We start from the raw sequence: 112,217 nt of genomic DNA, 5'->3' as shown, positions 1-112,217 counted from the left end.
CCGGTGCATGACGACCGACGTGGCGTCCTGCAGACACGCGACTGGCTCGACTGGCTCGACGACACGCTGAATCGCGCTGCGGCGAGCGGCATGGACATGGCCGAAGTGATGGTGCTGCCACTGCCTGAACGTTTCGCGCAGATGCCACTTGCGCGCAGCGAGTTCGAACGGTCGGTCACGCATCTGTATAGCCGCTATGAACAGCAGACGCTGAACACTGCTGCGCCGTCCCGATTGAAACAAAAATGAACACCTGACCTGTTTCGCGCCGTTCGCAAGGCGGCGCGACCGTATTTCCCCCTCGTTTGTACTTGGCCCGCTTCTTGCGACCGCTTCTTGCCGATCAAGGGAAAGCATCCCGGCAATCAAGAGACAAACTCACCACTGAGGAGGAAGTATGAAAGGTTTGCGTACCACGACGCTGTCCGGCGTCCTGCTGTCTGCATTCGCTGCGCTGGCTGCACCGCAGGTCATGGCCGGCGTCACCGACAAGGACATCGAAGCCGACGGCAAAACCACGACCAGCGTCCTGTCGTGGGGCATGGGCACGGAAGGCCAGCGCTACAGCCCGCTCGACAAGATCAACGTCGGCAACGTCAAGAACCTGGTTCCGGCCTGGTCCTTCTCCTTCGGTGGGGAAAAGCAGCGCGGTCAGGAATCGCAGCCGCTTATCGTCGACGGCAAAATGTTCGTGACCGGTTCGTACTCGCGCCTGTACGCGCTGGACGCCAAGACCGGCGCCAAGCTGTGGCAGTACGAACATCGCCTGCCGGACGGCATCATGCCGTGTTGCGACGTGGTGAATCGCGGTGCAGCGGTGTACGACAATCTGGTCATTTTCAGCACGCTGGACGCGCAGCTCGTTGCGCTTGACCAGAACACCGGCAAGGTCGTGTGGAAGGAAAAGATCGACGACTATCAGGCCGGCTACTCGAGTACGGCTGCTCCGATCATTGCCAAGGGCCTGCTGCTGACGGGCATGTCCGGCGGTGAATTCGGCGTCGTCGGCCGCGTGGAAGCTCGCGATCCGAAGACCGGCAAGATGGTGTGGTCGCGCCCGACCGTAGAAGGTCACATGGGCTACAAGTACGACGCGGCAGGCAAGAAGATCGAAAACGGTATCAGCGGAACGACCAACGCAACCTGGCCTGGTGACCTTTGGAAGACCGGCGGTGCCTCGACCTGGATGGGCGGCAGCTACGATGCCAGGACGGGTCTGGCCTACTTCGGGACCGGCAATCCGGCACCGTGGAACAGCCATCTGCGCCCCGGCGACAATCTTTATTCGTGTTCGACGGTTGCGATTGATGTGGCTACCGGACAGATCAAATGGCACTTCCAGAATACGCCCAACGACGGCTGGGACTACGACGGTTCGAACGAATTCGTCACCTTCGACATGGGCGGCAAGCGCATGGGCGGCAAGGCTGACCGCAATGGCTTCTTCTACGTGCTGGACGCCAACACCGGCAAGTTCGAGCGCGGCTTCCCGTTCGTGAACAAGATCACCTGGGCCAAGGGTCTTGACGCCAACGGCAGGCCGATCTTCGATCCGGCCAACCGCCCCGGCGACCCGGCCAAGGGCGCCGACGGCAAGAAGGGCGAATCCGTTTTCTCGGCACCTTCCTTCCTCGGCGGCAAGAACCAGATGCCGATGGCCTATAGCCCGGATACCGGTCTGTTCTACGTGCCGGCCAACGAGTGGGGCATGGAAATCTGGAACGAACCGATCACCTACAAGAAGGGTGCGGCCTATCTGGGTGCCGGCTTCACGATCAAGACCATCGAGGACAAGTACATCGGCGCACTGCGCGCCGTGGATCCGAAGACCGGCAAGATCGTGTGGGAAGTCACCAACAACGCGCCGCTGTGGGGCGGTGCGATGACCACCAAGGGCGGCCTGGTGTTCTGGGGTACCCCGGAAGGCTTCCTGAAGGCGGCCGATGCAAAGACGGGCAAGGAAGTGTGGTCCTTCCAGACCGGAACCGGCATCGTCGCTCCCCCGATCACGTGGGAACAGGACGGCGAGCAGTACGTTGCGGTCGCTACCGGCTGGGGCGGCGCCGTGCCGCTGTGGGGTGGCGACGTCGCCAAGAAGGTGAACTACCTGAATCAGGGTGGTTCGATGTGGGTGTTCAAGCTGCACAAGTAATTCGCAGAATGGACCAATGCAGGCACGACGCTTGCATTGGTTCCTGTGCCGTGTCTGTTTCAGTGTTTTCAGGCACGGCAGCTCTTCAGCAGGACATGGCTCTTCAGCCGGCTCGCAAGGCCGGCTTTTTTTGCCCGTCTTTACCAGCCTGACCCGCCGATCAACCTTCCTTGAGCTTGCGGTAGAGGGTGGTGCGGCTGATGCCGAGTTCGCGTGCCGTCGCCGCGACGTTGCCGTCGTTGCGCGACAGCGATTCGCGGATTGCGCGCAGTGTCAGGCTGTCCAGATCGCATGCTGCCACGATGCCGACCGTGCCTTCGGGTGCCAGCGCACTGTCTGCAGGCTGATGATCCATCTCGTCGATGAAGTCGTCCGGCAGATGAGGCCGGCCGATCACGCCATCATCCGCCGCCATGACCCCTGCCGTGCGCAGCAGGTTGGCCAGTTGGCGCATGTTGCCCGGCCACGGATGGCGTTCGAACAGTTCAAGCACCTCGTCGTCGATGCTCAGGCCGCGCGGAATCGACGATTCGCTGTCGAGAATGCGCTGCACCAGCGCGCGCAGGTCACTGCGTTCGCGCAGCGGCGGCAACATGACGGTCAGACCGTTGAGCCGGTAGTAAAGGTCAGCGCGGAACATGCCCTGGGCGACCAGATCGCGCAGCTTGCGGTGGGTGGCGCAGATGATGGACAGGTCGACCGGTGTGGCGCGGCCACTGCCCAGCGGCACCACATTGCGTTCCTGCAGCACACGCAGCAGGCGCGCCTGCAGCGCGAGTGGCATGTCGCCGATTTCGTCCAGGAACAATGTGCCACCATCGGCCTGCATGATGCGTCCGGCGTAGCCCTTGCGCCGGGCGCCGGTGAACGCACCGTCTTCGTAGCCGAACAGTTCCGATTCGATCAGTCCATCCGGAATCGCCGCGCAATTGACCGCCACGAAGTTGTGGTCGCGGCGCGGGCCTTCGTCGTGGATGGCGCGCGCCAGCAGTTCCTTGCCGGTACCGGTCTCGCCCTGGATCAGCACCGGAATGTCACGGCCGAGCACACGCTTCACCTTGTCGACGACGGCGTTCATCTGCGCGTCACCGGTGCTCAGTCGCTCCAGGCCGCGATCGGCGTCGGCTGGCGGCCGCGGCGAAGTCCCTGCCGATGCGTCAGGGCGCGAAACATCCATGCTGAACACACGAGCCGGCGGGCGTGCCAGCACGCCCGGCCGCGGCCGGCCGAAAAGTGTTCGGCCACCGAACAGGCGCAGTTCGATGATGTCCGTGCCGCGCATCAGCGGGTCGTACAGCGCGCTCAGCGATTTGTCGAACATCGACGAAAAGCTGTGGTTCATCAGTTCGGCATGGCTGCGGCCGATCAGCCGGCAGGCGCTGCGGTTGGCTGACAGCACGCGGCCTTCCTGGTCGAACGCAAGCAGCGCCTCGAATACGGTGCCGATCAGTTCGTGCTGGACATGGCACTGCAGCAGAAAGCCTTCCGGAAAGGCGTGCGCAAACAGCTGGTTTTCGATCGTCTGAACAGCCAGATTGATCAGCGCCAGACTGTGATGAGACGGCGTACGCGAATCGCCGGTCACGTCGAGCACGCCCAGCATGCGGCTGCACGGATCGAAGATCGGCGACGCCGAGCAGCTCAGGAAGTGGTTGGCGGAAAAGAAGTGCTGCGAGCCATGCACCGATACCGGCGCCTGTTCGACCAGCGCAGTGCCGATGGCGTTGGTGCCCTTGCTTTCTTCCGACCACTCGACGCCGGGCGACAGCGCTACTTTCGACGCGCGGTCCAGAAAGCTCTGGTCACCGACCGAATGGATGATGAAGCCGGAGGCATTGGTCAGCACGATCATGCTGCCGGAGCGGGCGATCTGCGCGTACAGGCCGTTCATGACCGGTGCTGCGTGCTTGAGCAGGGATTCGTTGCGCTCACGCTCGGTCAGCAGGACGTCGCGGCGCGCACGCTCCACTTCCTTGCTGCAACTGTCGGCGTCGAGGCCGCGGCTGATGCAGCGACTCCACGACGTTTCGATCAGGGTAGGCAGCACACCAGCGGGCACTTCGCCCGCGCTGCGCATGATTTCGTGGGCCTGCGCACTGCGCACGCCTTCAGGCGTTGTCAAATCCATGCTCTCCTCCGAACCTTGAACCACGCGCGATGGCCGGTGATGCCGGCTCTGGCATGTGACGCGACGGGCAACGGATAGTGCCCTGCAAGCTGTTCATCCAAGATAGTAAGGCCTGAGCCGCCGCCGCACCTAGGGTCTGTTCGCATTTGATTCGTGAGTTACGCTGCCAGGGGCAAGCCGCAGGGTACGCAGTGCGTCTTGCTTCGCGATGCGCTGGCCGTACGCGTGATGTACGAATCAAATGCGAACAGACCCAGTGCGTACGCGCACCCATACTCCTGGGGCATCATGGTGACCGGCTGTATGCGCACCTGCCGCGCCACGCGTTGACTTCGGTGCGGCACGAGGAGGATATCGCCGCTCGGCAAGTACTCGAGTTTAACGTGGCACGCATCCTGCTCACTCGCTCGGGTCGCATATTGTGTTGCAGTAACGGATATTTACGGAGGAGTGATGAAAGCAGGTAACCGGATTTTGAAGGCAACGCTGGCCTGTACCGCGTTGATCACGTTGGGCGCGGCGACCACCATGCGCGTCGAGGCACACGGTGACGTGGTGCCGCAGTCGGTCGACGTCAGCGCGCTGAAGCCGCTCGGCGCGGAGTGGATGAAGGAAAACCCCTATCGGGGCGACAAGGAAGCCATCCGCATCGGTACCTCGGCCTACAACCAGAACTGCGCGCGTTGCCACGGACTGGAAGCCATCAGCGGCGGTATCGCACCGGATCTGCGGATGCTGCCGCTCGATGCCGAAAGCGACGACTACTACATCAATACGGTCCGCCGCGGACGCGTGCGCAACGGCGCCGTCTATATGCCGCCGTTCGAAGGCACGATGGCGCAGGAAGCCATGTGGGCCATCCGCAGCTATCTGGATACACGCTACGAACCATAGGCGCCAACGCAGCGCTTTCTGCGCCGCAACTGTCCAGTTGTCCAGAATCTGGACAACTGGACGCCTTGAACGCACCCGCCGCACTCAATCCCCACGCTGACCCACCGAAAGGCCTCCCGCGGGGAAAATCCGGGCGCTAAAATATGAAGCGGTTTTCATAGCCGGCGCACCCGTGCGTCGAACCACACAAAGATTCGCCCAGAATGTGGAGGAGCGACTGAACATGCAGAAATCACTACATATTGACCCGTTGAAATGCACCAGCTGCCTGCAGTGCGAAATGGCCTGTTCGTTCGAGAACTACGGGGTCTTCAACAACTCGCTGTCGCGCATCAAGGTGTTCGAGTTTCACCACACCGGCGCCAAGGTGCCCTACACCTGTACGCAGTGCGATGAAGCCTGGTGCATGCACGCCTGTCCGGTCGAGGCGATCAAGCTCGACAAGACCAATGGCGCCAAGGTCGTGCTCGAAGATGTCTGTGTAGGTTGCAAGGTATGCACGATTGCCTGTCCGTTCGGCACCGTGAATTACGTCGCAGAGACTGGCAAAGTGCAGAAGTGCGACCTGTGCGGTGGTGACCCGGCCTGTGCCGAAGCCTGTCCGACCGGTGCCATCACGTATGTCGATGCCAACTGGACAGGACTTGAGCGCATGCGCCAGTGGGCCGACAAGCTCGGCAACCCGTCTGCCTGACCACCGAAAGGGATACTGACATGGCATGGACACGTAAGATTCTCCGCGTAAATCTCACCGACCGCACCTGTACGAGCGAGCCGCTCAACATGGAGTGGGCACACGACTATCTCGGTCAGCGCGGTCTGGCGACGAAGTACCTGGCGTCGGAAATCGATCCGAAGGTCGATCCGCTGTCGCCGGACAACAAGATCATCTGGGCGACCGGCCCGCTGACCGGCACGATGGCATCCACCGGTGGCCGCTATTCGGTGGTCACCAAGGGCCCGCTGACCGGTGCCATTGCCTGTTCGAACTCCGGCGGCTACTTCGGCGCCGAATTGAAGTTCGCCGGCTGGGACATGGTCATCATCGAGGGCCGGGCGTCGAGCCCGGTCTATCTGTCGATCGAGAACGACAAGGTCGAACTGCGCGATGCCGCCCATCTGTGGGGCAAGACCGTGTGGGAAACCGAAGGCCAGATCAAGTCGGAACATCAGGACCCGCAGATCCGCGTGTCGTGCATCGGCCGCACCGGCGAGAACGGCGTGCTGTACGCCGCCATCGTCAATGACCTGCACCGCGCCGCCGGACGTTCCGGTGTCGGTGCCGTCGCCGGCTCGAAGAACCTGAAGGCGATCGCGGTACGCGGTACGCTCGGCGTCGGCAATATCGCCAACCCGAAGGAATTCATGAAGGTCACCTTCGAGAAGAAGAAGATCCTCAAGGAGAACGCGGTCACCGGTCAGGGTCTGCCGACCTACGGCACGCAGGTGCTGATGAACGTGATCAACGAAATCGGCGCGATGCCGACGCGCAACCACAAGGATGTGCAGTTCGAAGGCGCCCGCAAGATTTCGGCCGAAGCGATGCACGAGCCGCGCGAAAGCGACGGCAAGGCGCAACTGGTGAACAATCAGGCCTGTTTCGGCTGCACCATCGCCTGCGGTCGCATCTCGAAGATCGATGCCACGCATTACACCGTGGTCAACAGCCCGAAGTACTGGGGTGCATCCGGCGGTCTGGAATACGAAGCCGCCTGGGCACTCGGCTGTGCCAACGGCGTCGATGACCTCGATGCGCTGCAGTACGCGACCATGCTGTGCAACGAAGACGGCTTCGACCCGATCTCGTTCGGCGCCACCATCGGTGCAGTGATGGAGCTGTACGAAATGGGCGTGCTGACGAAGGAAGAAATCGGGATCGAAGCGCCTTTCGGCTCAGGCAAGGCATTGACCTATCTGACCGAAATCACTGCGCGTGGCGAAGGCTTCGGCAAGATCATCGGTCTCGGCTCGAAGCGCCTGTGCGAGAAGTACGGTCATCCGGAACTGTCGATGTCGGTCAAGGGCCAGGAGTTTCCGGCCTACGACGCGCGCGCGGTGCAGGGCATGGGCCTGACCTACGCGACCTCGAACCGCGGTGCCTGCCACCTGCGTTCGTACACGATTTCGTCCGAAGTGCTGGGCATTCCGGTCAAGACCGACCCGCTGACGACCGAAGGCAAGCCGGCGCTGGTCAAGGCTTTCCAGGACGCCACCGCGGTGGTCGATTCGACCGGTCTGTGCGTGTTCACGACCTTTGCGTGGGCGTTGTCGGACATCCAGCCGCAGTTGCAGGCGGCGTGCGAGGGCGACTGGTCGATGGAAAAGCTGGACCTGATGGGCGAGCGCATCTGGAATATGGAGCGTCAGTTCAACAACGCGGCCGGTTTCACGCGCAAGGACGACGATCTGCCGGCCCGTCTGAAGACGGAAGCGGCCAAGGTCGGTCCGGCCAAGGGCCTGGTGTCGGGCATCGACAAGATGATTCCCGAGTACTACGACCTGCGCGGCTGGGACACGGAAGGTCGTCCGACCGCGGAAACAGTCGCCCGCCTGGGTCTGTGATCGGGTTTTATCCCTGACCTCGCCGCGCCCTTCGGGGCGCGGCGCATTTCGACAGGAACAAACATGAAACACGTGATCATCGGCAACGGCCCGGCCGGAGTGGTGGCCGCCGAGGCCTTGCGCCGCGCGGATGCCTCGGCCGACATCGTCATGATCGGCGATGAGCCGGAGCGGCCGTATTCGCGCATGGCCATTCCCTATCTGCTGGTCGGCAACATCGAAGAGAAGGGCACCTGGCTGCGCAAGACCGACGGCCACTTCGAGTCGCTGCGCATTCGGGAAGTGCTCGGGCGCGCGAAGTCCGTCGACACCACCGTCCGCACCGTCCATCTCGAAGACGGCACGGCGCTGCCGTACGACAGGCTGCTGATCTGCACCGGCTCACATCCACTGCGCCTGCCGGTACCGGGCATCGATTCGCCCAATGTACACAGCTGCTGGACGCTCGAAGACGCGCGCCACATCGCCGCCAAGGCAAAGAAGGGCGCCCGCGTTCTGCAGATCGGCGCCGGCTTCATCGGCTGCATCATCATGGAAGCGCTCGCCTCGCGCGGCGTGAAGCTCGACATCGTCGAAATGGGCGACCGCATGGTGCCGCGCATGATGACGTCCAAAGCGGGCAGCATGATCGCGCGCTGGGTCGAACAGAAGGGTGTGACCGTCCACACGAAGGCGCGAGTCACGGCGATCCGTCAGGACGGCGATGCCCTGGTTGCCACGCTCGGGGACGGCAAGGAAGTGGTGGCCGATCTGATCATCGCGGCCGCCGGCGTCAAGCCAAACATCGCCTTTCTCGAAGGCAGCGGCATCGCATGCGCGACCGGCATCCTGGTCGACGAACGCTGCGAAACCAATGTGCCGGGCGTGTTCGCGGCGGGTGACGTGGCCGAAGCGATCGATTTCTCGACCGGCGAACGCCTGGTCAACGCCATCCAGCCGAATGCGGTCGATCAGGGCCGTGTCGCCGCCATGAACATGGCCGGCCGCAGCTCGCGTTCGCAGGGCACCATGGCGATCAACGTACTCGACACGCTGGGCCTCATTTCCGCGTCCTTTGGCCAGTGGTGGGGCGCCGACGGTGGCGATGCGGTCGAAATGATCGACGACAAGCGCTTCCGCTACATCAGCCTGCAGTTCAAGGAAGATGTGCTGGTCGGTGCAACCTCGATCGGCCTGACCGACCATGTGGGTGTGCTGCGCGGCCTGATACAGACGCGCACACCGCTGGGCACGTGGAAGGAGCGCCTGATGCAGGATCCGCTGCGTGTCATGGAGGCCTATCTGTCGAGCGCGCAGGCGCAGAGCGCTGCGCCGATCGCCGGGGCTGCGCACTGACGATGCGGGTGACGCTGAAGCTGTATGCCTCGCTGTCGGATCATCTGCCGGATGAGGCGAAGCGGACCAACGAGTGGCCGATGGAAGTCGCCGACGGCACCACCGTCGGCGACCTGATCGATCGCCATCAGTTGCCCAAGCGTCTGGTGCATCTGGTGCTGGTGAATGGTCACTACATTCCGCCAGCCAGCCGTGACGCGCATCCGCTGGTCGAAAACGACGTGCTGGCAATCTGGCCACCGGTGGCCGGCGGGTGAGCATGGCGTTTCCGCTGAAGCCGGCCGAACTTGAATCGGGGCGCGTCGAGCGCGTCATGAGCATCGGTCGCGCCGAATTCTTCGACATGCTGCCCGGCGCGGTCGGCCTGCCGCTGGTGCATCGTGGCGAGCAGGTCAGCGGCAAGACCTGGCAGCTGATCGCCGAGGAACTTCCTGCGCTGAACATCGGCCTGCTGAGTCTTCCCAGACTGCGCGTGCAGATCGACTTTCCATCCCGTGACGGCGCCGTGATGCAGGATTTCATGGCGCGCTTCGACCGCCACTTCCAGCGCGGCGGCGGCTAATTTGCCGCCGGTGTCGCCCAAGCCGGGCGGCTCGGGTTATCATTCGGCGTGGCGGGTCTCCCCGCATCGTGGCGCGGTGAATCTGGTCAGGTCCGGAAGGAAGCAGCCACAGCTGCTCACCATGAGTGCCGGGGGTCAGGCTCGCCACCCCTCCCTTTTTTTGCTGGATCCGTCTCACGGGTTTCCACCCTTCCCTCCCGCCAGCGTTCCGATGAGTTATCAGGTTCTAGCGCGCAAGTGGCGTCCCCGCAGCTTCGACACGCTGATCGGTCAGGACCATGTCGTGCGCGCGCTGACCCATGCGCTGGAGCAGCAACGCCTGCATCACGCCTATCTGTTCACCGGCACGCGTGGCGTCGGCAAGACGACGATCGCCCGAATTCTCGCCAAGAGCCTGAACTGCGATACCGGCATTACGGCGAAGCCCTGCGGCATCTGTGCGGCCTGTACCGAAATAGATGCCGGGCGCTTTGTTGATTATGTCGAGATGGACGCCGCGTCCAACCGCAGCGTGGATGACATGGCGGCCCTGCTCGAAAAGGCGGCTTACGCCCCGGCGCGCGGCCGTTACAAGGTCTACATGATCGACGAAGTCCACATGCTGACCGGCCACGCCTTCAACGCGATGCTCAAGACGCTTGAAGAACCGCCCGAGCACGTAAAGTTCATCCTTGCGACGACTGATCCGCAGAAGATTCCGGTCACGGTGCTGAGCCGCTGCCTGCAGTTCAACCTCAAGCAGATGCAGCCGGATGCCATCGTGCGCCACCTGTCTGCCGTGCTCGATGCCGAACAGGTCGAGTACGAGTCGGCGGCGTTGCGGCCGATTTCCAAGGGGGCTGCGGGATCGATGCGCGACGCGCTGTCGTTGCTCGACCAGGCGATCGCCCACGGTGCGGGCCGGCTCACCGAGCAGGACGTGCTCGACATGCTGGGCACCGTCGGCGACGAACACCTCGACCTCGTGCTCGACGCGCTCATCGCCGGCGACGGCGCCGCATTGATGGCGCTGACCGAACAGATGCGCGCGCGCAGCGTCGATTTCGATCAGGCGTTGCGCGAACTGGCCGTGCTGCTGCACCGCATCGCCATTGCGCAGCGCGTACCCGACGCCATCACCGACGAAGTCGAACGCCTGCGTCTGGCGCCCTATGTCGCGGCGATGGATGCCGAATCGGTGCAGCTGGCTTACCAGATCGTCGTGCAGGGCTGCAATGATCTGCCGATGGCGCCCGACGAGGTGACCGGCTTTTCGATGACCTTGCTGCGCCTGCTGGCGTTTCGTCCGGACACTCCGCCGCCGCTCGCCTCCACGCCGCGCGGGCACAGCGCCGCGCTGCAGGCGCCGGCGCGCGTGGCCCGCTCCAGCGCGCCCCTGCCGCCGGTTGTCGCGCCCACGCCAGCCATTGCGCCCGCACCAGCCGAAGGCGAACCGCTCGCGCAGGTATCCGCTCCGCCGCACAACGAGGCACCTTCAGCGTTTGTGGCCGACGGGGCGCCGTCGCTCGTTCCCGCCGAACCCCGGGCCGAGGCCGAGGCCCAGGCCGACGCTGCGGTGCTGCGCTCGAATGAAGACTGGCATGCGCTGGTCGACCGGCTCGACATCGTCGCGCTGACGCGCCAGCTGGCCCATCAGTGCGAATGGCTGGGCAGCGACGGCGGACGCATCCGCCTGCGCCTGCCGCGCGAGATGGCACATCTGGTCAGCAGCGCGCAGGACAAGTTGCGCGCCGCCGTGCAGGCTGCGCTCGGCGTGCCGGTGCAACTGCAGTTCGAACACGGCGCCCCGGTGTCGCAGACCGTGGCGCAGCGACTGACTTCCGAGCAGCAGGCGCGCGAGCAGCAGGCGCGCGAGGCGATGCGCAACGACCCCTTCGTGCAGCAGGTCATTGAACAGTTCGATGCCCGGCTGATCGAAGATTCGATAAAACCACTTTGAGGATCGCACCATGATGAAAGGTGGCATCGGTGGCCTGATGAAACAGGCCCAGCAGATGCAGGAAAACATGAAGAAGATGCAGGACCAGCTGGCGACCGTCGAGGTCGAAGGCCAGTCCGGTGCCGGCATGGTGAAGGTCGTCATGACGTGCAAGCACGACGTGCGTCGCGTCAGCATCGATCCCTCGGTCATGGATGATCGCGAAATGCTCGAAGACCTGCTGGCCGCCGCGGTGAACGATGCAGTGCGTCGGGTTGAGGCGACCACGGCAGAGAAGATGGCCGGCTTCACGTCCGGCCTGAACCTGCCGCCCGGCTTCAAGCTGCCGTTCTGATACCCGTACTGCGCGGATGACGCCGGGTGTCCTGGACGAGTTGGTGAACGCGCTGCGCTGCCTGCCATCGGTCGGCCCGAAAAGTGCGCAGCGCATGGCGTTTCACCTGCTGCAGCGCGATCGGCAGGGCGCCGAAAAGCTGGCCCGCGCACTCGGCCAGGCGCTGACCCGGCTGCACAACTGTGTGCGCTGCAATACGTTTACCGAACTCGAGGTGTGCGAGCGCTGTGCCTCGCCGCGCCGCGATGCGTCGCTGCTGTGCGTCGTCGAAAGCCCGGCCGACATGCTGATGATGGAGCAGACGCAGAGTTACGCCGGCCTGTATTACTGCCTGATGGGGCGCATCGCGCCGCTGGAAGGCGTCGGCCCGCGCGAACTGCGTCTCGAGCGTCTGCTGGAACGCGCGGCCGACCCGCAGGTGACTGAAGTCATCCTGGCCACCAATTTCACCAACGAAGGCGAAGCCACCGCACACTACCTCGGCGAAATGCTGCGGGCGCGCGGCCTTGCGGTCAGCCGCATCGCGCGTGGCCTGCCGGTCGGCGGCGAGCTCGAACACACCGATATCGGCACCATCGCCCAGGCGCTTTCGGAGCGTCGGCCCACATGAGTGACCCTGCCGTCAGACCGCTGTCCGGCCTGAAGGTGGTCGAGCTGGGCACCTTGATCGCCGGCCCGTTCGCATCCCGCATCCTGGCCGAATTCGGGGCCGAAGTGATCAAGATCGAGTCACCCGATGGGGGTGATCCGCTGCGCAAATGGCGTCTGCTGTACGAAGGTACGTCGCTGTGGTGGTTCGTGCAGGCGCGCAACAAGAAGTCGGTAACGCTCAACCTCAAGCATCCGGACGGCCTCGACGTGCTGCGCCGCCTGCTGGCTGACGCCGATGTACTGGTCGAAAACTTCCGCCCCGGCGTGCTGGACAAGCTCGGCCTGCCTGAAGCGACGCTGCGCGAACTCAATCCGTCGCTGGTCATCGTCCGTCTGTCCGGCTTTGGCCAGACCGGCCCGATGGCCGAACAGCCCGGTTTCGGCGCCATCGGCGAATCGATGGGCGGTCTGCGCTACATCACCGGCTTTCCGGACCGACCGCCGGTCAAGGTCGGCATTTCAATCGGTGATTCGATTGCCGCGTTGTGGGGTGTCATCGGCGCGCTGATGGCACTGCGCCACCGCGACGCCACCGGTGGACGCGGCGCAGGGCAGGGGCAGACCGTCGATGTCGCGTTGTATGAAGCCGTGTTCGCGATGATGGAAAGCATGTTGCCGGAGTTCGACGTATTCGGTTTCATCCGCGGCCGTACCGGCAACATCATGCCCGGCATCACGCCGTCGAACACCCATACCGCTCGTGACGGCCGCCACATCATCATCGGCGGCAACGGCGACGCGATCTTCAAGCGCCTGATGCTGGCCGTCGGTCGCGCCGATCTCGCCGCCGACCCTTCTCTCGCCGACAACGCCGGTCGCGACGTGCGACGCGACGAAATCTATGCACTGATCGACGCCTGGGTGGCTGATCGCGATGGCGACGAGGTGCTGCGCGTGCTGGGCGAGGCCGACGTACCGGTCAGCCGCGTGTATTCGATCGAGGACATCGTCGCCGATCCGCAGTATCTCGCGCGCGCAATGTTCGAAACGCTGGAACTGCCGGACGGACGACCATTCAAAGCGCCAGCGGTGGTGCCGCGACTGTCGGAAACTCCTGGGGGTACCGACTGGATCGGTCCGGAGCTCGGCGCGCATACCGACGAGGTGCTCGCCGGACTTGGAATAGGACCGGAGCGCATTGCATGCATGCGCGAACAGGGTACGTTGTGAGCCAGTTCGCCGCACGGCAGGCTTGCATCGCATGGTTCCGCGGCACGGAAAGGTAGTCAGGGCTTTAAAGCGGTAGTCGCTTGGGGGTATAATCGCAGGTTGCGCAGAATCAATTGTTTCGACGGGGTGAAGCATGAGTGGCAATGAGAAAAAAATGGATTGCGGGCGCCGCAATCTGCTCGTGGCAACCGCCTGTGCGGGTGGCGTTGCAGGACTTGCAGTCGCAGTTCCCTTTCTGACCAGTCTGGCTCCTTCGGAACGCGCGAAAGCTGCTGGCGCGCCGGTCGAGGTGGATGTGTCCAAACTCGCTCCGGGCGAAATGACCACCGTCGAGTGGCAGGGCAAACCGGTGTGGATCCTGCGTCGCACGCCGGAACAGCTCGAAGCCCTCACGAAGATCGAGGAAAAGCTGGCGGATCCCAAATCGGAACGCAACCCGTCCGAATTCACTCCTGAATACGCCCGCAACGTGCAGCGCGCTCGCGAAGATCGCGCCGAGTTCGCGGTGCTAGTGGCGATCTGTACCCATCTCGGCTGTTCGCCTTCGGGCCCGTTCGCATCGGGTTCGAACGCACAGCTTGGCGACGTCGCCGGATTCGTGTGCCCCTGCCACGGCTCCAGCTTCGACCTCGCAGGTCGCGTATTCAAGGCAATGCCGGCGCCGGACAACCTCCCGGTGCCGCCGTACATGTTCCTGTCCGACAGCCGAATCCTGGTCGGCCAGGACACCAAGGAGGGCTGAGCGATGGCAGGCGAAAAGGTTGTAACGACTACCGGCCTGCTGGGCTGGATCGACCAGCGTTTCCCGCTGACGTCGATGTACAAGGAACATCTGGCGGAGTACTACGCGCCGAAAAACTTCAACTTCTGGTACTTCTTCGGTTCGCTCGCACTGCTCGTGCTGGTGATCCAGGTCGTTACAGGCATCTTCCTGGTGATGCACTTCAAACCGGACGCGTCGCTGAATGCGTCGGGTGTTCCGGTGGCCTTCGCCAGTGTCGAATACATCATGCGCGACGTGCCGTGGGGCTGGATGATCCGCTACATGCACTCGACCGGTGCTTCGGCGTTCTTCGTCGTGGTCTATCTGCACATGTTCCGCGGTCTGATGTACGGCTCATATCGCAAGCCGCGCGAACTGGTGTGGATCTTCGGTTGCGCCATCTTCCTGCTGCTGATGGCAGAGGCCTTCATGGGCTACCTGCTGCCTTGGGGACAGATGTCGTACTGGGGCGCCCAGGTCATCATCAACCTGTTCTCGGCCATCCCGGTCATCGGCAACGATCTGTCGATCTGGCTGCGTGGCGACTACGTGATCGGTGATGCGACGCTGAACCGCTTCTTCTCGTTCCACGTGATCGCCGTGCCGCTCGTGCTGATCGGTCTGGTTGCCGCGCACATCATCGCGCTGCACGAAGTCGGTTCGAACAACCCGGATGGCGTGGATATCAAGAAGCACAAGGACCCCAAGACAGGCATTCCGCTCGACGGCATTCCGTTCCATCCGTACTACACGGTGAAGGACATCGTCGGTGTCGTGGTCTTCCTGATCTGCTTCTCTGCGGTGGTGTTCTTCGCGCCCGAGTTCGGCGGCTACTTCCTGGAATACAACAACTTCATTCCGGCCGACCCGCTGAAGACGCCGTCGCACATCGCGCCGGTGTGGTACTTCACGCCGTTCTATTCGATCCTGCGCGCCAACACGGTGAATTTCTTCTGGATCGATGCGAAGCTGTGGGGCGTGATCTTCATGGGGCTGTCCGTGATGATCTTCTTCCTGCTGCCCTGGCTCGATCGTTCGCCGGTGAAGTCGATCCGTTATCGCGGCCCGATCTACAAGGCAGCGCTGACCATCTTCATCATTGCCTTCCTGATCCTGGGTTATCTGGGCGTGCAGGCACCGACGCCGATGGGCACGCTGGTGTCGCAGATCTGCACGATCATCTACTTCCTTTTCTTCATCGCGATGCCCTGGTACACCGCGATCGACAAGACGAAGCCCGTACCTGATCGCGTGACCGGACACTGAAAGCCAGACAGATCATGAAACAACTCAAAAACCTGTTTCTGGGCGTCCTGTTCGCCCCCTTGGTTGCAATGGCCGCAGGCGGTCACGTTCAACTCGATCGCGCCCCGACCGAGAAATTCCGTGACGCACTGGCGATCCAGCGCGGCGCGCAGATGTTCGTCAATTACTGCCTGAACTGCCACTCGGCGTCGTACATGCGTTACAACCGCCTGAACGATGTCGGCCTGACAGACGAGCAGATCAAGGACAACCTGCTGTTCGCAGCCGACAAGGTCGGTGAAACGATGCGCGTCGGCATGACGCGCGCCGACGGCATCAAGTGGTTCGGCGCGGCGCCGCCTGACCTGAGCGTGGTGGCGCGTTCGCGCGCATCGGGCGACGGCAGTGGCGCAGACTGGCTGTACACCTATCTGCGCGGCTTCTACCGCGACGACGCGCGCCCGACCGGCTGGAACAACACGGCCTTTGCCAACGTAGGCATGCCGCACGTCCTGTACGAACTTCAGGGCGAGCAGACTGCGAAGCACGTGAAGGTTTCCGATGGTCACGGCGGCGAAGTCGATTCGCTGAAGATCGAACTGACGAAGCCGGGCAAGCTCAGCAAGTCCGAGTACGATTCAGCGATCGGTGATCTGGTTGCCTACCTCGTTTTCATGGCCGAACCCGGCGCCGAAAAGCGTCGCCAGACCGGCCTGCTCGTCATCCTAGGTCTTTCCGTCCTGCTCACGCTGGCATACCTGCTCAAGCGCGAGTACTGGAAAGACGTCCATTAATCAAATACGCCCGAAAGTCATGCAAGCTCTCGGTCATCGCGAAGCGACCCCATCACGCGTACGTCGCGTGGTGCGGGATGCCGAGTACTCCTGGGGTGTCAACACGATGATGAATCTGTACTCGGGGACCACCGATCCCTTCTCCCATCGCTGCCGTATTGTCCTCTACGAAAAAGGCATGGATTTCCAGGTCATTGATGTCGACCTGTACAACAAGCCGGAAGACATTGCGGTCATCAATCCATACAACCGCGTGCCGGTGCTGGTTGATCGCGATCTCATCCTGTACGACTCCAACATCATCAATGAGTACATTGATGAGCGCTTTCCACACCCGCAACTGATGCCGCCGGACCCGATCATGCGGGCCCGCGCGCGCCAGCTGCTGCACACGGTCGAGAACGAACTGTTCTCACACATCGAGCCGCTGGAAAAGAATGCGCGTACGGCTGACAAGTCGCGCGTGCACCTGCGTGATCGTCTGACCGAGCTCACGGCGATCTTCGCCAAGCAGAAGTACATGCTGGGCGAGGAATTTTCCATGCTGGACGTTGCCATTGCTCCATTACTATGGCGACTTGACCACTACGGTATCGAACTTCCCAAGTCTGCAGCGCCTCTGATGAAGTACGCTGAACGTATCTTTTCCCGCCAAGGGTTCATTGATGCGCTCACGCCGTCCGAAAAAGTGATGCGTCGCTAGGCTGTCAGGAGACTTCGTTCAAACTGCATGGATGTGATGAGTTCCGTTTCGACCAAGCCCTATCTGCTCCGTGCGCTGTTTGACTGGTGTGCGGACCAGGGGCTCACGCCTTACATCGCGGTCGTCGTCGACGAGCGCGCGGGCGTCCCACGCCAGTACGTGAAGGATGGCCAGATCATCCTGAACATCGGGCGCGAAGCGGTTCACCAACTGGTCATGGGCAACGAACTGATCACCTGCTCGGCCCGTTTCGGCGGCGTCGCCCAGGAATTGACCATACCGATTGATTGTGTCGCTGCAATCTATGCGCGCGAGAATGGTCACGGCATGGCATTCGAAGTCACACCCGGTCAGACCGTTCGCGCCGATGTGGCGCCCGCCGCGGCATCCGAGCGCAGCGAACAGCCCGTGCTCACCACGCCGGACAAGCCGGCCGGCCGGTCGCACCTTCGCCGCATCAAGTAGCACGCCTTTCCGCGCCGCGGCTGCGTGGCGCGCGCTCTGCCCTCTGAAATTCCCCTTGTCGAGCACCCGGACTCAGGAAAACGCATTGCCGACCGAACAGCCGGCGTACGCGGTAAAATCCCGTTCCTTTCCGTTTCAGTCCACTCCGCCGATGAAAACCACCTTTCTCGATTTTGAACAGCCGATCGCCGAACTTGAGGCGAAAATCGAGGAGTTGCGTTTCGTGCAGGACGATTCGGCGGTCGACATTTCGGAAGAGATCGCGCGGCTTGAGGGAAAGAGCCAGTCGCTGACCAAGGACATCTACGCCAAGCTCACGCCCTGGCAGATCGCCCAGGTGGCGCGCCATCCGCAGCGCCCTTATTCGCTCGATTATTTCCGCCTGATGTTCACCGAGTTCCAGGAACTGCATGGTGACCGCTCGTTCGCCGATGATCACGCCATCGTCGGTGGCATCGCCCGCTTCAACGGCCACGCCTGCATGGTGATCGGTCATCAGAAGGGGCGCGACACGAAGGAAAAGATCCATCGCAATTTCGGCATGCCGCGACCGGAGGGCTACCGCAAGGCGCTGCGCCTGATGAAGCTGGCCGAAAAATTCGGCATGCCGGTGTTCACCTTCATCGACACGCCGGGCGCCTATCCGGGCATCGACGCCGAAGAGCGCGGCCAGTCCGAAGCCATCGGCCACAACCTCTACGCCATGGCCGAACTGCGCGTGCCCATCATCGCCACCATCATCGGAGAGGGTGGTTCCGGCGGCGCACTGGCGATCGCCGTGGCCGACACCTTGATGATGCTGCAGTACTCGACCTATTCGGTCATTTCGCCGGAAGGCTGTGCGTCCATCCTTTGGAAGAGCGCCGACAAGGCGGCCGACGCCGCGGAAATCATGGGCATCACAGCGTCGCGCCTGAAAACCCTCGGTCTGATCGACAAGGTGGTGAACGAACCTGCCGGTGGCGGTCACCGCGACCACGCCACGGTTGCCGCGTCGCTCAAGCGCGCGCTGGCCGAAGCGCAGCGCCAGCTTGCCGATCTCACCCCGACCCAGCTGGTGGAGCGCCGCATCGAGCGACTGATGTCCTATGGCAAATTCAAGGAGCAGGCCGTCGCCTGACCTGTCCAGTCAGTTAGCCGTCGCGCTCGCGGCGCACTGCACCGACGGCAGCCGCCTGTTGCTCGGCTACAGCGGCGGACTCGATTCAACCCTATTGCTGCATGCCCTGGCGGCACTGCGTGCGGAGCAGGGCTGGCAGCTCGAATGTGCCCACGTCCACCATGCCCTCAGTCCGAACGCCGATCGCTGGGCGGATTTCTGCGCAGCGCAGTGCCGCTCGCTAGACCTGCCGTTCAGCCTGCTGCGCGTCGAGGTGTCGCGTACCTCGCCCGACGGTCTCGAATGTGCCGCACGCGACGCGCGCTACGCGGCGCTGCATGCACATGCGCGTGAGCGCGGTCTCGACACGCTGTTGACCGCCCACCACGCCGACGATCAGGCAGAAACGCTGTTGCACAACATGGTGCGCGGCGCCGGCCTGCTCGGGCTGGCCGGCATGCCCGCCTGGCGTGCCGCCGAGGGCGATCGCGTCGCCACGCTGCGGCCGCTGCTCGGCGTACCGCGCAGCGCGCTCGAAGCCCATGCGCAGGCGCACGGCCTGAGCTGGATCGACGACGAATCCAATGCCGACACCCGCTATGCACGTAATTACCTGCGCCGCGATGTGCTGCCGGTGCTGACCGCGCGCTGGCCGCGGGCGGCCGAAGCCATGGCGGGCGTCGCGCGACGTCTGGCCGAAGCGCAGACCCTGCTCGACGGGCTCGCCGCGCGCGACGCCGAAGCCATCGCCGAAGCCACGCAGTGGGGCCGCTGTTACCGGATCGATGGCCTGATCGCGCTCGATGCCGCGCGCCAGCGCAATCTGCTGCGCTGGCTGCTCCGGCAGCATGGTGCGCGCACGTTGCCCAATGAATCCTGGCTGGACGAGTGGCGGCGCCAGCTCGCGGTCGCGCAGGCGACCTCCGCCTGTCCGGTTGCGCACGCCGGTGTGGCCGGCGTCAGCCACCGTGGCGCGCTGTGGCTGATGCCGGATTTCGATCCACCTGCCGAGCAGAGGTGGTCAGGCGAACCGGTGCGTGCCTGGGGTGCCGGGCAGATCCGGTTCGAACCGGTCAGCGGGCAGGGGCTTGCAGCGTCGGTCGTGGCGCTGGGGCGCGTCTCCCTGCGCGCCCGAGCGCCCGGCGACCGTCTGCCGCGCGGCCCGGGCCGACCGCGCGCCGGCGTCAAGCAGATCGCGCAGGAATGCGGCCTGCCGCCCTGGTTGCGCGATCGCGTACCCATCGTGTGCGTCGACGGGCATCCGGTCTGGATGCCCGGTTGCGACATCGCGCCGCCGTTCGTTGCGGCCGCCGACGAAGCCGGCTGGTTGCCGTGCTGGCAGCCGGCTGTCTGACCCACGGCCCGAAATCCGCGGACTGTGCAGCGCTGCCATGTGTCTGTCGCACGGTGGCCTTATCATGCGCTGTCCCGAAACCGGCCTGTCGCGTCACCCTCCCGACATGAGTTCCACCCCCACCCCGCGCCGTGCTGCGCTGGCGCGCATCCTTCCGTTCGCGCTCTACATCCTGTTCCTCATCATCGCCGCACCGCTCGCCGGAGCGCTTGGTGTCGACCCGCGCTGGATGTATGCGCTGCAGATCGCCTGCGTGATTGCTGCACTGGCGGTGTTCAGCCGCGACTACATCGAGCTGCGTCCCGCCGCGCCGGCTGTGCCATCACCGCTGTCCGGTGTGTCCGCGTGGCTGGTCTCCGTGGCGCTGGGCGTCGCCGTCTGGGCGCTGTGGATCTGGCTCGATTTCCCACCCTTCGCATTCAAGCCGGGCGAGGGCTACAAACCGCTCGACGAGGCCGGTGCGCTGATCATGACGCTTGTCATCATCCGCATTGTCGGTGCCGCGGTCGTCGTACCCATCATGGAAGAGCTGTTCTGGCGCTCCTTCATCATGCGCTGGCTCGACAGCCCGAACTTCCTGACCGTCGCCGCACAATCGGTCACGCTGCGCAGCGTGCTGTTCAGTTCGATCGCGTTCGGCTTCGAACACGGCCAGTGGGCGGCCGGCATCGTCGCCGGCCTGGCCTATGGCGGGCTGTATCGCGCCACCGGACGCCTCTGGTTGCCCATCGTTTCGCACGGCGTGACCAACCTGCTGCTCGGTCTGTGGGTCATCCATTCCGGTCAGTGGCAATTCTGGTGACACGCGCCGGGTCAAGCCGGGCAGCCTTGCGACCGTTAAAGGAGAACTGTCCCTGGATGTTCCCGGATGCCGGCCACCTCACACCCGCCCACACTGCCGTCGCGCCGCCTGCCTCGCGCACGGCGCTGGATTGCGTGCACGCTCTTGATCATCACGGCGGCTGCAGCGGCACAGGCCACGGCCTTCACCTATCAGGGCTACCTGCTCGCCGTGCGCGCTGAACTGCAGCAGCGCATGGACGCTCGATTTGGCAGCAAGGCGGGGCCGCGCATGGCCGAACTGGCCGAGTCGCTGAATGCGGCCGGCCACATTGCCGACGAGCCACTGCGCGTCGAACGCATCAACCAGATAGCCAACCGGGCGCGTTACGTGACCGACCCGGTGCTGTGGAAATCGGAAGACTACTGGGCCACGCCGGTCGAATTCGCCTCCGTCGCCGCTGGCGATTGCGAAGACTACGCGCTGGCCAAATACTTCGCGCTGCGCGAACTGGGCATGCCAGCCGACAAGCTGCGCATCACTTATGTACGTCTGCTGCGCGAAGGCCGTCTGGAAAACCACATGGTGCTCGCCTACTACCCTGAACCCGGCGCCGAGCCGTGGGTGCTGGACAACCTCGAAAAGCGCTTCATGCCGGCGGCCGAGCGGCCCGACCTGACGCCCGTGTACAGCTTCAACGACGACCGCGTCTGGAAGGTGCAGGGCGGTGGCGACCGCGAACTCGGCTCGCCGCAGCAACTGCGCAAGTGGCGCGAACTGCTCGACCGCGTCCGTGCGGAGGTGAAATGATGAACAGCCTGCGCGTCCGACTGCTGGCCGCGTTGCTCGGTGTCGGTGTGGCGGCTTTCGTCGCGGCACTGCTGACTGCGCTGTGGGTGTCGCGCGACCGCGTCGAAGCGCAGATGGCCAGTCAGGCGCAGTCGATCGCACTGTCGCTGACCGTCGCGCTGACTGCCGGTGGTCAGCCGGCGCTGCAGAACGCCGAAAGTCTGGTCGAGCCGGTTTTCGACCAGAGCTATCTGCGGCGCATCGCCGTGCGCGATGCACAGCAGCGCATCGTTGCCAGTCGCGAAGCGCCGGCCCGGCTCGCCGGTGGCGCACCGCAGTGGTTCGTCGACCTGCTGCCGCTGGCGTCCGGTGCCCAGACGGCCGACATCATGTCCGGCTGGCGCATCGCCGGCAGCGTTCTGGTCGAACCGCATCCGCACTGGGCCTACCTTCAGTTGTGGACGGTCGCGCAGACCCTGCTGGTCTGGATGGGCGGCGGGCTGGCTGTGGCCGGCGCGCTCGGTCTGGCCGCGTTGCGCTGGGGACTGAGGCCGCTGCGCCGCGTTCAGCGCTCGGCCGTGGCGGCCGCGTCGCGCAAATTCATGCCGATCGATGAAGCCCGCGTGCCGACCGAACTGCAGCCTCTGGTCGGCGCCTTCAACCGCATGCTGGGTGCGCTGGCGCTGGCGCTCGATGCCGAATCAACGCGCGCCGAACGCTTCCGCGACCAGGCGCTGGTCGATGAACTGACCGGGCTGGCAAACCGCCGCGGCTTCCGTGCGGCCCTCGAAGCGCGCATCGAAGCCGGTCAGCGCAGCGGCTGGCTTGCGCTGTTGCGCATCGACGGGCTGGAAGACCTGAACAACCGTTACGGTCGGCAGACGGTCGATGATCTGCTGACCGAATCCGCCCAGTACATCCGCGATGCGGCGAAGGGTGGCCTGTGCGGTCGGATCGAAGGCGCCTGCTTCGCGCTGCTCGTCGATGCGGCCGAAGCGCCGGCGCGACAGCTGCTCGGCGCACTGCGCGCACGCCTCAATGGCCTGGCGCGCGCCGCCGGCACCGATGATCCAGACGCCTGGCGAGGCGGTGCCGCCGACTGTGGCAGCGACGGTGACGCCGCACACTGGCTGGCCGCGGCCGACCGCGCGCTGCACCTGTGGCTGCCGGCCGACACGCAGGAATTCCCGCTTGCGCACGCGCAGGACATCGAATCGGCAGGCGCTGCGGTGCGCGGCACCGTGCGCGACCTGATCGGGCAGGGGCGCATCGCTTTCGCGTCGCAGGCCACCCGCGTGCTCGATGCCGGTGGCGCTGCCGGCGCGCTGCATGTCGAGTTGCGCGCTGCACTCGACGCGGGTGACCGGTTCATCCGCGCCGCCGAATACATGACCTACGCCGGCGAAGCACGCGTATCGGCCGCGCTAGACAGCGCCTGTCTGATGCGCGCGCTGGAACATGCGCAGGTGCGACGCGACGGTCTGGCGACGGTGGTGAATGTCAGCGCCGCGGCGCTCATCGATCCCGACATCCTGCGCTGGGTCGGTGGCTACCGGCACGACGCGCGTCGTGCCGGTTTCATCCTCGAATTCTCCGAAGTCGCCCTGCTGGGTGACCCGGACGCGGCCGAGGCGTTTGCCCAGCTGGCGCAGTCGCGCGGGCTGGCGATCGGCATCAAGCACTTCGGCCTGCATGCCAACGCGCTCAGCCTGTTGCGTCGACTGCGGCCGCAGCACGTCAAGTTTTCGGTCACGCTGACGCGCGAAGCCCTGCTCAATCCGGATTCGGGCGCCTATGTGTCATCGCTGACCGGCATCGCGTCTGCGCTGTCCATCCTGCCGGTCGCGGTCGCGGTGGAACACGTCGAAACCCTGGCCGCCCTTCACGCCCTCGGCTTCCGGGGCGTTCAGGGCGAAGCGGTGGCGGCGGAAATCCTGCCTGTGCGCTGAGCGCGGGTTTCCCTCGTGCGGTCAGCTGCGCGCCTTCAGTGCAGTGCCAGTCGGGGACGGTTGGCGGAATCGGTCGCCACCAGGTTCAGATGCAGCAGCCGCGCCGGCGCGCCGACGCGTTCGCACCGGCGTTCGGCTCCGAATGTACGGAAGCCGAACGCACGCTGGTAATAGCGCACATGACGCGGATTCACCTCGATCACGGCATCGGTTGCCGCGAGCGACACGCGGCCCAGCTGCAGCGCACGGCGTATCAGTTCGAATGCGAGATCGGTGTCCTGCCCGGCGCGTGACAGCACATCGCGATCGATCGCAAAGCGTGTGTATTCGATCAGCCGGCAGCCCTGCTCGCGCAAGGCCCCGACGTGTTCCGCGAAGCCGGTTTCGGCGTGCAGGCGCTGCGTGACACCGCAGCGCACCGTTACCGTACCGACCAGGCGGCCGGCCCAGCGCGCCAGCAAGGTTGTTTCACCGGTCGTCGATTCGGGCCGCTGCGCCGGATAACCGCGCCGGCCGTAGCAGCGCTCGACCAGCGCCGCTGCGGCGGCCAGATCAACCTCGCTGCGGGCGATCGGGAATTCAAAATCTGCGAAGGGCGCGCGGTGCGCGTGCTGTGCGCACGGCGTCTGCGCCGCGACCTGGATCAGGGTCAGCCGCGGCGTCGGGCGGGCGAACGGAAACGCATGGAAGCGGGTGTCGTTGGCAGCGTTCTGCGGAACTCGGGTTGTCATCCTGGGGCCTTGTGCGGTGCGACCCGCGCTGTCGCGGGACTGTGTCATTCGGCAAACCGGTCCGCATCCGTGATGCGTGACCTTGCCGAGCCGCAAAGCTAGAGGATCCCCGTTGCAATGGCTTGATCGTCAGGTGACGGTTTTCTTGCCGTTCCGAGTGGTCCTGCAGTAATCCTGTGCCGCAGCGCCTGTAGCCCTGGCGCTCGCCTAATGCAGCGTCGCCGCCACATCCATCCACACGGCGCCGTCGTCTCCCGCGCGGGCATGCAGGCCCATGCTGCCGAGCACGGCGATGATGCGCGTCGCCAGCATGTTCATCTGCAGCGCGCGCGCTTCGCGCTCGACTGCGGCAGCACCCGCAAGCAGGGCGGCGATGCGCGGCCATTCGCGGCCGATCAGCGACGCGTCGAGCCCGGCTTTCAGCTCGGGTGCGATGTCGGCGGCGCTGCGCTGCAGTCCGGCGAGATAGCCGAGGCTGAACGCCAGCGTCTGCATCAGATGCGTCAGCCGTGTCATTGCAAGGCCGGTCAGCGTGTCCAGATCGCCGTCGGCACGGAAGTCGGCGAGGGCGCGCTGGCTGGCGTCGGGCAGTTCGTCGAGCAGGTGCAGCAGATGCGGCAGCAGCAGATCGGCACCCGCCGGCAGTGACCAGGCACTGGCGCGGTTGGCGCGGTATTCGTCCAGCATCAGCTGGGCGATCGGCGCGAACTGCGCAGCGAGTGCATCCCCCGCGGCCTCAACGGGGGGCGCAAGCGCCAGCTCGCCACGCCACAGTTCGCGATGTAGCGCATGCACCAGTTGCAGCAATTGCTCGGGCTCGCCCGCCAGCGACTGTTCGACGAATGGAGCCGACAACGTGATCGTGAAGCCGCCCGCGCCGTCCTCGCGCGACAGCGGTGGCGCGCTACCGGCCGAACCGCCCGCGTCGTCGCGCAGCACCAGCACCCGCAAATGCGCCGAATCGAGACCGCGGTCGCGTTCGTACAGACGGGCGAGCAGCACCGACAGGCTGGTGCGCAACGTTTCTGCACTCGTTTCCGGGCGTGGGCACTGCAATTCGATCAGGGGCATGGCTGAAAGCAGTTGATTTGCGGGCGAAAATGATAGCTGCAGGTCACGCGGGCGTCCAATCGGACGTGCGCCCCGGATGCGCCCCTGTGGGAGCGGCGGCCCCGCCGCGATCGTGCCGCGACCGTCGTTGTGCGAAGTGCATATCGCGGCGAGGGCAGAGCGGGGGTTTCGGCGAGCACTGCTCGCCGCCCGCAGAGCCGGCCGGCCATGCAGGGCCGGCAGTGGATCGCCGCTCCCACAGGGACAGCTCCCACAGCGACAGCTCCAACAGGGACAGCTCCCACAGGAACACCTCCCAAGTTCCGCACCCACACATTCGCATGTTCATCGTACGGATCGCGGATAATCGCGGCGGGTGATGACAGACGGAACGGGCACGGTCATGAAGGCAGGCGGCGGCAAGCTTTGGGCGGGAGTGTTCGTGCTGGCGGCTGCGGTCGCGGCGGGGCTGTGGTGGCAGACGACGCGCAGCCCGGACGCGCCGATCGCCGCCATCGGCGATGACCCCGACACGCCATTCGCGGTACTGCGCTGCGACGCGCGCAGCCGTGACGCCGGGCCAGCGCTGGCGGTCACCTTCAGCCGGCCGCTGGCGCGCAAGCTGCCGCTGGGCGAATTGATGACGGTCACCGATCTGGGTGACAGCGAATCTGGACAAGCCGGCGGCAAGGTGGTCGGCAACTGGTACCTGGGCGACAACCCGCGCATCGCCTATTTCTCTGGTGTGCTGCCGAAGCGGCGTTACCGCATCGACGTGGCTGTCGGCGTCGCGTCGCGCGCCGGCGATCAGCTCGCCGGCACCCACCAGTGCGAAACCCTGGTCGAAGACATGCCGCCGGCGTTCTTCTTCGCCAGCCGCGGCACGGTGCTGCCGGCCGGGCAGAACGGCGGCCTGCCGGTCGTCACCATCAACACGCCCGAAGTCGACGTGCAGTTCCTGCGCGTCGAGCCGGCGCAGCTGCCGGCCTTTCTCGACAAGGTGTACGGCATCCGCCGCAGTGCCGGCGAGGAGGGCGCGCAGGGCGAGGGCGAGTACGAGGGCGAATACTACGACGGCGGCACCGTCGACCTGCGCGGCCGCACCTCCGGCTGGTACATCGACCAGCTTAAGGACCTGTCGTCCAGCGTGTATCTGGGCCGCTTCCAGACCGACGACAAGCGCGACCGCCGGCACGTGAGCTTCCTGCCGGTCGAGCACATCAAGGAGCTGCGCGAGCCGGGCGTATATGTCGCCGTGATGAATGTACCGGGCAGTTTTTCCGGCGACTACCAGACCACCTATTTCTACGTCAGCGACATCGGCCTGCACCTGCATCGCAACGGCAGCCGGGTCGATGCCTTCGCCACGTCGCTGCGTTCGGGTGCGGCGCTCGACGGCGTCGAGTTCGAGGTGCTGGACGGCGACGGCAAGCGCGTCGCGTCGGTCAAGGCCGAAGGCGACGGCCGCGCGACTTTCGACGCCGTACCGGCCGACGCCCGGCTGGTGATCGCGCGGCGCGGGCGCGAGCTGTCGGTCGTGTCGCTGGGCGAAGCCGCACTCGACCTGTCCGAATTCGATACCGCCGGCCTGCTGCCGACGAACAACAAGCTGTTCGTGTGGAGCGGGCGCGATCTGTACCGGCCGGGCGAGAGCTTCGACGTGTCGGTGCTGGCGCGCGATGCCGACGGCAAACCGGTGGCCGCGCAGCCGGTCAGCGCGCTGCTCAAGCGCCCCGACGGGCGCACCGTGAGCCAGCGCGTGTGGCAGCCTTCGGGCGAACAACCCGGTTACTTCCGGCACACGCTGGCGATACCCGGTGATGCCCAGACCGGCGCCTGGACGCTGGAACTGCGAGCCGATCCGGGTGCCAGGCGGCCGGACGCGATCATGCGTTTCAAGGTCGAAGAATTCCTGCCCGAACGCATGAAGCTCGCGCTGACCAGTGCCGAGGGCGTGCTGACCGACGGCGCGCCGTTCGACATCGTGGTGCAGGGCGACTACCTGTTCGGCGCGCCGGCCGCCGGCAACCGCCTGCTCGGCGCGCTCGCGACCGAACGCCTGCGCTTTGCGCTGCCGCAGAAGCCCGGCTTCATCTTCGGCGACTTCGCCGACGACGCGCTCAAGGGTCGACGCGAACTGGAAGAAACCGCACTCGACGACAGCGGCGCCGCACAGTTGGCGGTGCCGTACGATCCGGGCAGCGCGCGCTCACCGCTGCGCCTGCGCACCAGCCTGAGCCTGCTCGAATCCGGCGGTCGCCCGGTGGTGCGTTCGATCGAACGCGCCTGGTGGCCGGCGCCCGCGCTGATCGGTGTGCGACCGCTGTTCGAGGCCGACGTGGCGCGCGAATCGTCGCTGGCCGAATTCGAGGTCGGCCGCTTCCTGCCCGACGGCGCACCGGCCGCGCTCGACAAGGCCAACGTGCGGCTGTTCAAGGAAGAGCGGCAGTACTACTGGCGCTTCGACGACCAGCGCGGCTGGCACTCCGGCTTCAGCGATGCCGACGAACTGGTCGACAGCCGCACCATTGCCCTGAAGACGCAGGGCAAGCTCAGTTTCCCGGTCACCTGGGGCAGTTACCGGCTGGAAATCGACGACCCGCAGCACGGCCTCGCGATGCGCTACCGCTTCTACGCCGGCTGGGGTGCGCAGGGCGATGAGGCGCTCGGCAACCGGCCCGACCGAGTGCAGGTGCGCCTCGAAGGCGCGCCCTTCCGCGCCGGCGACACGGTGAAGGCGCATCTCACACCGCCGCACGACGGCGAAGCGCTGGTGCTGATCGAGGGCGACCGCGTGCTGTGGGCGAAACGCGTCAAGGTGAGCGCCGCCGGTACCGCCATCAATCTGCCGCTCGATGCGAGCTGGAACCGGCACGACCTCTATGTATCCGTGCTGGCGTTCCGGCCGGGCAGCGAAGGCAGCCGCGTGACACCGGCGCGCGCGCTCGGGCTCGCCCACATTCCGCTGGCGCGCGAAGACCGCAAGCTGAAGGTGGCGCTGGATGCGCCGGCCAAGGTCGAGCCGGAAACGAAGACGACGGTGAAGGTGAAGGTCGAAGGCGCGACCGGCCAGCAGGCCTGGGTGACGCTGTCGGCGGTCGATCAGGGCATCCTGAACATCACGCAGTTCGCCACGCCCGACCCGCACGGCTATTTCTTCGGCAAGCAGCGCTACGCCCCGGATCTGCTCGACATCTATGGCCGGCTGATCGAAAAGATGGATGGCACGCGTGGCAAGCTCAAGTGGGGCGGCGACGCCGGCATGCGCGATTCGCAGAGCATGCCGAAGAAGGTGAAGCTGGTCGATCTGTTCTCCGGCCCGGTGAAGCTCGACGACAAGGGCGAAGCGAGCATCGCGCTCATGCTGCCCGACTTCAACGGCAGCCTGCGCCTGATGGCCGTCGCCTCCACGCCGGATCGCTTCGGCCGCGGCGAACGCGAGATGGTCGTTGCCGCACCCATCGTGGCCGAACTGTCCACGCCGCGCTTCATCGCGCCGGGTGACCGCGCCACCGTGGCGCTCGACGTCACCAATCTGACCGACGCGTCGCAGCAGATCCGCCTTACGCTGGCAGCCGAGTCGCCCGCGCGTATCGCCGACGGCGCCCGCACGCTGACGCTTGCGCCCAAGCAGCGCGAAACCCTGCGTTTCGCCGCCGAGGCGGTCGAAGCGGAGGGGCTCGCGCGACTGACGCTGACGCTCGATGCCACCGGCGGTCTCAAACCCCTCCACATCGAGCGCGAAGCTGCGCTGCAGGTCACGCCACCGGTCGCCCTGCAGCGTCAGGTACGGCGCGTGAAGATCGACGCTGGTGGACGCCACGTCGTCGACGCATCGGTGCTCGACACCTTCTGGCCGGCGTCCGCGTCGCTCAACGTGACCGCCGCATCGAGCCCGCCGCTGAACATCCGCGAACAGGTGCGCGGCCTGCTGCGCTATCCGTACGGCTGCGCCGAACAGACGGTCAGTGCCGCCTGGCCGCACGTCATCATCGACGAAGCCTATGCCGCCGAACTGGGCCTGAAGCCGCATACCCGCGCCGAGCGCGCCGCGCTGGTCGAGGCGGCGATCGGCCGGCTGGCCGGCATGCAGGGCACGCAGGGCGGCATGACGATGTGGGGCAGTGGCGGCGAATACGAGTACTGGATCACCGCCTATGTCGCCGGCTTCCTGATCGACGCGCGCGAAGGCGGCTTCACCGTGCCCGAGAATTTCGCCCGGCGCATGCAGGACTGGATGCTGAAGGAATTCCAGCTCGCCCCGTCGCAGATGCCGCGCCTGCCGGTGCGCCCGCTGGCCCAGCCCGCCCAGCCCGCTCAGCCAGGTGAAGCCGATCTGGTGCGCGGCGCGCACACGCGCTTCGCCAACGCCGCCCATCTGGGCTATGTGCTGGCGCGCGAACAGCGTGCGCCACTCGCGACGCTGCGCCTGTTGCACGACGAACACCGCCAGCTGGCGAAGTCGCCGCTCGCGCTGGCCCACCTGGGTCTGGCGCTGAAGCTCATGGGCGACGAGGCGCGTTCGCGCGTCGCGCTCGACGAGGCGCTCGGCAAGCCGTATGGCCTGACCGGCAATGACAACGAGTACGAATGGCTGGGCGACTACGGTAGTCCGCTGCGCGACCGCGCAATGCTTTACGCGCTGCTGTCACGTCACGACGTGAAGCTCGATCGCGCCGCCAACCTGCTGTTCGAGCTGTCGGCCGACAGCGCGCAGCGGCGCTGGCTGTCCACGCAGGAACAGGTCGCGCTCGTCATGGCCGGCCGCGCCGCGGGGCTGGGCGCCGGCAAGCCCTGGGCGCTGCAGGTCGAAGGCGGGGAGCGCTACGGCGGCGCCAGGCCGATGATGCTGCCGGTCGATGCCCCGGCTGCGCGGCGCGGCGTCACGCTGGTCAACACCGGTGACGCCCCGCTGTACGTCGAAATCGAATCCAGCGGCTACCCGAAGGTCACGCCGCCTCCCGAAAACCGGCTCGGCAGCGTGCAGCGCAGCTGGTTCGACGCCGACGGCCGGCCGTGGGACGGCCGCGCGCTGAAGGTGGGCGACCTCATGCTGGTGCGCGTGGAAGTGAAGCCGACGCGCCGCGCCGACGACGCCCTGCTGGTCGACCGCCTGCCCGCCGGGCTCGAAATCGAGAACCAGAACCTGTCGCAGGGCCCGCAGGCATCGGAGTTTTCGCTGCAGCTGCCGAACGGCCAGTCGCTGCGCATCGCCGACACGATGACCGACAACCGCGTGAAGCACCGCGAGTTCCGCGACGATCGCTTCGTCGCCGCCCTCAAGCTCGACAGCGCGCCGATCAACCTCATCTATATGGTGAGAGTCGTCACCCCGGGCCGCTACACCGTGCCGGGCACTTTCCTGGAAGACATGTACCGGCCCGAACTGCGCACGGTGGGCGAACCGGGGCAGGCGGTGGAGGTGGTGGACGCGGTGCCGGTCGCCGGGCGCCGGAGCGAATGAACATGACCGGCGCGCACGGCGCGCCGGTCACCCGGCCGGGTCAATCGAGCGACTTCAGCGCGAGATCGTAGTTGTCGCGCAGTTCTTCCTCGTTGCCCGCTTCCATGCGCAGGTCGCGCACCAGGCCGTCCTTGAGGCCGTAGATCCAGCCATGTACCCGCACTTCCTGGCCGCGCGCCCAGGCGTCGCGGATCACCGTGGTTTCGCACACGTTCACCGCCTGCTCGATCACGTTCAGTTCGCACAGGCGGTTTTCCTGCAGTTCGCCTTCGGCCACGGCGTCGAGCAAGGCACGGTGGTGGTTGCGCACGTCCTGCACATTGCGCAGCCAGTTGTCGATCAGGCCGAAACGCATGTCGTGCAGCGCGGCGCGCACGCCGCCGCAGCCGTAGTGGCCGACCACCAGGATGTCCTTCACCTTCAGCACGTCGACCGCGTACTGCATGACCGACAGGCAGTTCAGGTCGGTCTGCACGACCAGGTTGGCAACATTGCGATGCACGAACACTTCGCCCGGGATCAGCCCGACGATCTGGTTCGCCGGCACGCGGCTGTCGGAACAGCCGATCCACAGATATTCAGGGCTTTGCAGCGTGGCCAGATGCTCGAAGAACTGCGGATCTTCGGCCTGCATCTTGGCCGCCCACTTGCGGTTGGCGGCGAACAATTGATCAGTTTTCTTCATGGTGTGCGCTCCCGGGTATCAGCGCGAATTATATCGTCGGCCCCGACAGCGCATGGATTCGGCGGTGACTGGCCGCCCTTGGGGGGCTGTCGACGCCGTTTGCGAAGCAGAGTGTCACGCGCCGACCGCGTGGCGTCGCAGGACGATGACGCTGCCCGCACGCGCGCCCCGGCGCTCGCGTGAGCGCCATCGTCGGTCATCCCGGGTTTTCGGGATCAAGCGTCGATTCAGTCGTGCATGCCGGCCAGAAGGACTTCCCGCCCGCCCAGTCCGGCCTTGTAGCGCCTGAGCAGCGGCGAACGCAGCGCATCGTGGCCCCCCAGATCCAGATGCGCGATGCCGCGCTCGCGCAACTGATCGAGTGCCGACCACAGCAGCGCATTGTTCGCGTGCAGACGACGACCGGCGTCGCTGTTCCAGGCGATCTGGTACGTGGCTGTCGTGCCGTGGCACAGCAGCGCAATCATCGAACACGGCGCGTCGCTGCCGGCTTCGCGTGCCTCGCCGATCAACAGCTGGTCAGCCCGGGCGTAATCGACCAGCAGCCGCTGCAGTTCGGCCACCGTCGGACCGCGATAGCCCACTGCCTGGCGCTGCGCCAGATGCCGGCGCAGCAGATCGGCGGCGCGCGAGCGCGCGGGCGGCCAATGCACGACGAGCCGACTGTCGGCGATCGCGTCTTCGGCCTTCTCCAGCGCGTGCCGCCAGCGCGGCAGCAGCCGCTTGCGACAGGTTGCCGGCGCATCGGCCGCCACGATGAAAGTGGCGTAGCCGGCCGCCGGCGTGTCGGTCAGCGCGCGGCAACCCGCGGCGCGCAGCAGCGCCATGCTGTGCGCGCTGGCAGGCAGTTCGGGAATGAGGCGGCGGCGTCGTCCGATGCGGCGCGGCCAGATGCGCGAAAACGCGCGGAAGAAGTCGCCGACGTGCGCAACGCCATCGGTTCCCGGCAGCCACAGCGGACCGCGATCGAGCACGACCGCGCCGAGCAGGCCGGACAGCGCATGCCGCTCAAGCACCTGCACCACGCCCAATTCGTCGTTGCCATCGCGAATCAGGCCCCAGCGCGGCCGCAGTCCCTGCACGCGCGCCATGGCGCGCCCGTACAGATCGTCCTGCAGCAGGTTTGATTCGGGTATGCGTGCGAAACGCCGACGAAACCCGTCGGCATCAAGGTCGAAGTCGATCTTCACAACCATGAAAAGGAAAGGTCACCCGAGAAGGCGACCACTTTACGCGCGAGCCCGGCCTGCGGTCACCCGGTCGCAACCGGGTAATCAACCGGGAAGGCAAGGCACGGCAAAGTCAGGCTCAATTCCTGCGTTCGAGAACGCAGGCCGATGTGCGCGCAGGCCGCGCTTCAAGACGGCGTCGTCAGTGCCTCTCCATGAACCTGACGATGTGCTGCGCCGCCAGCCCGGCGTGATGAAACAGCGCCATGTGGCTGCCGGGCAGCGACTCCACGCCGGCATCCGGCTTGAGCGCGACAAGATCGTCGAGGTTGTGCGGCAGCACCACGGTGTCGTCGGCCGCGACCAGACACAGCACCGGTATGCCGAGCGCGCGCAGATGTGCGCTGGCGTCCTCGCGCATGACGGTGCGGATGCGCGCCGCCAATTCGTGTGAGGACACGTGGCGCCAGGTTTCCGCTTTGGCGATGCGGAACGGATCTGACCGACGGCGCCCCAACCACACCGGCAGCCGGCGCGCGGTGCGCAGCGCGCCGATCACGGTCGAACTGACAAAGGGCGCCCATTTCGCCCGCCTCGGCTGCGGCATGCGTACGAACGAAGTGGACAGCACCAGACCGCGCACCCGCGCCGCATCGGCCGATGCCATCCGCAGCGCCAATGGCCCGCCGAACGAACTGCCGAGCAGCCAGTAGGCGTCGAGGTCGGTGGTCTGCGCGAGCGCGTGGCGCAGCAGGGTGTCGTAGTCCTGGGCGCCGTCGCGGGGGTAACTGATGACGCGCGGCGTGATCCACGCCGGCAGCGCGTCGATCAGCGGGCGCAGAAAGGCCGCACTGCCATCGAGTCCGGGCAGCAGCACGAATGTGACGTGGGTGCGCATCGCGAAAGCGTGGCGCGCTCATGCGTCAGCCTGGTAACGACAGGGTTACAGGCACGTGTCGGTGCATGGGCCGCATCGATCGGGCAGTGCATTTGCATCAGCCGTGCCCCCGGTCGAACGGCGGCCCGCCGGTCAGCGCTTGCGTTTGCCCTGCGCCTTCGCCGGTTTTCCGCGCAGTGCCTGCAGCCGCGCCATCAGCGGGCGGTCCGGTACGCGCTCGCTGCGCACCGTGCCGGCGTGAATGCCGCCGGAGTTGCCGTCCAGCGTGATGGCATCGCCTTCGACGAAGCGCTGTTCGCCGATGTGCAGACGGCGCTTCTCAAGGTCGATGCGCAGCGCATCGCAGCCGACCAGGCACACCTTGCCGAGCTGGCGCGCCACCACTGCGGCATGAGAGGTGCGGGCACCGTTGCGGGTGAGCAGACCGGCCGCGTGTTCGAGCGCGCCGATATCGGCGGTTTCCGCGTCGCTGCGCACCAGGATGACGCGCGCCCCGTCCTTCACGCGGGCGGCAACGCGCTCGCCATCGAAGGCGATCTCTCCGCTCGCGATACCGGCGCTCGCACTCATGCCACAGGCCAGCGGCTCGGGTGGTTCGCTGTGACCCTTGAACACCAGCCGCATCGTCTGCAGGTCGCTGTCATCCAGTTCGGCAGTGCGATGGCGCGCGGTGTCCGCGTCGATCACGCCTTCGTCCAGCAGGTCCAGTGCGATGCGCGCGGCGGCACGGGGCGTACGCTTGCCGGTGCGCGACTGCAGCAGGTGCAGCACGCCATCCTGCACCGTGAATTCGAAATCCTGCATGTCGCCGAACAGCGATTCCAGCGCACCGGCGGCATGCTGCAGATCGGCCCACGCGGCCGGCAGGCTTTGCGCCAGCGCTTCGTGTCCGTGCGCACTGCGCCGACCCGACACCACATCTTCGCCCTGGGCGTTGGACAGGAAATCCACCCACAGTCCCGGCTCGCCGGTGGCCGGGTTGCGCGTGAAGCCGACGCCGGCACCCGAGCCGTGACCGCAGTTGCCGAACACCATGGCCTGTACGGTCACCGCGGTGCCCATGTCGGCGGCGATGTTGTTGAGCCGGCGATAGGTCGCCGCCTTGTCGGCGTTCCACGATGCGAATACCGCGCGCACTGCCTCGGCCAACTGCTCATTCGGGTCTTGCGGGAAGGGCCTGCCGGCACCCGCGGCATAAAGATCGAGGAAGCGGTGGGTCAGGTCGCGCAGTTCGCTGAAGTCGAGGCTGCGTTCGTCGCGCTCCTGGGTCATCCGCTCCAGTTCGCCTTCGAACAGCCCAGCCGGCAGGCCGGCCACCACTTCGCCATAGCTCGCCACCAGTCGGCGGTAGGCGTCCCATACCAGGCGCGGGTTGCCGGTCTGGCGCAGGAAGCCGGACAGCGTGCGGTCTGACAGGCCGATGTTGAGCAGCGTTTCCATCATGCCCGGCATGGACACCGCAGCCCCCGAGCGTACCGACACGATGAGCGGGTCGGCGGCATTGCCGAGGCGGCGGCCGACTGCCTGTTCGAGCGCAGGCAGGCCGCTGGCGAAGGCGTGTTCGATGCCGGTGTCGGGGTGGTCGGTCCACTGCGTGCCGAGCACGAAGGCCGGCGGCACGCGCAGCCCGGTGTTGGCCATGCGCAGCAGGTTCCAGGCCTTGGAACCCATGCTGGCGGCGCTGGCGTCGGCGTGCTCTGCTTCGCCGCAACCGATCAGAAAGCCTTGTCTGGCGCTTGTCTTCATGCGGCATCTCCGTTGCGCGAAAACACCAGACTGCGCAGCGAATAACCTGCTGCGAGCAGGGCGTCGGACGCCTTTTCCAGCGTGGCGGCGAGATCGCTGGCCAGCGCATAGGCGGCTGGCGAGGCATGCAGCGTGCGCACGATGGCGCGCCGGGCCTGCCGCGCCTGTTCGTCGCACAGGCGCTCGGCGCGCAGCATGCGCCACAGCGTCTGCAGGAAGCTTTCGCCCTCGCCCGCGTCACCGGCACCGCCGACATGGCGCGCGATTTCGATCGCGCGCACCCAGTCCTGGATGGCCGCGGTGGTCGTGTTGCACAGCAGACGCAGTGCGTCGCGCACCTCGCCCGGCATGCCGTCGATCGGCGGCGCATCCAGCATCGAATGGATGAACAGACACTCTTCCAGTGCGTCGGCCACGTCGTCGGCCTGCGACAGCAGTGCCACCACCGCGGCCTAGCGCGGCTGCCGCTCGGCGCGCTGGCGTGCCTCGGTGAGCAGGCGGTCGGCGCGCCGCTCCCAGTCCTTCGCGCGTGCGCTCAGCGCTGCAGCGTCGCCGGCGCCGTCGAGCGCATCGCCCAGCGCCTGCGCCAGCGCGTGACACCAGGCGGCGTGTTCGGCGATCAGGTCCAGTTCGATCGTGCGCCGGGCCAGCAGCTGCGCGAGCAGCAGGCGCGCCTCGTCGGCCACCTGATTGACCGGCTGATGCGCCAGCAGCGCCTGGCTGGAGGTGCGCAGCAGGGCCGCCAGATAGTCGCGCGCGGCTTCGCGGCCGAGCACGGCATCCAGACGGTCGCCAACGCGGAAGACATCGGCGCCGGCCGCGCGCATCGCGCTGTACACCAACTCCTCGCCGCCGGCCAGCAGCCAGGCCATGTGGCCCCATTCCTCGCGCGCCGCCTGCCACAGCAGGTCGCGCGCGCCGGCCTTGTCGATGAAAATCTGCAGCCGTCGCCGGGCGCGATTCCAGTCGATCACGAACACGATGCGCGAAGCCATCCGCTCCAGCGCGTCGCACTGGGCGCGAACGCCGCGTGTGCGCAGTTCGGCGCGGCCGAGCTGATAGGGCTTGCCGGCGTTCAGTTCGCTGCTGACGCGCGGCGCCGACACCGTCCATTCGAAGCCGATGTCGGCCAGCATGCGGCGGAAGAAGTCGAAGCGGCCGGCATGCAGGTCGGAATAGGTGAGCGCGATGCGGCCGTGTTCGACCTCGATCACCAGCACATGCACGTCATTGGTGCCGATGTCGTTCTGGATCAGCAACCGGCTGTGGTCGCGCGTGACCGCGGTATCGAGGCCGGGATGCGAGAATTTGAGCGGCGCGGTGCGCGCGATGCCGCGCATGAAGGCCTGGATCAGCGGCCTGTCCTCCGGCTTGATCTGCCAGGCGTGCGCGCCGTCGATGTTCTCGGTCGCGATCTGCGCCGACAGTGCATTGAGCCGGCGATGCAGGTCCATCACCAGCAGGTGCAGGCTGTCGCCGCCGCGGCGGTCGCCGTGGGTGAGCGCGCGCAGTCCGTCGCCATCCAGACCTTCGCGCTCGGCCAGCGTACCGAGCCGGGCCAGCCATTCGTCGCGCCGCTGCTGCAGTTCGGCGTCGACCGGGGCACCGCCATCGCACACCGGGCGCGCCATCAGCGTGAGATCGGTCTGCAGCAGTTCGGCCAGCGGGGCGATCTTCGGCAGCACCAGCGTGTGATCGTCGAAGTAGGCAGTGCTGACCAGTTCGCGCAGCCAGGTGGCGTCACGCAGGCCGGCCTGGCGCATGTCCGGTGCCCAGTCGGCGACCGGCGCTTCGCGGTCGGAGGCGTGCGCGGCCGCCGCCTGCAGCATGGTCAGGCTGAGCTTGAGTCGGTCATTGGCGGCCAGCGCGGCCTTGATGCGGGCCGGCATCAGCAGCGACTGCTGGCCGAGTGCTTCGACGGCGGATTCCTTGCGCATGCGGCGTATTGGTGCGGGATCGAACGGGTCAGTGTCGAGCGCACAGATGGCGGATTGATGACAGCGCGGCACCGGTGTTGGCGCCGCTTGACGCAGGTCAATCGTGCGCGACTGGGGCGGCATGGCCCGCCTGCGGGGATACGTGCGAGCGGGTTTTTTTACGCACCGTCGACGGTTGGCGCGGAGGCCGAGCACCATCCTGCTTGCTGCCGCCGGATCGGCGTCGCCCGCAGGTGAGTGTGCTTGATTGTGATCTATCGAAACATATATTGTTTGATTAACAACGTCTGGGTGCTATCCTGACATTTCCATCCCGATCCGACAGGAGCCGCCCATGGGCGCCATTGCAGACAAGGGTGTCAGCGCTTCCGAAGACCGCGGCGCGCTGGCCCGCATGGTCATGACCTTGCTTGATCACTGGAAACTATCCACCGAAGACCAGGCCGCGCTGCTCGGCATTGCCGCCAGCAACCGCGCAGCACTGGCGCGCTACCGGCGCGGCGAGCCGATCGGCACCAGCCGCGACCAGTACGAGCGGGTCGGTCATCTGCTGGGCATTCACAAGAATCTTCGTCTGCTGTTTCCGCAGAACCGCGACCTCGTCTATCGCTGGATCAGCACCCGCAACCGCGCCTTCGACAATCTGAGTCCGGTCGAAGTGATCCGGGAATGGGGCTTCGCAGGCCTGCTCATGGTGCGTGCCTATCTCGACCGGGCACGCGGTCAGTGACGCAGTCATTGAGTTTCGGCGACCTGTTCGCCCGCCTGGCGCTGGCCGAGGTGCAGCGCGACGTGTTCCGCAACATCGTGTCGCTGCGCACCTCGCAGGATCTGTTCGACGACCTCTCCGACGACCCGGCCGAATGGGCGCTGGCGCAGAAGGTGGAAGGCGACGCCAAGCCGCCGACCTACCGCTCGGCCACACCGGTGCTGCACCGCCCGTTCGAGGATGCCGAGTGGTTCAACGCTATCGCCTGGCCGTTCCAGAACTGGCAGGCGAGCCGCTATTCCGACGGGCGCCACGGTGTGTGGTACGGCTCGGAGTCGGTCGACACGACGGTGTACGAATCGGCCTGGCACTGGCGCCAGGGCCTGCTGGCCGATGCCGGCTTCGAGCGCGAATCGGTGGTGGCCGAGCGCAAGGTGTATGTCGTGGGCTGTGCCGCCGCACTGCTCGATTTCCGGCCGCTCACCGGCGACTGGCCGGCGCTGCTGCATCCGGCCGACTACAGCTTTCCGCAGTTGGTAGGCGCGCGCATCCACCGCGAAGGTCATCCGGGCCTGCTGGTGCAGTCGGTGCGCCGGCCCGAGGGCGAGAACTTCGCCGTATTCAATCCGGCCGTGCTGTCCGCTCCGCGCCACCACCTGCAACTGAGCTACCGGCTCGACGGCGACTGCATCGTCGTCGAAAAGACGCCGGGCCTGGCCTGGTTCGGCATCGAAGCGGGGGATTTCGGGCGGTGCGCCTGACGCTGTCGCGGCCGGATTGCTACTTGCCGACCACGGCGAGCAAAGCTTTCGGATTGGTGCGAGCAATCGTCAGCAGCGTGCGCGCAGCGCCACTCGGCTGCTTGCGACCCTGTTCCCATCCTTGAAGCGTCCGCACTGAGACGCCGAGCAACGCGGCAAACTGACTTTGCGACAGGCCCGTCTTCTCGCGTGCCTCGGCAGCCGGGCTATGGACCAACTGAGTTTGTCCCGCTTTCATTTCACGGATGGACTGCAGCAGCTCTGCGCCCAGATCACGGCTCGCCTCAAGAACGGCGAGTTCCCTGGCAGCGAGAGGCTTAACTTTCGAGGGCATGACGAATCTCCTTGAGTACAGCACCGGTCAGATTGTCGGTCTTGGACTTCGCGTACAGAGTCAGGAGCACCAGCTCCTCCGCCTCATTCCGGGTGAAGTAGATGACTCGTACTCCCCCCGACTTGCCTGTTCCTTGACGCTTCCAGCGAATCTTGCGAATGCCGCCCGACGCTGGCACGACACTTCCTGAATCCGGGTTCGCGGAGAGGAAGGACGCAAACTCACCGCGCTCATCTTCCGTCCAGTACATGGGCCACTGCTTCTGAAAAAGCGCGGTCTCGACGACTGTGAACATTTCAGGAATGTACTCCGGAGGCGCATAGCTGTCGAGTGTGCGGGCGCTGGCATGCCAGAGGATACGCGGTGGCTCGGACGTCGCGGGCGAGACGTCCAAACCAATCATGACGTCGACACCAAAAGTGAATTCGGTTGCGTTTCCCATTTTAGAACGCGGCCACGATGCTGCACCCCCCGCACCTGAATGCCGTCTGCTTGATCCTCGTCAACGTCGCGGCCCGGCGGCGGCACGCTTCCTGCGGTTCGAGGGTTCCACCCCTCAAACAGGAGTACTCACGTGGCAAACGTTACATTCACCTCGCCGGCCATGCCGCGCGACATCACCGTCTATGCCGTCGCGGGCGACCGCGGCACGCTGCTTGGCCTCGCCAAGGCGCACAGGATTCCGATCCCGTTCGACTGTCAGGACGGCGACTGCGCGTCCTGCATCGTCGAGGTCAGCCACGTCGACAAGCGCGTGCGCTATGGCGTTGCGCTGACCGAGAAGGAAAAGGAAGTGCTGCGCCAGATGGGCAAGATTTCGAAGGAAGAAATCATGGACGCCGAAGTCAACGACATGCCGCCGCAGCATCGGCTGGCCTGCCAGTGCTTCGTCCGCAACGAAGACATCATTGTGTCGTTTGAAGGAGATACGACGATTCCTGGCAAGGGCCCAGCGCTCTCGATTGCCGCCGCGATCTACAAGGGCGGCGTGCAGATCGGCTCGCTGGACGAGTTCCTGAGCTATTCGGTGAAGGTCGAAGAAGATGCGGCGGTGCATTACGACCAGCTGGCCGAATCGATGGCGGCCTGCGGCAACGCCGATGTCGCCTCGCTGTTCACCCAGCTGGCCAGGTACTCGCGCATGCATCTCGACGAAGCCAAGGCCAAGTGCGCCCGCTACGACGTCACCGTGCAACTGCCCGCCAGCTCGTCCTGGCCGGACAACTCGTCGCCGGAAATGACTGCGCTGTGGGCCGGCGACCCCGCACTGACGCGGCTGGACGGACTGAAGGCCGCGCTGCAGGGCGAACGTCGCGGCTTCGAGTTCTACTACGCCGTCGCGAACACCACCGAAGACCCGGACATCCGCAAGGTCGCCAAGGAGTTCGTGCGCGAAGAAACCGAACACGTCGAAACGCTCAAGCTGTGGATCGAAAAGGAAGAAGCCGCGATGCGTGCGAAGGCCAGATAAGCGGCGAGGTCATGCCGCGAACCCGAAGCGGGGCGCTCCGGCACAGGCCGGGGCGCCCCGTTTTGCATCGGGCAGGGTGTCGCATATTGCATCGCCGCCCACCCATCGCAGCCGGCGCCCTTGTGCGCCAGCCGACAGACAGTCGGTCGGCCTACGCCCAGCATTCGGACAGCGCCTCATCGACGCGACGAACCGCGCCCGTCAGACAGTGCACTCACGATGCCGCGGGATGCAGGTCGGGCGATGTGCGGGGTCCGGCCGCGGGCTGTCCTGCATGGATGACACGCGGTGCCGGTGAGGAAGCCCATCAACCAGCGAAGGAAACATGCGATGACCGACCCACGCGATATTGCGCACGACAAGAAGGTGCGCCAGGAAAAGAAGAAGCACGGCGAAGACATCGCCCCCGACGCCGACAAGACGCCGCAGCCGGGGAAGAAGACGCACAAGGTGCATCACAACTCGGACACGCCGAAGGCGCCGGACGAAGCGGCTCCGGTGCCGACAGGGGAAAAGTCGCTGGAGTGACGACAGCGCCGGACGCGCGCGTTCGAGCCGCGCTCTGCGGATCGAGATGCCGCTGAAGACACGCATCGGCAGCTTCGTTGTCTAGAGTTGGGGCGTCCGCGAAACCCGGGGCGGTTCACAGCGGCGAGAAAAGCGAAGCATTTTTTCGGTACGCTGCAGCGGTGGGTTAGGGCTGAAGTTGCCATTGCTTGAATACCCACAAGACAACGGTACCTAGCGCAAGAAAGATTGCAACAGCGACCAGTTCCGCGACAGGAAATGACCTCGTTGAAGTGATCGAAGGGTTCGGCGCTTCCAGGAAGTAAGACCCAACGCCCGGTCCGATGAACACCGCTATGCCTGCGATGACGGCAAGCAGCAGGTATAGACAGAGGGCCCCAGCAACGGCGAAGAGCCATGGCCGAGGTAGTGTGGACCACCACGCTGCCGCCAGAAATGCCACAAGCGCGAGTGGCAGGCTTGCCACGATGTAGAGCGTGATCCGCATAGGCTTAGTTCGCCTTAGTGAGCCCTACGCCGAAGTTGTGGGGCGGCGCAGTCGTCCCACACAAACGCCCAGTTAGGCATCAGTTCCTCCGACCATGGCGATCTCCGAATGGCCGTTGGTACATCTGCGAGCGAACCGCCAGCAAAAGCGACACACTGGCAAGGGCAAAGGGAATGGCAGCGGCACAATGATTCCCAAGAATCGCACAGGCTGGCACGACTGCGAGCGCAAGCTTGGAGCCGAAGAACTCGCAATCCAGTGCGGTGAACACCCTGAAACTTAGCCAATAGAACATGACGGAGACGGCGAGGAAAAGCACCAGGCGCCCCAAGCGCTTCTGCTCGATCTGCGACTTTCTCCTTTCACCAGTTCGTTTGTCCACGCCAATTCTGATGTCCAACGTGCAAGCTCAGCGGTCGCCGAAGGCAATCCGATGGAGCGAAATGCTCTGCATCATTTGGGCGCCGAGCTGCTGAGCTTTTCTGCCATCCGCGTCTGCCATCCTGGCCCAGTAGCCCGCCAGCGTTGAATCACGTCTTCGGTCAGCCGAATGGAAATCAGCCGTTTCGGATTCGCGGCCCTTGGCCGACCTCCCTTGTTCACGACACCACGCGCGAGCATCTCGTCGGTGAGTTCGGGGAGATCATCGTACTCGGCCGGTTGAATAACGTGCCGGTCCACGCGGTTGAGATCAGAGCCCAAGGATGGGGCCGATGCGCGTTTGCTCGCGGTCATTTGCTTTCCTCATGCTGAAAACGTGGCGATCCGCGCCACGCGGAGTGTAGCCAACCACGACGAGCCGGTCGTCAAGCAGGCCGAAGCAGATGATCCGCCTCTCACCGTAGTCTCGGCGCAGGTCTTCTGTCTCGAACGTCGGCCCAGCGAACAAGTGCTTGGCATCCTCGAAGTCGAGGCCTCTCTCTGCCAATGTGACCTCGCGCTTGGCTGTGTCGTAAGTTATCCGCACAACCTTAATGTAGCTACAAAAACATGGGTCAGCAAGCGATGGTCGCTATGACGCAGAACGTGCAAGGTGAGGGGCGCGGAGCCGGCTTTTCGGCGGCACATCCTTGTTGACCGCAGGGTTGGGCGTCACTAGATAAACCGCACCAGGCTTTCCGTGCCCACAAACGCTTTGGCCCCGAGCTCCAGCAGCCAACGCTTCCATAGCCCATAGGACTCACGTGGTTCTAGCGAGCAATCGGCGAATGGCTCAACCACGATGTCTTGAACCCACGGACTGGAAGACGAAAAGGTTGCGGTTCGCTCGGGTCCTTTCACCGATAAACGCCCAACTTCCACGGGTTCGGACACGCCGTCATCCCAACCGGAAGCGAAAACGAGAAGCTCCAATTCGCGGTCTGAACGAGATACCGGTTTCAGCTGCATGAAGAAGCCGCGGCTCATTGGTGTGGCACCCAAACGTTTGCGTTCAGCCGCCGCCGAAGGCGGTCGGCTGGAACAGCGGGTTAGGTAGCTCACGAGCGCCTACCTTCCCAAATGGCGCCCACAAGAGCACCCGCACCTAAGCATGCGGCTACAACGACTGCGCCAACGACCATCGACAGCGACGGAAAAGCCGTGCGCAAAGCGAATGCGGCCGCGAAGCCAACCACCGAACCCACCGCTGCGCCGAGTGCAAGCCGCGGCTGAGACACGAGCAAATCGAGCATGGCGGTTCAGATACCTAACTTTGATATCTACAGCAGTTTTGATGGGTGAATAGACTTCCCACCTTCATCCGACTTTCAAGCATCCGCAGATTTCTCATTCGTTCTCAATTGCTTGATTTCAACACTGCTGCTGGACGGCCGCATCAAATCCGGCGACAAGAACCTCACCCCGGTTACCCGTCTCGCAGCACTTGCTACTCACTTTACCTTTTCATGCCCATGTCCTCTACCCCGGGGGCTTGAGGCGTTCTCTGTGTGGTGACGCGCGCACAGCGCCGTGATCGAAAGGTCGTGCGAAACGGCTCGTGCGAGTTCGCTTCTGCCGCCCGAACGCGAAAAGGCCCGCACGGGGCGGGCCTTCTTTTGACGTTCGGTTTTTGGGTGCGACGAGCTGTTCGGTGCGTCGCGCCGCTGCGTCAGGCCGGTTTCACGATGACCTGATTCAGGATTCCGATGACGCCGTCTATCGTCACGGCCAGTTCGGCGGCGCGGGCACGCAGGGCTTCGGAGGGGGCGGTGCCGCTGAGGATGACCTTGCCGTCCAGGGTTGCGACGTCGATGTCGAGCGCAGCCAGTTCGGCGTCTTTTTCGATCAATGCTTCGATCTGTGCGGTGATGACGGCGTCGTCGACCGGCGGGGCGGCGTCGGCGGGTTGTCCGGCGGCGGTGGGCGGCAGGTCGTTGGCGGCCATCGGGGCCGATTGCGGGTCGGGCGGCAATTCGGGCGCCGAGTCTGGCTGCGACTGAGGCGACGATTCGCTCTCGGCCGCTTCGCGCGCCGCTTCGGCACGGGCAAGTTGCGCATCGCGCCTGATGGCGGCGCGGCGTTCTGCTGCGGCGTCGATGTCGGCTTCGTATGCAACGCGTCCGGCTTGTGCCTTGATGTCTTCAGCGACCTGTTCGGTCTGATTCAGCACGATCGCCAGTTCCTTGTCGACCGTGGGTTCGCTGAGGGTGACTGCCTCTTCCTTCGGCCCGCAGGCGCTGAGCATCAGACCCAACAGCACGGCGCCGGCTCCGCGCGCGATCGGCAAACGCGATGGGCGGATTCGAGTGGCGGCCGCCTGGCCGCGGGTCTGAAAGTTCGGCATGTCATCTCTCCTCGCGAAAGAAAGTGGGTCAGGACGTCGTTTCGGCCGCGACCGTGTCGGGACCACCCGGTCGGCGCGCGGCGGGCGGGTGGCGCGTCAGCTCGATGTGACGACCAGTTGGTTGTCGATGCCGAGCACGCCCTTGACCGAAATGGCCAGTTCGGCGGCGCGGGCGCGGGCGGCTTCGCTTGGGGCGGGGCCGCTCAGCGTGACCTTGCCGTCGCGGGTGTCGACGTCGATCTTGATGGCGCTCAGGTCCGGGTCGCCGGCGAGGCGGGCCGACACGGCGGCCGTGATGGCGGCGTCGTCGATGAAGTCGCCCATCTGGGCAGTGGTTTCTCCGGCTGATACGCGCGCGTCGCGCGTCGCTTCTGCGGCATTGGCCTGCGCCCGGTCGGCGGTGGCCTCGGCGCGTTCGCCCAGCTCGTCAGCCTTCTTTTCGGTGGCGGCGATGGCGGTGTCGAGCTTCTGGCCGATGGTCGCGTCCTGTTCGGGCTGACCGCAGGCGGCGAGCGTCAGCGCGAGGGCGGCGGCGGTGGCGATGCGAAAGGCCGGCGTCATCAGGGTGCGGCGCTGCGCTTGTTCGGGCAGTTGGTCAATATCGTTGTTCATGAACATTCTCCTTGCAGTGAATCGGGTGGCATGTGGCGTGTGCTTCAACCGTGGTGTCACTGTAGGCGGGGTGCGCGGCGTTGAATGTCGGTGCAGCCGACACCCCGTGTAGGACGATGCGGACCTGATCCGGTCGCAGCGCGGTGACGCGGAAGGCCGGCGCTGTGGTCAAATCGCAGCTGTTTCCACGTCAGCCATCCGACATGAGCGCCGTCCGCTACCGCATTACGCCCAGCCATCCCGAAGCCCACCTGTTCGAGGTCGAGATCGATATCGCCGATCCGGCGCCCGACGGCCAGCGATTGTCGCTGCCGGCCTGGATTCCCGGCAGTTACATGATTCGCGAATTCGCGCGCCACATCGTGCGCATCGAAGCGCGCGACGGCATCCGCGCGGTGCCGCTGACCAAGATCGACAAGCACACCTGGCAGGCCGCGCCGTGCGAAGGCGTGCTGCGCGTGCGCTACGAGGTGTATGCGTGGGATCTGTCGGTGCGCGCCGCGCATCTCGACACGACGCACGGCTTCTTCAACGGCTCAAGCGTGTTCCTGATGGTGCACGGCGCCGAGCAGCAGCCGTGCGAGGTGGACATCCGTCCGCCGGCCGGGCGCACCTACAAGGAATGGCGGGTGGCGACGACGCTGCCCGAGGCGGGCGGTCGGGCCGGTGCCAGGCGGCACGGCTTCGGGCTGTACCGCGCGGCGAGTTACGACGAGCTGATCGATCACCCGGTCGAAATGGGCAGCTTCGCACTGCACACCTTCAAGGCCTGCGGCGTGCCGCATGAGGTGGTGATCACCGGCCACCACGACATCGACGCCGCTCGCCTGTGCGAAGACCTGCGCCGCATCTGCGAGTGGCAAATCCGGCTGTTCGGCGAGCCGGCGCCGTTCGAGCGCTATGTGTTTCTGGTCATGGCGGTCGGCGACGGCTACGGCGGGCTGGAGCACCGTTCGAGCACCGCGCTGCTGTGTTCGCGCAACGACCTGCCGGCGCCGGGTGCGGCCGCGATGTCGGACGCCTATCGCGGCTTTCTCGGCCTGTGCAGCCACGAGTACTTCCACGCGTGGAACATCAAGCGCATCAAGCCGGCCGCATTCGAGCCGTACGACCTCACGCACGAAAACTACACTCGCCTGCTGTGGGCCTTCGAAGGCTTCACTTCGTACTACGACGATCTGGCGCTGGTGCGCTCAGGCGTCATCACGCAGGACGACTACTTCAAGCTGCTGGCCAAGACGGTCACCCAGGTGATGCGCGGCGGCGGCCGGCTCAAGCAGAGCCTGGCCGATTCGTCGTTCGACGCCTGGGTGAAGTACTACCGTCAGGACGAAAACGCGCCCAATGCCATCGTCAGCTACTACACCAAGGGCGCGCTGGTCGCACTGGCGCTCGACCTCACGCTGCGCAGCAAGACGCGCGGCGCGGTGTCGCTCGACGACGTGATGCGCCACCTGTGGCAGGCGCACGGCCAGACCGGCGTCGGCGTGCCGGAAGACGGCGTGCGCCGCGCCGCCGAGGCGGTCAGCGGGCTGAAGCTGAAGAAGTTCTTCGCCGAGGCGACCGAAGGCACCGAAGACCTGCCGCTGGATGACCTGCTGCGCGCGGTCGGCGTCGAGCTCGGCTATGAGGCCGCCGGCAGCACGCCGGTGCTGGGCGCGAAGACCGCCAACGAGGGCGACACCGTGAAGCTCACCCAGGTGCTAGATCACGGCGCCGCTCAGCGCGCCGGGTTGTCCGCCGGCGATGTGCTGGTCGCGCTCGACAACCTGCGCATCACGGCCAGTTCGCTCGACGCCCTGCTCAAGCGCCGCCAGCCGGGCGACGAGGTGAAGATCAACGCCTTCCGCCGCGACGAACTGATGAAATTCCGCGTCCGCCTCGACGCCGCCCCGGCCGATCAGGCGAAGATCGTCATCGCCCCCCGCGTCAGCGCCCCGGCCAGGGCCCTGTTGAAACAGTGGCTCGGCCGGGGTTGAGGGCGGGGTAGGGGCGGCCCGGGACAGCGGCGGCCTGTGCGAGGGGCGACCTGTGCGAGGGGCGACCTGTGGGAGCGGCGGCCCCGCCGCGATCGTGCCGTGACCATCGTTGTGCGGAGTGCCTATCGCGGCGAGGGCGGAGCGGGGGTTTCGGCGAGCATTGCTCGCCGCCCGAAGAGCCGGCCGGCCATGCAGCGCCGGCAGTGGATCGCCGTTCCCACAGGGGACAGCTCCCACAGGGGCCCCGCTCCCGCAGGCGCAGCGCCCCGATGTATTCAGCGGCCCAGCTTGCGCGCGGCGCTGACGCCGATCAGACCGATGCCGGCGAGCATGAGCATCCACTCGCTAGGTTCGGGCACGGCCGGGGTGGTGGCGAGGTCGAGGGTGAAGCGGTCGCCGGCGGACAGGCCGGAAAACCCGATGCGCCAGTCGACAAGCCCGTCTTCGAGGAAGGGATTGCCGAAGTAGAACTCGGCCACCGGTGCGCCGGCGAAGTAGTCGCTGGAAAGCAGGTCGCCGTTCACCGTGGTGGCCAGCAGCGACCCGGTCACCACCGAGATCGGCGCGCCGCCGGTGGTCAGCGTGAATGACCCGATACCGAAGCCGCTGACATCGCGCAGGATGGCGTTCACATCGACGCCGCCGGCAGTGATGTCGTCTGCGTCGAGCACGAAGCTGAAGCTCAGCGGCGAGTTGTTCAGCAGCGAAATGTCGAGCGCGATGAGCGCAGGCGTGCTGAACGACGAATCGAGCAGGTTGCCGTTCAGCGTGGCGCTCTCGAGCGTGACGGCGTGGGCGGGCAGGGCGATCGAGAAAGCAGCGCAGAGGGCAAGCAGGACTTTGTTCATCGGGCGTATTCCGGAAGGTGACGACATTGAACCGAAAGATAGAGCGCACGTGTGACAGCGGCGTGTCGCCTGGCTGAAGCTGTCGTCAACAATCCGTCATCGGTGTGTCACTCGCGCTCACCACACTCCCGGCCATTCATCGCCCGGAGTGTTCCCCATGCCCAGCAACATGTTTTCCCGCCGCGACTTCATGCGCGGCGTCGGTGCCGGCGCGCTCGCCGGTTCGGCCGTCGTCCGCTCGGCGAGTGCGCTGGCCGCACCGGGCAGCCTGTTCCAGCACGGTGTGGCAAGCGGTGATCCGCTGACCGACCGCGTCATCATCTGGACCCGCGTCACGCCGACCCGCCCGGGTACGGTCGCCGTGCTGTGGGAAGTGGCGCTCGACGCCGCCTTCTCGCGCATCATCCGTCGCGGCCGTGTGTTGACCGGCGCCGACATCGACTACACGGTGAAGGCCGACGTGCTCGGCCTGCCGGCGAATGCCCGCCTGCACTACCGCTTCCGCGCCGACGGCCAGCTGTCACCGGCCGGGCGCACGCGCACGCTGCCGGCCGGTGCAGTCGACCAGATCAAGCTGGCCGTGCTGTCCTGTTCCAACTTCCCGGCCGGCTACTTCAACGTATATGCCGAAGTGGCGAAGCTGAACGATCTGCACGCCGCCGTGCATCTGGGCGACTACATCTACGAATACTCGCGCAGCGGTTACGCCTCGCAGGACGCCGCAGCGCTGGGCCGCGTGTCCGAACCGGCCGACGAAATCATCACGCTGGACGACTACCGCATCCGTCATGCGCAGTACCGTACCGACGTCGATCTGCAGGCCATGCATGCCGCGCTGCCGGTCATCGCGGTGTGGGACGACCACGAAATCACCAACGACACCTGGCGTGAAGGCGCGGAAAACCACACCGAAGGCGTCGAGGGTGTGTTTGCCGAGCGTCGTGCCGCGGCCATCCGCGCCTATCACGAGTGGATGCCGACCCGCCTGCCGGATCCGGCGCGCCCGGACCGCATCTACCGCAGCTTCCGCTTCGGCAACCTGCTGTCGCTGCACATGCTGGACACGCGCGTCATCGGCCGTGATGAACAGATGGACTACGCAAACTATCTCGGCGCCAGCGGGTTCGATACCGCACGTTTCACCGCCGACCTGACTGACCCGAATCGCTCCCTGCTTGGTGTGGATCAGATGAACTGGCTGGGACTCCAGCTGGCTCAGTCGGACACCACGTGGGACATGCTCGGCCAGCAGGTGCTGATGGGCCGCATGAACATTCCGGCGCCGCTGGTGCTCGGCCAGGTCAGCTTCACGCAATACAGCGCGCTCCTGTTCAAGGCGCAGACCGCGCCCGCCACGCTGACGCCGCAGGAGCAATTCGTGCTCGCGCAGCCGGCGATTCCGTACAACCTCGACGCCTGGGACGGTTACGCCGTCGCGCGCGAAACCCTGCTCGGCACCGCGCGCGCGCTGGACAAGAATCTGGTCGTGCTGGCCGGCGACACGCACAACGCCTGGGCCAGCGATCTGACCGATTTCGCCGGTAATCGCGTCGGGGTCGAATTCGCCACGTCGTCGGTCACGTCGCCCGGCTTCGAAGAATACTTCCCGGCCGAAAACCCGCTCGCCGTGGCCGCCGGTCTGACCCAGATCATCGGCCCGCTGCAGTACGCCGACACCGCGCGCCGCGGCTTCATGCTGGTTACCGCCACCGCGCAGTCCTGCCGCGCCGAATGGCGCTATGTCAGCACCGTGAAAAGCCGCACCTACACCGTGGCAAACGGCCCCGCGCTGCGCATGCTGCCCGGCGCCGCCAACCGGAAGCTGGTACCGGGCTGAACCGGTTCCATCTGCTGCGAGGGCGGCACCTGTGGGAGTGGCGCCGCCCTGTGGGAGTAGCAGCTCCTGCTGGAGTGTGGCGCAGACGCTGTGGGAGCGGCAGCCTCGCCGCGATCCGGTCGTCGATCAATGGTCCCTTTGCACTGATCGCTCACTTTGCACGGCGGCCATCGCTGCACTGATCGCGGCGAGGCCGCCGCTCCCACAGCCAGAGCCAGCACCCCACAGCCAGAGCCAGCACCCCACAGCCAGAGCCAGCACCCCACAGCCAGAGCCAGCACCCCACAGCCAGAGCCAGCACCCCACAGCCAGAGCCAGCACCCCACAGCCAGAGCCAGCACCCCACAGCCCGCGTCACCCCGGCAGCGGAATCCACTCCTGATTGTCGTGCGGCGGCAACGCGATGCGCCCGGCCTGCCAGTCGGCCTTGGCCTGTTCGAGGCGTTCCTTGCGCGACGACACGAAGTTCCACCAGATGTGGCGTGGGCCGACCGGTTCGCCGCCGAGCAGCATGACGGTCGATGGCTCGATGGCCTGCAGTGTGCTGGCGGCGTCGTGCGCGAACACGGCCATCTGTCCGGTGGTGAAGCGGTCCCCGGCGATGTCGACGCAGCCCGACGCGACATAGAGGGCCCGCTCGGCGTGCGCGTCGGGCAGCGCCAGACGCGCGCCCGGCTGCAGCGCGGCATGCACGTAGAACAGCGGTGAATGCGTCCTGACCGGGCTGCGCAGCCCGTATGCCTCGCCGGCGATGACGCGCAGCCAGACACCATTTTCGTCGGCCACCGGCAGCGCGTCGGCCGGACAGGTGTCGAACGCCGGATCGCATTCTTCGTCGGCTTCGGGCAGCGCCACCCAGGACTGCAGCAGTTCCAGACCGCCGCCGGTGAACGACGCCGGATGCTCGAAGCGCTCCGAATGCGAAATGCCGCGCCCGGCCGTCATCCAGTTCACCTCACCCGGACGGATCACCTGCGTGACGCCCAGGCTGTCGCGATGCGTCATCTGTCCGCCGAGCAGATAGCTCACCGTCGACAGGCCGATGTGCGGATGCGGCCGCACGTCGGCGGCCCGCACGGCGTCGGCGGCGATGGTCAGCGGCCCTGCGTGGTCGAGGAAGATGAAGGGCCCGACCATGCGCCGCTTCGAAAACGGCAGCACGCGGCGCACCACGAGGCCATTGCCAAGGTCGGCGTGGCGCGCGGCGATGACGAGTTCGATCGGGCTGTCGTTCATGGGATGTTCCGCAAGCAGTATCAATGGCCGATGGTAGGTCGGTCAGCCGGCAACGTGTTACATCCGGACATGCTTCAGCGTGAAATCCATCGCGGTATTCCGGGTCCATCTGCAGCATGCCGACAATAAAGGGAGGACTCCGGATGAACACATGGACAAAGGGCGCGCTGGTCGTCGCGGTACTGGCGGGCGCCGCTGCGCTGTATACATATATGCAGAAGGAATCGCCGCCTGCCGATGCACCGTCGGTGGCGGTCGCGCCGCCTGCGGAACCGGCGCCGGCCGAAACGCCGGTCGAGGTGCCGAATTACCCGATCACACCGCCGCCCGACGCGGCGCCTGCGTCGCCCACTGCCGCCCCGGTCGACAGCGATGCCGTGATGCGCGACGGACTGGCCGGCCTGTTCGGCGCCGCGTTCGACAAATACTTCAGCTCGACCGACATCGTGCGCCGCATCGTCGTGACCGTCGACAACCTGCCGCGCGAACGGGTGACGCGGCGGCTGATGCCGGTCAAGCCGGTGCCCGGCGCGCCGGTGACCGCCGGCAGCGGCGACACGCTGACGCTCGACGCCGCCAACAGCGCGCGCTACGACGTATATGTGCAGCTGGCCGAGATGGTGCCCACCGCGCAACTGGTTGATCTGTACGTGCGCCATTACCCGCTGTTCCAGCAGCAGTACGTCGAGCTGGGCTATCCGAATGGCTACTTCAACAACCGCCTGGTCGAAGTGATCGACCACCTGCTCGCCACGCCGGTCGTGCCCAGGCCGATCCGGTTGAAGCAGCCCAAGGTGCTGTACACCTTCGCGGACCCGGAACTGGAAAAGCTGTCGGAGGGGCAGAAAATGATGCTGCGCATGGGCGACGCCAACGCGGAACGCGTCCGCGCCAAGCTCGCCGACATCCGCGCCGCCGTGACGCGCCAGCCCTGAGCGGTTCGTAAGGGAAAGTAGCCCCTGCTGGAGTGGCACTCTGTGAAGCGGCGGCCTGTGGGAGCGGCGCCCTGTGGGAGATTCTATGTCTGAGCACAAGTGTTTTTGTGCTCCCTGGGTTGGTATTGCGAGCCGGTTTTCATGAGAGAGAACGCAACGCGAGCGATCTTTCTCGCGAGTGCGACGAGGGCCTGAGTGCAGGAGAATCCGCGAGCGATGCAGGCCTGATAGAAGGGTTTCCAGGTGGCTGAGCGGCTGGCTGCCATGGCGGCGTTGTGCAGGAGTCGGCGCACCTCCGGGTCGCCCTTTTTGCTCAGGGTGCCGCGGGCGTTCTGGTTTCCCGATTGGCGCACGCACACATCGAGCCCGAGATAGGCGATGAAGGCGTCTGCGCTTTTGAAGGCGCCCCGATGGAAGGTCGCGCACAAGGCGGCGGCGCTCAGCGGACCGACGCCTTCGATACCCTGGCAGCGGCGGTGATCGTCGATCCAGTCGCTGGCTTTGAGCTTTTCCACGATCTGGGCCTGAATCTGCTGGGCGAGCCGGTCGGCCTTGGCCAGCAAGGCGCGCACCTCGCGCTTGAAGCCGGGCAGATCGAACAGGCTCTGGCGCAAGATGACGGCGGTCCGGACCAGGGTGGCGCGACGACGCAGCAGTTGCTGCACGCGTTGCGTGGCCTCGGGCGGCAGCGTGTAGGGGCGCAGGTGCGAGCCCTCTTTGGCGACGTAGCGGGCGATGAGCCGGGCGTCGATCGGGTCGGTCTTGGCCCGCACGCTGGTGGCGCCGCGGTAGCGCGAGAGGCGGTAGCCGTCGATCAGGTAGAGCGGGTGCCCGGCCTTGATCACGGCGTCGCGCAGCGCGAGGTGGTAGGTGCCGGTGGCCTCGCAGCCGATGTGCAGCGGGCCGCTGGGCAAGGTGCGCAGCCAGGCCCGGATGGCTAGAGGGGTGTTGTCGATGCGCTGCACCGGGCCGTGCTCGCCCAGTGCGATATCGAGGCTGGCTTTGGATACGTCGATGCCGATGTGAATCGGCGAAGGCTGACTTGTCATGAACAGGCGCTCCCGACTAAGGTTTAGGGACTTGTCGGGACTCACCAGGCAATCGCTTGCAGGATATGGTCGATCAGGGCCGGCGAGGGCCGCGTCGATGGATTCCTCATGGGTGCTCGATGGTGAGGGGCGGGACGATATCTCCCACGGTCTGTGCAAAAGCCAGAAGCGGCGTTAGTCCCTCCACCCCGACAAGTTCTCACTACAACTTGCCGAGACAGAACATACAAGCGGCGGCCTCGCCGCGATCGGCGCAGCGATGATCGATGATCAACGTGCGTATCGCGGCGAGGCCGCCGCTCCCACAGCCAGAGCCAGCTCCCACAGCCAGAGCCAGCTCCCACAGCCAGAGCCAGCTCCCACAGCCAGAGCCAGCTCCCACAGCCAGAGCCAGCTCCCACAGCCAGAGCCAGCTCCCACGCGATAGCCAGCCCCCGCAGCCCCACCCACACCAGCCGATTGCCATGAAGACAACGCCGTCGGCACTTCGTTAAGCTGCACCTTTCGAATCTGGCTGGAGATGGCGATGCATGACGTGAAGGCGCTGGTGTTCGATGTGTTCGGCACGCTGGTCGACTGGCGCACCGCCATCGCGCGCGAGGCGGAGACGCTGCTCGGGGGCGTCGGCATCGTCATCGATGGCCTGGCGCTGGCGGACGCATGGCGCGCGGAATACCAGCCAGCGATGGAAGAAGTCAGGGCGGGCCGGTTGCCCTTCATGAAGCTTGACGCACTGCATCGGCGCAACCTCGACATCGTGCTGACCGCCTTCGACGCCGAACGCGCCGACGAGGCCACGCGACATGCGCTCACGCTTGCCTGGCACCGGCTCGACGCCTGGCCCGACGTGGCCGCCGGGCTCGCCGCACTGCGCCCGCACTACCGGCTCGCACCATGTTCCAACGGGCACATCGCGCTGATGGTCGATCTGGCGCGACGCAACGACTTCCCGTGGGACGCCATCACCGGCGCCGAACTGGCGCGCGACTACAAGCCCAAGGCCATCGTCTACCAATCGGCCGCCGACGCCTTCGACCTTGCCCCCGGACTGACGATGATGGTCGCCGCCCATTCGTCCGACCTGGCCGGTGCCGCAGCCGCCGGGCTGCGCACCGCCTTCATCGCCCGCCCGGACGAGCACGGCCCGGGACGCGGCGAATCGAAGCCCACCGTGCCGGTGGATATCGCGGTCGATAGCGTCATCGAGCTGGCGCACGCGCTGCACGGCGCCATCAGGTCGCGCTGACCGCGGCCGCTGCATCGTCCCGACGCATGCCGAGCCGCTGACGGCAGCGCGGATAGCCGGTGCAGCCCCAGAAATCAGGACGCCCTTCGCGCCCCGCGACCGCCTTCATCTTCAGCCCGCATTTCGGGCAGGTCGGCGTGCTGTAGTCGCCGGCGGTGGCAAAGCGCAGCAGTGCTTCGGCAGAGGCGGCGGGCAGACGATTGATCATCATCAGGAACATGTCGCCATCGATCAGCGTGATGCGGTTGCTGCGCGCGAACGCCTTTGCGTCGTCGGAAAACCGGCTGCTGGTCATGAAGAAGGCCTTGGCGACCTTTTCGTGCGTCATGACGCCGAGCAGTTCGCGCACCGGCTTCACGCCCACGAAACGTTCGCCCCAGGCCTTGCACTGCACGATCGAGGTGGCACGGCCGGAATCGTCCTGGAACAGGCGGACGTCGATGCCCCCGTCCGGGCCGAGCGGCGTGGTGAGGCTCCGGATGCCCTTGATTTCGTAAAACTTCTGGCACAGGTCTTCGAAGCGCTTCCATTCGATGGCGCGCATCAGTTCGATCGACCACGCCGAGGGCGCGGGCGCGGGTGAGGGCGCTGTGCGTGGCGCGGCAGCGCGGATGCTTTCAGGGCCGATGTCGTCCGGCACCCGTTCGGATCCGGATCGGCTCGATGCATGGCCATCGGGCGCGGGTCGCTGCCGAGATGCGCGGGCCGCCCGGTCTGCCGGTTGCGGTGCCGGCGCCGAACCGGCGCGCATCACGACCGTCTTCACGAACACGAGCGCGCCCAGCAGGAAGCAGATGCCGGCAAGCAGCCAGGCCATGTTCGACAGGGCCGTCGCAACAGTCATGAGGATGGGATTGTCTGCCCACATCGAAGGCAATATCTGCTTGAAGCCTACGAGGATGGCGACGCCGAGGATCACGCTGACATACCACGGTGAGTCGAGCAGCAGCGCGACCAGCCCTGTGTCCTTGGTTCCGCGGCGGCGTTGGCTGGCCATGAGTGTCCTTTCGTAGGCAATTGAGAAAACCGGATGGAATACTACATCGTCAAGTCGATGCGGCCGGGGGGTGACATGCCTGCATGCGGTCAGGCGGTGGCCGGTACCGCGCAACGGCCGACCGTTGCACAACGGCGCGCACCGGCCCGCGGCGCTGCAGCATGCGGGGCTTTTTCGCTGCGCTACACTGCGCCGGGCAGTCAATTCGAGCGGAGCGCGGCACGCATGAGGCGATTCGGAGGTTTGCACCTGAAGGCGGCGCGATGACGACGGCACCGCTGTCCCACCACGACATCCTCGCGCTGGTCGAGCCATTCGTCCGGCGCGGGCGTCCGGTCGATCTGCCGGCGAGCGACCGGCTCAGGCGGCAGCTGGTGTTCCGGCCGGTGTCGCACGGTGCCGATTCATCAGGCAATGCGGCACTGGTCGAGGTATTGCAGCTCGACCAGCCGGCGGCCGATCGCTACCGGCTGACCCGTACGCTGACGCATGCGTCGGGCGTCGCGGCGCGTCTGGTCGCTGAGGGCGCGCCGCCGGGCGAGCTGCTGGCGCGCGTCGAGGCAATCGACGTGCAGCGGCAGTTCCGCAAGATCGGGCGTTTCGTCATCGGGTTGTCGTACCGGCTCGGTGGCGGTGACGGACTTTGGCGCGACGACACGACCGTCGATGCGCCGGTGCTGACCGACGCCGATGCGCGCGGTGCAGGCATCTTGCTGACGATGGAGGTGTCGTCGGTCAAGGGCGTGCCGGCGGAACTGAAACTGGTCGAGGGTGGCGAGGGCACGGTCGAGCTGCCGGATGATCTGCTGGCAGTGCTCGGCCGCGACTGGGACTGCTTTCGCCGCAGCCTGGCCGACCAGGGCGGCTGGCGCGGCACCGTGCGGCTGCGCGGACGGGGGGTGGCGCGCAGCGCCGATGCCGAACGCAAGCTCGAACAGACGGTTGCCCATCTCGACCGCACGCTGTCGCGATCGCCCGATGCCTTCCATGCCGACTGGCGCGCCGCACGCTGGGGCGTGTTCCTGCGCCGCACGATTCCGGTGGCGACCTGCATCGGCCTGATCCTCGCGGCGGCGGCGGTACCGTATTTCGGCATTTCGGAAGATTCGGTCATCCACATGCTGCTGTTCAATTCGCCGCCGCTGCTGCTGGTGCTGTTTTTCAGCATGCGCGAAATGCCGCGCATCGAACTGCCGCCGCGGCCACGCCGTCTGAGTGCTGCGGCGTGGCGTGCGCCGTCATCCGTGCAAGCGGTGCCGACCCACTGAGGTTTTCCGGTTCAAGCGAGGTTCGATGTCTGCCAATCCGATGAACATTCCGCCGGTATCGGTGGCGGCCGCCAAGGCGGCGCTGATCGAACAGTTCGCCGACCCGGTGCTGCGCCGGCGCGCAACCATGCTGTGGGGCTCGCGCGGCGTCGGCAAGTCGTCGGTGGTGCGTCAGGTGGCGGCGCACTACGGCGTGCCGCTGGTCGATCTGCGCCTGACCACGATCGAGCCGGTGGACATCCGCGGCGCCATCTATGCCGACGAGGTGCAGGGCAAGACGGTTTGGTTTCCGCCCGAATTCCTGCCCGCCGCCGACGCGCCCGACGGCATCCTGTTTCTCGACGAACTGACCGCAGCCGACCAGCGGCTGCAGATTTCCGCCTATTCGCTGATTCTCGACCGACGCGTCGGCAACTACCGGCTGCCCGACGGCTGGCAGGTGATCGCCGCCGGCAATGCGAGCTTTCACGGCGCCGTGTGTCATGACATGGGCACCGCGCTGGCCGACCGCATGTTCCACTTCAACGTGCAGACGGTGATCGACGCCTTTCTGTCGCACGCGCTGGCCATGGGTTTCGCATCCGAGGTGATGGCCTATCTGAAGGTGCGGCCGGACAAGCTCGACGACACCCAGGCCCAGCTTGCGAATGATTACCTGATCGGCGCCAGCCCGCGCGGCTGGGAAGACATTTCGAATGTGCTGAAGTCGGGCGTGTCGGAAGCGGCGCAGCGGCTGTTCGTTCAGGGCCGCATCGGCGCGGCGAATGCGGCCGAGTTCTTCGGCGTGCTGCGCGAACTGCGCGCCGGTGCCGACGTGATGCGCCTGCTCGACACGCCGCGCGGTCCGGCCACTGCCGCCTTGCTGCCGCAGACGCTCGACGGCCTGTACGGCCTGATCTACGGTCTGCTCGCCGCCTGTACCGATGCGCCGCGCATGACGCGCGGGCTGGACATCATCGACCAGCTGCCGGACATCCGGGGCAGCGTGCCGCTGCCGATCCGCGAGGCGCAGACGCTGGCGATGGAACTGCTGATGCAGAAGGCGCTGGAAGGCGATCTGGCGGCGGCCATTCTCGACAGCCCGGCCTACCGGCGCTATGTCGAGCAGCGTCGCGATGCCTGAAGGCACTCCGTCGGCGGGCCACTCGCTGTACATCCATCGCGGCACGCGCGCGGTGCAGCGCATGGTCGAGTTCGCGCCAGCCACCGGCGGGCTGGCGCTGTGGGTGCGCCATCGCGACCTGCCGGCCGACGCCGACACCACGCCGGCGCCGCTCACCACAGACGGCCACACCATCTTCTACGGTGCCGCCTTCGAGCGGCTGCCGATCGAGGAACAGGCCGCTCGCGTGGCGCACGAGGTGCTGCACATCGCGCTGCGCCACCCGCAGCGCTTCGTCGAACTGCAGCAGGTGCTCGGCGACGTCGACCTGCAGCTGTTCAATCTGTGTGCCGACGCGCTGATCAACAGCGCGCTGTCTCACCTCGAATGGCTGCGTCAGCCGGCCACCGCCGTACAGCTCGACCGCCTGCTGACGACCGTGCTGGGCATCGACCAGCCGGTCGAGAAATCGCTGCTGGAATGGGATGTCGAGCGCCTGTACCGGGCCATCGACGACCGCCGGCCGCCGCCGTCGGGCGGGCGCAGCCGCACGCCGCGCCAGCACGGTGGCCAGGACGCCGACACGGCGGGCGGTGCGACCACGCCTGCACCGCAGGCGGACGGCACGCAAGCCGCCGCGCAACCCGATGGACCGAAGTCGGGCCGGGTCAGGGCGTTCGGCTGCGAATCGGAACGCGACCTGGTGCCCGCCCCCGGCACGCGCGGCCCGCCGGAGGCGGAAGCGGAGCAGGCGCGCGAGTGGAGCGAGCGTCTGATCCGCGGCCACGCGAACGATGGTGCGCATTCGATGCTGCGCACGCTGATCGCCGATCTGCCGCGCAGCCGCACGCCGTGGGAACAGGTGTTGCGCACCCAGCTCGCGCGCAGCCTGTCGCCGAAGCGCGATGTGTCGTGGTCGCGGCCGTCGCGTTCGTACATCGCCAACCAGGGCCGCGCCGGCCCGCGCCACCGCATGCCGTGGGAACCGGGCTTCAGCGCGGCGAAGACCGTACCGCGGCTGGCGCTGATCGTCGATGTGTCGGGCTCGATCGACGATGCGCTGATGGCCCGCTTCACGCGCGAGATCGAAGCCATCAGCCGCCGGCTCGAGGCCGGGCTGGTACTCATCATCGGTGACGACCGGGTGCAGCGCGTCGAACAGTTCGCCGCCGGGCGCGCCGATCTGGGGGGGCTCACCTTCACCGGCGGTGGCGGCACCGACTTCACGCCGCTGCTCGAAGAAGCCGACCGTCATCGGCCGGACATCGCCGTCGTGCTGACCGACCTCGACGGCCCGGCGCGCTTCCGACCGCGCTGGCCCGTGCTGTGGGCGGTGCCGGAATCGGCCCGGCGCGCGCACGTGCCGTTCGGCCGCCTGCTGCCATTCGACTGATCGCTGATCGGCGGTCACGCGGACCGGGGGCGCTGCCCGAAACAGTCGCAGACGAGCGCTCTGCGCGCGTTACGCGAGCTGGTTCGGCGGGGTGCTTTCGGCCGCCGGGTCCGCGGCGCCGGCGCGCGCAGCCGGCTGACGGGCCGCTTCAGCCTGCGATGCGCGCAGCATGCCGTTCATGCGGCTCCACATCGACAGCAGATACAGCGACAGGAACAGCGCGATGTAGTACTCGCGTGTTTCCGGGTCGTAGGTCCAGTAAGGAATGACTTCTTCGGTCGCGTTCTGGTACCAGTAGCCGCAGCGCAGCGCGAGATAGAGCACGGCGGTCGGCACCACGATGTGGGTCGGCCAGAACCAGTGACTGAATGAGGTCGTGTCGGGCGTCGATCGGCGGATCGCACGCCACAGCGGCAGGATGATGCCGCCGAGCAGCAGCCACCATTCGACGATCATGCGCGGCTTCTGGTTGAACCAGGTGCTCACGTTGTGCAGATTGGTCTCTTTCTGCTTGTTGATTTCGCTCATCCGCTCACCGGCTTCCCAGCCGAAGTAGTGCTGGCCCCAGCTCGCTTCTTCACCCGCGAAATAGATGCAGGCCAGGGCACAGCCCAGCGCGACCCAGCCGGTCGTCCAGTGCGGCAAGGCGCGGCGGCGCGAGAACACGATGAAGCCGGCGACGATGGCCGGCAACATGACGAGGATGGTGCCGTTTTCGATGATGCCGTAAGGATTGACTTCGTCGCGTACCGTCATCAGTTCGTACAGCGGCGGCGCAAAATAGTTGCCAACGACTACCGCGATCATGACCAGCGGAGGAAACACGCCCCACCACAAGACCGACAGTTCACTGCTTTCCCGATTCATCCCCTTGCTCCCACGCTCGCCGCACGGCAGGCGTGCGGTCTGGTCCCGGCCTTGGCGGCAGGTGTTTTTCCCCTGCGTGAATTACAGCACAGAATTAATGAATTCTTAATGTGCTGTTAATGATTAATTAATTTTTCAGACGAACCGACAAGGGTGCAGGGAAACGCCGTTGCGAGCAGACGTGGCTGTCCAGACGCTGGCCTGGCGGCGCGCCATGCGGGTCAGGCGGGTGCGGTGCGGAAGGGGTGTGATCAGCCCGTCGCGTCGGGCTTTTTCAGGCAGGGAATGTGCGACCAGTCGAAGCCGGGCAGGAAGCCGAGCAGCTGGTCGACGGCACCGGAGTGCGGGCGGTCGCCCAACACCATGGCACGTACTTCGCGCGCGAAGCGGGCGTCCGGTACCCGGCTGAAGGACAGGCCACCCGATAGCGCGGTCGATTCGGCCATGAAGGCGACGCCGACGCCGGCCCTGACCATGGTCTGCACCCAGTCTTCGCGCGGGGTCTGCTGCACGACTTTCACGTCGACGCCGCGTTCGGCCATCACGCGCTCGATGTAGAGGCTGAACTCGCACAGGCTGCGCTGGCAGTAGGCCTCGCCCTGCAGATCGGTGAGCGACAGGGCAGCCCGCTGGCCGAAGCGGTGCGCCGGCCCGTGCGCCACCACGAAATCCTCCGTGTACAGCACCGGTCCGCTGAAGCGCCGGGCGATGGCAAACGGTGACGCGAGCAGCGCGACATCGATGTCGCCCTTGTCGAGCGCGTCGATCAGCGCCTCCATCGAACCTTCGCGGAACTGGATATCGGCCTTGGGGAAGGCGTGCTGAAAGGCGAGGAAGGCCGGGAAGATGGCGTTCAGGTCTATCGTGCAGATGATGCCGACGCGTACGGATTCCGCGCGGTCCCTTTGCAGGCGGCGTGCCAGTTCGCGCGTCTGGCTGGTCGCGGCATAGATCTGCTGCAGGCTGGGCAGCATCGAGCGGCCGAAATCTGTCAGGCTGACCGCCACCTTGCTGCGGTCGAACAGCAGCCCGCCGAGCGCGTCTTCCAGCTTCTGTATCGCCTTGGTCAGTGCCGGTTGCGACACGAAGCAGCGTTCGGCTGCGCGCGTGAAGTTCAAGGTTTCGGCCACGGCGAGGCAGTAGCGGATCTGATAAAGCTCCACGTTTCACTCCTGATGACGGCGCCCGGGCGATAAGCACGGTTTATCGCTCGATGAAAACTTGTGATTTCCGGCACGTCCTTCCGCTGACGACAATATCCGGTGTCTTGTCGCGGAATGCTCACGTTCCACTCAGGTTCCAGTATGCCCACCCACCTTGACAGTCTGACGGCGCGCACCGCGGCGCGGCAAGCCGCCGAGCGCAAGACAGCAGGCGGCGCGCGATGACGCGCGCCGCAGAGGACGAACTGGACGGACTGCGGCGGGCCGTGGCGGCGCGGTCGCTGGGCATCGAAGCGGACGTCGGGCTGACCGACGCATTGCTGCAGCGCTACCGGCGTGCGCTCGAGCGTCGGGTTGCCGATGCGCTGCGCCGCCGCTATCCGTGCAGTGCCGCCATGATCGGCCGCCGGTGTTTCCTTGCGCTGGTGCGGCGGCTGGTCATCGAACGTCGTGATGTCGTCACTTTTCGGCAGGCCGAGCAGATCGTGGCCGGCGGGTGGTTCGGGCAGCAGCAGACACTGCAGGCGCTGCCCTGGCTGGGCGAACTGATCCGGCTGGAATCGATGCTCGCCGACATGACGGTCGCACCGCTCGCGCGACGCCGTTCGCTGTTGCAGGTGCTGCATTTCCATTCGGACTAGGATGTGGTGCGAATTTACGACTGGTGGCGCAGCGGCGCCCGGGTTGCTGCACCGTCGCCCGGCCATCGCGTTGCGGTGCTCATCGTGGGTCGATCGGGGCACTTGCGCATCATCAGGTTGCCGTGCGTACCGTCTGCACGCCCATGGGCGAACCACACACCGCTCGCGACCACGCCGCCCGGCGGATAGCCGGGCGGCGTGACGCGCGCAGCTCGGGCCTGCCGATCAGCCGTTGCCGCCGCCGTAATGCTTCTCGCCCATCCATTCCTTGGCGTCGAGCATGCCGTCGCCGTTCTTGTCCATCTTGCCGAAACTCATTTCCATCGTTTTCATGAATTCGGCCTTGCTGATCATCTTGTCGCCGTCGCTGTCCATCTTCTTCATGACTTCCATCGTGCGCATCTTTCCGGAAAAGTCCATGAAATACACGGACGTCTCGTCGGGGCCGGCCTGGGCGGCGCTGGCGGCGATCGACAGCAGCAGGGTGAGCGACGCGGTGCGCAGCGACTCTTTGAGCGTAATCATCGGGTGACTCCTTGGTTGACGGGCGGTGACGACCCGGACAGGGAGACTGCGCGAGTCATCCGCACGAGTATCCGAAGTGCCATGAAGGCTGTGAAATACCGAGTTTCGATGACCCGATAACCGGCACCTATCACGCTGCCCGACGAGGGGGGCACCCCGGTGTGGCGACGGTCAGGCAGCCCACAGCGCCCACACCAGCGCGATCAGGATGATCACGTTCAGCCCGACGCTCAGCCCGTGCAGCAGGCCGAAGCGGCGGCGGTCGCCGCGGTCGGTGGCGGCATTCACGGCCGGCGTGACACCCCACAGTGAAATGGCGAACAGCACGCTGCTGACGGCCGCCGCCATGCGCACCGCCTGCGGTGCATCGATCACGGCCGCGACCAGGCAGGCGGCGCCCAGTACGGCGTAGTACTTGGGAAAGAAGTTGCGCACATACACACTGGCCCACTGCTGCGGCAACACCTTGAAGATGCCGGGCGCGACCGCCACGGTGAAAAACAGCATCACGCCCACCACACCTGCCACGATCAGTTCGCTCAGCATCGCCCTGCCTCCGGTGTGCACCTCAGGGCAACAGACCCTGCGTGCCTGCGGCACAGACAGGCCGCCGCGCCGCAGGTTCTGCCGATCCGGGACTTGCGCACAACGGGCGGGCAGTGAATTCTGTGATCCGCTGCGGAGCAGGGACCGCCCTGGATCGCGCGAACCATGAGGGCTGGACATGTCATCCGGAACGCCCGCAAGGGCCGCTGAACGCGCGGCTGGAATGACGAGCGCCGTGCGGCTGATCGCCGCGCTGCTGCTGACCGTGGTGACCGGCGCTTTCGTGCTGGCCACCAACCGCGACCTCCAGATGTCGTGCACGCCGCACGGCATGCTGAACCTGCAGTTTGCGGGCTCGGCCGACTGTGCCCGGCTGGTGCTGCAGAGCTGGGGCGGTCAGTGTGCGGACACCGAAGCGCAGCGCGTGCTGCACGGGTGCGCAGCGCCGGCGCGCCCGCCGGACGCGGCGCAGCAGCGCGTCGAAGCGCGCGCACCGGATGCTCGGCTGCACACGGCGCGGCAGACGCTCTTTGCCGATTTCGCCTTCATGACGGCGTACTCGATCTTCCTGTGGATGCTGTGCGCGCGCGCTGCGGCCACGCTCGGCGGCGCGCCGCGCCGCGTCGGGCAGGCGGCGACATTCGCGGCGCCGCTGGCCGGTCTTGCCGACGTCAGCGAAAACATTGCGCACCTGATGTTTCTGGCCGCCGGCGCCGACGGCCCGGGCGAGGCGCTGTTTGCCTGGGGGCATTACAGCGTGATGCTGAAGTGGGGGGTGATCGGCCTGATCGTGGCGTTTCTGGCTGCGGCAGGGCTGCGCATGCTGTTCAGGCGGGCGCAGCCGGCCGAAGCGCGGCGTTGATCAGCCGCGCAGCAGTTGCAGCGCGAGATTCGGGAAGGCGTTGGCCTGCGCCAGCATGGCCGTACCGGCCTGCTGCAGGATCTGCTTGCGCGTCAGTTCGGCGGTTTCCTGCGCGAAGTCGGCGTCCATGACGCGCGAGCGCGCCGCACTGGTGTTTTCTTCCGACAGGCGCGCGGCCTGGGTGGCCATGTCGAAGCGCGACATGACGCCGCCGAGCTTGGCGCGTTCGGCGGCGAGGTGTTCGATCGCCTGATCGACATGCACGATGGCGCGCGTGGCCTGGTTCGTCAGATCGACGCCATCCACGCCGAGATTGATGGCGCTGACGCCGCCCACCGACACATTGATGGTCTGTTTCGACGCCGCGCCGACCTGGAAAGCCATCTGCTGGGCGCCGGTGCCGCCGGTGATGCCGCCCGGCCAGGTGAGCTGGAAGCTGGTCAGCGGCTGTTCGCTGTACTGCGTGCCGCGATCGGTCAGCACGCTGATGGCCGATTTCACGGCGCCTCCGTCGGCATCGAGACCACCGATGGCGCCGGTGTCGGCATTCGTCAGATTCAGGCCGGCGATGTAGCCGGCAGCAGCGGCGTTGAATTGGGTGCCGAAGTCAGCCAGACCGGCGAAGGCGCCGCCGCTGGCGTTGGCGAGCGCCTGGTCGAGCGTGCTGCCGGCGTTGGCGCTCAGATAGGTCATGATGTCCTTGACGCCCTTGCCGCCGGTCGCCTTGATTTCGTCATGCATGTAGCGCAGTGCGGCGTAGCCGGCCGAGTAGCCGGCGCTCGCGGCGACACTGTCGGCGTTGAATGCGGCCAGCATGCCGGCCAGTCCGGCGCCGCCGTTGTAGTCGATCGACAGCCGCTCGTCGGCGCCATGGATGAATTCGGCCGCGCCCTCCTTGAACCAGTTGGGCAGCGCGGTGAAGTTCATCGAACGCCCCATCACTGCATGCACCATTTCGTGCGCGATGATGCGATCGTTGTAGAAGGGTGCGTTGCCGCCATTGGGCAGGTTCGGCGGCGAGAAATCCGCCATGTCGATGTTCAGGAACTGATCGGTCACCTTGCCGCCGGGCGCGCCGACACCGGACACCGATGCCGCCACGCCGCCGGCGCCGTCGGTGAAGGTGACATTCACGGTCAGTGACGCACCGTCACCATAGATGCCGAAACTGTCGCCGATCAGGGTTTCCGCCTCTTCGAGCCAGCCCAGACGCAGCCCGTCGACCACGGCGCGGATGTTCGGGTCATCGCCGCCGATGCTGCCGGTGGTCTGCGCGAATACCTGTTTGCCGTTGAACTGGGTGTGCTGCGATACCTGGGTAATGCCCTGCAGCAGCGCGCCGGCTTCTTCCTGCAGCGCTGCCCGGTCGGATGTCGACAGGCTGTCGCTGGCCGCCTGGACCGCCAGTTCGCGCACCCGCTGCAGCGACTCGGCGATCGAACCCATGGCGCCTTCGGTCACCTGCACCATCGAAATGGCGTCGTTGATGTTGCGCACCGACTGGCGTTCGCCGCGGATCAGCGCCTCCATGCGCGAACCGATCGCCAGGCCGGCGGCGTCGTCGGCCGCGTTGTTGACCCGCAACCCCGACGACAGACGCTGCAGCGTGCGTGCCATGCCCTGACTCGTCTGGTCAAGGTGGCGCTGCGTATTCAGCGAATAGGGGTTGGATGCGATCCGCACGATCCGTTTTCTGTCGCGATGTCTGCGGGGAAAATTCCCGTCAGGCGAGTTTGCGGCAGGCGTGCAGCATTACTTGAGCGCCACAGAGGTGGCTGAATGCTGAAAAATGTGGCGGGGCTGCTGCTGCTGCCCCGCCTGCGATCAGGCGCCTTCCGGTCGCACGTTCGCGACGCTGCCGTCAGATCGCCCTTTCAGATAGGCGTACAGGTCGTCGATCTTGTCGGCCAGGAAGGGGTGGCCGGGCATGCCGAGTGCGATGCGCCCTTCGAGCACGGCCTTCTTGAAGTCGTCCTTCGACAGCGTCTTCAGCGACGTGATCAGCGACGGGCCGACCATGCCCTCTTGCGCCGGACCGTGGCAGCGCTCGCACGCAGCCGCCCGCCAGGCCTTCCAGCCCTTCACGACATCGCCGCCGGCAGCCGCTGCCGCGACGTCGGTTGCTGCGGCCGTCGGTGCCTCGGCCGGCGCGGGTGTGGCTGCGGGCGCCGGTTCAGGGGCTGGCGCGGCGGCGGCCGGCGCCGGCGTCGCCGTGACCTCGGCGATGGGCGCCGGGCTGACTTCAATGACCGGAGCGGTTGCCGCGGCGGGCGGCGGGGCGACAGGTTCGGGTTCGGCCGGCTGACCGCACGCGCCCAGCAACAGCGCGAGCAGGCTTGCAGAAATGAGTTGAGCGGTTTTCAAGGCGTTTCTCCCGGTGGTTCGAGACGAGCAGGGTACTGCGATCCTTGACGGCGTGGCGCCCCGCGTCGGCGACGTCTGACGGCGCGGTCAGGGCGCCGCGTCCGGCTTCCCGCGGTTCGACGACATGTAGGCGATCAGTGCCATGCGCATGGCCTCTTCGACCGACATGTCCACCTGCGTCACCCAGCTGCGCGGCACGAACACGGTGTAGCCGCCGATCATGTAGCCCATGGGCAGATACACCGCCACCTGGTCCTCCAGTTCGGCCAGGCCGGCAGGCAGTCCGGCCATCGACTGCCGGGTGACCAGACCGGCGATGCCCATCTCATTGCCGGGCATCCGCAGCAGCACCACCTGCTGCGCCGATTCCGCATGCGGGGCGAAGTAGTCGGCGAAATTCTTCAGCGAGGAATAGATGCTCTTCACCACCGGCAGATTGGTGAACGGCAGTTCCACCCATGACAGCAGACGCCCCGTGAACCGCTGTGACACCAGGGCGCCGAGGGCGAGAATCATCAGCGCGCCGATGGCGATGCCCAGCCCCGGCAGATAGAAGTCGCCGATGATCGGCCGGATCATCGACATCGCGAGCCGCTCGGTCCAGGTGACGAACAGCACCAGCACGTAAACGGTCAGCGCCACCGGCAGGAACGTGATCAGGCCACGGAAGAAATACTGGTAGAGGCGATTCATGGCGGGCAGTCAGGACGGGTTGCGGCGCAGCATACCGCGTGCCGGGAAACCGGGGGCAGGCCGCTGTGCGAGGGGCGCCGAGCTGCAGGTCCATCACGGGCCCGGCGCGTCCGTTGCAGGTGTCCGAAAGTCGCGCAGCCCGGTACTCGGCAGCGGGAGTCAGAAAAATTCAAGAAAATCCCGAGTCGCATCGGGGCGAACTGCTCTGGAAATGCCACGCGGGTCAGGTCTAGCCTGTGTGCCGTCCTGTTCCGGAAGCGCACGCAATGTCCCGATTCCCCCAGACCGCGCTGGTTGCTTTCGCGATCGTTCTGTTCAGCGCCCAGACGTCGGCCGCATCGCCGTTTGCAGGAGATCTGGCCCCGATCGGTCCGTCCGACTGGAGCCGTGCGCGTGCCGCTCACCTGCTCGAACGCGCCGGCTTCGGCGGCACGCCGGACGAGATCGACGCATTCGCCCGCCTGACCCCCGCCGAGGCGGTGTGCCGCCTCGTGTACTTCGAAGGCGCGCCCGCCGCCGAACTGCCGCCGTTCGATCATTCCGGCGTGTTCGAAGAGGGGCTGGACCCGTTCCCGGCCAGCCGGCCGGCCACCACCGATGCCGCCCGCGACAAGGGCGAGGTGATCGGTGTCCGCGTGAAGGACGGCGGCAACCGTCGCATGCAGCCGGTGGTGAACAAGTTCTTCTACTGGCTGCGCGCCAGCAAGCTCGAAACCGACCGCGTCGCCTACTGGTGGGCGAACCGCATGCTCACCTCGCCGCGCCCGCTGCAGGAGAAGATGGCGCTGTTCTGGCACGGCCACTTCGCCACCAACGAAGACAAGGTGCGCGACTACCGCAAGATGCTGAATCAGCTTGAGCTGTTCCAGAGCCAGGGCCTGGGCAACTTCCGCACCTTGCTGATCGGGGTCGCACAGGACCCGGCCATGCTCGCCTTCCTCGATGCCGGCGTGAACGTGAAGGGCGCTCCGAACGAGAACTTCGCCCGCGAAATCATGGAGCTGTTCACCATGGGCGTCGGGCACTACAGCGAGCACGACATCCGCGAGGCGGCCCGCGCCTTCACCGGCTGGAACTTCGAGGGTGTCGCCTTCCACATCGATGCCGCGAAGCACGATGACGCCGCCAAGGAGGTGCTCGGCCGGCGCGGCAACTTCGATGGCGTGCAGGTGATCGACATCATTCTCGACCAGCCGGTCACGCCGCGGTTTCTGGCAAGCAAGCTGTACCGCCACTTCGTGCGCGAAGACGTCGATCCGGCGCTGGCCGACGAACTGGGCCGCAGGCTGAAGGCGGTCAATTACGACATCGCGGCCTTCCTCGAAATGCTGCTGATGTCGCGCGATTTCCATGCGCCCGAGTCGGTGGCGACGCACATCAAGGGGCCGGTCGAACTGGTGGTGTCCACCTATCGCAAGCTCGGCCTCACCGAAGTGCCCGGCGTGCCCGACTTCAACGAAACCACGGCCGCCCTCGGTCAGCGCCTGATGCATCCGCCGACGGTGGCCGGCTGGGCGCAGGGGCGCAGCTGGATCACGCCGGGGCTGCTGCTGGAGCGCGGAAATTTCGTGCTCGACGTGGCGCTGCCGGACATCAACTACATTCCCGGCGATCGCTATCCGGCCGCGCAGGCCGGCTATGAAATCCGCTACGTGCATGAGCGCATCCGCAGCGGCCTCGATCTGACCACCGCCACCAAACCCGGCGGTGCCGATGGCGGCATGGAAATGATGGCGATGTCGACCCTGAGCGGCGACCGCGACGAAGACTTCAATACGCGCTATGGCAGCTATCGCGGCTGGCAGATGGCGGTCGAGCGCGTGAAGCCTATCTCGCGCACAGTGGCCCGGCTGGATCTGACCGGCATGGTGCTGAACGCCGGCTGCAGCACGCCGGAAGAGGTGGTCACCTATCTGGAACGCCGCTTCCTGTCGGTGCAGCTCGACGCGGCAACGCGGCACAAGCTGTCAGCCTTCCTGGAAAGGGAACTGGGCACGCGCGACATGAAGGCCACTTCAACCTACGCCGAAGATTCTCTGCGCCTGCTGCTGCATGTGCTGCTGAGCCGGCCCGAATACCAACTCGGCTGAACCGAAAGCACCGCAGCCCGCGCTGCAGGAGTCCGCATCATGAGCACAGACCACAATCGCCGCCGCATCCTGAAGGCCTCTGCCGGGCTGATGATTCCCGGCGTCTTCGGCACCATCGCGCGCGCCGCCGCGGCGGCCGAAGCGGAGGACCGCATCCTGGTGGTGTTCGAAATGTCCGGCGGCAACGACGGCCTGAACACCGTCGTGCCTTATGCCGACGACCGCTACTACCGCCTGCGGCCGACGATCGGCATCCGTCCGGACAAGGTGCGCAAGCTCGACGACCGCTTCGGCCTCAACCCGGGCATGGCCGGTTTCGAGCGGCTGTGGAAAGACGGCCGGCTCGCCATCGTGCACGGCTGCGGCTACGACAATCCGTCGTTCTCGCATTTCACGTCGATGGCCTATCTGCACACCGCCACGCCCAACAGCGGTGACGACTACGGCTGGGTTGGCCGTCTGGCCGACGCCATGTCGCCGGCGCCGGTGCCGAACTACCTGCTCAACATCGACACCGCGCAGTCGCTCGCGGTGCGCAGCCGCGTGCATACGCCTGTGGTGTTCGACGAACCGGACCGCTTCGTGCGCAGCGGCTTTCACCAGGCGCGTGCGCTGCTCGACGATGTGGCGGTGGCCAGCGCGGACAACCCGTCACGCCGCTACCTCGAACAGGTGGCGGTGAGCGCGCGCGAATCGTCGCTGGCGGTGCGCGATGCGTGGTCGAAATACAAGACCAATCAGGACTACGGCATCGTCCCGCTCGGTCTGCCCAAGGTCGCGGCCTGCATCGCGGCCGGACTGCCGACGCGGCTGTACTACGTGGGCTACCGCAACAACGCGTTCGACACCCACGTGCAGCAAGCCGACCTGCACCAGCGCCTCCTGTCCTACACCTCGGATTCGATCCACGGCTTCCTGCGCGACATGGAGCGCATCGGCCAGGCCGACCGCGTCAGCCTGCTGATCTTTTCCGAATTCGGGCGCCGGGTGCCGGAGAACACCAGTCTGGGCACCGACCACGGTACCGCCAACGTCATGTTCTTCGCCGGCAAGCAGGTCAAGGGCGGCCACTACGGCACACCGTCCGACCTGGGCGCGCTGGACGCGGGCGACAATCTTGTCCACACCACCGACTTCCGCTCGGTCTACGCCAGCGCCATCGACGGCTGGCTCAAGGTCGGCGCCGCCGACACGATACTCAAGGGCCGTTTTGCGCCGGTGCCGGTGTTCGGCTGAAGCGGGGGAGGAGCCTCGTCGTCTTGCTCAGTGGTCCTTTTGGCGATGTCGCGCCGATAAGTGCGTCCGGCCGGGGCAACGTGGGGCAAGGGGGTCACGGCAGGCGGATCGAGTTTTCTTGTGGGAGCGGCGGCCTCGCCGCGATCATCGCTGTGCGAAGTGCGCATCGCGGCGAGGCCGCCGCTCCCACAGAGGTTCCTCCCACGGAGGCGGCTTCCACCGGGGCTGCTGTCACGGGTTCTGCTCGCGCGGCAGTGGGCGCTGCTTTGAGGACGATGTCAGTCACTACCGAACAGTCGGGGCGGATGCCGTCGTGCATTCGCGGGACGCCACGGCGGTGGCGGACTGCGCGCGCCGGGCGTGCTCCGTGGTCCGTCTCACGTGCGCATTCCGTCAGGCCCGGGTGATCACGACCTCAAGGTATTCGCCAGGCACCACCAGCGCATCCGGACCGCCGACATTGAGTTCGTCCAGCAGGGCCAGGATGTCGCGCTCCAGTGCCGGGCGGACGTCCGGCGTCACGGCACCGAAGGCCTTGTGGATCGGACCGTAGAAGGTGCGGAAAACCTCCAGCCAGTGGGCGGCCGAGCGGTAGCGGAAGACGAAGTGCCGGCGCTCGCAACGCAGTTCTGCTGCGCGGGGGCCGAACAGCTCGACGATGTGCGGCTCGGTTCCCCACAGCGAGGGTGGCTTCACGCCTTGCGGCGGCGGCACGTAGGCGCCGATGATCTTGAACAGTCGTCCGATGAAGCCAGCGGGCGTCCAGTTGGCGAGCGCGATGCGGCCGCCGGAGCGCACCACGCGCAGCATTTCGCCGGCCGCCGCCGTATGGTCGGGCGTGAACATCACGCCGAAGGTCGACATCACGACGTCGAAGCGGGCGTCGTCGAAGGGCAGGCGCTCCGCGTCGGCGACACGGAACTGCACCGGCAGGCCTTCTGCAGCGGCACGTACGCGCGCGTTGTCGAGCAGCGCCTCGACATAGTCGGTGGAGGTGACTTCGGCGAACCGGCGTGCCGCGGCGAGGGTTGCGTTGCCGTTGCCGGCGGCGACATCGAGCACCTTTTCGCCGGCGCGCAGGTCGGCGGCCTCGGCGAGGGTTTCGCCGACGATTTGCAGCGTCGTGCCAATGACGGCATAGTCTCCACTCGCCCAGGTGGCATTCTGCCGTTGCTTGATGGCGTTGAAATCGGGCGCGGTGTTGTGGGTTTCGATTACGGCTGACATGTCGATCTCCTTCACGGGTTGAGGGGCGCGCCGCGCACGCCGTGGTGCGATGGGTGAGTCCGTTTGGCGGTGTGCGACGACGGGGCCATTCTTCATGTCCGGGCCGGTGGGCGATTCACCGCATGTCGTTGAAACTTGCTCGCGGCTCCGCGATTGCGCGATCACCTGACCCCGTGTCCGCGCAATTGATCAGGACGCCGCCGGGGAGGGATCATGCAGGGCGATCCGTTGTCGGATGTTCTGACGAGTGTGCGTCTGCGCGGCGCCATCTTCTATTACGTGAGCTGTGACGATCAGTGGGTGGCGGAAACGCCACCGTCGCCGGAACTGGCCGACGCGCTCAGTCCCGGCGCCGAGCATGTGATCGCCTATCACATGATCCTTCGTGGCGGCGGCTGGGCAGGAATGAATGGCGAGGCGCCGACACCGCTGCAGGCGGGGGACATCGTCATGTTCCCGCGTGGCGATGCCCACGTGCTCTCCAGCGCGCCCGGCATGCGCGCGGCCGGGGGCGATCAATCCTGGCGCGCGACGACGCGGGACGATCCCAAACCCATCCTGATCGCGTTCCACGACGGCGTGTGCGACTTGGGTGCGGAAGTGCCCTCCAGTCGGGCCAGCATCACGCTGGTGTGCGGTTTCATCAGTTGCGACCTGAGGCCGTTCAATCCGCTGATACAGGCCTTGCCGCCGATGCTGCACATTCCGTCGACCGGTGTCGGCGCCTGGGTCGCGCCCATGCTCGAACAGGCAGTCGTGGAGTCGCGTCACAGGCGGGCCGGAAGTGCGGCGGTGCTGGAGCGCGTCAGCGAAATGGTGTTTGTCGATGCCGCGCGCCGCTATCTTGAATCCTTGCCCGAGAACGGTGGCAGCGGCTGGCTCGCGGCGCTGCGCGATCGCTACATCGGCAAGGCGATTGCGCTGATGCACGCGCACCCGGCAGAGGACTGGACGGTGGATGAACTGGGCCGACGGGTCGGCCTCTCGCGCTCCGCGCTGCATGAGCGCTTCGTTGAATGCGTCGGCATGCCACCCATGCACTACCTGACCCATTGGCGCATGCAGCTCGGTGCCAATCTGATGCGCGAAGGCCAGGCGTCGGTCGCCACGGTCGCTCAGGAGATCGGTTACGAATCCGAGGCGGCGTTCTCGCGGGCGTTCAAGCGCCTGACCGGGCAACCCCCCGCGAAATGGCGGCGTGCGCAGCGCATGGCGGGCTAGCGCAGGAAACAGGCTTGGGAGCTGGCGACAGAAAACCGGGGGCGACGTAACACGCGGTCCATCCCCTGTTTTCACTCCGCAATGCGGCCATCGCAGCACAGATCGGAGCGGGGGTTTCGGCGAGCACTGCTCGCCGCCCGCAAAGCCGGCTGGCCATACAGGGCCAGCCGTGGATCGCCGCTCCCTCTGAGACTGCTGCTACAAAGGCTGCTCCCACAGAAACAGCTTCCGCAGTAGCCAGCGGCGCAGCGTTGGCCGGCTGCGGCAGGTCATAGATATCCTCAGGTCAGCGTCAGGTCAGCGTCTTGCACGCCTTGATGCAGTCCTGGCACGCATCGTGACAGGCCTTGCATTCGGCGTGATGATCGACGTGCGGCTTGCATGCGTCGGCGCAGCGGTTGCAGCCTCCGAGCGCCACCTTGGCGGTAATGCGTTCGTCGCGAGCCGGAGGTTGGCGCTCGTGCGGCCGTGGTGACCAGCGGCCACATCCGCGCGCCGCTTGCCCTTCTACGGGACCGACCCCTTACACGAGGCTGCCGCGTACATGCGGTGCCACCGTGTAGAGGACCGATCCCCTGAACGTGCCTGCGAGAATCAGTGCTTCGTCGCCCTCCTGCGCCGGCGACCTGCGAAGCCGGTCATGACCGCCAGGCCTCCGAGCATCATCGCCCAGGTGCCCGGCTCGGGTACCGCCACGACATTGATGTTGACCAGCGCCGAACTCGTGCGGCCGAGCTCGTCGATTGAAAAGTACTGGAAGGTTGCCAGCCCGGCAAAGCCCGGATCGGCGAGGTAGCGGAAGCTGCCATCGGTGAAGACGCTGGCCAGCGTACCGCTGCTCGGATCGAAGAAACTCGAAACCATGACTTCTCCGATGCCGCCGCGATCGTTCGCCAGCAGGCCGGGTGCAAGGATGTCGAGCGTTCCGCCGCTGAGTACCGAGAACGTGTCGTCGAACGCCACCGGAATCGACGCCGCCGCATCGATGAACACGGTCGCGGTGGCGTTGCGGCCAAGCTCGTCGAGGCTGCTGTAGGTGAAGCTTGCTACACCGGCGAAGCCGTACTCCGGGGTGTAGCTGAAGCTGCCGTTGGTGATCACGCTGTCGAGCGTGCCCGAGGTCGGATCGAAGAAACTGGCCACGACGACCTCGCCAATGCCACCGCGATCATTGGCCAGCAGGCCCGGCGCCGAAACGTTGAGGGTCAGGCCGCTCAAGGTGTAATAGTCGTCGCGTGCCTGCGGCAGCGTGGTGCTGGCATCGATCGTCACCGTGGCGCTCGATGAGCGGCTGTACGCGTCGAGGATGGAGTAGTCGAACGTCGTGATGCCGGAAAAGCCCCGCTCGGGCGTGTACAGGAAGGCGCCGCTGGTGAGCAGGTTGTTCAGCGTGCCCGACCCCGGATCGAAGAAGCTGCTGACGATCACGCCGGTGCCGCTGTCGTTGGCCAGAATGCCGGGCGCCGAAATGCTGAGCGTGAGGCCGGTCAGTTCGAACAGGTCGTCGCGCGCCACCGGTTCAGGGGGCAGCGTGACGGCGAATGCATTGAAGGTGCTGCACGCGAGCAGGCTCGCAAGTACGGTGGTCGCTTTCATCAGTGGGATCCCGGTGGCGGAAGAAATCAGGGTGACCTCTGCCGTGTTCCATGATCATCGGTTGCCACGCGGTGGGCAAGCCGGGCGCATTGGGCGGCCGTGCGAGATTTCGCTCAGTCGAACGGACGATGGCGCCGGCGAGAGAAACTTCAGTTCAGAAGCTGCACCACTGCTCCTGGCACGGCACGCCGTCGCGGTCACCGTCTGTCTTCGTGTCCGGACAGTTCTTGATGAAGAAGGTCGCCTCGTCGCACGACGTCATCTGACTGCAGTGCTGGCGGCCGTCGCAGCGACGCTTCAACGATGTGTCTGAACCGAAGCCGTGCCGCCAGGGCGGCGCTTCGCGCTGGTTTTCGTGGGAGCCGCCTGTGGGAGCGGCGGCCTCGCCGCGATCAGTGCCGCGATGGTCGCATTGCAGAGTGCATATCGCGGCGAGGCCGCCGCTCCCACAGGTCTCTGCTCCCACAGGTACAGCTCCCGCAGCGCTTGCAGACCGAATGCGCAAACATGCCTGCAAATCGTTTGAACCCCGGGGTCTGCCGCCGTTACCATTCCACGCGGCGGCCGCGCACGTCAGCATTGCGCGCTAGAAAAGAACGATGAACCGAAGTCCCGCCTTGGCAACTCGAAGGCGCAATTTCCCGAGGTTTTCATGAGCAAAAGTGCGTCGACCGAAGTGGTGGCTTTGCGCGACAAGCGTCAGAAGCTGTTCAGCCTTTCCCTTCTTTTCATCGTCGGGTTCCTCATTCTGCTGCTGGCGCACTTCGTACCCGATTCGTTCGTCCAGAAAGTACTCACGTCGGTCGGCAGTGTGACGCTGGCGTTCGGGCTCACGTCCGTCATCACCCAGGTTTTTTCGCCGGCGCCCTTCGAGGGGGTGCTGCGCATGATCAACGAGCTTCTGGTCGTGCCCTGGCGTTCCAAGGAAGAGGAGCTGATGCCGCTGCGGAAGAAGTTCTATGGCTATCTGCTGACCGTGCGGGATGGCAAGTCGATCTGGGTGTATCGGGATTTCGATTTCGGAAACCTGGAGTTGCCGGGTTACCTGCACGCAGCCTTTCAGTACAGGACCAGCGCCGGCCGGACGATGAAATACAAGTACTACGGATTTCCGGTCCAGTCGCGGCTGCTGTTGATCGGTCGCAACGTCGACACCAGCAACGAGCCGGCGGTGATCCAGGTGGTCCCGCACTGCGGCCAGAGCGGCATCTACGCGGGCCTGGCATTTTTCGAGGTGCTCTCGGGTGCGCAGATCGTGTCGCCGACCATCATCTCGGCGGAACGGCTGGTCGATTCCGAGGTGTTCGGGGAGCTGGATGAGAACCAGAGCGCCACCCTGAATACCTTGTGGAACGCGAATTTCAAGAGCAGCTTCCACCTTCCCCCGGGCAGCGAACACCTGCTGCAGGGAAGCGCAGTCGTGCCGAAGGCAGGGTGAAGCGTAGAGCTCGAACACCCGCCCATGCATCCATTGCTGATCGTCCTAGCCGTCGCCCTCCTGGGCGTGGCGCTGGTGTTCCGCTTCCGCTATGTCGCGCTGCGCCGCGAAGCGCATATCCGCCATGCCGAACTGCCCAAGGGACTGTTCGAAAAGCTGCGTGCGCGTCACCCGCAACTGTCGCTGAAGGACTGTCAGCTGGTGGCGAACGGGCTGCGGCAGTTCTTCCTCGCGCACCTGAAGAGCGGCCGCAAATTCGTGGCCATGCCCAGTCAGGTGGTGGATGACCTGTGGCACGAATTCATTCTGTGCACGAAGAATTACGACAGCTTCTGCCGCCAGGGCTTCGGCCGCTTCCTGCACCACACGCCAGCGGTGGTGCTGACCGACGACCGGCTGAAGAACGCGGGCCTGCGCCGCTGCTGGTGGTTCGCCTGCCGCGAGGAGAACATCGACCCGCGCGCACCGAGCCGTCTGCCGCTGCTGTTCGCGCTGGACGCCAAGCTGAATATCGCCGGCGGCTTCAGTTACGTGCCGGACTGCGGCGTCGTGCGCCGGGCGGGCGCGGACAACAGCGGCAGCACGCCCTACTGCGGCAGCGATTTCTGCAGCGACGGCGTCGACGGCAGCACCGACGGCTTCGGCGACGGTGGGTCGGACGGGGGCGGTGACGGAGGCGGTTGCGGCGGCGACTGAGCGCTGCCACTTTGCTGCGGATGGGGTGCGCATGAAGCAGGGCTGCCGGCAGTGTTGACTGTGGTGCTGACAGTGGCCGCGGCGCCGGATCGCTTGCGGGCGTCGAGGACGTCATGTTGCGACGCTTCCCATTGGCCCGTCGCGACCGGACGCCCGCCTTGCGCTGGCTTCTGATGGCCAGCATGAAAACCGTGTCGATCCCGCTGACTTAGCGAGTCGGGCCGGCGATGGCCTCGTCGGTCGTTGAGGTGCGGGCGATGGACGAACCTGCAACGTGCGCCATCAGATGGCGGCGCATGTCCGTCCAGCTCGCGAGGGCTTACTTCCCCTTCGCCTGTCCGATGAAACTGGTTTCGGGGATTTCCTTCTCGCACGTTTCAGGTGTCGCCATCTCGGGATAGACGCGATACACCACTACGCCAAGTCCAACCGAAAGCCGCACGCACTTCTCTTCGTTCGCGCCAAGCGCAAAAGTGAGCTTTTTGTCGACTTCGGTCGACAGCACGACCTCGTAATTGTCGGCCGGCACGTCCATGTAAAAGAATCCGCCCGGCTGAGCGCTGCCGACAACCTTTCCGTTGAGTTTCACATCAGGCTGTATGCCGGAGCCGAAAACATTGCCTGTCCGATAGAACAGGATGCGCCCCTGGCCATCTGCCAGTGTTGGCATCGAGGGCCTGACCTCCGCATAACGCGGACCGGACGCGCAACCGGCCAGCACTGCGGTGGCAACGACAATCATTTGAAACGTACTGCGCATTACTCGTACTCCTTCCAGAGCGTTGGGTTTTGATCGGGAGACAGGGGCGAAAATGCGCGCTCCACAGGAAGATAGAATCCGACGAGTCGTCCGGATTTCACGACGAGATAGGCTTCGTGGACATGCGCACCTTCGACGGAAAATGTGCTTCCGTTCGACGCATATACGCCCCCCTCGGAAATTGCGCCGACCTGTCGCCAGCGCGAACCTGATGCAAGTACGCGCGTGTAGCCGGTACTCAGGCGAACTTCGATTTCGCGATCGACGCTGCGCATCGACACAACCTCAATCGCAGGTTCGAAACGGGCGGGATGACGAGGTACTTCAGATGCGCACGCAGCAAGCGTGAGCAGCGAAATGGCCAGGCAGCCGTGCATGCGCATGCCGTATCCGGTGTGACGGGGAAAAACCATAAGATGCTGTATGGGTCGATCGGAACAGGGCGCGGAGATTAGCACGTGCAGCTAAGAATATTGCTTTCAGCGAGTGAGTGCCAACCCACTGAATCGAACGTGCGCAGAGGGCGCGCCCTCTCCGTGTTCGGTAAGGATCCGCAGGTCGGGGCGACGGCGGAAAGCGCACTTCGGGCAGTTCGTCGATCAGCACCAGAGCCAGTACAGCAAGCCTTCCGGGATGCGAGCCACGCACGTCTCCGTGGGCGTGGAATCCAAGGCTGATGCTGCCTGGCCAGCCATCCCGGCGAGCGGCGCGCAGGGAAAAGGTGGCCCGAACGTGAAGTTGCCACTGAGGTTGCCCAGACTGCAGGCGACAGTCCGAATTTTTCAATCGTCAACGTTCAAGATCGAAAAACGGTCTGCCACCCGCTGTCACGCGGCGGATCTCAGCGCTGCCTGTCGGTACGGGAAAATCTTGTCCTGGCAGACCAGCCAATCAAAGCGATGCCGGCACACAATAACGCGGCGGAGGTCGGCTCAGGAACGGCTGCGATCGGACTTGCCAGCACAAAGGCTTGTCCATTGCTGGCCTTTCCCCATGACGTCTCCCTGACTTGCAGATATTTCGGCGTGAAATTCGCGGCTGATATCTCTTCAGGCAGATTGCGGAAATGGACGGTCAAACTGTCTCCAAACGCGTTGCCGTAGGAGAACCCAAGGATGGTCGAGATTGGCGTCCAGGCGGAAATGTCATAGGCCGTACCGAGCGAATCGATGCCATCCGGGACGGAATAGAAGTACGGCTCACTCGGTGGAACGGAGGACGAAGAGGCCGGCCGATAATGCACGGCAGTGCCGAAGCCCAGCCCTGGCATATGGTCGAGAAACATGGAATCCAGCCATCCTGAGAAGGATTCGTTGATCCTGATGCTCACATCAATGCCGTTGGTGGTGTCCGTAACCGTCATATTCAGGAAGGGCGCACTCAACCGCTCCGTAATGTTCTGACTCATATCCGTCGATGAGAACGGAAATACGACAACGTTATCCTGAAATACGTATTCGTATACCGCTGCATTTGCCTGGCCGGCAAATATCAGACCTGCGGCGAGAGCCTGCGTCAGGACGGTGATTTTCTTCATAACTGGCGATGCCTTTTCTGGAAGTTTGGTAGTGACAGGCAAGGGACGGTGACACACATGAAATGCGGCAGATTCAAACGGGGTTTTTCGACACGAACGGCGCAGTACCTTGATGAATCAACTCAAGCTCTCGCCGTGAGGGCAGCGGGAGCTGCTCAACCAGGCGGCGTGCAGCGCTGGACGCAATGTGCACCGCCCGCGAAGCCATATTTCCATTACGAGTGGGTAGTCTCATGCAGAGTTGATTCAATCAGAAACAAGCGGACGGCGCCTGCAGTAGCCAGCCGTCATCGACATGCCGAAACACTAGCATAAAGATATGGCGCCAGACGTTATCTGCACCAACCGGGGAAACGCCCAACTGTTAATTTAAGTCAATAGCATCGTTTCAAACTGGTTTGTACGCACGAAGGCGAGCGGGTTTGACGGGTTGCCTGTTCCTTGGAAAGGATCGATCCGGCCGCGGCGCTTCAAGCGCACTGGAAATGAGCTTGAGCAATTGGCGCAAGGTGGCGCCAGGTCTGGCGAGGCATCGCAGCAGGCGCGGCAATGCGGCACCAACGGTGGTCATGGCGTAGCTCAGGTTCGGGGTGAAGCGCTCGCGTGCTGGCTCGGGTTGGCACGAACGAGCCAGATAGGCGAAGCTTGCAACCAGATTGCTCAACCAGACCTTAGCGCTGAAGTCCTGACGGATGGCATCGCGTAGTTCTCCCGAGAAGTGCTCGACCGCAAGACGAAACCTGAGCACCTTGAAGCACTCCTCGATGCGCCAGCGACGGTGATAGCGTCAAAAGGGGACAGACCCTATGCCGTTAAGTTAAGCCCAAGAGGGTCGTGGTCTGCGTACAGGGACCGTCGGTTGTCATTTCCTTTCAGTACCTAACAGAACGTCTGAAATCGCTAACTTAACAGGCTGGTGAGAAACCCTTGAATCCTTCCGGATCACGGCCTTCCGTTCATTTTTTCCGGCACCGGAAGTGCGCCGTGGCTCTTGATTCAGGGTTCTTTCACCCCTGCATTCCGCCGCTCGCCAAGCGGCGGACGTACTTGTCCTTACGCGGCCACCTGCCGCATCAGATTCAGCAGTCTGGTCAGGTTGTAGGCCGCGAACGCAAACAGCGCCTGCCCCGACAGCTTCTCCAGTCCCTTGTGCCGCGTCTTGCGCAGACCGCCCACCGTCTTGATCCAGCCGAAGGCTTCTTCGATCATCTTCCGACGCCTCAGGCTCATCGCATAACCCTTGCCGCGCGCGGTACGTCCGTCGACCGCGCTGCCGGTGACCTTTCGAGCCACATGCGCGCGGATCCCGCGACGCTCAAGTTCGCCGACGAATTCGGCGGTGTCGTAGCCCTTGTCGGCACCGACCGTGGCGCCCGGTTTGCGCACGCTGCGATCCACCATCCGGATCGCCGCTTCCCACTCCGCGCGACCGGTGGCCTGCGTGCTCTCGACATCGACGACGAGTCCGTTGCGGTTCTCCGACAGCGCGTGCGTCATGTAGCGCAACTTCGCCTCGGTGAATTCACCTTTCTTGTACAGCCGCGCCTGCGGGTCGGTTGTGCTGTGGTGCGTGGCGTTGCTGCGCTTCTCACCCTTGAAATTCGTCTCGGGGTTGCGCCCCGCTGGTTTGTCCGGGCCGCTGCCGTCCTTGGGCACGAAGCTCTTGTGGCTGGCCCAGGCCTCGATCATCGTGCCGTCGACGCTGAAGTGCTCATCCGACACAAAACCCTGCCACTGCGCCAGATGCAGCACGCGGCGGAAGAACGGGCGGGCAATGTCGTCGTCGAGCAGCCGGTCGCGGTTGATGCTGAACACCGTGCGATCCCACACCACATCGTCCATGCCCAGGCCGACGAACCAGCGAAACAGCAGGTTGTAGTCGAGTTGTTCGACGAGCTGGCGCTCGCTGCGAATGGTGAAAAGGATCTGCAGGAGCAAAGCGCGCAGCAACTGCTCGGGCGGGATAGACGGGCGGCCGGTATGCGAATAGCGTTCGTCGAACAACGCACTCATGTTCGCGAGGATGCCGTCGACCAGCGCACGCAGGGCGCGCAGCGGATGGTCCTTCGGAACACGTTGCTCAAGACTCACGTAGCTGAACATCGACGTCTGGGGATTCTCTTGGCCGCGCATAGAAAATCTGGAAAAGTAGAAGGACGATTCGAGGGGGAAGTCTGCCGCAAAACCCGCGCCTGGAAAAAAGGGGCGGGGTTTCTCACCAGCCTGCTAAGGGCATCGGGTCTGTCCTCTATTGTTCCCGTCTATTTTTCTGTTTCTTTGTTTAATTTTTTCAAAGCTGCCACTGCGACTTCTGCTTCTTTAACTCCGAAAAATACGGATTCATAAGCAAAGCCATATTATTTACTGAGAGGACCATCCCTATGATGACAATGAGAAGTCCGAAAAAATCTTGTAAGGAATGGCTTAAGAAAGCTTCTCCAAGTTTTTCCAAAACTGCAAGCGTGCAAAATCCTTCACCGCAAAGAAGACTCAACGGATAAACGGTGGAAAAAAAATTTGATACAATATAAATCAATGGGGTAATTAAAGTGGCTAAAGCCCCGGTTATATAGACCACCATTCTAGCATTGCTCTCTAGAAACAATACTACGAGTCTGTCGAGCTTGGTGACTGATCCGCTGGTATTTTTGTGAATTTTCGATAGTGGTGCAACACCTGCAAGCAAATTAAATCTAGCCAATCTGCCAAAGTTCAAGCCAAGTACTAGCGAGATGACTGAAAAGGCAAGAATTGAATTTGAATAACCTAGGTTGCTGTTTGCGACTGGAGCGCGAATATTGCTCTTTTTTTCTGACAATAGTTGAAGTCCTAATTGTGAATGGGTCGGGTCGGAGAACTTCATGTGAGATCGTGCTCTGAGATCACTTGCTGAGTGAGCTGACAAAAAAACGCCCGTGCTTGAGGTTGCTTTAAGAGTGATTTGCTCCTCGCAGGGGAGGTTGGTGTCGAGATTTTGATAGTTAGAATATTGAGATTCTATTGTCCAATCGAAGAAGCGAATATTTACACTGCGATTTTCGAAGGCAGGTTTGTTCGATTTTTCACGACTGGTATCATTGGTAAGATACTTCGTGGGTGATGGGAGCAAAGCCGTGCGTTCTGCAAATGGCTGCCACGTTACATTAAATCCTGCTCGAATTGGAAAGTAGGGGATTCTTTCTGGGCGAATAATTTCTGGCTTTTTTTGTTGATTAATTGGATTTATTAGAACTGAAGGGCGTATGGGGAAGGATTTTATGATTTCAGATTCTATAATATTTATTCTTTTAGACAAAGCGATGGGTATCAACTCATCCGAGCATTTATCGTCTATTTCGCCAGTGGATGGTCCTAGAGTAAAGAAGGGGGAATCGTACATGGGTGGCGGAAGAAAAATTGTTGCGTAAACCTTCCCTGGCAATGATGACGACTCTAATTCGAATCGCGCCCATGATCTTTGAGCCAAGCTAGGTTGATCCCTGCTCCAGTAAGTAAGTGCATGGGCTGTTGCTTCGAGTTTAGATAATTCTCGTGGTTTGTGTATCGGTGCTAGTTCTACAGTATCTGAAATCAGATTAACCTCCGTCCCATGATCAAAACTGACTCCAAGTAGGACGTTGAACTTTGATTTGGCTGGTTCATCTAGTGCCGCCCCTATTGTTTCTGAAATAAAGTAAAGAAATTTATCTTCTTTTTCGCGGTATTCTTCAAAGGCCAAGAATAGCGTCAATATGATAATTGATGCTTGAATATATGAAATTTGTTTGAGTTTTTTATTTCTCTCGAATGAGCTCGACCTCTCTTTCTCTTTGTCCACTTGTAGTCCTTTGTTTATCTTAAATGCTTCAGAAGAGTGGGGGTGGCGAATATCGGCGCGCTCTTAATCGATTGTACTAATATAAGCATATGGGCTCTGGCCAGGATATTGACCTGTTCCGATTCTACATATATTGAATTACTTGAGGGAGTCGTCTCTGTGGTCCTTACCTGACATAGGTCGACGAATTGCGCTTGGGTTAGGTGGCTCAGTGCAGAGCGTGGTCGTACGAAGTTGTAATGGCGCCGCGACTGTTCGATTACGACCCGCACTCCCGTGCGGTTTGGGAGGCGGGGAAATGTTTCTGCATCCCCAATTGCTTTTCTTGTTCCATGGCGCCGTCGAATTCGATGATCACTCGAAACTTTTGCCGCTAACGTGAGTTGAGGTGCCGGCACAGCTTTTCGCTGGGGCTGCCTCGAACGCAGAGTTAGAACTTTGACGGGATTTCAGCCTGTGACTCGCTATCGCCACGGACATCGATGCAATGACTATGCGCATTGTGGCCAGACACGAAACCACCGTAGTTAAACCTCAACGGGCAAGCGCGGGGTAAGTAGATGGTGTGCTTATTCCACTAAAATGAAGCGTGAAAAGTGGAACGTTCGAATTCGACCTTTCGCTATCTCATGGCAGAAGAAATTCTTATCACCGCTTTTGGGCGATAGCTATATGGCTATACTTCTCTTATTTCAACGCTTCCATCATCGTCGCGTGTGGTAATGATGATGGTGTGCAGATTGTACAAAGAGAACGAATTTTTCTTTGATTTCCATGTTGCCTCCTAACGCCATTGGGGAGAGCCCACGTGTTAAAAACCAATACTTTGGTCGTGGTACATCGCCATCGTCCCCTATTTTTTACGGCTGCGGATGTCGGTCAGCTCCCTGAGTCCTTGTCGCGGAAAATCCTCACGATATGTCCTCCATTGTTCTCTTCGTGGTATGTCCCTCTAGATGTCGGAGAGAACGTCTCTTAGAACTGCTTCGTACTGACCCAATAGCTTTCGTAGTAATCGATACTGATTGGTCGACCAGCTAGGCGCGCTAAAGCTCTTCATCGATATAGCGTTGGCCGTCATGTCTGCATGCGCATATTCGCAGCGGATTTTCCATAACCCTCCAAGAAGGCTTTTCATCTGCGATAAGGAGCCTGGATATCGATCCTCCATTTCTATTTCGATGCGGCGAGCGAAACATTCCCCGACTATTTGTACCAACATTTTTCTCCAATGTTGGTCGTACAAGAAACCGTTTGTACTGTCTAGAATATTCTGCTTCACCCAATCGGATGCGCCTAAAGAAATCTCGTCGACAACTAGCGCAAGGCGATCAAACTCCCCCTCCAGCCATCCGCATAATTCGAGAACGGAGAGCTTCGATAAAAGCTTAGGGCGATCACCCCCCTGTGTGGGTTCGTTGTACCACGCGTCTAGCAATTTAAGTGTTGCTTCTACGGCAGCCATTTAAGCCGAAAACGCCTTCACCGCGACTATTAGGCGAGTGCGAACATTGTCGACGCTGGTTACCGCATAGCGCGCACTCTCAGAAAAAGATGCATCTCCCACCATCTTGGCATACCCGGCTTGTAATGCCCCCGGTGAAGATGAATTGGTGATTGAACTAAGATTCGAGTAGAGGCCAACCATTAATGCCTCGACGAGAACCAACGGCAGCTTTCGTCGCCCTTCTTTGCCGAGAGCTTGCCGGGTGTAAAAAACTGTTTTTTTCAATTGATCCAAAAGGGCGTCGGATTCGTCATTTGACTTTCCCGTAGAGCGGTGCATAAAGTCGTTCAAAAATCTAGCTAGATTTCCGTCGTATTTTGCCCTCTCTTCTGAAAGTGCGAGTACCCTTAGCAAGACTTCAATTGAACGGAATCGATCTAGCGAACCCCATATTCGCTTCTTTACGGCTATCCAATCCGCGTTGCTCTTATCGAAGCTCTTGAGTAGGTTATTAAAATAGCCGCTATATATACAATTTCGAATTTCTTGGTTTGTAAGACGAACGCCCCCAGAGTTTAGGCGATGAAATATGGTAAATAAATATAACATGTGACTGGGTTGCGAGTAATCACATCGTATGACAGTTACTGGAATCGATACGTCCTCAACAAGTGCATAAAGTTTCTTTTGTTCCTCATCGCCGTCCCTGAGGCTATTATTTGTTGCGCTACGCAAGCGAGGATGGATATCCGACAGGTCACTTAGTTTCCAAGGAGCGTCCCCAAGAAAGCGAATGATTGAACTCATTCTCTGAAGGCCATCAATAACCTTCCATTGCTGAGTTTTGTAGTCAAGGCTGAAGCACATGCTGGGAATTGGAAGTTGCTTTACTAGTGAATCAATAAATCTTGACTGATCATCCTGTTTCCAAACAACGTCGCGTTGGAAGTCGGGTTGTATCTCTAGCTTCTTGTTTCTGTACATGCGAAAGAGATCTGCGCATGACCTGAGTTCGTTATACGCAACTACATCTTGCGGCGGAACTGGCGGTTCAGAGTCTTCCTGTACAAAAGTGGCCTCTTGAACAGCGATTTCCTTTTCTTGAGACATACGTGCCCTTATCTAGTGATCACAACAATCAACGCGGCAAAGCTCATAGCGTTCGATTTCGATGATGTGCACTCAACTGATTGAGCTGCACGAGAATGCGACTTATCGGCCCACGTTGCGCGATCGAATAAGTTTGGTGAAGAAAAAGCCGCATGCCCTCCTCGGGTCATGCGGCCTCAATATGACCCGCGCCTGCGGCGCCGGTCAAGCACTTCGCATCAGTACGATCAGTACGTCTTGTACGGCAAGAACTTCCCGCTCATCGTAATGCTGACCCGATCCCCCGCCGGGTTGGCTTCCCTTGCCAGGTCCATCTTGAAGTCGATGGCGCTCATGATGCCGTCACCGAATTCTTCGTGGATGAGGGCCTTGAAGGTGGTGCCGTACACGCTGATCAGTTCGTAGAAGCGGTAGATCAGCGGGTCGGTGGGTACCGAGGTCGGCAGCGAGCCCTTGTAGGGCACGACCTGCAGTTGCGTGACGGCGTCGGCCGGCAGGTCGAGCATCTTGCCGATGATGGCGGCCTGTTCGGCGGTGAAGGTCATCTGGCCGAGCAGGCCGGCGGTGACCCATTCCTTGCTGAGGCCGATGGCGCTGGCGATGTCGGCCCACTTCAGGCCCTTGGCAACCTTGGCTTCGACGATGAGGTCGGTGACGTCTTCGCGTTTCATGTGCTTCTCCTTCGGATGGTTGAGGGTGGGTCAGGCGGCCGCGCGGGCGGGCGCGCCGGGGTACACGAGGGGCGGGTTCTTCGGATCCCAGTCGGCGCCGGGCGCGAAGGCGCGCGAGCGCTTCACGAGGAAGTCGACCAGGTGGTTGCGCAGCGGGTAGAACTCGGGCTGCTGGTGCAGGGTTTCGCGGTCGCGCGGCCGGGGCATCGGATTGACGACGATTTCGGCGATCTTGGCGCGCGGGCCGTTGGTCATCAGCACGATGCGGTCGGCCAGCAGGATGGCTTCGTCCACGTCGTGGGTGATCATGAACACGGTTTGCTTGGTGGCTTCGACGATGCCGATCAGTTCGCTCTGGATGCTGCCGCGCGTGAGTGCGTCGAGGGCGCCGAACGGTTCGTCGAGCAGCAGCATCTTGGGTTCGATCGAAAACGCCCGCGCGATGCCGACGCGCTGCTTCATGCCGCCGGACAGTTCGGCCGGCTTCTTGTCGAGCGCCTGGCCCAGGTGCACCAGTTCGAGGTATTTCACCGCGTGCTCGCGCACCTGTTCGCGCTTCCATTCCGGGTGACGGCTGCGCACGGCGAATTCGACGTTCTTCAGCGCGGACAGCCACGGCATCAGCGCATGGCCCTGGAATACCACGCCACGGTCGAGCGACGGGCCGCGCACTTCGCGACCGTCCATGATGACGTGGCCGGCGGTGGCTTCATCCAGACCGGCGAGGATGTTCAGGATGGTGGTCTTGCCGCAGCCGGAGTGGCCGAGCACGCAGACGAACTGGCCCCGCTCGATGCCGAAATGCACGTCTTCGAACACCGGGTCGGGGTTCGGGTTGCCCGGCTGCGGAAACTGGCGCTTCAGGCCTTCGATCTTCAGGAAGGGCTGGGTCATTTCACTCTCTCCACGAAATGGCGCGCGCGACCCAGGCCAGCAGGTGGTCGAGCAGCATGCCGACCAGCCCGATCAGCAGGATGGCGGTGATGATGTTGGTGATGGAGAGGTTGTTCCACTCGTTCCACACGAAGTAGCCGATGCCGGTGCCGCCGACCAGCATTTCGGCCGCGACGATGACCAGCCAGGCGATGCCGATGGAAATGCGCATGCCGGTCAGGATGGTCGGCGCGGCCGCCGGCAGGATCACCAGGAAGGCGCGGCGGATCGGTTTCACTTCCAGCGTGCGCGCGACGTTGAGCCACTCGCGCCGGACCGACGCGACGCCGAACGCGGTATTCACCAGCATCGGCCACAGCGAACAGATGAAGATGACGAAGATGGCGGAAATGCCCGAGTCCTTGATGGTGTAGAGCGCGAGCGGCATCCAGGCCAGCGGCGAGATCGGCTTCAGGATCTGGATGAAGGGGTCGAGCGCCTTGTATACAAGCGGCGACATGCCGATCAGGAAGCCGAGCGGAATCGCCACCAGCGCGGCCAGCAGGTAGCCGCCGAGCACGCGGGCGATCGAGTAGCCGATCTGGATGCCCAGCCCCTTGTCGTTGGTGCCGCGATCGTAGAACGGGTCTTTCACGTGTTCCCAGATCTTGGCCGCCACCTCGCCCGGGCCGGGCATGGCCGACTGGCCGCCGGTCGCCGCCTGCGCGCCGAGCAGCGCGGCGTACTCGGGGTCGACCGCCGGCCCGGCGACCGGGGCCGCCGTGGTCGAGGTCGCGAGGTACCACACGCCGACGAACAGCGCGAAGAAGAGGGCCGACAGCAGCGGTGCCAGCCAGGGTTTGTTGCGTGTCATGCATTCGCCTTCGAAATCTTGAAGCTCTTCAGGTATTCCTCCGGCTTGGCCGGGTCGAATTCCTTTTTCATGACCGAGAACTTCTTGGTCGTGCTGGTCGGCACCGGCAGGCCCACTTCCTTCATCAGCGCCGCGGCGTCGGTGGCGAGGAACACTTCCTTGGCGATCTTCTGGTAGTCGATGTCGCCCTTGATCTGGCCCCATCGCTTCATCTGGGTCAGGATCCACACGGCGAAGGATTCCCACGGGAAGGGCTCGAAGCCGATGCGGCCCGGTACCTTCTGGATGCCGCCGAGACCGTCGGCGTAGGTGCCGGTGAGCACCTGTTCGACCACGGTGACCGGCTGGTTCAGGTAGTTGGCCGGCGCGATCGCTTCGGCGATCTGCTTGCGGTTGGCCGGGTTGCTGGCCGTGGCGGTAGCGCTGATGACGGCGCGCAGCAGTGCCTTGTAGGTGTTGGGCATCGTGGTGACGAATTCCTTGCTGGCGGCGAAGGCGCAGCATGGGTGACCTTCCCAGATGTCTTTCGTCAGCGTGTGGATGAAGCCCACACCGTCATACACCGCGCGCTGGTTCACCGGGTCGGGTGCGAGGAAGCCATCGATGTTGCCGGCGCGCAGGTTGGCCACCATTTCGGGCGGCGGCACCGAGCGGATCTGCACGTCGGCGTCCGGGTCGATGCCGTGCTCGGCCAGGTAGTAGCGCAGCAGGTAGTTGTGCATCGAATAGTCGAAGGGCACGGCGAACTTGAAGCCCTTCCACATCTTCGGGTCGCGCTTGTCCTTGTGCTTCACCGACAGCGTGATCGCCTGGCCGTTGATGTTTTCGACCGCTGGCATCGTCCACGGGATGGGGTTCGAGCCGGCGCCGACCGAAATCGCCAGCGGCATCGGCGACAGCATGTGGGCGGCGTCGTATTCCTTCGCCAGCGACTTGTCGCGGATCACCGCCCAGCCGGCGGTCTTGACGACTTCCACGTCCAAACCCTGCTTCGAGTAGTAGCCCAGCGGGTGCGCCATGATGATGGGCGTGGCGCAGGTGATGGGGATGAAGCCCACCTTGAGCTTGGTCTTTTCGAGAGGACCGGGGGAGGCGAAGGCGTCCTTCACGGTGCCCAGCGGCAGGAAGGTGGAGATCGCCGCCATCGCCGTGCTGGTGCCGACGGCGCGGATGAAGTTGCGGCGAGTTTCGTCGTGCGGGAACAGCGCGCGCATCACCGCGCCTTCGACCACGCGGTCGAGCATGGCTTCTTCCGACAGCAGCTCCGCCTGTTCGTGTTCGGCCTGGCTGTGGTGACGCCCGCACGAACAGCCGCTGAGTTTCACGTTGGCGTCGAACGGGTTTCTGAATGTGCTCATGGACGATCTCCTCGGAGGGGGCTTACTGGGAAAAAGGGGCGGGTTGGGAAAGCGGTGCGGCCGGAGAAAGGCAGGGGACGGGATTGGGTGCGTATTCGATGTCGTGCGCGTAGGTGTCGTAGGCGGCGGCGTATTCCATGCAGCGCGCCACGTCGCGGATGAAGCTTTCGTCGTAGCCGGCGCGGCGCAGCAGGTGAAAGCCCAGTTCCATGCCCGAGGCGATGCCGCCGGCGGTCACGATGCGGCCGGCATCCACCACCCGGGCGCGCGAAATGCGGCAGGCGGGCGCGATTTCGGCCAGGCGGTCGATCGGCACCTTGCCCAGGTGCGACGCTTCGAGCCGGTCGGGTTCCTTGCGGTTGGTGGCCGGAATGCCGTCGAGCAGGCCCATGTGGCCGTAGATCCACGAACCGGTGCACACGCTGGTCAGGAGGCAGGTGCGCGGCAGCGCATCGATATAGTCGTGCAGCCGGGTGTTCCAGGTTTCCTGCCGCGTGCCGGCGCCGCCGGGAATCAGGAAGGCATCCATCGCCGGCTGGTCGGCGAAGCTGTAGTTGGGCAGCACGGTGAAACCTGCCTGCGCCTGCACCGGGCGCATCGCATCGGCGATCAGGAACACGTCCAGTTCCGGGTCGAACCGCCGTGCCACCGAAAACACGCCGTGCGGCGCGGTGAAGTCGACTATTTCGACGTCCTTGAACACATAGATGCCAAGCCGGAAGCCGCGCTTGCGTTGCGACATCATCGGGAGGTCTCCAGGCCGGTTCATGGTGTCCATGCTAGGCAGCCACGACCCGACCCGGTATCACGACAGATGTGATTGTCGTGTAGTGCGTGCACTACAGTGCATGCAGAAGGCGTGTCGCCCGACTTTACAGCACGCGCGCAACAGGGTGGGCGAACCGTAATTATTTCAATCACTTGCGGGCTGCGGCCTGCTTTTTGCTGGCGTGTCACACCTTCAGGCCAACAAGGAGTGCTTCATGACGTGTCACCGGATTCCGACCCTGCTTGCCAGGCTCGGACTGACCGCGCTGCTGGCATCCGCACCGGCTGCGGCCGCAACCAATGTGCTGCTCGATTTTTCCGGCAACATCTGCGGCAACGACGGTAACCAGGTCTGCACGAGCGGCCTGGTCATCGGCCAGAGCTACGGCGATATCGCCGGCGTGCTCGACGTGTCGCATCGAACAGTGCTGGCGAGCACCGGTCAAACGTCTGCACCGAGCCTGAATTTCTGGGCGGAGGGCTACAGCGGTCTGGTGAATGTTGCCTGGGGTGGTTTGAATTCTTCGCAGTACAGCGCTGAATTCACCTTCACGCCCGGGGGCGGTCAAATCGTCACGCTGAACTCGATGGATTTCGGAGATTACCTGAACCGCAATGACGGCTCATCGGCTGTCGTGCTCGATCTGCTCACCGGCGCCACGCTGTGGAGCTCCGGCGCCTTCGACGCCGGCCTGACGCCGCTCAGCTTCATGCCCGGCGTGTCTAGCGCCAATGGACTCGTGCTGCGTTTCGGCCCGGACAGCTTCAATACCGGCATCGACAACATTTCGCTGACCGTCACCGCAGTGCCCGAACCGGGCGCCTGGGCCCTGTTCGCAGCCGGGCTCGCCCTGGTCGGCGGTCTGGGCCGTCGGCGTTCTCGCGCGTAACCGCCCCGGGCGACGAGCGGATCGCGACCAGGCGGTCGCACCCACAGGAAGGACGCGGTTTTTTTGTGGGAGCGAGCGCCGCTCGCGATTCCGCGCATCAAACGTGCGCCGTCACCCGTGCGAAGTGCGGATCGCGACCGGGCGGTCGCTCCCACAGTTAGGTCTCTGCCAGAGTGGGTCGCCTCAGTGCAACTCGGGACGATGCACGGTGCAGAAGCGTTCGATCGCGGCCTTGGTGCGTTTGCGCTGATCAAGGTCCAGGTGCTCGGACGCCTGCTTATCGGCGTCCTGCAGGATGCGCAGCATCAGGTCGGCGCCGCCTTCGCTTTGCAGCATTGCGCCCGCCAGCGTGGCGGCGAGCATGGTCGGCAGACCGGTGTAGTCGGCGAGCACACCGACTTCCAGTTCGCTCAGATTGCTGTGATCGAGACAGTCTCGAAGTGAAAGCATGACGATTGCGTGAGAAGGGAAAGGCTTCCTTACTATACCGTTGCGGGCGGTGGTCGCTGTTAGAATTTTGTGTTGCAACGTGTGCACGATGATCGTGCCGGGACGCCCTGCGCACGACGTAAGTGGCGGTTCGGCCCACGTGCTCGCGCCCTGACTCCACCTCTACACAGGTCCTTATTCATGCTAGACGCACAACTGCTGCGCAGCCAGCTCGCTTTCGTTCAGGAACGCCTCGCCACGCGCGGCTACACGCTGGACGCCGCACGCTTCCAGTCGCTTGAAGAAGAGCGCAAGCGCATCCAGACCGACACCCAGGACCTGCAGGCCCGACGCAATGCCGCGTCGAAGCAGATCGGCCAGCTGAAGGCGAAGGGCGACGACACATCCGCGGTGATGACCGAAGTGGCCGGGCTGGGCGATGCGCTGAAGGCCGGCGAAGAGCGCCTGGCCGCGGTGCTGGCCGACATGCTGGCTTTCGTGGCCTCGCTGCCCAATCTGCCGCACGAGTCGGTACCGATCGGCAAGTCCGAGGCGGACAACGTCGAGGTTTTGCGCTGGGGCACGCCGCGCAGCTTCGATTTCGAGGTGAAGGACCATGTCGACGTCGGTACCGCGCTCGGCGGCCTCGACTTCGAAACCGCGACCAAGATCAGCGGCGCGCGCTTCACGCTGCTGCGCGGCGGCATCGCCCGCATGCACCGCGCGCTCGCCCAGTTCATGCTCGACACGCACACGCTGGAACACGGCTACACCGAGTTGTACGCGCCCTATATGGTCAACGCCGAGAGCATGTTCGGAACCGGACAGCTGCCCAAATTCGAGGAAGACCTGTTCGCCGTGCCGCGGGGCGACGGTAGCAAGTTCTACCTGATTCCGACCGCCGAAGTGCCGGTGACCAACATCGTGCGCGACACGGTGCAGTCGGCTGCCAGCCTGCCTCTGAAGTTCGTCTGCCACACGCCGTGCTTCCGCTCCGAAGCGGGCTCGTACGGGCGCGACACGCGCGGCATGATCCGCCAGCATCAGTTCGACAAGGTGGAGCTCGTACAGATCGTCACGCCGGACCAGTCGTGGGCGGCGCTCGAAGCGCTGACCGGCCACGCGGAAACCATCCTGCAGCGGCTCGAACTTCCATACCGCAAGATCGCGCTGTGCACCGGCGACATGGGGTTCGGCGCCGCCAAGACCTACGACCTCGAAGTGTGGCTGCCGGCGCAGAACACCTACCGCGAAATCTCGTCCTGCTCCAATTTCGAAACCTTCCAGGCCCGCCGCATGCAGGCGCGCTTCAAGAACGAACAGGGCAAGAACGAAATCCTGCACACGCTCAATGGCTCCGGCCTGGCGGTCGGCCGCACGCTGGTGGCGATCCTGGAGAATTATCAGCAGGTCGACGGCTCGGTCGTCGTTCCGGCAGCGCTGCGCCCGTGGATGGGCGGTGTCGAACGCATCGGTGCCTGAACGCCCGCCCGGCGCGAAAACGCGCCCTCTTTTCCGGCGCCGCGCGCCCTGTGCTACACTGCGCGCCGCTTCACGACCATGAAGTGCCGCAGTACCCCGGAGAGGTGGCAGAGTGGTCGAATGTACCTGACTCGAAATCAGGCGTAGGCGCAAGTCTACCGTGGGTTCGAATCCCACCCTCTCCGCCAGACAGCAAGCAATCAAGCGCCTTTCGGGGCGCTTTTTTGTTGTCCCAGCAGTTTCCCCGACGCTTTTCCCCGAACAAGGCCGCGCGCCTTGCGCGCTCGGCTGGTCATCGACTTTTGTTCCACGTACCGGGCACGCGGCGCCGACACGGCCGCCGCAGCTGGCACGGTTGCTGCAATGGAGACTTCGTCACCGGCTGCAGCGGCCACCGGTGACGGCGCTCCGGTCTTCGGCGACCGGTTTCCGGCAGATGTTGCCGGCAAGCCTGACCCGACGGCTGCCTCTACCGGCAAAGGCGCGCCGATCCAGGCCGAACCAACGACTTCGTGAAGGGGCTCGACATGTCTTTGATGGAACCCGCAGTCCGATTCCTGCGCCCGCAGGCCGATTCCTCGTCCGAGGCCGTACTGCGCGAGGAGATTGCCGAGCCGCATTACCTGGGCCAGTTCATTCCCCTGCATTACCACCACAACATGCTGATGGACGCCAATCGCATGGCCAACTTCAAGGCGGCCATCGACCACGTGGTGTTCCCGGGCGCGCGCGTGCTCGAACTGGGCGGCGGCACCGGCGTGCTGTCGTGCTTCGCCGCGGCGCACGCGAGCAAGGTGTGGTGTGTGGAATACAACCCGGACATGGTGACCGAGGCGCGCCGACTGCTGGCGTACAACGCCAACGGCCACAAGGTCGAGGTGGTGCATGGCGACGCCTTCGAGTACCTGCCGCCGGAACCGGTCGATGTCGTGATCTGCGAAATGATCCACGTCGGCATGCTGCGCGAGAAGCAGGTCGAGGTGATCAATGCGTTCAAGGCGCGCTACCGCGCGCGCTTCGGCGACCGTCTGCCGGTGTTCATTCCGACCGCAGCCGTCATGGCGGTACAGCCGCTGCAGCAGACCTATGATTTCTTCGGCTTCCAGGCACCGATCATGCAGTTCCAGCGCGTCGGCGCAGTGCATGAAGGATCGCTGGAACTGGCCGCGCCGCAGGTCTACAGCGTGCTCGACTTCGATGACGGCGTGTCGCCGGACATCCGCTGGGCCGGCAGTTTCACGATGGAGCAGGAAGGCACGGTGAATGCGCTGCGCTTCGTCACCAAGAACATTCTCGCGATCCGCGCTGCCGAAGGCGACACGGTGGACTGGCTCAATGACTATCTCGTGCTGCCGCTCGATGCGCCGATCAGCCTGAAGGCGGGCGAGGGGCTCGACGTGAGTTTCAGCTATCAGGCGGGCGGCTCGCTGCAGTCGCTGGCGCGCACGCTGCGCGCTGGTGTGGCCTGCCGCGCGACCCGGCAGGTGGCTTAAGCGACTGCCCGCGGCAGCTGTTCCCGGCCGGTCGTGGCTCAGCCGCCGGCCGGCGGGCTGCGATCTTGCGCAGTCAGTACTTCGTAGCGATTGCGGCCATTGTGCTTGGCGCGGTACAGCGCATCGTCGGCACAGCGCAGCAGGGCAGAAAAATCCTTGCTGCCGGCATCGATTTCGCTGATGCCCATGCTCACTGTGTAGGGCGCCAGGGCGCCGTCGATATCGGGTGGCGTGGCAGCGATGCATTCCATCAGTCGTTCGGCAAAAGCCTGTGCGCCGTCCAGCGAGGTATGCGGCAGCAGTACGGCAAACTCCTCGCCGCCGACGCGCCCGGCCGAGTCGGAATCGCGCAGCAGGCTGGACAGGGTGATCGCGAAATGGCGCAGCACGGTGTCGCCGCCGGCGTGACCGTAGCGGTCATTGATCGCCTTGAAGAAGTCGAGGTCGGCCATCAGCACCGCGAGCGGTGTGTTGTAGCGCTGCGCACGCGCGAATTCCTCTTCGGCGATTTCGAGAAAGTGGCGCCGGTTTGCGAGGCCGGTCAATGCATCGGTGTTGGCCAGGATGCGGATCGCTTCTTCGGCCAGCTTGATGCTGGTGATGTTCTCGTGACTGACCAGCACGCGCTCGCGCTGCGCGTCCATCGGCGTCACCTTCATCGCGAACCACTGCCGCTCAGTCGGGCAGTGGCAGGGGTAGTCCATCTGGAACAACGGGCTGCGCCCGGCCATGACGGCTTCGATGCCGTCGCTTGCCGCTTTGGCATATGCCTCGTCCGGACCGGTCACATGCGCCAGCACGTCGAGGTAATTCACACCGTTGAATGACTTGCCGCGGCCGTAGCCGCCCCGCTCGGCAAACCGCCCCCAGCTGGCGTTGGTTTCGACGATGACGCCCTGCCGGTCGAGCACCGCGACATGCGAGGTCATCGCATCGAGGGCAGCCGCCTTCATCTGCCGGTCGGCCAGCAGTTCCGCTTCGAGTCGCTTGCGATCCGTGATGTCGATGAACATCAGCACGATGCGCGAGAAGCGGCGTGAGGTGTCGAATTCGGGATAGGCATGCACCAGCGCCCAGACCGGCGGGACGTCGTCCGAACGATGGATGCTCAGCACCAGATCGGTCAGCTCCCGGCCGGAATGTCGCACCCGTTGCAACAGGTCGTTCTCCAGTGACAGCGGGCTGCCGTGCTCGTCGCGGAAGGTACAGCCCAGCTCCGGCACGGACTTTCCGATCACGGCCCTGGGGTCGGCGTGCAGCATGCGCGAGACTTCCGGGTTGCCGTAGGTGATGCGTGCGTCGGGTGCGCAGATCAGCAGACCGGCGTGCAGGTTGTGCATCAGCAGGCGATGGCGCAATTCGCTGTCGGCCAGCGCGGCCTGCGCCATGCGCTGGTCGTGGATGTCCTCGACCACGGAAATGAAGTGCGAGGGTGTGCCATCCGCCTCACGCATCAGCGAAACGGTCAACCTCGCCCAGCGCGCACTTCCGTCGCTACGCAGGTAGCGCTTTTCCAGCGTGTAGGTGGCGTGGTCGCCACGCAGCACGCCCTGCATCAGCTCGACATCAGCGTCAAGGTCGTCCGGATGCGTGATCTGCTGGAAGGTGAGCGCGTGCAGCGCAGTGGCCGGATAACCGAGGATGGCGCACAGCTTGGGATTCACGCTGAGGAAGTGGCCGTCGAGATCCACCATCGCCATGCCGACCGCGGCCTGTTCGAAACTGCCGCGAAAGCGATCCTCGCTTTCACGCAGGGCCTCCAGGGTGCGCTTGCGGTTCGAAATGTCGCGCACGATGCCCAGTACGCTGCGCTGACCGCCGAACATCAGGCGGTTGGCATTCAGTTCGATCGGCAGCTTGCGCTGGCCACCCTTGCACAGGAAGCGGACTTCGTAGGTGTTCGGCGGCTCGTCGCCCTCACCGATGCGAGCGCGGAAGCGTTCGTTCCAGAGGTCGAGTATCTCGGGCGGGATCACCGCCGAGAAGGGCAGGCCGACGAATTCGTCGTAGGTATAGCCCAGCATGCGCGGAAGGGCGGCGTTGGCAAAGACGAAGCGGTAGTCCTGCGCGACGAATACGCCGTCGGGCATCTTGTCGAGCAGGGCGCGGAACAGTGAGCCGTCCTGATCCGGATCGTTCGAGCCGACCGGGGGGTTGTCTACTGTGCCCTTGCGAAGCTTCGTAGCCACGGCGTCCGGTGTCCTCTGGTCGTCGTGCAGCGGCCGCGTTCAAGTTGCTGCGGACACCACATGTGTCAGGTGGCATGCGTACCGGGACAGTGCATCCATCGATACGGCACCACGTTGCAACGCCATGGTGCATCCGTAACCGTTACAAACACAAGGGCCGCAAAGGCGGGCGGGCGATGCAGTCAGCGGGATCGAAGGCAATCGCGTGCGCCAGCGTGCCGCGCAGAACACACGCGCGGGCGATTCGCGCTACGCTTGCAGCATTGCGCAATTCCCGGGAGTCGAACCATGTCGAAACACCAGAAGTCGTTCCAGCTGACGATTCAACAGATCGATCTGATCGAAGAGGCCGTGCGTGAGCGGATCGGTATCCTGGCCCATGTCGTGCTGGCCAGCGGTGATGCCAACAGCGAAGAAAGCCGCGCCAACGATGGTCAGATCCGCGATTTGAACGAGCTGCTCGGCAGCCTGCACAACCAGAAGATTTTCTACAGCCAGGTCAATCGCACCGGCGTGCCCGGCGGCTGACCCGTCAGTGGCGGCCCGGCCCGGGGGCGTCGCCCGGGTGGTCGCCATGCCCACCTTCATCGTGATCTTCGTGCCACGCGGGCAGCGGATCAGTCAGGTTGGCCCAGGCGCTTTCGCCAAAGCCCATTTCTTCATCGGTCAGCAGGCACTCGTCGAAGCGGCGCTTCAGCGCGGCCTCATCCATGCCCATGCCGATGAATACGAGTTCCTGCCGGCGATCGCCCCAGGTTTCGTCCCAGCGTGACCGGATGTGGGCCAGGTGGCCCGCCTCCTGCGGCCACTCCTCCTCGCGCGTGAAACACCACCAGTGGCCGCCGGAGCGCAGGCGGCTGATCGCGCCGCCCTGTTCCCACTCGCCGATGTGACCGTTGCGGCTTGCGAGCCAGAAATAGCCCTTGCTGCGCAGCACGCCGCGCCACTTTTCGTGGATCAGCTGTGCAAAGCGCATCGGATGGAAGGGCCGGCGCGCCTGCCAGGTGAAGCTGCGGATGCCGAAGGCTGGCGTTTCGGGAACCGGAGAGCCGCGCATCAGTTGCATCCAGCCGGCGGAACGAGCCGTGGCGTCGGGGTCGAAACGTCCGGTGCCGAGCACGCTTGCCGCAGCGACCCGGCCGTGCGTGGCCTCGATCAGGTCCGCCCGCGGATTGAGTGCGCGCAGCATGCCCAGCAGGATGCCGCGCTGCTGATCGTTCACCAGATCGCATTTGTTCAGCACGATCACGTCGGCGAATTCGACCTGGTCGAGCAGCACGTCGATCACCGTACGCTGATCGTTTCCGGCCGGCACCCCCAGGCTTGCCATGCGCTGTGCAACGGTGTCGCGGCTGAAATAGTCGCGGTAGAAGTTCCATGCGTCGAGCACCGTGACCAGCGTGTCGAAGCGGGCGTGCTGGCCCAGTCCTGTACGGAAGGTTTCAACCATGCCGGTCGGTTCCGAAAAACCCGAGGGCTCGACGACCAGCGCGTCGAAGTCGGCTTGCGCGAAGTGCGCCGCGGCGGCCTGCATGTCGTGCGGCGACAGGCAGACAAGTACGTCGTCTGGCGCCGCGCCGGTTGCAGCGTCGATGTCGACGCTGCGCAGTTCATTGACGATGAGGCCGATGCGCTGTCCGTCGGACTGATTGCGCAGGTGCCTCAGCAACGTGGTTTTTCCGGCGCCGGGCAGGCCGGAAAGCAGGGTGACGGGAAGGATGGCGGGCATGTCGGTTGTCCGGGCAGAAGGTCGGGTGACGGCCCCGGCCTTGTCCGGACTTCGGGGTCTGTCGGGCAGACCGCTGTGCGATGTCAGGGCATGGGGAAGAGCGCGTCGAGCGCCGCGATGATACGCAGCGGTTGCGCCGGTGTCAGCGCCGGCGACCGGTGGATCACGCCATGGCCGGCATTGCCCGGCCAGCCTTCGCCCTTCAGGACGAGGATGTCGCCGGCGTCGGCACGGCGCAGTGCCGACGGATCAGGCATCACGTCATCGGTGCCGAGCCGGCTGCGGTCGGCGTCGGCATCGGCCAGCCATTCGGTGGCCGGTCCGATCCAGGTGCACAGCAGGCGCAGGCCCACGTGATCGATATGCAGGCGCGGGCACATGGCGCGTTCGAGTACTTCGATGCGAACGGCCACTTTCGGACAATCGGTGAGATCGGCCAGCAGTGATGCGAGCTGTCGCACCTCTTCGCGCAGGGCGTCGCGTCCTGACAGATCGGGCAGGGCATCGGCGGCCAGGGTTTCGCCGGGCTCAAGTTCGGTACGCAGTCCGCTGCGCAGCGCACCCGTTGCGCAGGCAGCCTGCAGATAGTCGGTCAGCCCGGCCGACAGTGGCCGTGCAAGACGGACCAGATTGCAGTCCGGATCGAGAACAAGCGCCAGATCCGCCGGTTCGCTGACGTCGCGCGTGACGGGACAGGGCGGCGCGATGGCGATGTATACACGTTTGTTCATGGTGGGCGTGCAGGCCAGAGCATGTTGTTCAGAGAGCCCTGACCCGGCGGGTGGCGCAGGCCTGCCCGCCGGTCAGGTTCAGCGGGCGCGGCGAGCGGCGGTCAGACCGATCATGAAAAGGCCGCCGAGCAGCATGGCCCAGGTGCCGGGTTCGGGCACCGGTGCCGCGACGGCAAAGTCGAAATGGAAGGTGCCGCTGTCGCGTACGGCCAGATTGCTGCCCAGGTTGACCAGCGAGAACTGTGCGCTGTAGGTGCCGGGGGCGGCACCGGCAGCGGTCCAGAACACCGGAAGGAAGTCGAAGCTGTTGCCGGCGCCGAGCAGGTAAAGATTGCCTGTGTCGAACAGGTCGGTGTCGCCGTTGGCAGCCACCTTCAGGCCCGGCGTGATCGATTCGAGCTTGAGCGCAACGCTCACGTTGTCGAGCGTGCCGTTCCAGCGGCCTCCACTGCTGTTGAACAGCACATCACGTTCGCTGCCTGCCGGGTTGCCCGCCAGCGACTGGATGGATGACATGCCGAGATAGCTGTATTCATGCTGCAGGGCCGATTCGGGCAATACACCGCTGACCAGCAGACCGGCGTAGCTGCCGCTGCCCGCCGTCAGCGGCAGGGGGGCGGCCAGCGTGTAGGTTTCCGGGATGCGGTTGTTCGCGTTGGTGCCATTGACCACCGGTGCGCTGCCCGGGCCGGTGTAGCTGTAGGCGCCAATGCCGTGGAAGTGATTGCCGTGGTCGAACAGGAAGGTCAGGCGCCCGTAATTCGGGTTGGCCTGTCCGGCATAGGTGCCCGATGCGATGGTCGCCAGCGAATCCACGGCAACGTAGTAACCGATGCCTTCGTCGCCGCGCAGCGGCTCGCTGGCCTGGGCGCCCAGCGACAGCACGCCGGCCAGCACCAGCAGACTTGATCTGATCATGAAACAGCTCCTTCAGGGGTGGGGTGGGATGCGCATTCACTAACGATAACGTATTATCAAGATAAGCCGCTTGCGCACTGTTGTAAATAGCAATGCGTTATCATCAGCTATCGTCTCGCTCGGAGTTCCCGCCATGTCCGTCCTGCCCCGACTTGCCTTCGGCCTGCTGATGCTGCATGCCGTGTCGGCCCACGCCATCCATTTCGATGTGTCGATCAGCCTCGACAACGGCCCGGTGGCCGGCAGTCAGCTGATCACCGGTGCCTATGGCGACCTGCCCTTCGATACCCAGCCCTTCGACTACCTGACCGGCCATGCGCTGTTTCCGGGCGATTTCGGCGATTTCGAGGGCGGGCCGAAAAGCACCGACGATCCGGGTTTTCAGGCCTTTGCGGGTGCGCTGTCCGGCAGCGCAAGCGCGCGCGACTTCATCGGCTTCCGTGCGCTGGGTACGCTGCAGCAATGGACTCCAGCGACCGGCGAATGGACGACCGCCTACAGCGGCGTCGGCGTGCGCCTGTTCGGTGCCGTGCCGCCTGCGGTGGCCAACGCCTACATTCAATCGCTGGTGAATCCGCGTCTCGCACCGCCGGGCGCAGCCGCCGCGTTCAATCTCTATTCCGCGGGCACCTTGTTCACCGGCACTGGCATCGCCGGTCCGGTGACGGCCACGATTGATGATGCCGGCAGCAACGGCGCTTTCCACGCCCATCTCGACTGGTACATCGAAGGCGCTGCAGCAAGCGGTGCCTACATGGTCACGCTGCAGCTGACCGATGAGGCGTCGGTCGGCGGTCGCGGCCTGTACGTCGATTCCGACCCTTTTCATGTGGTGTTCAACTACGGGCTTAGCGCGGCGCAGTACGAAACAGCCTTTCTCGCGCGGGCGCTGGCACCGGTGCCCGAGCCGGCTGCCTGGATGGCCATGCTGGCCGGCTTGTGTCTGTGCGCCGCGGCGGCGCGGCGCGCCCGAGGCTGAACGTCGGCTTCAGAAGGTCAGGCTGAGACCGACTTCGATGCTGCGCCCGGGTTCGGGCGAAAAATTGCGCAGGAAGGACGTGGCGTTGCGCGCCTCGCGGTCGAGCAGGTTGCGGCCGCGCGCGAACAGCGTCAGCGTGCGGCCGTCGCCGAGCGCACGGACGTGGTTCAGATTGGCGCTGACCAGTGTGTAGGCGCCAGTCGTGGTTTCGTTCGCGCCCGGCCGATCCTGCGCCGCGTGGTGGGTCACCCGCACGCGCCCTGACCAGGCGCCCTGGCGCAACGCGAGCTGGCTGCCCACCCGGAACGCGGGCAGTCGCGGTACATCTTCGCCCAGTTCGGTCAGGCGCCCGCGTGTGCGGTCGCCGAACACCGACCACTCGATGTCGCCCAGTTTCGTGGCCGTCCATTTGAGCGCGGCTTCCGCTTCGAAGCCGCGAAAGCGCGCGCGGCTCTGCGTGTATTGCACGACAGTCAGGCACTCCTCCAGCCGCACGCAGGCGAAGCGGAACTGCTCCTCGTCGGTGTCGTAGAACACCGGCAGCGTGCGCTGGAACATGTAGTCGTCGATGTCGTTGGCGAACAGGTTCGCCGACAGCCTGAGCCTGCCCGACTCGTACAGCCCGCCCAGTTCGACCGAACGCGCGGTTTCCGGCTTGAGGTCGGGGTCGCCGATGTCGTAGGTGCGGGTCGCGAAGTGCGGCCCGAGCGAATACAGCTCGTGGATGTCGGGCGCGCGGCGCGCGTTCGACCCGGTCAGCGTCAGCGACATCGGTTCGCTGAGCTGCCAGCTCAGCGCGGCCGAAGTGCTCTGCGTGTTGAAGCGGCGCGCCGGAAAGCTCACCGTGAAGCCGCCAGCCAGCTCTCGATCACCGGCCTGCACGCGGGTGATTTCGCCGCGCCAGCCCAGATCCAGCGTCCAGTCCGACACACGCACGCGCTGCACCGCGTAGACCGCGGAGCTGCGCAGCCCGGTCTGCGGGATGAACGCTTCCGCGCCGAGCGCCGAAAAATCGCGCCGCAGGTGATGCACGCCCAGCGTGCCGCTCAGATGTTCGCCGAAAGCATGTTCCAGTTCCAGCCGCTGTTCGATCGCCTTGTTGCGGAAGGTGGTGGCCACCACCCCTTCGTCGACTTCGTCGTGCCGGTAGTCGATATGGCCACCTGTGTAGCGCAAGGCCTGCAGCCAGCCATCGCCCAACCACTCGGCGCGGGTATCCACCCGGCGGTTGTCCATGCGGATGCGCACCCGGTCGTCGCCACCGTGGCTGTGCCCGGGCGCAGGCGGAATGCCGTATTCGTTCGATGCGTTGTTGACCGCGGCGCCGAACAGTGCGTTGCCCAGGAACACGCTGCCGCCCAGCGTGCCGGATGCCGACCGCGCATCGCTGTTGTACAGCCGGCCGCAGCTGTTGCGCGTGTTGATCAGCCCGAACTGCTGTTCGACCGCCGCATCGTCGATGGCGCAACCGGCAATGCGGCTGTCGCCGCGGTCGCGACTCAGCGCGCTGCCGTGCAGCGCGAACAGCGCATTTCCGCCATCCAGCCGCAGGGCATGCACGCGTTCGGCGCCATTGCGGTTGAAGCTGGTGTCGAGCGAGCCGCTGATCGCGCGCGCCGGCACCCGGGTCGGGATGCGCTCGTCGCTGACGTCGACCACACCGCCTATGGCACCGCCGCCATACCGGATGGTGGCCGGGCCGCGCAGGATGCGGATGCTGTCGGCCAGCGTGGCATCGGCGGTCGAGGCGTGGTCCGGGCTGAAGGTGGTGGCGTCGTGCGTGCCGCCCCCGTTGTTCAGCACCTTCACCCGTGCGCCGCCCAGTCCGCGGATTACCGGCAGGCCGACGCCGGTGCCGAAGGATGCATTGTGGACGCCGGCTTCTTCGCTCAGCGTTTCGCCCAGCGTGCCCGCCTTGCGATCGCGCAGCGCCTCGCCGCGCAGCGTGCTGGCGCGGCCAGCCGGCTCGGTCGGGGTGTCAGGCAGGCGCTCTGCTTCGATCTTCACCTCCGGCAGTTCGGCCTGGGCTGCGGCCGGCTGGCATGGCAGGCCGAGCAGTGGCAGGTGGGCGACCAGCAGCCAGCGCAGGCGCACCCTGCGCGATGGGATGGTGTTTCGGGACATGGGGGTGCGGAAGGAGATGCGCGGCGACGAAAATATGATAATAATAACGCGGTATCAACAAACAGCGGCCGCGAACTGTGGTCGAGCGCTGCGTCCGTCTGCTCTTGCGCCCCGTTTCCCTTTCACCCTTGTCGGGAGTTCTCATCATGAATCTGTTGTCCGTTGCCCCATTTTTTCGTGCCATCGGCCTGTCGGCCGCGCTGTTCCTGACCGCCGGTGCCGCGCAGGCGCAGCATCTGCACGCCGGTGATGTCGAACTGGGCGTGGCTGGCGGCGTCATCGTCGTCGATCCGGAAGGCCTGGCCGAGCGCGCCGCCAACGGCTATGCGTTGTTCGAAGGTGACTTCCGCGACTTTGCCGGCGGCCTGTTCTCGACCGACGACCCGGGATTCATTTCGGAAGACGACGCATTGCCCGTCGGCGCCATCATTCGCTACCGGGGTATCGGCGTGCTGCAGTCGTGGAACGGTTCAACGTGGTCGACCGCCGCGTCGGGCGTGACGCTCGGCATCCTCGACGTGCTGGGCCTGAATACCCTTTTCAGTTCGACCGGGGTGAGCAATCCGGTCGGCGCGATCGCCCAGGTCTCGGGTGCGGGCGACATTCACGCCCACCTCGATTTCACGATTTCCGGCGACGGCGCCGCCACGGCAGCCGCTTATCTGATCACGCTGGAAATCGGCGCGCCGGACGACTGGGGCTTTTCGACACCGTTCTATCTGGCGTTCAACAGCGGGCTGGATGAAGAGGTGTTCGAAGGTGCGGTGGGAACGCTGCTGGCTCCGGTGCCGGAACCGGGCACCTGGGCGATGCTGGCCGCCGGCCTGGGGCTGATCGGCGTGATGCGCCGTCGCCGCCAGGGCTGATCCTGCCGACCCGTCAGTCGTGCGTATGACCGGGGTGATGCACGTGCGCGGGCACGGCTTCACCCTCATTTCGTTCGCCTCCGCACTGGTCGCAGCGGCCGAACAGCGTCACGTCATGCGATTCGACCGAAAAACCGGCCGGAGCGAGGCGGTTCCAGTCGGTGGCGCATTCCACGATGTCGAACACGCGGTCGCACTGACGACACTTGAAGTGGTGGTGGTGGCCCAGATTGGCGAGTTCATAGCGCGGCGGCTCGCCGGGCAGGTCGACCTCGCGGATGCGGCCGTCGTCGATCAGCATGCGGATGTTGCGATAGACGGTCGCCAGCCCGAGCGCCGGAATGTCGGTCCGCGCCAGCTCGTGGATTTCCGCCGGCGACAACGGCCGGGCGGCGGTTTCGATTGATCCCAGTATGGCGCTGCGCTGGCGCGTGTTGCGTTCCATGGCAATGATCCGGTCGTGGGTGCTGAAGTATAGCGTCCGCGTCCGCAGCCGACCGGCGGTCGCCGGTTGGTTGCTCAATCGTCGCTCGGTGGTCGATCAGTGGTCACTCAAAGGTCATTTTCGGTGCTGCCGTCCGTGGCGCCCGCCGTATGCAGATGCATGATCTGCCAGCCTTTCGCGCGCGCGTGGGCTTCCAGCGTCGGGTCCGGATCAACCGCGACCGGGTGGTCAACGCGGCTCAGCAGCGGCAGGTCGTTCAGCGAATCGCTGTAGAAGGCGGTGCGGCGGAAACTGCCCAGGTAGAGTCCCAGTTCTTCCAGCCAGCGCTCGACGCGTTCGACCTTGCCTTCGCGAAAGGCCGGCGTGCCGCGTGGCTGACCGGTGAATTCACCATTCATCTGCGCCGGCACGGTGGCGATCAGGTGCGGAATGTCGAGCTCGCGTGCGATCGGCCCGGTGATGAAGCTGTTCGTCGCGGTGACGATGGCGCACAGCGCACCGGTTTCGAGGTGCCCGTTGACCAGGCCGCGCGCGCCGTCGGTCAGGCGCGGGCGAATCTGCTGCGCCATGAATTCCGCGTGCCATGCGTCGAGTTCCTCGCGCCGGTGGCGTGCCAGCGGGGCCAACTGGAAGTTCAGGAATTCGTGGATGTCCAGCGTGCCGGCCTTGTACTGTTCGAAGAAGGTGGCATTGCGCGCTTCGTACAGCTCGCGGTCGAGCACGCCTCTCGAGATCAGGAATTGCGCCCACTCGAAGTCGGAATCTCCGGCGAGCAGTGTGTTGTCGAGGTCGAAAAGCACCAGTTCCATGGCGGTATGTCCGGTTCAGAGTAGTCGGGTCTGCATGATTTCGCGCAGCAGCGGCAAGGTCACCGGCCGCTGGCGGGTCAGCGAATGTTCGTCCAGCAGGTCAAGGATGCCCAGCAGCGAGCGGATGTCGCGTCGGCCGTGGCGCATCAGGTAGTCAAATACGTCGACATCGACTTTCATGCCGCGTGCCGCGGCATGTGCCTGCAGCAGCTCCAGGCGTTCCTCATCCTGCAGCGGCTGGATGCGGAAGGCCAGCATCTGCCCGATGCGTGTGCGCAGATCCTCGCGCAGCGGCAAATCGCGCGGTGCGCCATCGGCTGCGGCCACCACCGTGATGCCGCGCGCTGCGGCCAGATTGATCGCCCGGAACAGCGCGCCCTGGGCCAGCGGCTCCAGTAGCCGGATGTCGTCGAACAGCCACACGCCGGCGCGGGTCGCCTGCAGTGCGGCGATCAGGGTGTCGGCCGCAGTGTTGTTCACCTGGTCGGCGTCGAGGTACAGACCACGCGCCGTGGCTTCGGCAGCCAGAGCGCGCAGCAGATGCGTACGGCCGCTGCCGGTTTCGCCCCACAGATAGATCGACGGCCCCGGTTCGCCGGCGGCCGTGCTGCGCAGCCGGGCCAGCAGTTCGCGATTGGCCCCGGCGACGAAGTTGTTCAGGCTGGGCGCGGCGATCGGACGGATGTCGAGCAGAAGCTGGCGCATCACTCGATGATTTTCGGCGAATCGCCCTGGTAGAGCTGGCTGGCCAGATAGTGCCGCCGCACCTCGCGCAGACCGACCAGCAGCGCGGCCGATGCCGGCAACGCGACCAGCACGCCGACGAAGCCGAACAACTGGCCGAAGGCCATCAGCGCGAAGATGACGGCCAGCGGATGCAGGCCGATGCGTTCGCCGACCAGCCAGGGCGTCAGCAGGAAGCTTTCCAGCACCTGACCGACGCCGTAGACGATGGCCACACCGATCACCGGCGGCCAGCCCTGGAACTGCAAGGTGGCCACCATCAGCGACAGCAGCAGTCCGGCCGAGAAACCGACATAGGGAATGAAGCCGAGCAGGCCCGACAGCAGGCCGAGCGGCAGCGCATAGTCGACGCCGGCCAGCCACAGACCGATGCAGTAAAAGGCGGCCAGCGCGGCCATCACCGACAGCTGACCGCGCAGGAATTCGGCCAGCACGACATCGATTTCGTCGGCCATCCGCAACGTGCGAGCGAGCCACGGCCGCGGGATGAAGCTGCTGACACGCTCGCGCAGGCTGTACCAGTCGCGCATCAGGTAGAACATGACGACCGGTGTCAGCAGCACGTTGGCGAGTACGCCGACGATGACGACGCCCTGGCTGGTCACGTATTCGAGCGCCACCATCGCGAAGTCCTGTGCGCTCGTCCAGTTCTTCGTAATGAAGCTGCGCAGGCTGTTCACATCGAGCTGAAGCGTGATGCCCAGATGCTCCTTCACCCACGGCACCAGCTGGTCATGCGCCGCCGTCAGGTAGCTGGGCAGACGCTCAACCAGCATGCGCACTTCCTGCTGGATGACCGGCACGAGGATGAGGATGAGCCCGATCACCAGACCGATCACGAACAGGATGACCAGCACCACGGCCAGCGTGCGCGGCATGCCGCGCCGGCACAGCCGCTCGACCAGCGGCTCGAAGATGTAGGCCAGCACCAGGCCCAGCATGAAGGGCGACAGTACCGGGCCGAGCAGCCACAGCAGCGCGACGATGGACAGGCCCACGCCGGCCCACAGCAGGGTTTGTTTGCGGTCGATGCCAGGAGAGGTCATGAGGTGGTGCGGTCAGGGGTAGAATGCGCACCCTTGAAGAGCGTGCGCCGACGCAGAACGAGCGCTGTCGAAAAAACTTTCGATTCGCGACGAAATCGGCCATGAGTGTAGCAAGTTTCGCTTTACGACCCGTCCCGTCCTCATCTTTTCCGGCGCTGTGCGCCCCGCATGTCATGACAGCTTCCAAGGATTCCCGCCCCCCTCTGAGCTACGCCGCCGCCGGTGTGGATATCGACGCCGGTGATGCGCTGGTCGAGCGCATCAAGCCGCTGGCCAAACGCACGATGCGGCCCGAGGTGCTGGGCGGCATCGGTGGCTTCGGCGCGCTGTTCGAAGTATCGAAAAGCTATCGCGAACCGGTGCTGGTATCGGGCACGGATGGCGTCGGCACCAAGCTCAGGCTGGCCTTCCAGCTCGACGGTCACGATACGGTGGGCCAGGATCTGGTGGCGATGAGCGTGAACGACATCCTGGTGCAGGGCGCCGAACCGGTGTTCTTCCTCGACTACTTTGCCTGCGGCAAGCTCGACGTCGATACCGCGGCGCGTGTCGTCGGCGGCATCGCGCGCGGCTGCGAACTGGCCGGCTGCGCCTTGATCGGCGGTGAAACCGCCGAAATGCCGGGCATGTATCCGGCCGGCGAATACGATCTGGCGGGTTTCGCGGTCGGCATCGCCGAAAAGTCGGCGCTGATCACCGGCGAAACCATTGCCGAGGGCGACGTGGTGCTCGGGCTGGCATCCAGCGGCGCGCATTCGAATGGCTATTCGCTGCTGCGCAAGATACTCGAACGCGACGCGCCGGACCTGGACGCCGACTTCCACGGCCGCAGCCTGCGCGATACCGTGCTCGAACCGACCCGCATCTACGTGAAGCCGCTGCTGGCGCTGATGAAGGAGGCGCCCGGCCTGGTGAAGGGCATGGCGCACATCACCGGCGGCGGCCTGCTCGACAACGTGCCGCGCGTGCTGCCGGCCGGACTGTCTGCGCACATCGATGCGTCGTCCTGGACGCTGCCGCCGCTGTTCGCCTGGCTGCGCGAGGCCGGCAACGTCGCCGAACAGGAAATGTACCGCGTGTTCAACTGCGGCATCGGCATGGTGGTCATCGTGGCCGCGGCGGATGCGGATCATGCCGTGGCATCGCTGTCCGGCGCCGGTGAAACCGTGCATCGCATCGGCCACATCGTGCGCTGCGGCGACGGCGAAGCGCAGACCGTCGTGAGCTGATCGCGACCGTCGGCGGTTTCCGTGCTCAGTGCATCGAGCTGACTGATGCTCCGCCAGCGGATCGCACGCAATAAAAAAACCCGCTTCGAGCGGGTTTTTTTATTGCGTCGAAGGTGGTGCGGGCTGCATCAGCCGCGCGCCTTCTCAAGCCTTACTTCAGCTTGGTTTCCTTGTAGATCACGTGCTTGCGCGCCTTCGGATCGAACTTCATGATTTCCATCTTTTCCGGCTTGGTGCGCTTGTTCTTCGTGGTCGTGTAGAAATGACCGGTGCCGGCAGTGGATTCCAGCTTGATCTTGTCGCGTCCGCCCTTGGCCATGACGTATTCCCTTCGTGTCGAGTCCGGCGCGGCCGGAACTGAATGCGTGGTTAGATTTTCTCGCCGCGTGCGCGGATTTCGGCGAGTACTGTTTCAATGCCCTTCTTGTCGATCGTCCGGAGCCCTTTGGTGCTTACGCGCAGGCTGACGAAACGACCTTCGGACTCCAGCCAGAAACGGCGTTGCTGGAGATTGGGCAGGAAGCGGCGCTTGGTTCTGTTGTTGGCATGGGAAACGTGGTTACCCACCATCGGCGACTTCCCGGTAACTTGGCAAACGCGGGACATGTTCTGGCTCCAGAAGCGGAAAAGCTCGCGATTATAGCGGACTGTTCAATTCCTGCTCAAGTATTTCACAGCAGCCCGCGTTCCGCGAACGAGCAGGTTGCCCCGCCGCCGATGATCACATGGTCCAGTACACGCACGTCTACGAGTGCCAGCGCCTGCTTGAGCGACTGCGTCAGGAAGTCGTCGGCACGCGACGGTTCGGCAACGCCGGACGGGTGGTTGTGCGCCAGGATGACGCCGGCCGCGTTGTGCGCCAGAGCCAGTTTCACGACCTCGCGCGGATACACGCTGGTCTGCGTCAGGGTGCCGCGGAACAGTTCGACCGCTTGCACCAGACGGTTCTGTGCGTCGAGCAGTAGCACCATGAACACTTCGTGGCCAAGTCCGCCGAGGCGCAGCTTCAGCCAGTTGCGAACGGCGTCGGGCGAACTCAGCGCATCTCGCGCCTTCATCTGTTCGGACAGCGCGCGGCGCGCCAGTTCGAGTGTGGCCTTGAGTTGCGCCGATTTCGCTGTGCCCATGCCCTTGACGCGGCACAGCTCTTCAATCGGAGCGGTGCTCAGCGCGAGCACACTGTTGTCGAAGTGATCGAGCAGATCGCGCGCCAGATCGACCGCCGACTTGCCGGTCACACCGACGCGCAGGAAGATGGCCAGCAGTTCGGCCGGCGACAGTGATTCCGCACCGTGCGCCAGCAGGCGCTCGCGCGGACGCTGGTCCTCGCTCCAGTCCTTGATCGCCATCGCGTTACAATCCTCCAGTTCAACCGGATCAGGATACTACATCGTCATGAAACCCGTCTCCGAACTGTCCGGGCGTACCGTGGTGCTCGGTGTCAGCGGTGGTGTGGCGGCCTACAAGTCGGCCGAGCTGGCGCGGCTGCTGGTGAAAGCCGGTGCGGACGTGCGTGTCGTGATGACCGAGTCCGCCATGCATTTCGTCGGGCCGGCCACCTTCCAGGCCATCACCGGCCAGGCCGTATGGTCCGATCCGTGGGACGCGCGCATGCCCAACGGCATGGCGCACATCGACCTGACGCGCGACGCGCAACTGATACTGATTGCGCCTGCGACGGCCGACTGCATCGCACGACTGGCGCAGGGCAGGGCGGACGATCTGCTGAGCACCTTGTGCCTCGCCCGTGACCAAGGCTGCGCGCTGATGGTTGCACCCGCAATGAACCGCCAGATGTGGGAACACCCGGCGACCCGCCGCAATGTTGCAACGCTGGTGGGCGACGGTACATATATGGAAGGCCCGGCCGCCGGCGAACAGGCCTGTGGCGAAGTCGGTGCCGGGCGCATGGTCGAGCCGGCGGATTTGCTGGAGGCCGTGCTGTCGCATTTCACGCCGAAGTCACTCGCCGGCAGGCAGGTGCTGATCACTGCGGGTCCGACGTCCGAGGCGATTGACCCGGTGCGTGTCATCACCAACCTGAGTTCCGGGCGCATGGGGTATGCGCTGGCGCAGGCGGCTGTGCGGGCGGGGGCCCGTGTCACGCTGGTCAGCGGCCCGACGGCGCTCGCGCTGCCCCGCGGCGTTCGACGCATCGATGTGGCGAGTGCCCGTGACATGCGAGATGCGGTGCTGAACAACCTGTCCGGTACGGACGTGTTCGTTGCCGTGGCTGCGGTGGCCGATTACCGGCCGGCCAGCCCGAGCGCACGCAAGATCAAGAAGTCGGCCGATTCGATGTCACTGGAACTGGTGCGCAATCCCGACATCCTCGCCGAAGTGGCGGCGCGCGCCGATGCGCCGTTCTGCGTGGGTTTTGCCGCCGAGAGCCACGATCTTGATACCTATGCGCAGGACAAGCGGCGCAACAAGCGGCTGCCGCTGGTCGTCGGCAATCTGGTGTCGGACGGTCTCGGTAGCGAAGACAATCTGGTCGTGCTGTATGACGACGCAGGTCGCCACCCGCTGGAACGTGCGTCCAAGCCCGTTGTGGCGCGCGCCATTCTCGAACATGTTTCCCGACTGCTGAAGGACTGAACCCGCAATGTCCGTGCTCGACTACAAGATTCTTGACCCACGCCTGAACGATGCCCTGCCGGCTTATGCGACGGCCGGCTCGGCCGGCCTCGATCTGCGTGCCTGCATCGAGGCGACGACCACCGTCAATCCGGGCGACACGCTGCTCGTGCCGAGCGGCATCGCCATTCATCTGGCCGATCCCGGCCTGGCGGCAATCGTGCTGCCGCGTTCCGGTCTGGGCCACAAGCACGGCATCGTGCTGGGCAATCTGGTCGGGCTGATCGATTCCGACTACCAGGGACAGATTTTCGTGTCGCTGTGGAACCGGGGTGACACGGCGTTTGTCCTTCAACCGATGGAACGTATTGCACAGCTCGTGGTTGTACCGGTCGTACAGGTGGAGCTGCGCCGTGTCGACACGTTCGATGCGTCATCGCGCGGTGAAGGTGGCTTCGGTTCGACCGGAAGCCTTTGATTATTTGAAAGTTTGTGCCATCCCTTTTTTTAACGGGAGTCACGCGATAACATTATAAGTTCGATGGGTTAAAGCCATAAGCAGATACTTATCTCTTGTTTATCGCAGGTCATGTAATCCTTTTGGCCTGAGCATTCGTTTTTCCAACTGCACCATCACCCATTATTCGAGGAGAGTTGATCGTGATTCGCAAACAATTGGTAGGCATCGTGCTCGCTGCAATGGCGGCTACAGCCATGGCGCAGGACGCAGCCCCCTATACCGTTGCCGAAGGCAACAAGGTTGACGCCAAGACGATGACCGGCTGGCGTACCTGGCGTGCCGCGGCGTGTGAGCGCTGTCACGGTGCCAACCAGGAAGGCATGGTCGGTCCGTCGCTGATCGAAAGCCTGAAGAAGGTCCCGAAGGAAGAGTTTCTCCAGATTGTGGTTGAAGGTTCGCATGCTGATCGCGGCATGCCGCCGCACCCCTTCCTGAAGGGCGAGAAGGCCGACAGCCTGTACGCCTACCTCAAGGGTCGTTCCGATGGCAAGATCGCCCCGGGCAAGGTTTTCCCGATGGAGTAAGTGCGCACAGACGCACTGAACGAATGCAAAAAGGCCCGGTTTCCGGGCCTTTTCTGTTTCCGCTCCCGGCGAGAGTCGGGCGAAAAGAAAAACGGCACCCTTGTGGGGTGCCGTCAGTGATGCTGCGGTGGGTAAGGCTTACTCCATGCGTTCGTAAGCCGGCAGCGTCAGAAAGTCGGCCAGTTCGGTGGCCACGCACATGTCGCCAAACAGGTTGGCGGCGCGCATGTAGGTGTCCTTGTAGCCGGCGCCAAGCAGCGCCTTGATCTTGTCCAGTTCCTGCGGGATCAGCGCCCGCACCATGTCTGCCGTGACCTTGCGACCGTCGTCCAGAATGCCCTTGGGGCTGCGGATCCAGGACCACACTTGAGCCCGGCTGATTTCGGCCGTTGCGGCATCTTCCATCAGACCGTGGATGGGCACGCACCCGTTGCCATCCATCCAGGCGCCCAGATAGTGAATGCCGACATTGATGTTGGTACGCAGGCCGGTTTCCGTGATCGGGCCTTCGGGACGGAAGTCGAGCAGGTCGGCGGCGCCGTAATTGACGTCCGGAAGCTGCTTGTCGAACTGGTTCGGGCGGTCGCCCAGCACGGCGACGAATTCCGCCAGCGCCGGTGCGACCAGACCCGGGTGTGCCACCCAGCCGCCGTCGTAGCCATCGGTCACATCGCGATGCTTGTCGGCGCGGATGCCGGCAAGCGCCTTTTCGTTCGCGTCCGGATCCTTCTTGTTCGGGATCAGCGCGCTCATGCCGCCGATCGCCGGTGCGCCGCGCCTGTGGCAGGTCTTGATCAGCGACAGCGCGTACGCGCGCATGAACGGCACTGTCATCAGGATCTTGCTGCGGTCAGCCAGACAGAAGTCGCGGTTGTTGCGCATGGCCTTGATGCAGGAAAAGATGTAATCCCAGCGGCCGGCATTCAGGCCTGCACTGTGATCGCGCAGTTCGTAAAGGATTTCGTCCATTTCGAACGCGGCATGCAGCGTTTCGATCAGCACCGTGGCCTTGATCGTGCCGCGCGGGATGCCGAGGGCCTCCTGGGCAGCGACGAACACGTCGTTCCACAGCCGCGCCTCGCGGTGGCTCTGCAGCTTCGGCAGATAGAAGAAGGGGCCAGCGCCACGAGCGATCAATTCCTTCGCGTTGTGGAAGAAGTAGAGCGTGAAATCGAACAGGCCGCCGGACACGCGCTGACCATCGATCA

109 protein-coding genes, 1 tRNA gene and 1 other RNA gene (2 of these 111 only partly in view) are annotated in these 112,217 nt (G+C 64.7%); 53 read left to right on the top strand and 58 right to left on the bottom strand.

Annotated elements, in window-relative coordinates; all coding sequences use genetic code 11:
- On the top strand, positions 1-249 hold the 3' portion of the coding sequence (locus BSY238_RS03065; protein WP_069037851.1) for a quinoprotein relay system zinc metallohydrolase 1. The gene continues 723 nt to the left of window position 1, outside the view; 249 of the gene's 972 nt are visible here — the last part of the coding sequence; its start codon lies off the left edge, out of view; it ends in the stop codon at positions 247-249.
- Between the two features lie 148 nt (positions 250-397).
- Entirely contained in the window at positions 398-2,152 is a 1,755-nt protein-coding gene (locus BSY238_RS03060) for a PQQ-dependent methanol/ethanol family dehydrogenase (protein WP_069037850.1), read from the top strand.
- 160 nt (positions 2,153-2,312) lie between these two features.
- Here the strand turns inward: BSY238_RS03060 and BSY238_RS03055 are convergent, their stop codons facing one another.
- Positions 2,313-4,280, bottom strand: coding sequence for a sigma-54-dependent Fis family transcriptional regulator (locus BSY238_RS03055; RefSeq protein ID WP_069037849.1), 1,968 nt, complete (start codon positions 4,278-4,280; stop codon positions 2,313-2,315).
- 453 nt (positions 4,281-4,733) lie between these two features.
- Here BSY238_RS03055 and pedF point away from each other — a divergent pair, with 453 nt between their 5' ends.
- The 21 genes from pedF to BSY238_RS02950 all read left to right on the top strand — a co-directional run bounded on the left by pedF (position 4,734) and on the right by BSY238_RS02950 (position 23,669).
- Entirely contained in the window at positions 4,734-5,174 is a 441-nt protein-coding gene (gene pedF, locus BSY238_RS03050; protein ID WP_069037848.1) for a cytochrome c-550 PedF, read from the top strand.
- A 223-nt stretch (positions 5,175-5,397) separates the two neighbouring features.
- The gene (locus tag BSY238_RS03045; protein ID WP_069037847.1) at positions 5,398-5,868 is read left to right on the top strand and encodes a 4Fe-4S dicluster domain-containing protein; all 471 of its coding nucleotides are present in this window, start codon (positions 5,398-5,400) and stop codon (positions 5,866-5,868) included.
- A 20-nt stretch (positions 5,869-5,888) separates the two neighbouring features.
- A complete protein-coding gene (locus BSY238_RS03040) occupies positions 5,889-7,736 on the top strand; it encodes an aldehyde ferredoxin oxidoreductase family protein (protein ID WP_069037846.1) in 1,848 nt (615 codons plus the stop codon).
- A 63-nt stretch (positions 7,737-7,799) separates the two neighbouring features.
- Positions 7,800-9,071 (top strand): NAD(P)/FAD-dependent oxidoreductase, encoded by a 1,272-nt coding sequence (locus BSY238_RS03035; RefSeq protein ID WP_069037845.1) that lies wholly within the window; start codon positions 7,800-7,802, stop codon positions 9,069-9,071.
- Positions 9,072-9,073: 2 nt separating this feature from the next.
- Positions 9,074-9,328: a sulfur carrier protein ThiS gene (gene thiS, locus BSY238_RS03030; protein ID WP_069037844.1), complete on the top strand. Its 255-nt coding sequence runs from the start codon at positions 9,074-9,076 to the stop codon at positions 9,326-9,328.
- A gap of 2 nt (positions 9,329-9,330) precedes the next feature.
- Positions 9,331-9,633 (top strand): hypothetical protein, encoded by a 303-nt coding sequence (locus BSY238_RS03025; RefSeq protein ID WP_223300251.1) that lies wholly within the window; start codon positions 9,331-9,333, stop codon positions 9,631-9,633.
- Positions 9,634-9,683: 50 nt separating this feature from the next.
- Positions 9,684-9,782: signal recognition particle sRNA small type (ffs, locus tag BSY238_RS03020), an RNA gene on the top strand.
- Between the two features lie 62 nt (positions 9,783-9,844).
- Positions 9,845-11,572 carry a DNA polymerase III subunit gamma/tau gene (dnaX, locus tag BSY238_RS03015; RefSeq protein WP_069037842.1) on the top strand — a complete coding sequence of 576 codons (1,728 nt, stop codon included), beginning with the start codon at positions 9,845-9,847 and terminating at the stop codon, positions 11,570-11,572.
- 10 nt (positions 11,573-11,582) lie between these two features.
- Positions 11,583-11,906 (top strand): YbaB/EbfC family nucleoid-associated protein, encoded by a 324-nt coding sequence (locus tag BSY238_RS03010; protein ID WP_069037841.1) that lies wholly within the window; start codon positions 11,583-11,585, stop codon positions 11,904-11,906.
- 16 nt (positions 11,907-11,922) lie between these two features.
- Positions 11,923-12,516 (top strand): recombination mediator RecR, encoded by a 594-nt coding sequence (gene recR / locus BSY238_RS03005; RefSeq protein ID WP_069037840.1) that lies wholly within the window; start codon positions 11,923-11,925, stop codon positions 12,514-12,516.
- Entirely contained in the window at positions 12,513-13,727 is a 1,215-nt protein-coding gene (locus tag BSY238_RS03000) for a CaiB/BaiF CoA transferase family protein (RefSeq protein ID WP_069037839.1), read from the top strand. Before recR ends, BSY238_RS03000 begins: the two co-directional genes overlap by 4 nt.
- Before the next feature lie 133 nt (positions 13,728-13,860).
- Positions 13,861-14,469, top strand: a complete 609-nt coding sequence (gene petA, locus BSY238_RS02995) for a ubiquinol-cytochrome c reductase iron-sulfur subunit (protein WP_069037838.1) — start codon at positions 13,861-13,863, stop codon at positions 14,467-14,469.
- A gap of 3 nt (positions 14,470-14,472) precedes the next feature.
- Positions 14,473-15,756, top strand: coding sequence for a cytochrome b (locus BSY238_RS02990; protein WP_069037837.1), 1,284 nt, complete (start codon positions 14,473-14,475; stop codon positions 15,754-15,756).
- A gap of 14 nt (positions 15,757-15,770) precedes the next feature.
- Complete coding sequence (locus BSY238_RS02985; RefSeq protein WP_083223898.1) at positions 15,771-16,529, top strand: cytochrome c1; 759 nt, start codon at positions 15,771-15,773, stop codon at positions 16,527-16,529.
- A 106-nt stretch (positions 16,530-16,635) separates the two neighbouring features.
- The gene (locus BSY238_RS02980; protein WP_069040414.1) at positions 16,636-17,232 is read left to right on the top strand and encodes a glutathione S-transferase N-terminal domain-containing protein; all 597 of its coding nucleotides are present in this window, start codon (positions 16,636-16,638) and stop codon (positions 17,230-17,232) included.
- Positions 17,233-17,259: 27 nt separating this feature from the next.
- On the top strand, positions 17,260-17,697 hold the full coding sequence (locus BSY238_RS02975) for a ClpXP protease specificity-enhancing factor (RefSeq protein WP_069037835.1): 438 nt from the start codon (positions 17,260-17,262) through the stop codon (positions 17,695-17,697).
- Between the two features lie 151 nt (positions 17,698-17,848).
- Positions 17,849-18,817, top strand: coding sequence for an acetyl-CoA carboxylase carboxyltransferase subunit alpha (locus BSY238_RS02970; RefSeq protein ID WP_069037834.1), 969 nt, complete (start codon positions 17,849-17,851; stop codon positions 18,815-18,817).
- A complete protein-coding gene (tilS, locus tag BSY238_RS02965; protein WP_069037833.1) occupies positions 18,786-20,150 on the top strand; it encodes a tRNA lysidine(34) synthetase TilS in 1,365 nt (454 codons plus the stop codon). The genes BSY238_RS02970 and tilS overlap by 32 nt, the downstream gene beginning before the upstream one ends.
- A gap of 64 nt (positions 20,151-20,214) precedes the next feature.
- Positions 20,215-20,952 carry a CAAX prenyl protease-related protein gene (locus BSY238_RS02960; protein WP_223300249.1) on the top strand — a complete coding sequence of 246 codons (738 nt, stop codon included), beginning with the start codon at positions 20,215-20,217 and terminating at the stop codon, positions 20,950-20,952.
- 66 nt (positions 20,953-21,018) lie between these two features.
- A complete protein-coding gene (locus tag BSY238_RS02955; RefSeq protein WP_069037832.1) occupies positions 21,019-21,741 on the top strand; it encodes a transglutaminase-like cysteine peptidase in 723 nt (240 codons plus the stop codon).
- Entirely contained in the window at positions 21,741-23,669 is a 1,929-nt protein-coding gene (locus BSY238_RS02950; protein ID WP_069040412.1) for an EAL domain-containing protein, read from the top strand. The genes BSY238_RS02955 and BSY238_RS02950 overlap by 1 nt, the downstream gene beginning before the upstream one ends.
- 35 nt (positions 23,670-23,704) lie before the next feature.
- Here BSY238_RS02950 and BSY238_RS02945 read toward each other — a convergent pair whose 3' ends face one another.
- Complete coding sequence (locus BSY238_RS02945) at positions 23,705-24,400, bottom strand: N-acyl amino acid synthase FeeM domain-containing protein (RefSeq protein WP_069040411.1); 696 nt, start codon at positions 24,398-24,400, stop codon at positions 23,705-23,707.
- 207 nt (positions 24,401-24,607) lie between these two features.
- The gene (locus BSY238_RS02940; RefSeq protein ID WP_069037831.1) at positions 24,608-25,471 is read right to left on the bottom strand and encodes a hypothetical protein; all 864 of its coding nucleotides are present in this window, start codon (positions 25,469-25,471) and stop codon (positions 24,608-24,610) included.
- 358 nt (positions 25,472-25,829) lie between these two features.
- Here BSY238_RS02940 and BSY238_RS02935 point away from each other — a divergent pair, with 358 nt between their 5' ends.
- Positions 25,830-30,914 (top strand): alpha-2-macroglobulin family protein, encoded by a 5,085-nt coding sequence (locus BSY238_RS02935; protein ID WP_223300247.1) that lies wholly within the window; start codon positions 25,830-25,832, stop codon positions 30,912-30,914.
- Positions 30,915-30,954: 40 nt separating this feature from the next.
- On the opposite strand, the gene can is transcribed toward BSY238_RS02935, so the two are convergent.
- From can to BSY238_RS02910, 6 genes are all read right to left on the bottom strand, one after another.
- Positions 30,955-31,599 (bottom strand): carbonate dehydratase, encoded by a 645-nt coding sequence (gene can / locus BSY238_RS02930; protein WP_069037830.1) that lies wholly within the window; start codon positions 31,597-31,599, stop codon positions 30,955-30,957.
- A gap of 227 nt (positions 31,600-31,826) precedes the next feature.
- Positions 31,827-32,795: a GNAT family N-acetyltransferase gene (locus BSY238_RS02925; protein WP_069037829.1), complete on the bottom strand. Its 969-nt coding sequence runs from the start codon at positions 32,793-32,795 to the stop codon at positions 31,827-31,829.
- Positions 32,796-32,970: 175 nt separating this feature from the next.
- Positions 32,971-33,666 carry an alpha/beta fold hydrolase gene (locus BSY238_RS02920; RefSeq protein ID WP_069037828.1) on the bottom strand — a complete coding sequence of 232 codons (696 nt, stop codon included), beginning with the start codon at positions 33,664-33,666 and terminating at the stop codon, positions 32,971-32,973.
- 132 nt (positions 33,667-33,798) lie between these two features.
- The gene (locus BSY238_RS02915) at positions 33,799-35,412 is read right to left on the bottom strand and encodes a PEP/pyruvate-binding domain-containing protein (protein ID WP_069037827.1); all 1,614 of its coding nucleotides are present in this window, start codon (positions 35,410-35,412) and stop codon (positions 33,799-33,801) included.
- Positions 35,409-35,855 carry a hypothetical protein gene (locus BSY238_RS18650; RefSeq protein ID WP_223300246.1) on the bottom strand — a complete coding sequence of 149 codons (447 nt, stop codon included), beginning with the start codon at positions 35,853-35,855 and terminating at the stop codon, positions 35,409-35,411. The genes BSY238_RS02915 and BSY238_RS18650 overlap by 4 nt, the downstream gene beginning before the upstream one ends.
- Before the next feature lie 9 nt (positions 35,856-35,864).
- Positions 35,865-37,349 (bottom strand): hypothetical protein, encoded by a 1,485-nt coding sequence (locus BSY238_RS02910; protein ID WP_223300245.1) that lies wholly within the window; start codon positions 37,347-37,349, stop codon positions 35,865-35,867.
- Positions 37,350-37,683: 334 nt separating this feature from the next.
- On the opposite strand from BSY238_RS02910, the gene BSY238_RS02905 reads away from it, so the two are divergent.
- Together BSY238_RS02905 and BSY238_RS02900 are read left to right on the top strand one after the other, a co-directional pair.
- Positions 37,684-38,079, top strand: a complete 396-nt coding sequence (locus tag BSY238_RS02905) for an MbcA/ParS/Xre antitoxin family protein (protein WP_069037826.1) — start codon at positions 37,684-37,686, stop codon at positions 38,077-38,079.
- A gap of 8 nt (positions 38,080-38,087) precedes the next feature.
- Complete coding sequence (locus BSY238_RS02900) at positions 38,088-38,819, top strand: RES family NAD+ phosphorylase (protein ID WP_069040409.1); 732 nt, start codon at positions 38,088-38,090, stop codon at positions 38,817-38,819.
- Between the two features lie 19 nt (positions 38,820-38,838).
- Here the strand turns inward: BSY238_RS02900 and BSY238_RS02895 are convergent, their stop codons facing one another.
- Positions 38,839-39,153 (bottom strand): helix-turn-helix domain-containing protein, encoded by a 315-nt coding sequence (locus tag BSY238_RS02895; RefSeq protein WP_069037825.1) that lies wholly within the window; start codon positions 39,151-39,153, stop codon positions 38,839-38,841.
- Complete coding sequence (locus BSY238_RS02890; RefSeq protein ID WP_223300244.1) at positions 39,137-39,595, bottom strand: type II toxin-antitoxin system RelE/ParE family toxin; 459 nt, start codon at positions 39,593-39,595, stop codon at positions 39,137-39,139. Before BSY238_RS02890 ends, BSY238_RS02895 begins: the two co-directional genes overlap by 17 nt.
- Before the next feature lie 132 nt (positions 39,596-39,727).
- On the opposite strand from BSY238_RS02890, the gene BSY238_RS02885 reads away from it, so the two are divergent.
- Positions 39,728-40,624, top strand: coding sequence for a 2Fe-2S iron-sulfur cluster-binding protein (locus tag BSY238_RS02885; protein ID WP_069037824.1), 897 nt, complete (start codon positions 39,728-39,730; stop codon positions 40,622-40,624).
- 330 nt (positions 40,625-40,954) lie between these two features.
- A complete protein-coding gene (locus tag BSY238_RS02880; protein ID WP_069037823.1) occupies positions 40,955-41,152 on the top strand; it encodes a hypothetical protein in 198 nt (65 codons plus the stop codon).
- Positions 41,153-41,718: 566 nt separating this feature from the next.
- On the opposite strand, the gene BSY238_RS02870 is transcribed toward BSY238_RS02880, so the two are convergent.
- The 6 genes from BSY238_RS02870 to BSY238_RS02855 form a co-directional block, all read right to left on the bottom strand.
- Positions 41,719-42,039, bottom strand: coding sequence for a hypothetical protein (locus BSY238_RS02870; RefSeq protein WP_069037821.1), 321 nt, complete (start codon positions 42,037-42,039; stop codon positions 41,719-41,721).
- A gap of 53 nt (positions 42,040-42,092) precedes the next feature.
- Positions 42,093-42,374, bottom strand: a complete 282-nt coding sequence (locus BSY238_RS17935) for a BrnA antitoxin family protein (RefSeq protein ID WP_083223896.1) — start codon at positions 42,372-42,374, stop codon at positions 42,093-42,095.
- A complete protein-coding gene (locus tag BSY238_RS02865) occupies positions 42,331-42,606 on the bottom strand; it encodes a BrnT family toxin (protein WP_069037820.1) in 276 nt (91 codons plus the stop codon). The genes BSY238_RS17935 and BSY238_RS02865 overlap by 44 nt, the downstream gene beginning before the upstream one ends.
- Positions 42,607-42,734: 128 nt before the next feature.
- Complete coding sequence (locus BSY238_RS18270; protein ID WP_150123867.1) at positions 42,735-43,046, bottom strand: hypothetical protein; 312 nt, start codon at positions 43,044-43,046, stop codon at positions 42,735-42,737.
- 682 nt (positions 43,047-43,728) lie between these two features.
- Entirely contained in the window at positions 43,729-44,403 is a 675-nt protein-coding gene (locus BSY238_RS02860; RefSeq protein WP_069037819.1) for a BON domain-containing protein, read from the bottom strand.
- A gap of 96 nt (positions 44,404-44,499) precedes the next feature.
- Positions 44,500-45,015: a BON domain-containing protein gene (locus BSY238_RS02855; RefSeq protein ID WP_223300243.1), complete on the bottom strand. Its 516-nt coding sequence runs from the start codon at positions 45,013-45,015 to the stop codon at positions 44,500-44,502.
- Between the two features lie 203 nt (positions 45,016-45,218).
- Here BSY238_RS02855 and BSY238_RS02850 point away from each other — a divergent pair, with 203 nt between their 5' ends.
- Positions 45,219-46,994 carry a M61 family metallopeptidase gene (locus BSY238_RS02850; protein WP_069037818.1) on the top strand — a complete coding sequence of 592 codons (1,776 nt, stop codon included), beginning with the start codon at positions 45,219-45,221 and terminating at the stop codon, positions 46,992-46,994.
- Positions 46,995-47,269: 275 nt separating this feature from the next.
- On the opposite strand, the gene BSY238_RS02845 is transcribed toward BSY238_RS02850, so the two are convergent.
- Positions 47,270-47,842, bottom strand: a complete 573-nt coding sequence (locus BSY238_RS02845; protein WP_069037817.1) for a PEP-CTERM sorting domain-containing protein — start codon at positions 47,840-47,842, stop codon at positions 47,270-47,272.
- A gap of 157 nt (positions 47,843-47,999) precedes the next feature.
- Between BSY238_RS02845 and BSY238_RS02840 the strand changes: the two genes are divergently transcribed.
- A complete protein-coding gene (locus tag BSY238_RS02840; protein ID WP_069037816.1) occupies positions 48,000-49,679 on the top strand; it encodes an alkaline phosphatase D family protein in 1,680 nt (559 codons plus the stop codon).
- 354 nt (positions 49,680-50,033) lie between these two features.
- Here BSY238_RS02840 and BSY238_RS02835 read toward each other — a convergent pair whose 3' ends face one another.
- Positions 50,034-50,915: a pirin family protein gene (locus BSY238_RS02835; RefSeq protein WP_069037815.1), complete on the bottom strand. Its 882-nt coding sequence runs from the start codon at positions 50,913-50,915 to the stop codon at positions 50,034-50,036.
- 143 nt (positions 50,916-51,058) lie between these two features.
- On the opposite strand from BSY238_RS02835, the gene BSY238_RS02830 reads away from it, so the two are divergent.
- The gene (locus BSY238_RS02830; protein WP_083223895.1) at positions 51,059-51,850 is read left to right on the top strand and encodes a DUF3014 domain-containing protein; all 792 of its coding nucleotides are present in this window, start codon (positions 51,059-51,061) and stop codon (positions 51,848-51,850) included.
- Between the two features lie 83 nt (positions 51,851-51,933).
- On the opposite strand, the gene BSY238_RS02825 is transcribed toward BSY238_RS02830, so the two are convergent.
- Positions 51,934-52,899: an IS110 family transposase gene (locus tag BSY238_RS02825; protein WP_069037672.1), complete on the bottom strand. Its 966-nt coding sequence runs from the start codon at positions 52,897-52,899 to the stop codon at positions 51,934-51,936.
- 526 nt (positions 52,900-53,425) lie between these two features.
- Here BSY238_RS02825 and BSY238_RS02820 point away from each other — a divergent pair.
- Complete coding sequence (locus BSY238_RS02820) at positions 53,426-54,145, top strand: haloacid dehalogenase type II (RefSeq protein WP_069040406.1); 720 nt, start codon at positions 53,426-53,428, stop codon at positions 54,143-54,145.
- Here BSY238_RS02820 and BSY238_RS02815 read toward each other — a convergent pair.
- Positions 54,132-55,142 carry a restriction endonuclease gene (locus tag BSY238_RS02815; RefSeq protein ID WP_069037813.1) on the bottom strand — a complete coding sequence of 337 codons (1,011 nt, stop codon included), beginning with the start codon at positions 55,140-55,142 and terminating at the stop codon, positions 54,132-54,134. The two genes, BSY238_RS02820 and BSY238_RS02815, sit on opposite strands and share 14 nt — an antisense overlap.
- Positions 55,143-55,405: 263 nt before the next feature.
- On the opposite strand from BSY238_RS02815, the gene BSY238_RS02805 reads away from it, so the two are divergent.
- From BSY238_RS02805 to BSY238_RS02795, 3 genes are read left to right on the top strand one after another with little or no spacing between them, the layout of a single operon-like run.
- Positions 55,406-56,410 carry a hypothetical protein gene (locus tag BSY238_RS02805; RefSeq protein WP_069037811.1) on the top strand — a complete coding sequence of 335 codons (1,005 nt, stop codon included), beginning with the start codon at positions 55,406-55,408 and terminating at the stop codon, positions 56,408-56,410.
- A 25-nt stretch (positions 56,411-56,435) separates the two neighbouring features.
- Complete coding sequence (locus tag BSY238_RS02800; RefSeq protein ID WP_069037810.1) at positions 56,436-57,533, top strand: AAA family ATPase; 1,098 nt, start codon at positions 56,436-56,438, stop codon at positions 57,531-57,533.
- Entirely contained in the window at positions 57,526-58,905 is a 1,380-nt protein-coding gene (locus BSY238_RS02795; protein WP_069040405.1) for a vWA domain-containing protein, read from the top strand. The genes BSY238_RS02800 and BSY238_RS02795 overlap by 8 nt, the downstream gene beginning before the upstream one ends.
- 69 nt (positions 58,906-58,974) lie before the next feature.
- Here BSY238_RS02795 and BSY238_RS02790 read toward each other — a convergent pair whose 3' ends face one another.
- Together BSY238_RS02790 and BSY238_RS02785 are read right to left on the bottom strand one after the other, a co-directional pair.
- Positions 58,975-59,772, bottom strand: a complete 798-nt coding sequence (locus BSY238_RS02790) for a hypothetical protein (protein WP_069037809.1) — start codon at positions 59,770-59,772, stop codon at positions 58,975-58,977.
- 251 nt (positions 59,773-60,023) lie between these two features.
- Positions 60,024-60,935: a LysR family transcriptional regulator gene (locus BSY238_RS02785; RefSeq protein WP_069037808.1), complete on the bottom strand. Its 912-nt coding sequence runs from the start codon at positions 60,933-60,935 to the stop codon at positions 60,024-60,026.
- Between the two features lie 221 nt (positions 60,936-61,156).
- Between BSY238_RS02785 and BSY238_RS02780 the strand changes: the two genes are divergently transcribed.
- Positions 61,157-61,576: a putative DNA-binding domain-containing protein gene (locus tag BSY238_RS02780; RefSeq protein ID WP_069037807.1), complete on the top strand. Its 420-nt coding sequence runs from the start codon at positions 61,157-61,159 to the stop codon at positions 61,574-61,576.
- 225 nt (positions 61,577-61,801) lie between these two features.
- Here the strand turns inward: BSY238_RS02780 and BSY238_RS02775 are convergent, their stop codons facing one another.
- On the bottom strand, positions 61,802-62,101 hold the full coding sequence (locus BSY238_RS02775) for a hypothetical protein (protein ID WP_069037806.1): 300 nt from the start codon (positions 62,099-62,101) through the stop codon (positions 61,802-61,804).
- Positions 62,102-62,272: 171 nt separating this feature from the next.
- Positions 62,273-62,647, bottom strand: a complete 375-nt coding sequence (locus tag BSY238_RS02770; protein WP_069037805.1) for a DUF4149 domain-containing protein — start codon at positions 62,645-62,647, stop codon at positions 62,273-62,275.
- Between the two features lie 223 nt (positions 62,648-62,870).
- On the opposite strand from BSY238_RS02770, the gene BSY238_RS02765 reads away from it, so the two are divergent.
- Positions 62,871-63,509 (top strand): hypothetical protein, encoded by a 639-nt coding sequence (locus BSY238_RS02765; RefSeq protein ID WP_069037804.1) that lies wholly within the window; start codon positions 62,871-62,873, stop codon positions 63,507-63,509.
- On the opposite strand, the gene BSY238_RS02760 is transcribed toward BSY238_RS02765, so the two are convergent.
- From BSY238_RS02760 to BSY238_RS02750, 3 genes are all read right to left on the bottom strand, one after another.
- Positions 63,510-65,192 (bottom strand): flagellinolysin, encoded by a 1,683-nt coding sequence (locus BSY238_RS02760; RefSeq protein ID WP_083223894.1) that lies wholly within the window; start codon positions 65,190-65,192, stop codon positions 63,510-63,512.
- A 141-nt stretch (positions 65,193-65,333) separates the two neighbouring features.
- Complete coding sequence (locus BSY238_RS02755) at positions 65,334-65,873, bottom strand: c-type cytochrome (protein WP_069037802.1); 540 nt, start codon at positions 65,871-65,873, stop codon at positions 65,334-65,336.
- 87 nt (positions 65,874-65,960) lie between these two features.
- Positions 65,961-66,566, bottom strand: a complete 606-nt coding sequence (locus tag BSY238_RS02750) for a DUF502 domain-containing protein (RefSeq protein WP_069037801.1) — start codon at positions 66,564-66,566, stop codon at positions 65,961-65,963.
- A 266-nt stretch (positions 66,567-66,832) separates the two neighbouring features.
- Here BSY238_RS02750 and BSY238_RS02745 point away from each other — a divergent pair, with 266 nt between their 5' ends.
- Positions 66,833-68,656 carry a DUF1800 domain-containing protein gene (locus tag BSY238_RS02745; protein WP_069037800.1) on the top strand — a complete coding sequence of 608 codons (1,824 nt, stop codon included), beginning with the start codon at positions 66,833-66,835 and terminating at the stop codon, positions 68,654-68,656.
- Between the two features lie 39 nt (positions 68,657-68,695).
- Complete coding sequence (locus BSY238_RS02740) at positions 68,696-69,892, top strand: DUF1501 domain-containing protein (protein WP_069037799.1); 1,197 nt, start codon at positions 68,696-68,698, stop codon at positions 69,890-69,892.
- 393 nt (positions 69,893-70,285) lie between these two features.
- On the opposite strand, the gene BSY238_RS02735 is transcribed toward BSY238_RS02740, so the two are convergent.
- On the bottom strand, positions 70,286-71,284 hold the full coding sequence (locus BSY238_RS02735; protein WP_223300242.1) for a class I SAM-dependent methyltransferase: 999 nt from the start codon (positions 71,282-71,284) through the stop codon (positions 70,286-70,288).
- Between the two features lie 48 nt (positions 71,285-71,332).
- Here BSY238_RS02735 and BSY238_RS02730 point away from each other — a divergent pair, with 48 nt between their 5' ends.
- Positions 71,333-72,340, top strand: a complete 1,008-nt coding sequence (locus tag BSY238_RS02730; protein WP_069037798.1) for an AraC family transcriptional regulator — start codon at positions 71,333-71,335, stop codon at positions 72,338-72,340.
- A 594-nt stretch (positions 72,341-72,934) separates the two neighbouring features.
- Here the strand turns inward: BSY238_RS02730 and BSY238_RS02725 are convergent.
- Together BSY238_RS02725 and BSY238_RS18645 are read right to left on the bottom strand one after the other, a co-directional pair.
- Positions 72,935-73,936 (bottom strand): Ig-like domain-containing protein, encoded by a 1,002-nt coding sequence (locus tag BSY238_RS02725; RefSeq protein ID WP_069037797.1) that lies wholly within the window; start codon positions 73,934-73,936, stop codon positions 72,935-72,937.
- A 154-nt stretch (positions 73,937-74,090) separates the two neighbouring features.
- The gene (locus BSY238_RS18645; RefSeq protein ID WP_223300241.1) at positions 74,091-74,237 is read right to left on the bottom strand and encodes an excalibur calcium-binding domain-containing protein; all 147 of its coding nucleotides are present in this window, start codon (positions 74,235-74,237) and stop codon (positions 74,091-74,093) included.
- 351 nt (positions 74,238-74,588) lie between these two features.
- Here BSY238_RS18645 and BSY238_RS02715 point away from each other — a divergent pair, with 351 nt between their 5' ends.
- Positions 74,589-75,374: a hypothetical protein gene (locus BSY238_RS02715; RefSeq protein ID WP_069037795.1), complete on the top strand. Its 786-nt coding sequence runs from the start codon at positions 74,589-74,591 to the stop codon at positions 75,372-75,374.
- 24 nt (positions 75,375-75,398) lie between these two features.
- The gene (locus tag BSY238_RS02710; protein ID WP_069037794.1) at positions 75,399-76,070 is read left to right on the top strand and encodes a glycine-rich domain-containing protein; all 672 of its coding nucleotides are present in this window, start codon (positions 75,399-75,401) and stop codon (positions 76,068-76,070) included.
- Between the two features lie 319 nt (positions 76,071-76,389).
- Here BSY238_RS02710 and BSY238_RS02705 read toward each other — a convergent pair whose 3' ends face one another.
- The 13 genes from BSY238_RS02705 to BSY238_RS02665 form a co-directional block, all read right to left on the bottom strand.
- Complete coding sequence (locus BSY238_RS02705) at positions 76,390-76,830, bottom strand: DUF2846 domain-containing protein (protein ID WP_083223892.1); 441 nt, start codon at positions 76,828-76,830, stop codon at positions 76,390-76,392.
- On the bottom strand, positions 76,830-77,213 hold the full coding sequence (locus BSY238_RS02700; RefSeq protein WP_069037792.1) for a hypothetical protein: 384 nt from the start codon (positions 77,211-77,213) through the stop codon (positions 76,830-76,832). The genes BSY238_RS02705 and BSY238_RS02700 overlap by 1 nt, the downstream gene beginning before the upstream one ends.
- Before the next feature lie 458 nt (positions 77,214-77,671).
- Positions 77,672-78,367: a PEP-CTERM sorting domain-containing protein gene (locus BSY238_RS02695; protein ID WP_069037791.1), complete on the bottom strand. Its 696-nt coding sequence runs from the start codon at positions 78,365-78,367 to the stop codon at positions 77,672-77,674.
- Positions 78,368-78,755: 388 nt separating this feature from the next.
- Entirely contained in the window at positions 78,756-79,115 is a 360-nt protein-coding gene (locus BSY238_RS18260; RefSeq protein ID WP_150123865.1) for a hypothetical protein, read from the bottom strand.
- 305 nt (positions 79,116-79,420) lie between these two features.
- Positions 79,421-80,500 carry an IS5 family transposase gene (locus BSY238_RS02690; RefSeq protein ID WP_069037790.1) on the bottom strand — a complete coding sequence of 360 codons (1,080 nt, stop codon included), beginning with the start codon at positions 80,498-80,500 and terminating at the stop codon, positions 79,421-79,423.
- A gap of 157 nt (positions 80,501-80,657) precedes the next feature.
- A complete protein-coding gene (locus BSY238_RS18255) occupies positions 80,658-82,184 on the bottom strand; it encodes a hypothetical protein (protein ID WP_150123864.1) in 1,527 nt (508 codons plus the stop codon).
- 952 nt (positions 82,185-83,136) lie between these two features.
- Positions 83,137-83,649: a hypothetical protein gene (locus BSY238_RS17930; protein ID WP_083223891.1), complete on the bottom strand. Its 513-nt coding sequence runs from the start codon at positions 83,647-83,649 to the stop codon at positions 83,137-83,139.
- Complete coding sequence (locus BSY238_RS17925; RefSeq protein WP_083223890.1) at positions 83,650-84,741, bottom strand: DUF262 domain-containing protein; 1,092 nt, start codon at positions 84,739-84,741, stop codon at positions 83,650-83,652. It lies immediately after the preceding gene.
- 227 nt (positions 84,742-84,968) lie between these two features.
- A complete protein-coding gene (gene cynS, locus BSY238_RS02685; RefSeq protein WP_069037789.1) occupies positions 84,969-85,412 on the bottom strand; it encodes a cyanase in 444 nt (147 codons plus the stop codon).
- 30 nt (positions 85,413-85,442) lie between these two features.
- On the bottom strand, positions 85,443-86,306 hold the full coding sequence (locus BSY238_RS02680; protein ID WP_069037788.1) for an ABC transporter ATP-binding protein: 864 nt from the start codon (positions 86,304-86,306) through the stop codon (positions 85,443-85,445).
- Between the two features lies 1 nt (position 86,307).
- Entirely contained in the window at positions 86,308-87,159 is an 852-nt protein-coding gene (ntrB, locus tag BSY238_RS02675) for a nitrate ABC transporter permease (RefSeq protein ID WP_069037787.1), read from the bottom strand.
- Positions 87,156-88,517 carry a CmpA/NrtA family ABC transporter substrate-binding protein gene (locus BSY238_RS02670; protein ID WP_069037786.1) on the bottom strand — a complete coding sequence of 454 codons (1,362 nt, stop codon included), beginning with the start codon at positions 88,515-88,517 and terminating at the stop codon, positions 87,156-87,158. Before BSY238_RS02670 ends, ntrB begins: the two co-directional genes overlap by 4 nt.
- A 22-nt stretch (positions 88,518-88,539) precedes the next feature.
- The gene (locus BSY238_RS02665) at positions 88,540-89,262 is read right to left on the bottom strand and encodes a DJ-1/PfpI family protein (protein ID WP_223300240.1); all 723 of its coding nucleotides are present in this window, start codon (positions 89,260-89,262) and stop codon (positions 88,540-88,542) included.
- Positions 89,263-89,500: 238 nt separating this feature from the next.
- On the opposite strand from BSY238_RS02665, the gene BSY238_RS02660 reads away from it, so the two are divergent.
- Positions 89,501-90,175: a PEP-CTERM sorting domain-containing protein gene (locus BSY238_RS02660; RefSeq protein WP_069040402.1), complete on the top strand. Its 675-nt coding sequence runs from the start codon at positions 89,501-89,503 to the stop codon at positions 90,173-90,175.
- 183 nt (positions 90,176-90,358) lie between these two features.
- On the opposite strand, the gene BSY238_RS02655 is transcribed toward BSY238_RS02660, so the two are convergent.
- Complete coding sequence (locus BSY238_RS02655) at positions 90,359-90,625, bottom strand: hypothetical protein (protein ID WP_069037785.1); 267 nt, start codon at positions 90,623-90,625, stop codon at positions 90,359-90,361.
- Positions 90,626-90,805: 180 nt separating this feature from the next.
- Here BSY238_RS02655 and serS point away from each other — a divergent pair, with 180 nt between their 5' ends.
- From serS to BSY238_RS02640, 3 genes are all read left to right on the top strand, one after another.
- A complete protein-coding gene (serS, locus tag BSY238_RS02650) occupies positions 90,806-92,086 on the top strand; it encodes a serine--tRNA ligase (protein WP_069037784.1) in 1,281 nt (426 codons plus the stop codon).
- A 98-nt stretch (positions 92,087-92,184) separates the two neighbouring features.
- Positions 92,185-92,274, top strand: a tRNA-Ser gene (locus BSY238_RS02645).
- A gap of 348 nt (positions 92,275-92,622) precedes the next feature.
- Complete coding sequence (locus tag BSY238_RS02640) at positions 92,623-93,579, top strand: methyltransferase domain-containing protein (RefSeq protein WP_069037783.1); 957 nt, start codon at positions 92,623-92,625, stop codon at positions 93,577-93,579.
- Positions 93,580-93,617: 38 nt separating this feature from the next.
- Here BSY238_RS02640 and BSY238_RS17920 read toward each other — a convergent pair whose 3' ends face one another.
- Positions 93,618-95,768: a PAS domain S-box protein gene (locus tag BSY238_RS17920; protein WP_223300239.1), complete on the bottom strand. Its 2,151-nt coding sequence runs from the start codon at positions 95,766-95,768 to the stop codon at positions 93,618-93,620.
- A gap of 288 nt (positions 95,769-96,056) precedes the next feature.
- Between BSY238_RS17920 and BSY238_RS02630 the strand changes: the two genes are divergently transcribed.
- Positions 96,057-96,296: a hypothetical protein gene (locus BSY238_RS02630; RefSeq protein WP_069037782.1), complete on the top strand. Its 240-nt coding sequence runs from the start codon at positions 96,057-96,059 to the stop codon at positions 96,294-96,296.
- 4 nt (positions 96,297-96,300) lie between these two features.
- Here the strand turns inward: BSY238_RS02630 and BSY238_RS02625 are convergent, their stop codons facing one another.
- The 3 genes from BSY238_RS02625 to BSY238_RS02615 all read right to left on the bottom strand — a co-directional run bounded on the left by BSY238_RS02625 (position 96,301) and on the right by BSY238_RS02615 (position 99,146).
- Positions 96,301-97,497, bottom strand: coding sequence for a CobW family GTP-binding protein (locus tag BSY238_RS02625; RefSeq protein ID WP_069037781.1), 1,197 nt, complete (start codon positions 97,495-97,497; stop codon positions 96,301-96,303).
- Positions 97,498-97,580: 83 nt separating this feature from the next.
- The gene (locus BSY238_RS02620) at positions 97,581-98,228 is read right to left on the bottom strand and encodes a DUF1826 domain-containing protein (protein WP_069037780.1); all 648 of its coding nucleotides are present in this window, start codon (positions 98,226-98,228) and stop codon (positions 97,581-97,583) included.
- Positions 98,229-98,306: 78 nt separating this feature from the next.
- Entirely contained in the window at positions 98,307-99,146 is an 840-nt protein-coding gene (locus BSY238_RS02615; RefSeq protein WP_069037779.1) for an all3515 family Zur-repressed PEP-CTERM protein, read from the bottom strand.
- A 133-nt stretch (positions 99,147-99,279) separates the two neighbouring features.
- Here BSY238_RS02615 and BSY238_RS02610 point away from each other — a divergent pair, with 133 nt between their 5' ends.
- Positions 99,280-100,125, top strand: a complete 846-nt coding sequence (locus tag BSY238_RS02610) for a PEP-CTERM sorting domain-containing protein (protein ID WP_069037778.1) — start codon at positions 99,280-99,282, stop codon at positions 100,123-100,125.
- A 9-nt stretch (positions 100,126-100,134) separates the two neighbouring features.
- On the opposite strand, the gene BSY238_RS02605 is transcribed toward BSY238_RS02610, so the two are convergent.
- Positions 100,135-102,249, bottom strand: a complete 2,115-nt coding sequence (locus BSY238_RS02605) for a TonB-dependent receptor (protein ID WP_083223889.1) — start codon at positions 102,247-102,249, stop codon at positions 100,135-100,137.
- A 146-nt stretch (positions 102,250-102,395) separates the two neighbouring features.
- Here BSY238_RS02605 and BSY238_RS02600 point away from each other — a divergent pair, with 146 nt between their 5' ends.
- Entirely contained in the window at positions 102,396-103,115 is a 720-nt protein-coding gene (locus tag BSY238_RS02600; protein ID WP_069037777.1) for a PEP-CTERM sorting domain-containing protein, read from the top strand.
- 13 nt (positions 103,116-103,128) lie between these two features.
- Here the strand turns inward: BSY238_RS02600 and BSY238_RS02595 are convergent, their stop codons facing one another.
- From BSY238_RS02595 to BSY238_RS02580, 4 genes are all read right to left on the bottom strand, one after another.
- Positions 103,129-103,560, bottom strand: a complete 432-nt coding sequence (locus tag BSY238_RS02595; protein WP_069037776.1) for a Fur family transcriptional regulator — start codon at positions 103,558-103,560, stop codon at positions 103,129-103,131.
- Between the two features lie 107 nt (positions 103,561-103,667).
- Positions 103,668-104,369: an HAD family hydrolase gene (locus tag BSY238_RS02590; RefSeq protein WP_069037775.1), complete on the bottom strand. Its 702-nt coding sequence runs from the start codon at positions 104,367-104,369 to the stop codon at positions 103,668-103,670.
- A gap of 15 nt (positions 104,370-104,384) precedes the next feature.
- Positions 104,385-105,074 (bottom strand): DnaA regulatory inactivator Hda, encoded by a 690-nt coding sequence (hda, locus tag BSY238_RS02585; protein WP_190295081.1) that lies wholly within the window; start codon positions 105,072-105,074, stop codon positions 104,385-104,387.
- Positions 105,074-106,159, bottom strand: coding sequence for an AI-2E family transporter (locus BSY238_RS02580; protein ID WP_069037773.1), 1,086 nt, complete (start codon positions 106,157-106,159; stop codon positions 105,074-105,076). The genes hda and BSY238_RS02580 overlap by 1 nt, the downstream gene beginning before the upstream one ends.
- A gap of 173 nt (positions 106,160-106,332) precedes the next feature.
- Here BSY238_RS02580 and purM point away from each other — a divergent pair, with 173 nt between their 5' ends.
- Complete coding sequence (gene purM, locus BSY238_RS02575) at positions 106,333-107,388, top strand: phosphoribosylformylglycinamidine cyclo-ligase (RefSeq protein ID WP_069037772.1); 1,056 nt, start codon at positions 106,333-106,335, stop codon at positions 107,386-107,388.
- 151 nt (positions 107,389-107,539) lie between these two features.
- Here the strand turns inward: purM and rpmG are convergent, their stop codons facing one another.
- The 3 genes from rpmG to radC all read right to left on the bottom strand — a co-directional run bounded on the left by rpmG (position 107,540) and on the right by radC (position 108,737).
- A complete protein-coding gene (gene rpmG, locus BSY238_RS02570; RefSeq protein ID WP_069037771.1) occupies positions 107,540-107,707 on the bottom strand; it encodes a 50S ribosomal protein L33 in 168 nt (55 codons plus the stop codon).
- A gap of 50 nt (positions 107,708-107,757) precedes the next feature.
- Positions 107,758-107,994, bottom strand: coding sequence for a 50S ribosomal protein L28 (gene rpmB, locus BSY238_RS02565; RefSeq protein WP_069037770.1), 237 nt, complete (start codon positions 107,992-107,994; stop codon positions 107,758-107,760).
- Positions 107,995-108,059: 65 nt separating this feature from the next.
- The gene (gene radC, locus BSY238_RS02560; protein ID WP_069037769.1) at positions 108,060-108,737 is read right to left on the bottom strand and encodes a RadC family protein; all 678 of its coding nucleotides are present in this window, start codon (positions 108,735-108,737) and stop codon (positions 108,060-108,062) included.
- Between the two features lie 46 nt (positions 108,738-108,783).
- Here radC and coaBC point away from each other — a divergent pair, with 46 nt between their 5' ends.
- From coaBC to BSY238_RS02545, 3 genes are all read left to right on the top strand, one after another.
- Positions 108,784-109,986 carry a bifunctional phosphopantothenoylcysteine decarboxylase/phosphopantothenate--cysteine ligase CoaBC gene (gene coaBC, locus BSY238_RS02555; RefSeq protein WP_069037768.1) on the top strand — a complete coding sequence of 401 codons (1,203 nt, stop codon included), beginning with the start codon at positions 108,784-108,786 and terminating at the stop codon, positions 109,984-109,986.
- A gap of 7 nt (positions 109,987-109,993) precedes the next feature.
- On the top strand, positions 109,994-110,443 hold the full coding sequence (gene dut / locus BSY238_RS02550) for a dUTP diphosphatase (RefSeq protein ID WP_069037767.1): 450 nt from the start codon (positions 109,994-109,996) through the stop codon (positions 110,441-110,443).
- Between the two features lie 182 nt (positions 110,444-110,625).
- Positions 110,626-111,009 carry a c-type cytochrome gene (locus tag BSY238_RS02545; protein WP_069040399.1) on the top strand — a complete coding sequence of 128 codons (384 nt, stop codon included), beginning with the start codon at positions 110,626-110,628 and terminating at the stop codon, positions 111,007-111,009.
- Between the two features lie 138 nt (positions 111,010-111,147).
- Here BSY238_RS02545 and aceB read toward each other — a convergent pair whose 3' ends face one another.
- Positions 111,148-112,217, bottom strand: partial view of a malate synthase A gene (gene aceB, locus BSY238_RS02540; protein ID WP_069037766.1) — the 3' portion only. The gene runs 556 nt beyond the window's last position; the window shows 1,070 of its 1,626 coding nt (coding positions 557-1,626); its start codon lies off the right edge, out of view; its stop codon occupies positions 111,148-111,150.

It is taken from the genome of Methyloversatilis sp. RAC08 (assembly GCF_001713355.1).
In the GTDB taxonomy this organism is placed as follows: Bacteria; Pseudomonadota; Gammaproteobacteria; order Burkholderiales; family Rhodocyclaceae; genus Methyloversatilis.
The sequence above is the reverse complement of the archived record's forward strand: the minus strand, read 5'-3'. Positions and strand labels throughout refer to the sequence as shown.

What these genes read in the sequence shown, in the direction of transcription:
- rpmB (WP_069037770.1), bottom strand. Translation starts at nt 107,994, where the DNA reads ATGTCCCGCGTTTGCCAAGTTACCGGGAAGTCGCCGATGGTGGGTAAC.
- BSY238_RS02830 (WP_083223895.1), top strand. Translation starts at nt 51,059, where the DNA reads ATGAACACATGGACAAAGGGCGCGCTGGTCGTCGCGGTACTGGCGGGC.
- BSY238_RS02815 (WP_069037813.1), bottom strand. Translation starts at nt 55,142, where the DNA reads ATGGCCAGCCAACGCCGCCGCGGAACCAAGGACACAGGGCTGGTCGCG.
- dnaX (WP_069037842.1), top strand. Translation starts at nt 9,845, where the DNA reads ATGAGTTATCAGGTTCTAGCGCGCAAGTGGCGTCCCCGCAGCTTCGAC.
- BSY238_RS02680 (WP_069037788.1), bottom strand. Translation starts at nt 86,306, where the DNA reads ATGACCCAGCCCTTCCTGAAGATCGAAGGCCTGAAGCGCCAGTTTCCG.
- BSY238_RS02625 (WP_069037781.1), bottom strand. Translation starts at nt 97,497, where the DNA reads ATGCCCGCCATCCTTCCCGTCACCCTGCTTTCCGGCCTGCCCGGCGCC.
- BSY238_RS02945 (WP_069040411.1), bottom strand. Translation starts at nt 24,400, where the DNA reads ATGACAACCCGAGTTCCGCAGAACGCTGCCAACGACACCCGCTTCCAT.
- BSY238_RS02850 (WP_069037818.1), top strand. Translation starts at nt 45,219, where the DNA reads ATGAGCGCCGTCCGCTACCGCATTACGCCCAGCCATCCCGAAGCCCAC.
- radC (WP_069037769.1), bottom strand. Translation starts at nt 108,737, where the DNA reads ATGGCGATCAAGGACTGGAGCGAGGACCAGCGTCCGCGCGAGCGCCTG.
- BSY238_RS02935 (WP_223300247.1), top strand. Translation starts at nt 25,830, where the DNA reads ATGACAGACGGAACGGGCACGGTCATGAAGGCAGGCGGCGGCAAGCTT.
- pedF (WP_069037848.1), top strand. Translation starts at nt 4,734, where the DNA reads ATGAAAGCAGGTAACCGGATTTTGAAGGCAACGCTGGCCTGTACCGCG.
- BSY238_RS02770 (WP_069037805.1), bottom strand. Translation starts at nt 62,647, where the DNA reads ATGCTGAGCGAACTGATCGTGGCAGGTGTGGTGGGCGTGATGCTGTTT.
- BSY238_RS02855 (WP_223300243.1), bottom strand. Translation starts at nt 45,015, where the DNA reads ATGAACAACGATATTGACCAACTGCCCGAACAAGCGCAGCGCCGCACC.
- BSY238_RS02840 (WP_069037816.1), top strand. Translation starts at nt 48,000, where the DNA reads ATGCCCAGCAACATGTTTTCCCGCCGCGACTTCATGCGCGGCGTCGGT.
- BSY238_RS03060 (WP_069037850.1), top strand. Translation starts at nt 398, where the DNA reads ATGAAAGGTTTGCGTACCACGACGCTGTCCGGCGTCCTGCTGTCTGCA.
- rpmG (WP_069037771.1), bottom strand. Translation starts at nt 107,707, where the DNA reads ATGGCCAAGGGCGGACGCGACAAGATCAAGCTGGAATCCACTGCCGGC.
- BSY238_RS02960 (WP_223300249.1), top strand. Translation starts at nt 20,215, where the DNA reads ATGCGCTGTCCCGAAACCGGCCTGTCGCGTCACCCTCCCGACATGAGT.
- BSY238_RS03045 (WP_069037847.1), top strand. Translation starts at nt 5,398, where the DNA reads ATGCAGAAATCACTACATATTGACCCGTTGAAATGCACCAGCTGCCTG.
- recR (WP_069037840.1), top strand. Translation starts at nt 11,923, where the DNA reads ATGACGCCGGGTGTCCTGGACGAGTTGGTGAACGCGCTGCGCTGCCTG.
- BSY238_RS02915 (WP_069037827.1), bottom strand. Translation starts at nt 35,412, where the DNA reads ATGAAGACAAGCGCCAGACAAGGCTTTCTGATCGGTTGCGGCGAAGCA.
- BSY238_RS17925 (WP_083223890.1), bottom strand. Translation starts at nt 84,741, where the DNA reads ATGTCTCAAGAAAAGGAAATCGCTGTTCAAGAGGCCACTTTTGTACAG.
- BSY238_RS02820 (WP_069040406.1), top strand. Translation starts at nt 53,426, where the DNA reads ATGCATGACGTGAAGGCGCTGGTGTTCGATGTGTTCGGCACGCTGGTC.
- BSY238_RS02695 (WP_069037791.1), bottom strand. Translation starts at nt 78,367, where the DNA reads ATGAAGAAAATCACCGTCCTGACGCAGGCTCTCGCCGCAGGTCTGATA.
- BSY238_RS02955 (WP_069037832.1), top strand. Translation starts at nt 21,019, where the DNA reads ATGCCGGCCACCTCACACCCGCCCACACTGCCGTCGCGCCGCCTGCCT.
- BSY238_RS02595 (WP_069037776.1), bottom strand. Translation starts at nt 103,560, where the DNA reads ATGGAACGCAACACGCGCCAGCGCAGCGCCATACTGGGATCAATCGAA.
- BSY238_RS02780 (WP_069037807.1), top strand. Translation starts at nt 61,157, where the DNA reads ATGACGCGCGCCGCAGAGGACGAACTGGACGGACTGCGGCGGGCCGTG.
- BSY238_RS02655 (WP_069037785.1), bottom strand. Translation starts at nt 90,625, where the DNA reads ATGCTTTCACTTCGAGACTGTCTCGATCACAGCAATCTGAGCGAACTG.
- BSY238_RS02765 (WP_069037804.1), top strand. Translation starts at nt 62,871, where the DNA reads ATGACGAGCGCCGTGCGGCTGATCGCCGCGCTGCTGCTGACCGTGGTG.
- BSY238_RS02700 (WP_069037792.1), bottom strand. Translation starts at nt 77,213, where the DNA reads ATGCGCATGCACGGCTGCCTGGCCATTTCGCTGCTCACGCTTGCTGCG.
- BSY238_RS02620 (WP_069037780.1), bottom strand. Translation starts at nt 98,228, where the DNA reads ATGAACAAACGTGTATACATCGCCATCGCGCCGCCCTGTCCCGTCACG.
- BSY238_RS02925 (WP_069037829.1), bottom strand. Translation starts at nt 32,795, where the DNA reads ATGGTTGTGAAGATCGACTTCGACCTTGATGCCGACGGGTTTCGTCGG.
- BSY238_RS02860 (WP_069037819.1), bottom strand. Translation starts at nt 44,403, where the DNA reads ATGCCGAACTTTCAGACCCGCGGCCAGGCGGCCGCCACTCGAATCCGC.
- BSY238_RS02740 (WP_069037799.1), top strand. Translation starts at nt 68,696, where the DNA reads ATGAGCACAGACCACAATCGCCGCCGCATCCTGAAGGCCTCTGCCGGG.
- BSY238_RS02800 (WP_069037810.1), top strand. Translation starts at nt 56,436, where the DNA reads ATGTCTGCCAATCCGATGAACATTCCGCCGGTATCGGTGGCGGCCGCC.
- BSY238_RS02890 (WP_223300244.1), bottom strand. Translation starts at nt 39,595, where the DNA reads ATGGGAAACGCAACCGAATTCACTTTTGGTGTCGACGTCATGATTGGT.
- BSY238_RS03035 (WP_069037845.1), top strand. Translation starts at nt 7,800, where the DNA reads ATGAAACACGTGATCATCGGCAACGGCCCGGCCGGAGTGGTGGCCGCC.
- BSY238_RS17935 (WP_083223896.1), bottom strand. Translation starts at nt 42,374, where the DNA reads ATGACCGCGAGCAAACGCGCATCGGCCCCATCCTTGGGCTCTGATCTC.
- BSY238_RS02745 (WP_069037800.1), top strand. Translation starts at nt 66,833, where the DNA reads ATGTCCCGATTCCCCCAGACCGCGCTGGTTGCTTTCGCGATCGTTCTG.
- BSY238_RS02980 (WP_069040414.1), top strand. Translation starts at nt 16,636, where the DNA reads ATGATGAATCTGTACTCGGGGACCACCGATCCCTTCTCCCATCGCTGC.
- BSY238_RS02670 (WP_069037786.1), bottom strand. Translation starts at nt 88,517, where the DNA reads ATGAGCACATTCAGAAACCCGTTCGACGCCAACGTGAAACTCAGCGGC.
- BSY238_RS02665 (WP_223300240.1), bottom strand. Translation starts at nt 89,262, where the DNA reads ATGATGTCGCAACGCAAGCGCGGCTTCCGGCTTGGCATCTATGTGTTC.
- BSY238_RS02795 (WP_069040405.1), top strand. Translation starts at nt 57,526, where the DNA reads ATGCCTGAAGGCACTCCGTCGGCGGGCCACTCGCTGTACATCCATCGC.
- BSY238_RS02895 (WP_069037825.1), bottom strand. Translation starts at nt 39,153, where the DNA reads ATGCCCTCGAAAGTTAAGCCTCTCGCTGCCAGGGAACTCGCCGTTCTT.
- BSY238_RS02880 (WP_069037823.1), top strand. Translation starts at nt 40,955, where the DNA reads ATGACCGACCCACGCGATATTGCGCACGACAAGAAGGTGCGCCAGGAA.
- BSY238_RS02730 (WP_069037798.1), top strand. Translation starts at nt 71,333, where the DNA reads ATGCAGGGCGATCCGTTGTCGGATGTTCTGACGAGTGTGCGTCTGCGC.
- BSY238_RS02985 (WP_083223898.1), top strand. Translation starts at nt 15,771, where the DNA reads ATGAAACAACTCAAAAACCTGTTTCTGGGCGTCCTGTTCGCCCCCTTG.
- BSY238_RS02705 (WP_083223892.1), bottom strand. Translation starts at nt 76,830, where the DNA reads ATGCGCAGTACGTTTCAAATGATTGTCGTTGCCACCGCAGTGCTGGCC.
- thiS (WP_069037844.1), top strand. Translation starts at nt 9,074, where the DNA reads ATGCGGGTGACGCTGAAGCTGTATGCCTCGCTGTCGGATCATCTGCCG.
- BSY238_RS02970 (WP_069037834.1), top strand. Translation starts at nt 17,849, where the DNA reads ATGAAAACCACCTTTCTCGATTTTGAACAGCCGATCGCCGAACTTGAG.
- BSY238_RS02940 (WP_069037831.1), bottom strand. Translation starts at nt 25,471, where the DNA reads ATGCCCCTGATCGAATTGCAGTGCCCACGCCCGGAAACGAGTGCAGAA.
- BSY238_RS02660 (WP_069040402.1), top strand. Translation starts at nt 89,501, where the DNA reads ATGACGTGTCACCGGATTCCGACCCTGCTTGCCAGGCTCGGACTGACC.
- BSY238_RS02790 (WP_069037809.1), bottom strand. Translation starts at nt 59,772, where the DNA reads ATGAATCGGGAAAGCAGTGAACTGTCGGTCTTGTGGTGGGGCGTGTTT.
- BSY238_RS02600 (WP_069037777.1), top strand. Translation starts at nt 102,396, where the DNA reads ATGAATCTGTTGTCCGTTGCCCCATTTTTTCGTGCCATCGGCCTGTCG.
- BSY238_RS02825 (WP_069037672.1), bottom strand. Translation starts at nt 52,899, where the DNA reads ATGACAAGTCAGCCTTCGCCGATTCACATCGGCATCGACGTATCCAAA.
- BSY238_RS02845 (WP_069037817.1), bottom strand. Translation starts at nt 47,842, where the DNA reads ATGAACAAAGTCCTGCTTGCCCTCTGCGCTGCTTTCTCGATCGCCCTG.
- BSY238_RS02605 (WP_083223889.1), bottom strand. Translation starts at nt 102,249, where the DNA reads ATGTCCCGAAACACCATCCCATCGCGCAGGGTGCGCCTGCGCTGGCTG.
- purM (WP_069037772.1), top strand. Translation starts at nt 106,333, where the DNA reads ATGACAGCTTCCAAGGATTCCCGCCCCCCTCTGAGCTACGCCGCCGCC.
- BSY238_RS02630 (WP_069037782.1), top strand. Translation starts at nt 96,057, where the DNA reads ATGTCGAAACACCAGAAGTCGTTCCAGCTGACGATTCAACAGATCGAT.
- BSY238_RS02580 (WP_069037773.1), bottom strand. Translation starts at nt 106,159, where the DNA reads ATGACCTCTCCTGGCATCGACCGCAAACAAACCCTGCTGTGGGCCGGC.
- BSY238_RS02950 (WP_069040412.1), top strand. Translation starts at nt 21,741, where the DNA reads ATGAACAGCCTGCGCGTCCGACTGCTGGCCGCGTTGCTCGGTGTCGGT.
- BSY238_RS02835 (WP_069037815.1), bottom strand. Translation starts at nt 50,915, where the DNA reads ATGAACGACAGCCCGATCGAACTCGTCATCGCCGCGCGCCACGCCGAC.
- cynS (WP_069037789.1), bottom strand. Translation starts at nt 85,412, where the DNA reads ATGAAACGCGAAGACGTCACCGACCTCATCGTCGAAGCCAAGGTTGCC.
- hda (WP_190295081.1), bottom strand. Translation starts at nt 105,074, where the DNA reads ATGCGCCAGCTTCTGCTCGACATCCGTCCGATCGCCGCGCCCAGCCTG.
- BSY238_RS02715 (WP_069037795.1), top strand. Translation starts at nt 74,589, where the DNA reads ATGAGCAAAAGTGCGTCGACCGAAGTGGTGGCTTTGCGCGACAAGCGT.
- serS (WP_069037784.1), top strand. Translation starts at nt 90,806, where the DNA reads ATGCTAGACGCACAACTGCTGCGCAGCCAGCTCGCTTTCGTTCAGGAA.
- BSY238_RS02905 (WP_069037826.1), top strand. Translation starts at nt 37,684, where the DNA reads ATGGGCGCCATTGCAGACAAGGGTGTCAGCGCTTCCGAAGACCGCGGC.
- BSY238_RS02615 (WP_069037779.1), bottom strand. Translation starts at nt 99,146, where the DNA reads ATGATCAGATCAAGTCTGCTGGTGCTGGCCGGCGTGCTGTCGCTGGGC.
- BSY238_RS02710 (WP_069037794.1), top strand. Translation starts at nt 75,399, where the DNA reads ATGCATCCATTGCTGATCGTCCTAGCCGTCGCCCTCCTGGGCGTGGCG.
- BSY238_RS02590 (WP_069037775.1), bottom strand. Translation starts at nt 104,369, where the DNA reads ATGGAACTGGTGCTTTTCGACCTCGACAACACACTGCTCGCCGGAGAT.
- BSY238_RS02610 (WP_069037778.1), top strand. Translation starts at nt 99,280, where the DNA reads ATGTCCGTCCTGCCCCGACTTGCCTTCGGCCTGCTGATGCTGCATGCC.
- petA (WP_069037838.1), top strand. Translation starts at nt 13,861, where the DNA reads ATGAGTGGCAATGAGAAAAAAATGGATTGCGGGCGCCGCAATCTGCTC.
- BSY238_RS02805 (WP_069037811.1), top strand. Translation starts at nt 55,406, where the DNA reads ATGACGACGGCACCGCTGTCCCACCACGACATCCTCGCGCTGGTCGAG.
- BSY238_RS02990 (WP_069037837.1), top strand. Translation starts at nt 14,473, where the DNA reads ATGGCAGGCGAAAAGGTTGTAACGACTACCGGCCTGCTGGGCTGGATC.
- BSY238_RS02910 (WP_223300245.1), bottom strand. Translation starts at nt 37,349, where the DNA reads ATGCGCAAGGAATCCGCCGTCGAAGCACTCGGCCAGCAGTCGCTGCTG.
- BSY238_RS02975 (WP_069037835.1), top strand. Translation starts at nt 17,260, where the DNA reads ATGGATGTGATGAGTTCCGTTTCGACCAAGCCCTATCTGCTCCGTGCG.
- BSY238_RS02750 (WP_069037801.1), bottom strand. Translation starts at nt 66,566, where the DNA reads ATGAATCGCCTCTACCAGTATTTCTTCCGTGGCCTGATCACGTTCCTG.
- BSY238_RS03000 (WP_069037839.1), top strand. Translation starts at nt 12,513, where the DNA reads ATGAGTGACCCTGCCGTCAGACCGCTGTCCGGCCTGAAGGTGGTCGAG.
- BSY238_RS02920 (WP_069037828.1), bottom strand. Translation starts at nt 33,666, where the DNA reads ATGCGCACCCACGTCACATTCGTGCTGCTGCCCGGACTCGATGGCAGT.
- BSY238_RS02640 (WP_069037783.1), top strand. Translation starts at nt 92,623, where the DNA reads ATGGAACCCGCAGTCCGATTCCTGCGCCCGCAGGCCGATTCCTCGTCC.
- tilS (WP_069037833.1), top strand. Translation starts at nt 18,786, where the DNA reads ATGGCAAATTCAAGGAGCAGGCCGTCGCCTGACCTGTCCAGTCAGTTA.
- BSY238_RS02775 (WP_069037806.1), bottom strand. Translation starts at nt 62,101, where the DNA reads ATGATTACGCTCAAAGAGTCGCTGCGCACCGCGTCGCTCACCCTGCTG.
- BSY238_RS03040 (WP_069037846.1), top strand. Translation starts at nt 5,889, where the DNA reads ATGGCATGGACACGTAAGATTCTCCGCGTAAATCTCACCGACCGCACC.
- BSY238_RS03010 (WP_069037841.1), top strand. Translation starts at nt 11,583, where the DNA reads ATGATGAAAGGTGGCATCGGTGGCCTGATGAAACAGGCCCAGCAGATG.
- BSY238_RS17930 (WP_083223891.1), bottom strand. Translation starts at nt 83,649, where the DNA reads ATGGCTGCCGTAGAAGCAACACTTAAATTGCTAGACGCGTGGTACAAC.
- BSY238_RS02690 (WP_069037790.1), bottom strand. Translation starts at nt 80,500, where the DNA reads ATGCGCGGCCAAGAGAATCCCCAGACGTCGATGTTCAGCTACGTGAGT.
- ntrB (WP_069037787.1), bottom strand. Translation starts at nt 87,159, where the DNA reads ATGACACGCAACAAACCCTGGCTGGCACCGCTGCTGTCGGCCCTCTTC.
- BSY238_RS03055 (WP_069037849.1), bottom strand. Translation starts at nt 4,280, where the DNA reads ATGGATTTGACAACGCCTGAAGGCGTGCGCAGTGCGCAGGCCCACGAA.
- can (WP_069037830.1), bottom strand. Translation starts at nt 31,599, where the DNA reads ATGAAGAAAACTGATCAATTGTTCGCCGCCAACCGCAAGTGGGCGGCC.
- BSY238_RS02725 (WP_069037797.1), bottom strand. Translation starts at nt 73,936, where the DNA reads ATGAAAGCGACCACCGTACTTGCGAGCCTGCTCGCGTGCAGCACCTTC.
- dut (WP_069037767.1), top strand. Translation starts at nt 109,994, where the DNA reads ATGTCCGTGCTCGACTACAAGATTCTTGACCCACGCCTGAACGATGCC.
- BSY238_RS18270 (WP_150123867.1), bottom strand. Translation starts at nt 43,046, where the DNA reads ATGAGCCGCGGCTTCTTCATGCAGCTGAAACCGGTATCTCGTTCAGAC.
- coaBC (WP_069037768.1), top strand. Translation starts at nt 108,784, where the DNA reads ATGAAACCCGTCTCCGAACTGTCCGGGCGTACCGTGGTGCTCGGTGTC.
- BSY238_RS03025 (WP_223300251.1), top strand. Translation starts at nt 9,331, where the DNA reads ATGGCGTTTCCGCTGAAGCCGGCCGAACTTGAATCGGGGCGCGTCGAG.